Consider the following 115,343-nt stretch of genomic DNA (forward strand, 5'->3'; position numbering starts at 1 on the left):
TCAGGCCATGGCAGCCGGATAAATAAAGTGTCCAACTTTATGGGGTCACTTCACTTCCCGGGGCTTTTTTTTACCCGAATGTTGGTGTCTCGTCTTTGTTCCGTTACTGGTTGAAAAAACTGGGGTTTTATCGGGTTGAACTGATCCGGAATGGGAGTATGGTATCAGCGCTTAAATCGGGTTTTGATCGGTTTCGGGTGGCGAGAGGAAGAGGCAAATATGGTGGATCTGCAGGCATTATGGGCAATGCCTTTAACGGAAGGAATTTCCAACCTTCATCTGTTTTGGCTGGTGCTCACCAGTGCTTTGACCTCCTTTGTAACCGCTGCTATGGGAATTGGCGGTGGTGTGATGTTGTTGGCGGTGATGGCGACTATTTTGCCTCCCCTGGCTCTGATTCCTGTCCATGGTTTGGTGCAGTTTGGCTCTAATGCTAACCGGGCTCTGATGACCTGGCGACATATTCACTGGCCGATGGTATTACGTTTTTCCGGTGGTGCTGTCTTAGGGGCGCTGATCGCTTCTCAGGTGCTGATTCAGTTGCCTGTGGACTGGATACAGCGTGCAGTCGCCCTCTTTATTCTCTTTATGGTCTGGGGCCCTAAGCCAAAAAAACTGGCCGTTAGTGGCGCTAAAACGGTTTTTGCGGGTAGCCTGACGACTCTGATTTCGATGTTTGTGGGGGCGACGGGACCTTTGGTGGCGGCGTTTATCCACCGGATGGATAAAGATAAATTATCCACAACGGCAACTTTTTCGGCATGCATGTCCTTTCAGCATGTGACTAAGGCTGCCGTGTTTGGTGCGGTTGGTTTTAGCTTCGCTAATTGGATTTTGCCTGTTCTCCTGATGATTGCCGCGGGCGCTTTTGGTACCTGGCTGGGACTTAAGCTGCTGAATCGTATTCCTGCACACCTGTTTCGTCAGGGATTCACCCTGATGGTGACACTTTTGGCTGTTCGTTTGCTCTGGCAGAGTTTTAGTTTTTAGGTGCTGAGGCGTTATAGTGGTTCCTGTTTAGACCCCCTTAAGGTTATTTTTTTCGCTTGAAGTCATGAAAAAGCGGCATGACTCATACCTTTTTTCCGGGAATATCTATAAGTTTTTGTTTATATTGGTGTTGCTGATTTTTCGGTAGGGCGTTATTCCGGGAGACTGAAAATGAAAAAAATGTTTCTGATCGGCTGTCTTTTGCTTTTGGGAGGCGCTCCTTTTCAGGCGTGGGCAGAAGGACAGCGTTTTGCCTATGTGGTTTCGGACCTCCGTATCCCTTTCTGGCAGATTATGTGGCACGGGGTGCAGGAGCAGGCTCGTATTCAGGACGATGAGGTTTTTGTGCTGAGCGCTGAAAACAGTGCTAAAAAAGAGCTGGAAAATATGGTGCAGGCGATCCGTGAAAGGGTCGATGGCATTGTGTTGTCTCCGATGAACTCCTCCTCAGCGGTTACTCTTCTTAAGCTGGCGAAGAAGGCTGGAATCCCAGTTGTAATCTCGGATATAGGTACTCAGGGTGGCCAGTTCGTCAGCTATATCGAATCCGATAATGAAGCCGGTGCTTACCAGTTGGGCCAAATTCTGGCCGATGAACTCCAACAGCGTCAGCTTCTGGGGTCGGTTGGCATTATTGCTGTTCCCCAGGACCGTCAGAACGGTAAGTTGCGAACTCAGGGCTTTCTGTTGGCCTTGAGCGAGGCGGGTATCCCCAGTGCTTATATCCATCAGCAAAGTGATTTCAGTTATGAGGAAACACGCCATTTCAGTCAGGCGTTGATTCGTGATTATCCGGATTTAAGTGCGATCTGGTTGCAGGGGTCCGATCAATACCGGGCTGCATTGGATTCAATCCGTGAGGCTGGTAAAGAGGGTGAAATCCTGCTGGTCTGTTTTGACGCAGAACCTGAGTTTATCGAGTTGATTCAAAAGGGTGTTCTGGCCGGAGCCGCAATGCAGCAGCCTTTTCTGATGGGGGCGAGATCGGTCTCTTCTCTTGATCTTTATCTTGCCGGTGGGGCTGTACCTCGGGTTCAGCAGTTGGATGTTCTTGCGGTGTCTAAGGCGAATATCGATAGTTTGTTGCCAGCTATCAGGCGGAATGTTTTGGGACTTACTGCCGATTAGTTGCCTCTTTTAAAAAAGCATTTTAACGACTTAAAGGTCTGTCCGGTTATGGTTGTAAAGCCTTTATCCTCAGCGCGCCAGAAGAAATCATCCCTCCATCTGATCACTTTGTTGGTGATGGTTAGTGCTGCTCTGGTATTCAGCGGTTACGGTGCCTTTAGTTACCATTGGCAGCAGGACCAGTTGGAGCGAGAAATTATCGGGCAGACAGAGGAGAGTGCTTCCCGCCTTGCCAGTACGTTATCTCCCTATATTGAAACGTATCAGATCAATGAGTATGACAAGCTGATGTCCCATGAGATTCGTACTCTGAACCATTCCGCGCTCTCAGCTATTGTGGTGGATGACTATAAAATGGGAGCTATCATGGGAAAAGAAGCCTATACCACGGGATGGCTACGAAACGAGGAGGGCTCGATCAGTATTGATGATGAGGCCGCGTCTGAAGAGCGCTTGCGACGTCATAATCTCTATTTATCTGAACTTGCTATTACTGGCGCAGCTGGTGATCCTATCGGGCGAGTGCGCGTCTATGCTAATGATCAGGTGCTTAAAACACGTTCCCGGGCATTATTGACTCAAATTGTTGTTTCTATGCTGGTGCTCATGTTGGTGCTGTCGTTTGTACTGATTTTGCTGCTGAAGCACCTTTTTATCCGGCCCTTGCAAACGTTGGCGGCGGCTGTTGAGCCGCAGGGAACGGATGTCATTCCTCAGCTGGTTGAACCGGTTTCCCCCTATCGTGAGATCTCTCTACTGACGGATGCGATGGCGCAGATGCTGCAGACTATCCGTAAAACTCAGGATGCACTGCACAAAGAGCACCAAAGTCTGGAGCATATTGTAGAAGGTACCCGTGCCGGTACCTGGAGCTGGAATATTCCTACCGGTGCCGCCGTTTTTAATGAGCGCTGGGCGGAAATGCTGGGTTATCGTCTGGAAGAGCTGGAGCCTGTTTCAATCGCTACCTGGCGGTCTCTTGTGCATCCTGATGATCTGGTAAAGTCTGAAATGCTGATAGAAAAGCACTTCTCCGGTGAAAATGATTACTACGAGTGTGAAGTGCGTGTGCGACATAAAGCGGGTCACTGGATTTGGGTGCAGGACCGTGGCCGGGTTGCCTCCTGGGGTGATGATGGGCAGCCTTTGGAAATGTTTGGCACTCATCTTGAAATTACCAAGATTAAAGAATATCAGGAACAGCTTCGTCATATTGCCCATTACGATATGCTTACGGGGTTGCCAAACCGTGTCTTGCTTTTTGATCGCCTGGGACAGGCACTGGAACGAGCCAAAGGGGGGCGGCATGATCTTGCGGTCTTCTTTATTGATCTGGATGGTTTTAAAGAGGTTAATGATCAGCATGGCCATGATGCCGGTGATTTTCTGCTGGTAGAGATCGCTGGTCGCCTTGCTTCGGTGATGCGAGCTGAAGATACTCTGGCCCGTTTAGGCGGTGACGAGTTTGTAGCGGTTCTTCCGGGGGTTCGAGACAGGACGCAGCTGAAACCTATTCTGAACCGTATTCTGCAGAAGATGAACGATCCGGTTGTTATGGACAATGGCACAACGCTTAAGGTTTCTGCCAGTATCGGTGTTACTCTGTTTGCGGGGGATGGTGAAGTTGGTGTTAATCAGTTGGTTACTCAGGCTGACCAGGCGATGTATCAGGCTAAGATGAAAGGGAAAAACAATTTCTGTTTTTCCGAGACCGATCATGAATTCTGATCGGGCGTTTTAGTTTGGATGAGACACCACTTTTTTCTTCTTATGTTCAGAAGGATGCACCATGCCTGAGGCTCTTTTGCTGGCGTTGCTGTATGCCACACTGGCTGCAGTAACCATTCCTCTGGGTGGTTTTCTGGCCCGGATTGAGCACTTTCAGAATCAGTGGCTGGAAAATGAACTTAAGCACTCCGTTGTCGCTTATGGGGCAGGGGTGTTATTGGCGGCCGTAGCTCTGGTTCTGGTGCCTGAGGGCCAGAAAGCGCTTTCCACACTCTGGATTGTTATTGCTGTTCTTAGTGGTGGGCTGATGTTTATGGCTGCGGACATCATTATTAGCAGGCGGGGTGGCTCTACCGCACAGCTGTTAGCGATGTTGCTGGACTTTACGCCAGAGGCGATGGCTTTAGGCGCTTCTTTAGCGCTGGGTAGTGACAGCGGTTTGTTGTTGGCTTTATTAATGGCGTTGCAGAATTTACCGGAAGGTTTTAATGCTTACCGTGAGATGATTGCTCTTCGTCCCCATCAGTGCCGAAAAATTATTATTTTCTTCATCCTGCTGGTGCCGATTGGGCCTTTGGCTGCCTGGGTTGGTTTTGTCTGGTTGTCGGAAATGGAGATGCTGTTGGGCTTTATCATGCTATGGGCTACCGGAGGTATTCTCTACCTCACTTTTCAGGATATTGCCCCTCAGGTTCGGCTGGATAAGGACTGGTGGCCACCCATGGCCGCCGTAGCAGGTTTTCTGACCGGTTTGGTTGGTCAGCATCTTCTGGTTCATAGCTGAGTGATTCAGAAAAACAAAGTGCCATGAGTCAATCCGGTAGCCCGCAACGCTGCTGTTTTAGGGGTTTTTAGCGGTAAAAAACCCGGATCTATACACTTATTGCTCACAGATTAGAACCTGATTAATTGTTCCTCTGTGATGCGTTTTAAAGCTGAGTATCATAGTCCGTTATTCAGAAATCAATCCAATTGTCCTACGCTTCGTATAGCAATCACCGCTTATGGCCGGTTATATAGGCTCGGTGCGGTTTGGTTCTATACGTGGTTAACGACTGCATAACAATGCTCAAGGATAAGCAGAGGCTCAATTCAATGAAATACTCCCTTCCCCGGACGCTGGCATTCAGTGCCTTACTCCCACTGATCGGTGCCCTTTCCTTCAGTGCTTCTCAGGCTCAGGCTGCCGGACAAGAGATGCCCCCAATGCCTGTGGAGGCTCAGATCGCCAAAACAGAAACACTGGAGCGAACTGTGGAAGTGGTGGGTTCTCTGTCCGCAGATGAAATCGTCACGATCAGTCCTGAAGTCTCTGGTCGTATCGCAGAGGTTCTTTTCCGCGAAGGCCAGGTTGTTGAGGCCGGCAAACCCCTGTTTAAGCTGGATGACTCTATCCAGCGTGCTGAGTTGAGACAGGCTGAAGCCAGCCGGGGTCTGAGTCAGGTTGAATACAAGCGTGCCAATCAGCTGGTGAATAATAACGCAGGCAGTGTGAATACCCGCGATAGTGCGCTGGCTAAACTGCGTATTGATGAAGCCGGTGTCGCTCTGGCAAAAGAACGGGTTGCTAAGATGACCCTCAATGCGCCCTTTGACGGCCTGGTCGGTCTGCGTGAAGTCAGCGTTGGTGAGTATGTGACTCCGGGCAGATCTTTGGTCAGTCTGGTTTCGGTTGACCCTCTGCGGGTTGAATTTCGTGTACCTGAGGTTTACCTGACAGGGTTGGCTGTGGGGCAGAGTGTCGATGTGACTCTTGATTCTGTTCCGGGCGAGCAATTTAAGGGTACTGTGTTTGCGGTGTCACCAGCGGTTGATGTTAATGGCCGTAGTGTGGCGGTTGTCGCCAGCCTTCCTAACGACAGTGGTAAGCTGCGTCCGGGGCTATTTGCCCGCGTTAACCTGAAACTGGAAACCATCGAAGATACGCTGATGCTTAAAGAGGAAGTTTTGGTGCCTCAGGGTAATACTCAGCTGGTTTATGTGCTGGAAGATGGCAAGGTAGCCATCCGTCCTGTCGTTACCGGTATCCGTGAGCGTGGCCGTGTGCAGATCCTGGAAGGGGTCAAAGCTGGCGATATTGTGGTAACTGCCGGTCAGATGAAATTGCGTCCGGGAGCCGCCGCTATGCCGGTAAATCTGCAGTCCGCGAAACCTCAGCCTGAACAAGGCCAGTAAGTCCGTACGCTAACGGCTAAATAAGGAGCATCTTCGGCATGGTATTGTCAGAAATTTCCATTAAACGACCGGTATTAGCAACGGTGATGAGCCTGTTGCTGATGCTGGTGGGCGTCATCGCCTACGACCGTCTGTCGGTTCGGGAATACCCGAATATTGACGTGCCGACGGTTTCTGTTGTCACCACCTATACCGGTGCCAACGCCAGTATTATTGAATCTCAGGTGACCAACGTACTGGAGGATTCTCTCTCCGGTATCGAAGGCATCGACTTTATGACCTCCTCTTCCAGTACCGGTAAGAGCCAGATCACCATCAATTTTAAGCTGGATCGTGATGCGGATAATGCGGCATCAGATGTTCGTGACCGTGTGGGTCGTGTGCGGGGTCGCTTGCCGGATGATATTGATGAGCCGATTGTGGCTAAGGTTGAAGCCAACGCCCAGCCGATCATGTATCTGGCTTTCTCCAGTCCGAACCATACGCCTCTTGAGATGACAGATTTTGCCGATCGTCTGGTGAAAGACCGTCTGCAGACTGCCCCAGGTGTGGCAGAGGTGCGTATCTTTGGTGAGCGTCGTTATGCGATGCGTATCTGGCTGGATAAAGCCCGTATGGCGGCTTTTGGTGTGACGACGACGGATATCTCCAATGCGATCCGCAGTCAGAACCTGGAAGTACCATCAGGTACTATCAAATCGGAGAATCGCGAGTTCACTCTGTTAGCTCAGACGGATCTGCAAACCCCGGAAGAGTTTGAACAGGTTATTCTGCGGGATAATGATGGCTATCTGGTTCGGGTTAAAGATGTTGCCCGTGTACGAATCGCTGCTGAAAATGACCGTGGTACCGTGCGCTTTAACGGCAAAACCGCTGTAGCGATGGGTGTGGTAAAACAGTCTGTAGCGAATCCGCTGGATGTATCCAGTAGTGTTCGTGGCATGATTCCTGAGATCGAAGCGATTTTGCCGGAAGGTATGAAGGTGAATGTCGCTTACGATTCATCCATCTTTATTGACCGTTCTATCAAGGCGGTTTACTCCACCATCGCGGAAGCTGTGATCCTGGTTATTCTGGTGATCTTTATCTTCCTGCGATCTTTGCGTGCAACCCTGATTCCTCTGGTGACGATTCCGGTTTCCCTGATCGGTGCCTTTGTCTTTATGTATGTGCTGGGCTACTCCATCAACACCCTGACCCTGTTGGCAATGGTAATGGCGATTGGTCTGGTGGTGGATGACGCCATCGTGATGCTGGAGAACATTTATCGTCATATTGAAGAGGGTATGCACCCGATTCAGGCCGCATTTAAAGGCTCGAAAGAGATCGGTTTTGCGGTGATCGCCATGACGATCACACTGGCGGCAGTATTTACCCCGCTGGCCTTTACCGAAGGTCGCACGGGTAAGCTGTTTGCTGAGTTTGCTCTGACACTGGCGGGTGCGGTTCTGGTATCCGGTTTTGTCGCGCTGACTTTGTCGCCGATGATGTGTTCGCGCATCCTTAAACATGAAAACCACGGTAAGTTTTACCTATGGGGTGAGAAGGTTCTGGATGGCATGGGCGACCTTTACCGCCGTGCTTTGAAATGGACTATGAAAGCGCGTCCGGTTGTGCTTCTGGTAGGCGTTGCCTGTCTGGGAGGGCTGTATGTTACCTTTAGCAGCCTGAACAGTGAGCTGTCCCCGGTAGAAGACCGAGGCACTATTATCGGTTTCGGTGTTGGCCCTGAAGGTTCGACCACCGAGTTTCTGGATAAATACAGCCGTCAGATTGAAGGCGTATTCTCCAACGTGCCAGAGATTGAGCGTTACTTTGTGATTACCGGTCTGTTCCCGACAGAAAGCAACGTGATCTCTTTCGCTGGTATGAAAGACTGGGAAGACCGCGAACGGAGTGCTCAGGAAGTTGCCGGGGCTCTGCGCGGACCTATGTATGCCGGTATTCCGGGCATTATGTCTTTCCCGATTACTCCGGCGTCTCTGGGACAAAGTCCGATCGCTCGCCCTGTTGAACTGGTCATTCAGTCCACCGCGAACTTTGAAGACCTGCAGAAGCTGATCGGCGCGGTGATGGGTAAGGTGTACGCCAGTGGTAAGTTGGTCAACCCGGATGTGGATCTGAAACTGAACAAGCCGCAGATCAACCTGAAGATCAATCGTGATAAAACCGCCTCTGTGGGTGTCTCTATCGCTGATGTGACCAGTACACTGGAAACTCTGCTGGGTGGACGTACCATCACCCGTTATAAGGATGGTAACGAGCAGTACGACGTGATTGCGAAAGTTGCCGATGTGGATCGTGCGACGCCGTCTTCACTGGCTTCTATCTATGTACGCTCAGCCTCCGGTCAGATGATTCAGTTGTCGAATCTGGTAACACTGGTTGAGACGGTTGCGCCGAAAGAGCTGAACCACTTCAACAAGCTGCGTGCAGCAACGATCAAGGCGAGCTTAACACCGGGTCTGACTCAGGGTGATGCGCTGGTTTGGCTGCGGGATACCGTTGAAGCAACTGCTAAAGAGATGGGGATTCAGGGGATTCAGTTTGACTATAGCGGTCAGGCCCGTGAATACATGGAGTCCGGTGATTCTCTGATGGTGACCTTCATTCTGGCGTTGGGCTTTATCTATCTGGTCCTGGCGGCTCAGTTTGAAAGTTTCCGTTCCCCTATGGTGATTATGCTGACCGTTCCTCTGGCGATTCTGGGTGCTCTTCTGACCATGAAGATGACCGGGGGGACGCTCAACGTGTACAGCCAGATTGGTCTGATTACTCTGATTGGTCTGATTACCAAGCACGGTATTCTGATGACAGAATTTGCTAACCAGCTGCGTGAGGAAGGCAAAGAGAAGTTTGACGCTATTGTGGAGGCCAGTGTACTTCGTCTGCGTCCGATCCTGATGACCACAGGTGCTATGGTGCTGGGTAACCTGCCACTGGCTCTGGCCACCGGTGCCGGTGCAGAAAGTCGTCAGGCGATCGGCTGGGTGATTGTGGGTGGTCTGACTTTTGGTACGCTACTGACACTCTTTGTCGTGCCGACGGTTTATACCTATATTGTGCAGAAGCTGCCTCATATACCGGAACCTGACTACGAATAAGCTCGACAGCGTTGCCTGTTGACTCATTTTGTCAGAAAAAGCTGGCTACCTTAAGGTAGTCAGCTTTTTTTGTTGTATATCAGGTGGTTATAAGCTTTATGTTGGATTTTTTAAATCCTGGTGCGCTCTTAAAGCTTTTAAGCAGGCATCTCTGATACTGCTTTTTTAAGCCAAATGCGCTATAAATTAGCTTTTGCGCAGCTTATTAATCACCCCCACAAATATTCTTGGCTGTTGGTAATCGGATAATCCAGCTTCTCGCAGAAGCTATTCACTTAAGGTATTTCTATGAGCAAAACGGTTCTGGTGGTGGATGACAGCCGCGTTTCCCGCATGATGATGATTAAAATGATTAACATGGTTGACAGCAGCTGGGAGATTGTAGAAGCAGAAGATGGTCAGCAGGCTGTTGATAAAGCAACGGCTGACACTCCGGACCTGATTGTGATGGATATTAATATGCCGGTTATGGATGGTTTTGAGGCGATTGAAATTCTTCGCCCACAGCTCCCGGATACCACCATGATTTTACTCTCTGCCAATATTCAGTCCTCCAGCCAGGCGCGGGCGGAAGAGTTGGGCGTTCACTTTATTGCTAAACCGATAACACCAGCGGTTGCTGAAAAAGCTCTGACGATCTGGAGTCAGGAAAATGCATGATCTGACTGTGCTTGAGCTGGATGCTCTGGCTGAAATTTTTAATATCAGCGTAGGACGCTCCGCCTCAGCCCTCAGTGAACTGACTCAGGAACCGGTCACCATGAGTGTGCCTGTCGTGCACGTGATGCCGATCCAGCGAGTGGTTGAGCTGCTATCGCCGGGAATTGGTGCAGAGCGCCTGACCTGTGTGAGCCAGATGTTCAACGGCAGCTTTGCGGGTGAAGCGATGCTGATGTTCCCGGAAAACTCCAGCCTCGAGATTGTTCGGTTGATGTTGGGTAGTCAGGTGCCGATTGAACAGCTAAGTGAAATTGAACAGGATGCTCTCAGTGAGATCGGTAACATCATTCTTAATGCCTGTTTCTCCACAATTGCTGATATGTTGCAGGACACGTTTTCCTGCGAGTTACCTGAGCTGACGGTTGCATCAGTGGAAGATATTCTGAGAAAACCGGAGAGCGAGCAAACGGTTCTCTTTATTCAGATTCAGCTGGCTTTGGAGAGCCGAAGCCTTGAAGGCTATTTGGCTTTCATTATGGGCGGTGAGTCTGAAGCCAATCTGCAGCAGGCTTTGCGTGGTTTCCTGAACGGTGTTCAGGATTAATATCTTGTTCCGGTTTGTTTTGCGGAGTTTTTGAAAACTATGCAGCTTTTTGAACAGGCATTAGCCGTGCTCCAGTCCGGAGTGATGATACTGGATGCAGATTATCGTGTGCATTTCATCAATCAGTGGCTGAATAAAGCCTTTGAGAACTCACAAGATTTACAGGGTAGCCTGTTTTTTGAGAGCTATCCGGAACTTGAAGGCAGGCGTATCCATCAGGCGGTGGAGCAGGCGCTGAAAACCGGCCTGCCTTCACTTTTATCTCCCGGCCTCAATCGTTCCCCTCTTCCTCTTTACCATGGTCAGGGCGAGCGTCGTGAGCGCTTTGCCCAGTCGATTCGTGTTCAGCCGATGAAGTCCGAAGGCAAGCGTTTCTGTGTTATTGAGGTGCAGGATGTCAGCTCTATGGTGCGACGGGAAGCACTGCTGAATAAGCAGGCTGAAAAGCTCAATCAGATGGCGCTGACCGATGAATTAACCGGTATCGCTAACCGTCGCCATTTCAATCTGATGCTGGAGAAAGAACTGCGTCGTTCTGAGCTTCAGGGTACCCCTTTGAGTCTGGTGTTTTTTGATATCGACTTTTTCAAACAGTACAACGATCACCTCGGGCATCAGGCTGGGGATAAGTGTCTTGTGGTTGTGGCGGATTACCTGAAGAACAAGCTGGAGAGTTACGGTTATCAGGTGGCCCGCTACGGTGGAGAGGAGTTCTGTATTATCATGCCGGGGCAGGATCTGGATGTGGCCCAACATCTGGCAGAGCGATGCCGCACTGAGATTGAAGCGCTTGACCTGAAACACCCCAGTAGTAGTGTTGCTCCGGTGGTCACTGCCAGCTTTGGCGTGTCGGCTAAGAGTGGTCAGCAGCCTGAGACCCAGACAGGGTTAATTTTGAGGGCAGATAATGCGTTGTACCGGGCGAAACTTGCCGGACGAAACCGGGTGGTTGTCGCAGAGCGTCAGGATAAAGAGCAACTCTGATTTATCTGTCTCGACAGAATACAGATACAAAAAATCCCCGATCAAGGATCGGGGATTTTTGTTTCAGCATTCGCAATATTCTGCCTAGGGCTGATATTTTAACGAATGGGCCGTACTTACATCAAAGACCTGAAACGGAGCTTATGCAAAAGATCAAAAGCCTACGGCTTTGCGCAGATGATCGATGCGCGCGCTGGCTTCTGCACGGGCTTTTACTGCACCTTTCTGCATCACTTCTTCCACGTAACCCATATCGTTCATCAGTTCTTCGTAACGGGCACGGGGCTCTTTTAGGTGATCATTCACCAGTTCGAACAGGGCGTTCTTCATATCACCCCAGCCGATGCCGTTTTCGTACTGCTGACGCATATCCGCAATCTGGCGTTCATCCGCAAACGCCTGCCAGATCTGGAACAGGGTGCAATCCTCAGTGCTCTTCGGCTCGCCGGGCTCCAGTGAGTTGGTTTTGATCTTACGGATCAGCTTGAGCAGTTTCTTCTCAGAAACAAACAACGGAATCGTGTTGTTGTAGCTCTTGCTCATCTTGCGGCCATCTAAACCGTTCAGCACAGCAACGCTTTCTTCGATGCGGGCTTCCGGCAGTTTGAAGTACTGGCCTTTGTAGATGTGGTTGAAACGACCGGCAACGTCACGGGCCATTTCGATATGCTGAATCTGGTCACGGCCAACAGGAACATCCGTGGCGTTAAACATCAGAATGTCTGCCGCCATCAGGATCGGATAGCTGAACAGACCCATCGTGATGCCTTTATCCGGATCAACGGCTTTTCCGGAATCAGCGCCTTCCGCTTCGTTGTCCTGTACCGCTGCTTTATAAGCGTGGGCGCGGTTCATCAGACCTTTAGAGCAAACACAGGTCAGCAGCCAGGTCAGTTCAGTGATTTCAGGGATGTCAGACTGACGGTAGAAAACAGAGTTATCGGTATCCAGACCCAAGGCCAGCCAGGTAGCGGCGATCTCGCGACGGGATTCCTGTACGCGTTTCGGATCGTGGCATTTGATCAAAGCGTGCAGGTCAGCCAGGAAGTAGAAGGATTCATTATTCGGATCACGGCTCGCTTCGATAGCGGGGCGGATCGCACCTACATAGTTACCCAGGTGAGGGGTACCTGTGGTGGTGATGCCGGTTAAAACTCTGCGTTTTTCCATGTCGGATCTGTCTTCTGATTCAGTGTATAGATTGATCACCTGTGCTGAAAAAGCTCAGATGTTCATAAGGTTGCGAACTATTCTAATCGTTCGGAGGCGGGGTTTAAACGGTGCTAAAGCCTTAAAAGGCCAGAGCACCGTTTTTCCTGATCAGTCTTCAGGATTATTGCAAACGGTCTTGTGCGGATTTGCAGCTTAACCGTTACAGCTCAACGGTAACCGCAGCAGCAGAACGCTTGGCTTTCTCGATAGCCGCATCGATGCTGTTTTCCAGTGCCAGAGCAACCCCCATACGGCGCTCACCCTTAACTTCCGGTTTACCGAACAGGCGCAATTGAGTATCCGGCTCTGCCAGTGCTGCCGCCAGATTGCCAAAACTAGCCTGTTCCGAGTTGCCTTCCACCAGAATCACGGCAGATGCTGCCGGGCCAAACTGACGGATCGATGGGATCGGCAGACCCAGAATCGCGCGGGCGTGCAGGGCAAATTCCGACAGATCCTGAGAGATCAGGGTTACCATGCCGGTATCGTGCGGGCGTGGGGATACTTCACTGAAGTAAACGTTATCGCCTTTAACAAACAGTTCAACGCCAAACAGACCACGGCCACCCAGAGCGTCTGTGATCGCTTTACCCATGCGCTGGGATTCCGCCAGAGCAACCTCTGACATCGCTTGTGGCTGCCAGGATTCACGGTAATCACCTTTCTCCTGACGATGGCCGATAGGCGCACAGAAGGAGGTGCCGCCTTCATGGCGAACGGTCAGCAGGGTGATCTCGTAATCAAAATCGACAAAACCTTCCACGATCACTTTACCGGCACCGGCACGACCACCTTCCTGAGCATAATCCCAGGCGTGATCGACATCGGCATCAGAGCGCACCAGACTCTGGCCTTTACCGGAGCTGGACATGATCGGCTTAACCACACAGGGAATGCCCACTTCTTTGATCGCGGCCAGATACTCGTCTTTGGTACCGGCGAACTTGTAAGGCGAGGTGGACAGTCCCAGCTCTTCTGCGGCGAGACGGCGGATGCCTTCGCGGTTCATGGTTAGCTGTGTTGCGCGGGCCGTCGGCACTACGTTGAAACCTTCGCTTTCCAGTTCTGCCAGCGTGTCGGTGGCGATCGCTTCAATCTCCGGCACGATTAAGTGCGGTTTTTCCTGCTCGATTACACGGCGCAGGGCATCGCCATCCAGCATGGAGATCACATGGCTGCGATGAGCAACCTGCATGGCAGGGGCATTCTCGTAGCGGTCAACGGCGATCACTTCGCAGCCCAGACGTTGCAGTTCGATAACCACTTCTTTACCCAGCTCGCCGCAGCCGCACATCAGAACGCGTGTTGCGGTTGGGCTTAGTGGAGTGCCGATTGAAGGGGAAGTACCGTTAGATGTCATAGGTCAGGTCCTTAAAAATTAAAAGGCCAGCGGGAATTAGATTCCGCTGGCACCAGAAGGGAGATAAAAAACAAAATAGGTATCAGACCTCAAATGGCAATAAATGCCTGATCGAGGGTCGCACGGCGCTGACAGCTGTTCAGCACCTGGCGTTTCTGGTCGTCGTTGTATGTGTTCCAGAGGCGAATCTCGTTGCCATCCCGGTAGCAACCGATGCAAAAACCTTCATCATTCAATGCACAGATGCTGACACAAGGCGATGGCGTGACTACCGGTTTATCAGGCTTATTATTCTCCGACCGAATACCGGTCTGAGGCTGAGATGCTTTATGGCTCACAAAAACTCCAGATCGAGACACTTACCTGTCGAACACTGACAAAACGGTCTCTGAAAAATGCCTTATTTGGCTCATCAATTTAAATTAGCTTTGCAGATCTGCTTTCTTTTTATAGCGGTGCTTTTAAGCATCCGTTCTTGGTCTGAGCTGCTCACGGTAGCGGGCACCATTATCCACATAGTGCTGGGCGCTGGCTTCCAGCATGCTGTATTGGGCTTCGGTAATCTGACGTTTTATCACTGCCGGAGCACCCACAACGAGAGCGCCATCCGGGATTACCATCCCTTCTTTCACTACCGCTCCAGCGCCAATTATGCAGTATTTGCCAATTTTCGCACCATTTAAAACCACCGCATTCATGCCGATCAGGCTGTAATCACCAATTTCGCAGCCATGCAGCATCACTTTATGACCAATGGTCACGCCTTTTCCCAGCGTCAGCGGCATGTTGTCGTCCACATGCAGTACTGAACCATCCTGTACATTGGACTGTTCACCGATGGTGATGGTGTCGTTATCGGCGCGGATGGTGACATTAAACCAGACACTGGCCTGATGGCCGATGCGAACGTCTCCAATCAGGTCGGCACTCGGGGCAATAAAGTGTTCCTCGGATGCGAACTGTGCGCGCTTGTTTCCCAGATCGTAGATCATGGTCGGCTCCTTTGCTTGTGGTGCTCTTTTATTGTTCTATTTTGAGTCGTGGGTTGTCGGCCCACTTATTCTGAAACCCGTCGGTGTTTGCTCGGTTCAAGGTGACGTAACGGGCTACCTGCCGTTGGCACCTTGGTCAGCGAGAAGTCGGCTCCCAGACCGGTTTTCAGCAGATCAACCAGCATCATGGCAGACAGACCCCAAATGACAAATTCATCAAAGTGATAACAGGGTACATAGATCGCTTTCTTTTCCACCGGAATCACATCGGTATGGTGGCGTTCATCTTTCAGGAAAAAGCTCAGGGGAACCCGGAATATTGCATCCAGTTCATCTACGTTGGCGGTCAGCTCAATATTTTCCGGCACGATACCCACCCAGGGTGTGACCCGAACACCCATATGAGAGATCACCTGATTAAGTTTACCAATGATTTCAACCTGATCCGGTCGCATGGCTACTTCTTCTTCACTTTCGCGCAGGGCGGTGTGTTTCAGGTTGCGGTCGGTTTTGTCCTGCATGCCGCCGGGAAAGGCGACTTGCCCGGAGTGGCTGGAGAGATGAGACGCCCGGCGGGTCAGAATGATTTCAGGATCGAACGGGTTGTCGGTGAGAGCGATAAGTACCGCAGCATCCGGGTGAGCACCTTTGATCCGGGCGGGAGTGAAGTTGCTCAGGCGCTCCCGGAGTAATGCCAGATAATCAGTATTCTGGTCTACAGAGATGTTTATCTTTTCTGAAGACCGATGCGAAGAGAGTTCTGCAGTCACAAGCTTAGGTCCCTGTTGCCTAGGATCTTTCCCATAGTAAAGGAGAATCACGCTTCAGGGAAAAGTTTGACGCTAGTCAATCGGGTTTTTCTGCCGTATTCTTTGAAGGATATGCGGCAGGGGGCGATGCCCGCTGATGACTCTGGATTAAAAAAGAAGGCCCAAGCGTCTTCGTAAAGGACAGTCTTTCGGATGAATTTTTGTAGCGAATGCGGTGAAAAAGTTCGGATCGGGATACCGGATGATGATAACCGTCCACGCCATATCTGTGATGCCTGCGATACGATTCACTACCACAATCCTAAGATTGTTGCGGGTACCATTCCTGTTTATGGTGATAAGGTTCTGCTCTGCAAACGGGCGATTGAACCCCGTCTGGGTTACTGGACGCTGCCGGCAGGCTTTATGGAAAATGAGGAAACCACGGTTGAAGCGGCCGCCCGTGAAACCTGGGAAGAAGCACAGGCCGAAGTGAATGTCAGCCATCTATACGTGCTGATCGATACCACGGTTATCAGTCAGGTTTATATGATGTTTCTGGCAGATCTGCCAAAGCCGGAATACGGTGCAGGCCCTGAGAGCCTTGAAGTGGAACTCTTTTCAGAAGATGAGATTCCATGGGGTGAGCTGGCCTTCCCGACCATTGAAAAGACCCTGCGCCTCTATTTTGAAGACCGTAAGAAAGGTCACTTCCCGATGCATCAGTGTGATGTCAGCAAGGAAGACCGTGACCGTTTCTATGCGGCCATAGAAGCCGCTAAAGCCAGCTGATTGCTGGCTTTTCTTTGCTGGCATTTCTTTACGGGCTTTTCTTTACGGGCGCTGTCCTCCGGCTCTCTACAGATCTTCCAGCCGGAACACATCATAGGCGGGTTCCTCATAGGGATGCGCCAGTTTCATCGCTGCAATCGCCTGTTTGATCAGGCTGGCCTCGCATACCAGTTCCACACGATACTCTTCCACCGTTTCCAGCTCGTTCTGAGAGCCGATATGAGGATGACTGCCCTCCAGCGGCCGGAACTGTCCCTGACCTTTGATCTGCCAGCAACAGTGATCATAGTGCCCAATGCGACCGGCTCCGGTTTCAAAAACCGCATTCTTCACCGGTTCAAGATGGGATTCTGGAACGAAAAAAGCGAGCTTATACATAAGGTTGTCCTTGCTTGATCAGCGCTGTCATCCGAATTTGAGTCTATTAAGAATAGAAGCTGTTACAGCCCTGTGAAGCTTAAATTGTTTATGGTTCAGAATCAGCTGTCAGAGGCTTCCGGATGAGGAATCGTCAGCTGCTGTTGGCTTTTAAAGAAACGCTCTTCACCGGTGACGGGGTCGGTAAACTCCAGTGTATAGGCGAGTAACTGGAGCGGATGGCTGTAATCAGCATGATCGGCTTCCGCCTGAACCTCGGGATACCAGGGATCGTTTTCAATCGGGATGCCCATGGATGCCAGATGTACCCGCAGCTGATGTTGGCGTCCGGTATGGGGCTTCATTTCATACAGCGCCCGATCACCTTCTTGTATCAACAAATCAATTGCAGTTTCACTATTCGGCTCGCCTTCGGTTTCTTTCATGGTGAAAAAGTGATCACCACGCACGATCAGACTTTTATGTACGCGGGGCAGTTCAAGCTCCGGATTGATCCCCGCCACTGCACGATAGGTTTTCTGCACGTTGCGCTGCTGGAACATCGTTTGGTACGCGCCTCTGTGCTCCGGCTGTTTGCAGAGCAGAACCAGACCTGCGGTCTCCCTGTCCAGTCGGTGTGACGGTGCAAGATCCGGCAGGTTGAGACGATTGCGCAGGCGAATCAGCAGGGTCTCTTTCAGATGACGACCCGCCGGAATGGTCGATAACCAATGAGGTTTATCCGCGATAACGATCAGATCGTCTTCATAAACGATAGATTCTTCGAAAGGGACAGGCTGTTCGTTCGGCACTTCCCGGTAGTACCAGATCTTTTTCCCGGCGATAAAGGCGGCGTCTTCCGCTAAGGGTTGGCCTTCGTCATCCACCAGATCTCCTTTTGCTAAACGCTGGCGCAGTACCTCAGGTTCAATGTGCGGGAATCTGTGCTGCAAAAAACTCAGCAGATCCGGCCAGCGGCCTTCCGGGTGTTCTTCATCGCAGGGCAGAATCAGGTAACTGGGCGGCACACCGTCCCGGTAGGGCAGAGGTGAATTTTTCGAGGTAGAGCGTTGTTTCTTGCGAGCCATGAATATTCCGGAATGAAGAGCGAAGACAATCGGTTGTATAACAACAAGGTGGCGGAATTGTAGGCTATTCGCCCGATGAGGTCATGGTACAGTTTTAGCCTGTTGTATCAGGGGCGACAAAAAAGTGGGCCCTTAAAAAGGGCCCGAAACGAACATGGCTTTATAGCGGATAGGGATTTGAAGAGAGCGCTGATTAATGCTGTCTTCTCCCTGAAAATTGAGTCACTTCCCTGTGACGATGTGGGGTGTTCAGAGGGAGATGATGGCAGGGACTAGCTGGTAAAGACCGGCATCATGCCCATGCCCCAGAGCACAACGGTCGTTACGATCATGCCCACCAGTACTACGAGCCCAACGGTCAGAATGGAAGTACCAAACATAAAAGCCTGCTCTTCAGGAATTTCCATCACGGTTTCGACTCCGTTGTAGAGCAGATAGATGGTATAGGCTACAGCCAGAAGACCGGCAAAGACCACAAACCAGAGTACCGGCCAGAGTCCGGCAAAGCCTGCCATAAAGAGTGGGGTTGACGTGTAAGTGGTCAGCACCATGCAGCGGTCAAAGCTGGCATCCGCGCCGTAGGTTTTTTCCATCCAGTGAACGGATTTTGCCATCACATAAACACCCAGCAACAGGGCGAAATAGAAGGCGATTGAGATAGGCAGAGCGCTGGCGACGGTAAGTTTGACGTATTCCCCGCCAGATATGCTCCAACCCATCTGGGTGGTTCCGATAAACATGCAAAGGGGCGGGATGGCTGCTAACCAAACCAGATCATTTTTATAGCAATCAACCCAGGTGTATTTCTCTTCACGAATTTGCTGCCACTCAGCTTTTGGGTGATAGATCACCCCAAACAGATGCTGAAACATGACGACCTCCTAACCTTTTCAGGTTGTTACAGATCTTTAAGCGCGGGCTGCGCTTGTTATCATTTCATCCGGTCTTTGCTCGCTGCAAATTCCCGGTAGCCTTAGCTTTTCAGCGCGGCGATATGCAGAGGGCAAAGGTTCTGGCTGTTGTACGCATATCCATTACCGATGTGAGATTTATGCCTCTCTTTATCCGATAAACAGATAGTGATCCGCCAGTAACACCACAAACAGCCACATGATGTATCGGATCGAGAACCAGAAGGTTCGTATTGCCGCTTGTTTATCCCGACCCTGATAGAGTTTCCAGACGTACTGCAGGAAACGGCCGTTCAAAATCATTACGCCTGCTATATAGAGTAGACCACTCATTCCTGTGACGTAGGGCAATATTGTGGTCAATATCATCAGAACGGTGTAAAGAATGATTTGCAATTTGGTGAAAGCGTCACCGTGAGTGACCGGTAACATCGGGATATCCGCCTTGGCGTACTCCTCTTTCCGATGCAGAGCCAGCGCCCAGAAGTGTGGTGGCGTCCAGGCGAAGATGATCAGCACCAGCAGCAAACCGTGTGGGTCGAGTTGTCCGCTAATGGCTGTCCAGCCCAGCAGAGGTGGTGCGGCACCGGCAAGCCCGCCGATGGTGATATTTTGTGGCGTGGCGCGCTTCAGAATAGCGGTGTAGATCACCGCGTAGCCGATCAGAGAAGCGAGTGTCAGCCATGCGGTCAGGGCATTCACGGCAACAAACAAAATTCCGATGCCCAGTGTGCCGATAATGGCGGCAAAACTGAGCACCTGAACCGGCTGCAGCTGCCCCTGGGGCAGTGGCCGGTATCGCGTTCGCGCCATAATGCTGTCGATCTTCTCATCCAGCAGGTGATTAATAGCAGCGGCAGAACCAGCAGCCAGACCGATGCCGATCAGACCGAAAATCACTTTATCCACAGGGGGCAGGCCGGGAACAGCCAGAAACATACCCACAACAGCGGTGAGCAACATCACAGCCACCACCTTAGGTTTGCATAGGTTGTAATAGCTGGTGAGACTGGCTCTGACAGCGTTTTCCCCAGTATGTCGGGTAGATATAGCATTACGGGCGGCGAGTCTAGGCATGACGAATCACTCCTCTTGCCGGGATAGGGGGATGCATGGCGTTCAGGCACCAGAGCAGATTACTGATGCTCAGCAGCAGGAAAGCGCCTCCCAGATTGTGGAGAACGGCCAAGCTTAGTGGAAAATAGAACAGAACATTAGAGATACCGATAGCGATCTGAGCCAGCAGGGCGACTAAAAGCCAGAAGGCGCGCCGTTGCAGCAACAGGGTCATTGGCCGACGCAGCATATAAAGCGCCAGACCACCGACAAAGATCAGCACGATCAGAGCTCCCAGTCTGTGGATCAGATGAATGGCAACACGGCCATCGCCATCCAGTTGTCCCCCGAGGTAATTAGGGCCTACATGCTGAGTAAAGTTGAAGCCCTTCTCCATTGAGAGATTGGGCAACCACTGCCCCTGACACTGAGGGAAATCCGGGCAGGCAACGGCCGCGTAATTAGCACTGGTCCAGCCCCCCAGCGCGATCTGAATCACGATCAGTAAAAAAGCGATGCTGGCCCAGTGACGTAACCGCCAGAGCAGCAGCCATTCATGCTGACCGGTATCTTTCAGCAGCAGGGAATCAAAGCGGATTTCGCTCCAGCCCTCCTCATCACCGGCTCTGTCTTTAAGCCGCTTAAGACGCAGAGTGAGCAGATAGAGCAGACTCAGGGTGGCCATGCCCCCCAGCAGGTGCAGGGTGACCACTTGGGGCCAGAGTTTCAGGGTGACCGTCCACATACCGAACATGCCCTGAAGGATGACCAGAAAAAGCAGAAAGGTACTGTGCTTGACCGGATAGCTGGCCACATGCCGCCAGCGCCAGGCGAGAAATGTCAGAATCAGAATAACGAATCCCAGGCTGGCCGCAGCATAACGATGAATCATCTCCGGCCAGCCTTTGGCGGCATCAACCGTATGGCCGGGGAAAAGTTCTGCGGCACGGGCCAGTTGTTGCTCGCTGGTGGGAACGGTCAGATGGCCGTAGCAGCCCGGCCAGTCGGGGCAGCCAAGACCGGCATCCACAAGACGTGTCCAGGCACCCAGCGCAACGACAATAAAAGCCAGTAAGACAGCAAACCGCGCCAGTAACAGAGCATCACTCAGGCTTGAGCGACGTAATGTGGTGTTTTGCTGGCTGAGTAAACGACCGGGACTCTGATTCAGGTTGTTATATGATCTGAACATATCCCACCTCCGTTAAAATTCCTGAGGGTGTCAGCCTGTTGATGAGGCTCTGAGCAAACGTCTGAGATCCCTCAGCAGATCACGTCCCGTGTTGCTGTCGGCATAACCGGTGACCAGATTACCCATGGGGTCGACCACCAGCACCTGATAGCCTTCCTTCAGCCAGGGGCGGGCCAGCCAGTCCGGTGTCGACATGGTCAGCCCGTGCCAGCGACGTACATCCTGCTCGCCCATACCGGTGAGAGGCGCCGGCAGTGTATTTGCTGCGCTGACCGGTTGCAGCAAAACTCTTCTGACCCGATCCCCCTCTTTCCCCAGCGCCTTATGAATTTGTTGCAGATTTTCCTGCCATTGCGTGCAGCTTTTGTTGCAGGTGTCCGGCGTCACCAGAACCAGCAGCCAGTGTTGTTTCAGGTTTTCCGGAAAGCCTTGTTCTGATTGCCAAGGCCAGCGTTGCAGAGGCTCTTTACCTGCAAGAAACTCGCCTTTATTGATGGTTTTTGCCGGTAGCCAGACCTCAAAACGTACCATAAGCCACGCCAGAAAGAAGGGCACCATCAGTCCGCTGATAAGAAGCAGTAAGCGCCGACGGTTACGTCGGATCTCATGTTCGGTAAGCACATACATAAGATTCTCCTGACCTCGTCACCGCAGAGCGATGCCGGGCGTTATTATTTTTGTTAAGAGATCTGTGATTTGTTTGTTTAGTGGTTTGTCAGGTTCTTCGCAGTGACAGGTCTTTGCGTTGTTCACTCTTCTAAAGCTAGCAAAGAATTAAAAGGCTGCGCGGTTTTTAGAGGGGAGATTTGAAACTTGAAAAAATAAAAGCCAGTGGGCACATTGCGTGTCGCACTGGCTTTTGGAATACATTGTCAGATAAATCGAACAATGTATTTCTCACCATCAGGATCCTCTTCGTAGAACTTAGAGCCCTTCTGCTGAGCATCTTTTAGCATTAGGTAGAGGTTTATGGCTCTTTCTAATACAGGCAGTGCTTCGCTGAATTTTTCAGTATCAGCTGCATCCAGAATTTTCCGTTCGAGTTCTTCTGAAATTCTAACTCTGCGGTCAGCCGGATTTTTCTTGGTACTTTGTGTATTCATCATAGTCGACCTATAAAGCCGTATCTATTAGTGCTAGGAGAGATAATCGACAAATGTAATTACGGCAGCTCCTGCGCTTACTGTCATTAACAAATAGTTTGCTAATGACATCACAGATACATTGTTGTGTTTCGAACTTTCTGTAACCTCCTCTAAAATGTAGCTTTTGGTTTTCTTGGTTAATCGAAATCCGCTCATTGTTGCTTTGTCAGTTTTCGTTTCAACAGCATCAATTTGAATTTCGTTTTCTATGGTGTTGTAAGTTTTACGGTATTTCATAAAGGAGAAATATTCCGAACAACGCCACTAGCCACCCTTTTCGGCAGTTTGCCGAACCTGCTTGGACATTAAATGGCTTTATTCACATTTGGGGTGGTTTTTATTCCAAGCTGGTAAAGTCTGTACAAATTAGTGTTTGTCATATGTTTTTTCCTTTTTTGAAAGACAGCTACACTCACTTGAGTCTGTAGAATGTCTTTTTTGGTTTTAAAAATGGACAAAATCGTTCCGATAAAGGGTTGTTTTCCTCTCTTTCTCCTTATTTGCAAGACAGCTACACTCATTTGAGTCTGTAGAATGTCTTCTTGGGTTTTAAAAAGGGACAAAAACGTCCCGCTCAAGGTCTATTTTCCTCTATTCTGCTTATATGTCAATAGCTTTCTAAGACTAATGTTTAGTTTTTGGGGTGTGGTTGTTATTGATGGTCTTCAATCTGGAGGTTGCGTCGCCAAAACGGACGACTCCACATCAGCGTGAAGGTAAAGGCGAGGGCGAACCACTGTACGCTGTAGCCGATATGTTGCTCCGGCTGCATATTGGGGCTGGTGGGGCGGGGAACCATAACACCCGGTTGTCCGGCATCGGAAAGGCGGAACTCATAATCCGGCAGAGGGTGCCCGGTAATCTCACTGAGCTGCAGGGCCGACAGCTGTTGTACCCGAACCGGCCAGGTGAGATTCAGTGGTTCAGGCTGCAGATCGCTTTGCAGGGCTTTAGCCTGAACCTGAATGCTGACCGGCAGCAGAGGTGTTTCAAATTGCGGCCGTTCACTTCTTAAGCGAGGAGCTTCAATCCAGCCACGATTGACCAGAATCCAGTGGGGCGTGCTATTGGGGGCGGTTCCGATCAGCCGGAAAGGGGTCAGCAGGTGATAACCCACCCGCCCTTCATAGGTGCGGTTGTCCAGCAGAATGGAGCGATCAGGATCATAGATACCGTACAGCTGATACTGACTATAGGGGGCCAGTACCGCCAGAGGAGCGGGAGCCGATGAGGTGTCATTCCAGAGCTGAGCTTCCAGGACCTCCTGAGGCAGAGGCTGAGCGCGACCCAGCCTGATCTGTTCCAGCAGGTGTTCTTTTTCATCTGCCCGTTCCAGCTGCCAGAAGCCAAGACCGATACAGAGCACAATCACCGCCAGCATGAGCAGATGAAAACTCAGTCCGGGAAGCCTTGCCATCAGATAAGCGCCACGGAACTGCAGGGCTTTGTTATCACGGGCTTGTTGGCTTGTCTGGTTTTCAGGAGAACCTCTGCGCCGCTTATCGTGATGATCGGGCGGTTTGTTCTCTGGAGGCGATGTCGTCATATCAGAAATCCGGCTTTGGCTGTCGCACCGTCAGGCAGCTAAGCTTAACAGCACAGATGTGTTCGTTGTCCGAATCAGGTGTCGTTCATTCAGAGTATCAGGAGCACCCATGCTGAAGTTATTGATAGCGGTATTATTTGTCGCGGTTGTTCTCAGTTTAGCAGCCGGTCTTCTGTTTTTGCTAAAACCGAAAAGTGAACTGGCCAGCGTGCGCCTGCTGACCTCGTTGAAATTCCGGATCGGATTAACGGTGTTGTTGCTGATGCTGCTGGTTTGGGGCTTTGCCACCGGAGCGCTGCATTCGCAGGCTCCGTGGTAAAAGAGGGATCTGTTAGTCAGATAGGTTTCTCGCGAGGGGATCAGAAGACATAAACAAACAGGAAAAGTCCCAGCCAGACCACATCAACAAAGTGCCAGTACCAGGCTGCTGCTTCAAAGCCGAAATGTTCTTTCGCGGTAAAGTGTCCTTTCAGAATCCGCAGCAACATCACCAGCAGAATAATACTGCCCATGGTGACATGCAGACCGTGAAAGCCGGTGAGAATAAAGAAGGTGCCACCATAGATGCCGGACTCAAGGGTTAATCCCAGTTTGGTATATGCCTCAATATACTCTTCCGCCTGAATCACCAGAAATGCAGCACCGAGCAGCAGCGTCAGTGCCAGCCAGCTGGCAAGCGCCCCCCGCTTGTTCGCCCTTAGGGCCTGGTGCGCGATGGTCAGGGTGACGCTGGATGTGACCAGGAGTACGGTGTTGATCAGCGGCAGATGCCAGGGATCAATAATCTGCTGGGGGCCGGAATAGGCTGAGGTATCCGGTGGTGTCATCAGCGGCCACTGGGCGACAAACTCCGGCCAGAGCAGTTCATGGGTCATCGCATTACTGCCATCACCACCCAACCAGGGAACCGCCAGCTGGCGCACATAGAAGAGCGCCCCGAAGAAGGCGGCAAAGAACATCACTTCTGAGAAGATAAACCAACCCATACCCCAGCGGAATGAGCGATCCATCTTTTCATCGTAGAGGCCGGACATGCTCTCTTCGATCACATTGCGGAACCAGCCAAAGAACATCCAGATAATGATGAGTGCGCCCACTACAGAGAGCCAGCGCAGAGGACTGTCCGGATGGTTCAGCATCTGCCCTGTGCCGAACATCAGCAGAAAAAGCCCTGTGGCGGCAACAATCGGCCAGTGACTCTGGTGGGGCACATAGTAGGACTGATGATGCTCTTCAGGATGTGCGTCTGATGAGTGAGTTACGGTTGCCATAATTGCCTCCTCAGAGGTCTGAAGCCAGAGCCGGTGTGTCAGGCAAAGTTGGTTTATCCAGTAAAGCCAGTGCCTGTGCGTTATCCGTGCTGCTGGTGATATCAAAAAGAGTGTAAGCCAGTGTCAGGGTGCCGATATGTTCCGGTAGTTTGGGGTCTACCCGAAACAGCAGGGTCATCTGCTGATTGGCTCCGGGGTTGAGTTCCTGCTGTTCAAAGCAGAAACACTGGGTTTTCAGCAGGTATTCTGCCCCTTCTGACGGGCTGACACTGGGCACCGCCTGTGCCGTCATACGCTGGGTTGTCGGGTTAACGACCGTAAAGCTAACCCTGCGCAGCTCGCCGGGATGCACCCGCACTTTGCGTTCGGTGGCTTCAAACTCCCAGTTCATGCCCGCATTTTTATTGGTCAGAAACTGCACCGTGACCCAGCGGCTTTTATCCACCAGTAAACCGTCTTCTATGGCGTAGGCTTTACCACTGGTTTTGCCGTTCAGGCCTGTGATGTCGCAAAACACGTCATACAGGGGCACCAGTAGAAAGCCGAAGGCGAACATGCCCAGAGATGCCAGCACCAGACGTTTCACAGTTCTGGCAGGCTTTCCCGCTGGCTTGGTTTGATCTGAATCGGGAGACGACATAACACTGCCCTCTGTTTATTCGTGGTAAAGCGACAGATTCCCTGATGGTCTCTGTCGCTATCTTAAAAGCCCTATTTCACTTCCGGTGGCGCACTGAAGGTGTGGTAAGGCGCAGGAGACGCGACTTCCCATTCCAGACCTTCGGCACCTTCCCAGGGTTTGGCCTCTGCCTGTTTGCCGCCACGAATGCACTTGATCACGATGTAGAGGAACAGCAGCTGGCTGAAGCCGAACAGGAAGCCCCCGATACTGGCGATCATATTGAAGTCGACAAACTGCAGAGCGTAGTCGGGAATCCGGCGCGGCATGCCCGCAAGGCCGATAAAGTGCATCGGGAAGAAGGTCAGGTTCACCCCGATCATCGATAGCCAGAAGTGCCATTTGCCGAGGCACTCGTTGTACATATTGCCGGTCCACTTCGGCAGCCAGTAATAGGCACCGGCGATAATGGAGAACACCGCCCCCGGCACCAGAACATAGTGGAAGTGAGCCACCACAAAGTAGGTGTCGTGGTACTGGAAGTCTGCCGGCGAGATCGCCAGCATCAGACCGGAGAAACCGCCAATGGTGAAGAGCACAATAAAGCCGATGGCAAACAGCATAGGCGTTTCAAAGGTCATCGCCCCACGGAACATGGTGCTGACCCAGTTAAAGACTTTTACCCCTGTCGGCACCGCAATCAGCATGGTGGAGTACATAAAGAATAATTCTCCGGCCAGCGGCAGTCCCACCGTGAACATATGGTGCGCCCAGACGATAAAGGAGAGCAGGGCGATGGATGCTGTGGCATAAACCATAGAGGCGTAGCCAAACAGACGCTTGCGGCTGAAGGCGGGCACAATATGGGAGATGATGCCAAAGGCGGGCAGGATCATGATGTAGACCTCTGGGTGCCCGAAGAACCAGAACAGGTGCTGGAACAGAACCGGGTCACCGCCGCCACCGGCGTCAAAGAAGCTGGTGCCGAAGTGAATATCCATCAGCATCATGGTGATCACGCCAGCCAGCACCGGCATCACCGCAATCAGCAGGAAGGCGGTGATCAGCCAGGTCCAGACAAAGAGTGGCATCTTCATCATGGTCATGCCGGGAGCGCGCATATTGAGGATGGTGGCGATGACGTTGATCGCCCCCATAATGGAGCTGATCCCCATCATGTGTACCGAGAAGATAAAGAAGGTCACACTGGGCGGCGCGTAAGTGGTGGAAAGCGGCGCGTAGAAGGTCCAGCCAAAGTTTGGCCCGCCCCCTTCCATCAGCAGGGTGGAGAGCAGCATGGCGAAGGCAAAGGGAAGAATCCAGAAACTCAGGTTGTTCATCCTTGGCAATGCCATATCCGGCGCTCCCACCATCATGGGGATCATCCAATTCGCCAGACCCACAAAGGCGGGCATGACCGCACCAAACACCATAATCAGCCCGTGCATGGTGGTCATCTGATTAAAGAATTCCGGCTGCACCAGTTGCAGTCCCGGCTGGAACAGTTCGCTGCGGATCACCAGCGCCATACAGCCGCCGGTCAGGAACATAATAAAGCTGAACCAGAGGTAAAGCGTGCCGATGTCCTTATGGTTGGTAGTGTAGATCCAGCGGGTGATGCCCTTGGCCGGACCGTGATGATCGTGCCCGCTCTGGTCGCTTTTTGACGGGCTTTGAGATGTGCTCTGTGCAATATCAGACATGATGCTTCTCCTCACTGACCCGCTTTCAGATGTTGCTGAATGTCCTGCGGCGTGACCATCTCACCTGTGTTATTTCCCCAGGCGTTACGTTCGTAGGTGATCACGGCGGCCAGATCGACAGGATCAAACTGGCTGCCGTAAGCCGCCATTGCGGTTCCGGCTTTACCGAACAGCACAATATGGATGTGACCCTCTTTGTCTTGTGTTGCCAGAGGACTGTCTTTGAGGGCGGGGAAGGCTCCGGGAATACCCATGCCGTTAGGCTGATGGCAGGCTGCACAGGCGGTGTTGTAAACCTGCTCACCTTTGGCAACCAACTCTTCAAGTGTCCACTCTTTAGCGGCGGAAGCGGTTTTAGCGGCTTTGGCAGACTGTTGCTCAGCAACCCAGGCCTGATACTCCTCAGGAGGCACGGCTTTGACCACAATCGGCATAAAGCCATGGTCTTTACCGCACAGCTCAGCACACTGGCCACGGTAGACGCCGGGCTTGTCGATTTTGGTCCAGGCCTCGTTGATAAAGCCGGGAATGGCGTCTTTTTTCACGGCAAAATCCGGCACCCACCAGGAGTGGATGACATCATTGGAGGTCAGCAGGAAGCGGATCTTTTGAGCGACGGGAACCACCACAGCGTTATCGACTTCCAGCAGGTAGTGCTCGTTCTTTTCGGCCTGATTATTGATCTGTTCTTTCGGTGTGGTCAGATTGCTGAAGAAGTCGATCTCTTCGTTCAGGTACTGATAGCGCCATTTCCACTGGTAACCGGTGATCTGGATATCCACTTCCGCATCTGAGGTGTCGTACATCTGACGCAGGGTCGCGGTAGCAGGAATCGCCATGCCCACCAGAATCAGCAGGGGGATCACGGTCCAGAGAATCTCGACAAAGGTACTTTCGTGGAAGCTGGCCGCCTTGGCACCACGGGATTTGCGGTGGTGGAAAATGGACCAGAACATGACACCGAATACGATCAGGCCGATCACCACACAGATCCAGAAGATGATCATGTGCAGGCTGTAAACCGAGGCGCTGATTTCGGTCACACCCACCGGCATATTCAGTTCCCAATCGGCGAAGGCCTTGGGAGACAGAGCCAGCTGCAACAGCAGCAGGTTCGACAGTACAGCGATTGAAGAGGATTTGCGCAGCAGTAATCCTGCACAGGACCTTTGAGTCCTTTTGCATACAGTATCCATGGGCCCACCTTTTTATTATTTTGCGGTTGGCTTAATAGGTTATTCCCAGCTCCGGTGAGACGCGGCCAAAGCTATTCGCTTTGTGGCCGTGGGGTGGATCTGTAGCGTTTAATCAGAGCCTGGAATGCACAATTATTGTGTTCAGGGCCGGTATCTGGCCGATTTCTCGTCTTGAACATGCTTGAGTATAGACGGGGTTTATCGGGCGGCAATTTTTCAGATGTAAAAAATTATTAAGGGTTTTTCAGCTATTTCGCGGCAAGATGTTGCTTATATCTGTTGTTTTGCTGCATTTTTGATTTTGGTGTTAGTTGGCCGTTATCCATCGAACCAGAACCACCAGCAGAAAAATAAGGATCACTGTCATTGTGATTCCCACCAGGATATAGGGCCATGGCGAGTTTTTACCAAAGTCATGCTGGCGCTTATCTTCGCTCTGAACTCCGATAAAAGCGGCCAGAACACTTTGTATGACGGAGAGAATTGAGCGTATGATGCTTTTTTTTTGCACTATATATAACTTAACAGATTGCATAATTGGGCTCCTCGGCTCAGTGCTTTTGCAGATGGTTTATGGGTCACTCATTGACTCCTGACAGAAGAGATCTTTTCATTGAATGCTGTAGAACTGACAACGCCCGGTGTATTGGCGAATAACAATCTTCTGCTCTGGATGCTGGTGTTCGTTAGCCTGCTCTGCGTGGTGCTGGTTATGCTTTTGATACGCGCGCAGCGGCGTAATCAACAGTGCCTGAATCAACACGAGCTCAGAGATCAGGGAAGCCAGCATTTAACCGCCAGTCATCAGTTATTGCGTCATCTGGTTGATCACCTGCCTCAGTTGATTGCGGCTAAAGATCAACAAGGGGTCTACATAGAGTGTAATCAAAGCTATCTGGATTTTCTGGGACTTTCCCGGGAAGCGGTCGTCGGCAAGCGGACAAAGGATGTGTTTGCCGGTAATGATATCTACCGGTCTATGGATGAGCAGGATGAACAGGTGCGGCTTTCCAAGACTGCTCGCTCACAGTCTCGCTGGCTTACCAGTGCCGATAACGAATTACGGCTGATTTCTACCCAGAAGCTTCCCTTGATCGATGCATCTGATCGACTCTGGGGCGTGCTGAGTATCAGCGAAGATACCACCACAGAGAATCAGATGCGCCAGATCGATAAGCACCGTAATTGGGTGCTGGAACAGCTGGCGCAAGGTGCGCCTCTTTATGACATCCTGAATGAACTTGTTGTCTTCACCGAAGCGCTTTATCCGGGACTGCTTTGCTCTGTTTTGTTACTGGATGATCGAGATCAGACTCTCCAGCTGGGAGCTGCTCCGAGTCTGCCGGATTTCTATAACGATGCGGTAGATGGCCTCAGAATAGGCGAAGGCGTTGGCTCCTGCGGAACAGCGGCTTATACCGGACGACCTGTCATTGTTAGTGATATTCAGCACCATCCTTACTGGGACGGTTATAAGGAACTGACCTCTAAGGCCGGCTTAGCGGCCTGTTGGTCGATGCCGGTAAAAAATCGTCAGGGTAAGATCCTGGGTACTTTTGCGCTTTATTACTCAGAACCAGCTGACCCGACTTCGGACCAGATGGAGCTGATGATGGTGAATGCCCATCTTGCTGCGATCGCTATCGAAGCGGCCAGAATGGATGAGCAGTTATCCCAGCTATCCCAGGCCGTTGAGCACTCCGCCAGCTTTGTGGTCATTGCTGATAGCGAACAGCGCATGGATTACGTCAATCACAGCCTGATAGATGCGACCGGGTATCAGGGGGATCAGCTTAAAGGCCAGCCGATCACTTTGCTGGCGGCAGATGATGAAGATCCTGAGCTTCAGGAACGTATCCGCCAGACTGTTGAACAAGGCGATACCTGGCACGGTGAGCGCCGATTCAAAAGTAAAGATGGCGAAGGCTTTTGGGTCATGAGTTCTATTGCGCCGATTCGTAATAGCGATAATAAAGTGACACATCTGGTCTGTGTCAGCGAAGACATCACGGCACTTAAGGAAGATCAGGAGCGGATGGCACGTCTGGCGTTCTATGACTCTTTAACGGGGCTTGCTAACCGACGACTGTTCAAAGATCGTCTGGATGTGACCCTTAAACAAGCCCAGCGACAACGGCAGTCTCTGGCATTGCTCTATCTGGATCTTGATCGCTTTAAAGCCGTTAACGATGACTACGGGCATGAAGTGGGTGATGAATTGCTGAAAGAAGTTGCTCTGCGGTTACAGAATACATTGCGGGAAAGTGATGTGATCGCCCGCATTGGGGGCGATGAATTTAATATTATCCTGCCGGATATTGCTGATGGTGCCGCTGCAGAGCAGGTTGCAGACAAGGTATTAAAGGCAGTGGTTCAGCCGTTTGCGACCGGAGGCACTGAGCTGGAAGTCTCAGCCAGTATCGGCCTGACGCTCTATCCGGATGATGGATTAGATGCCAAGCAGTTGATCAAAAACGCCGATGTGGCCATGTATCGCAGTAAAGCTCAGGGCAGAAATTGTCGTCTGCGCTATACTGGCTGATGTTTCATAAATGCAGAACCTTTTTATCTGTCCGGCTAAAACAGCAGGGAGTCTTGTGTAATGAAAATGGATCCTATCAATTCACCGGGTTCGGCTCAGGCGGCGCAAAAAATAGGCACTCAGTATGGCGCTGAAAAGGCCGTAGCACCTTCATCCGCGACTATGGCCGAAGTACAGACTTCAGCAGTAGATTTTACCCACATGACACGAAACGAACTGCTTTCATGGGGGCTGGCTCAGCATGACAAGGGGCAGCTGTCAGGCGATGCTATGGATGCTATCTGGTCGCTGAGTTTAAATACGTCCGGATTGAGATTGACCGCTGACGGCCGTGTTGAGCGGGCATTTACCCCGGAAGAGATGAAGCTTCAGGATAGTACCGAGAAAGTTGATTTTTTCAGCCTTGCTGAGAAAAGAGTGGATTTCGCCCGCTCTACTGGTGATTCTGAAAACGCAGAATTCTGGCAGCAGGCATTAGCTATGATGCAGCATTATCAGAGCGGTTTCTCGGCCGAAGCTTAGGTCGCGGTTATTTTTTAGGTGCCAGCGGCAGTGTTGGTGCACTGCCCTGGTTCTCCAGAGCGAGAGGTTGTTTGTCCTGATCGCTGATCAGACGGTCAGTGAGCTGTTCCTGCATAAAATCCACAAAGGCGCGACTGGCTTTTGACAGATAGTGGTTGCGCTTCCAGCCAAGGCCGATATTCAGAGGAATGCGGGGATTAAAAGGGATCGCTTTAAGGTTATCGTCCGGTTGGATAATGCCGGACAGTACGGTACTGATGCCCACGCCATTGCTCACCATGGATTTCAGCAGTTCAATCAGGTTGGTTTCAAAACGAATATCCAGCTTGATATGGTGCTGTTTTGAGAACTTACTCACTGCTTCCCGCAGGAAATAGCCTTCCCGGAACAAAATTAACGGCTCGCGACAAAAAGTATCCAGCGTGATGGTGTCATGGTTGGCAAGTTGATGATCGTCAGGAATGCAGGCGACGATCTCCTCGTGAAAAAGCTCGACACTACGGATCTGCTCATGGGGGCGGTCCAGTCTTACCAGAGCAATATCCAGTTCGCCTTCCAAAAGCATCTGTTGCAGTGATGCCGTACCCGCTTCTACCAGATTGATGCGAACTCGCGGATATTTACGCTTAAACTGCGCCAGAATTTCCGGCAGATAGTAGGAGCTGAGCATACTGGATGCACCAAACTGAATGGTGCCGGTTTCAAAGCCTTTAAGTTCCTGCAGCTCAAGCTCGGCATCCCCTACGGCATCCAGAATTTTCTGCGCATGTCGCAGCAGAACTTTACCGTCAGAGGTCAGGGCCATCTTGCGCTCGGCACGGTTGACCAGCTTCAGATCAACTTCTTCTTCCAGCTTTTTGATGGCCATGCTTAGCGCTGGTTGTGCAATTCCGAGGTAGGTAGCGGTGTGGGTGAAGTTACCGATCTGTGCCAGCGCACAGAAATACTTGAGGCGCTTAATATCCATGACTCACCATTCACGATAGTTATTAAAACTATACCTACTATATATTGTAATTATCGTTGCCGTCTCGTTAATTTGCTAAGGATAAGACAAATAATAAAGCGACAAGCTACTCCTTACCGGAGCAGCGTGCGAATTAGGGAGAATCTTATGGGCGCGCTATCTCATATTCGTGTACTGGATATGAGCCGTATTCTTGCAGGCCCCTGGGCCGGTCAGATGCTGGCGGATCTGGGAGCCGATGTGATTAAAATCGAACGGCCTGAGCGCGGTGATGATACCCGCAGCTGGGGACCGCCGTGGATGCCTGTTGCCGACGATAAGCGCGGGGAGGCTGCCTATTACCTTTGCGCGAATCGCAACAAGCGATCATTGGCATTGGATATTACCAGCCCTCAGGGTCAGGAGATTATCCGAAGCCTGGCCGCGCAGAGCGATATCCTGCTGGAAAACTACAAAGTCGGCGGCCTGAAAAAATACGAGCTGGATTACGACAGCCTTAAAGCCGTTAACCCAAAACTGATCTATTGCTCCATTACCGGCTTCGGTCAGGATGGGCCTTATGCCAAGAGGGCCGGTTATGATTTTCTGATTCAGGCGATGAGTGGTCTGATGAGTATTACCGGTGAGAAAGATGGCCGTCCCGGAGCAGGTCCACAGAAAGTGGGTGTTGCACTGACCGATGTGCTGACCGGCATGTATGCGACTACCGGCGTGCTGGCCGCACTGGCTGCACGGGAGCAGACCGGTGAGGGCCAGTATATCGATGTTGCTTTGATGGATGTTCAGGTCGCTTGTCTTGCCAATCAGGCGATGAACTATCTGGTGTCCGGTAACTCGCCAACCCGATTGGGTAATGCTCATCCTAATATTGTGCCTTACCAGAGCTTTGAAACCTCGGATGGTTACATGATTCTGGCAATCGGGAACGATGACCAGTTTGCCAAATTCTGTCAGGAGGCCGGTCAGCCGCAGCTGGCAGAAGATGGACGCTTTGTCAGTAATGCTCAGCGGGTCGCAAACCGCGAGGCTCTGGTCGCTTTGCTGGAACCCTTGGTCAGAAAGCGGACAACCGCAGACTGGATCGCTGCGCTGGAAGCGCGCTCGGTTCCTTGTGGTCCGATCAACAGTATCGGGGAAGCTTTTGATGACCCTCAGATCAAAGCGCGGGAGATGAAGATTGATATTCCACACCCAACAGCGGTCAGTGGTCGTTCTCCATCTGTGGCCAACCCTTTGAAGATGTCCGGTACACCGATCACCTATGATAATCCTGCACCCATGCTGGGAGAGCACACCCGCAAAATACTGGAAGAAACAGGGCTGTCAGAGGAACAGATTGAAAACCTGTTGGCGAAAGGTGTGATATCCGGTCAGTAGCGAGTTAGAAGAAAAGTTTTAGATACCGAGTGGTATATACGCTTAATCTTTAGTCTAAAAGGCATGTCGGGAGACATGCCTTTTTGGTTTTTTAATGGTGGTGTAAATGACACTTTTTCGGGGGAGGAAAAAAGAGCTCCGAGGTCATTTTTCTGTCCGGGCAAAAAACAAAAAAGCCCTAAAATAAGGCGTTGTTAATAAAGCCTTGCGCTGAGAAAGGCCTGAAAGCCGTACGGTTATTGGATTTGTTCATGAGGCAGATCAATTTCTGAAAGCGCTTAAATAGCTATCTTGTTGAAATTAAACGCTTATTTTTTCTTGCTGATCTAAGCTGATGCAGCATTTTTCATTTTTGCCCATCAATAATGCATAAGCTTAAGTATCAAAAAAAATTATGATAAATATAAATGTCATATTCTTTACTTATTTAACGTGTCTATATACCTTCGGGGTTAGTCTGCGATGACATGCTGCTGACAGCTGAGTAAATAGACTATTTTCTTAGCTGGAACTGGTAGCTCTCCTTTAGGTAAGCTATCGGCAGGTTGCACGTCTTGTAGTCCCGATGATGTCCTCTTATCGTCGACCCTATTGCCGGTTTAAAACCACTACAGATGGTTATCCCGGTGCAGATGATGCCCCTAAACTGAAATAACAATTAAAGTGAGCAAAAAGATGCTGAAAAAAATCGGTCAACTCAAGAAACAGATTCTGACAGGCTCCCTGGCAGCCGTAATGGGCCTGGGTGCCATGACTTCCACTGCACAGGCTGCAGAGCATAACTGGCGTTTTGCTAACCTGTACTCCCGTGGTACTGCTTTCGGTGAAGTTTACGGCAATATGGCTAAGAACATCGAAGAGATGTCCGGTGGCCGTATCTCCGTAAAAATGATGTACGCTGGTGAAGGTGTTTCCACTACCGGTATTCTGGGTGCGGTTAAATCCGGCCTGATCACGATGGGTGCGCACTTCCAGCCAATGAATGCCGGTGAACTGCCAGCAGGTATCGTTGAAGTAGGCCTGCCTGGTGGTACTGCAGACGTTGCTAAGCTGAGCGTTCTGTTCCACGAAGATGGCTGGAACGAAGTTCTGACTAAAGCGTATGGCGAGCAAGGTCTGGTTTATCTGGATCCGTACATCCAGCCACCTGTATACCTGCTGACCAAGAAGCCAATCAACTCTGTTGAAGACTTTAAAGGTCTGAAACTGCGTGCTCCGGGCGCATACGGCAAGTTCGTTCGTAACCTGGGTGCATCTCCTGTATCTATGACCTGGAGCGAGATCTACACCGGTCTGGCTACTGGCGTAATCGACGGTTCTATCGGTTCTAACCTGATCGATCACCGCGATGGTAACCACGTAGAAGTGGCTAAGTACATGTACCGTCTGCCTCTGGCTGGCGCACAGGTACTGCCTGTTGTTGTTAACAAAAAAGCATGGGACAAACTGCCTGCTGACCTGAAAGCGATCGTTAAAGCAGCGACGACTGTTCACGCTCGTGAGCAGATGACTAAATCTCGTCTGTGGGAAGCTGAAGCAATCGCTGATATGGAAGCGAAAGGCATGAAGTGGAGCCCAGAGCCAAGCGAAGCTGACAAAGCAGCATGGGCGAAAGCGGGTGAGTCTCTGTGGGACGAGTACGCTAAGTCTGACAAATACAGTGCTGAGCTGATTGAGATTCTGAAAAAGAAATAAGTCATAGACTTATTGGGATCTCAGGTTCCGTTGTTAAATAAAGGGCGTACTCCGCCCTTTATTTTTTTTACTGCAGGCATAAAGTTATGGTCAAAAAAATATTCATATTTTACTGCTCATGGATTGATCGGTTGGTTCGCGTTATAGGGAAAAGTGTCTCTGTTTTAATGCCCCTTCTGGCAGCCGTTATTGCCTATGAGGTTGGTTCCCGTTACCTCTTCAATCAACCAACAATCTGGGCGCAGGATCTTGCCCTGTTCCTCTTTGCATATTTGGTGGGCTTAGGGGGAGCGTATGCCTATCAGAAAAAGACACACATTAATGTTGATATCCTCTATCTGGCTGTTTCACCTAAGACAAAACGCATCTTTGACGTTTTGACAGGTATTCTCGCCGCATTCTTCATGTTTGTTCTAATGATGATCGCGTATGAAAAATTTGGCGAAGCTCTGCAGTTTAACTATCGCAAAATGAGTAACTGGGCGCCGCACACCCATCATTTCTGGATGATGCTGGTGATATCCGGTGCACTGATTACGCTGCAGATCACCAGCAATATGGTGAAAGATATTTATTACGTTATTGCGGGTAAGGCGCTGATCGCTGAGCCGGAAGAAGAGGACACAGAAGATGGGAATTGAGTTGCTCAGCGGTATTCTGCTGCTCTGTATTCTGGTGAGCTTTGCCCTTGGTGCGCCGGTTGGTTTTGCATTGGGCGGTATCGCCATGGCCGTAGGTTATGCAACCTGGGGTGAAGGCATTTTCAATATTCTGCCCAACACGTTTGAAGCGACATTGTTCAGCTTCATCCTGCTGGCGATTCCTCTGTATATCTATATGGGGCAGCTGCTGACCCGGTCCGGTATTGGCGATGCGATGTTTAACGCCAGTCAGCTGGTTATCGGTAAAATTCGTGGTTCGCTGGCGATCAGTGTGATCGGTGTTTGCTCCATGATCGGTGCCATGGTGGGTATCATAGGAGCTGGTATCATGACCTCCGGTTCCATCGCGCTGAAGCCGATGCTGGATCGTGGTTACGACAAGCGTCTGGCGTTGGGTGTGATCATGGCCGGTGGCGGTCTGGGTATCCTGATTCCGCCAAGTGTGCCTATGATTATGTTCGCGGCATCAACCCAGAACTCCGTGGGTAAGATGTTTATCGCGGCGCTGTTCCCGGCTCTGCTGGCGATTATCGTCATGGTGCTCTATATCCTGATCAGCTGCAAAATGAATCCCGATCGAGCCCCTCTGGGGACCGGTGCTGAATCTAAGATGACACCGAAAGAGAAGGCCCGCACCTTGCGTGATGGCTTTATGTCGGTGCTCCTGATCTTCGCTGTTCTGGGCAGTATTATCAGTGGTATTGCAACGCCAACCGAGTCCGGTGCTATTGGTGTTGTTGGCGCGATTATTCTGGCCTTTTTCTTTAAGCGTTTCCGTCTGGGGATGTTTAAGATGGCGGGCATGGAAACCGCAATGCTGGTTTCTGTTGCGATGTGGATTATCTTGGGTGCAACCCTGTTCAGTAATTTCCACCTACTGATGGGCGTTCAGGATATGATCGCCAGCTTCACCAAGGATCTGGGACTTCCGCCGCTGGGTGTGATTATCCTGATGCAGCTGGTGATGCTGGGTCTGGGCTTTATCATCGACGAATTCATTATCGTTCTGATGTGCGCGCCTCTGTTCACGCCTATCGTTGTTGATCTGGGCTTTGATCCGATCTGGTTCGGTATCCTGATGATTCTGAACATTGAGATCGCGGTACAAACTCCACCTTATGGCTTCGCACTTTTCTATCTTAAAGGTATTGCGCCGCCGGATGTCACCATGCTCGATATCTATAAATCGGTGACACCTTTCATTCTGCTGAAACTGATGGTACTGATCATCTGTATGCTGAATCCTGATCTGGTGATGTGGCTACCAAATATGGTCATGGGCTGACGATTTCTCTGATAAGGGTTGAATCATGTACAACACAGTATTGATCCCAATGGATCTGGAACATGAAGATATGTTTCCGAAAGCAGTTGCCCTGGCGCAACAGCTGATTGGTGATGAGAAAGGTGAGATCCACGCTATCTATGTGGATCAGACCCAGGTGCATCAGGGTAATTTTGGTATTACCGACGATGCCGTGCAGGGTGCCCGTGAGGCGATGAAACAGGAAGTGAAAACACTGTTTAAAAAATACGTGCCGGAACATCTGCGCGGTAAGTGTCGTGTTAAAGCCGGTGTGGTTTACGACATCGTCCTGGAAGAGGCGGATAAGGTAAAACCTGAGGTGATTATTGTTGCCGCAGGTCGCCCCGGATTTTCCAGTTATCTGCTGGGCTCTAATGCCGAGAAGATTCTGCGTCATGCGAACTGTTCTGTTTTTGTCATACGTGACGAAAATAAATGGTAAGCAGTATCTGACTCTGCGTTGAGCGCAAAAAAAACGGCCGCTTCGGACAATTTCGAAGCGGCCGTTTTTTTATGGTTACTTATCGGTACGGGATTCCCCTCAACGTTTTTAGATTGATAAGGGAATTTTTTCTTTGGCATCAGAGGTGTAGCATTGGGCTTCTGATTAATCCCCCTGAATCTGTGGGAGCCCTCCGGTGGATAACCTGAATCTTGTTTTTCTGATTGCGGCTGGTTTGCTCTGTCTGAGTATTCTGGCAAGCCGCATCTCAGCCCGAATGGGTATGCCTCTGTTATTGGTTTTTCTTGGCATCGGTATGCTCGCTGGTGAGGATGGGCTGGGAGGTATTGATTTCTCAAATTTTGAGGCGGCTTATGTGATCGGCCATCTGGCGCTGGCGGTTATTCTGCTGGATGGCGGTATGAGAACCCGATTGACGACCTTTCGGGTTGGCCTGAAACCAGCCCTTTCGATGGCGACATTAGGTGTTGTGGTTACCAGCGGTCTCACCGGACTAATGGCGATGTGGTTGTTTAACCTGACCTTGCTGGAAGGATTGCTGGTCGGTGCGATCGTCGGTTCTACCGATGCCGCAGCTGTATTTTCCATGCTGGGTGGTAAAGGTGTGCGGCTGAATGAGAGGGTGAGTGCGACCCTTGAGATCGAGTCCGGCACCAACGACCCGATGGCGATCTTTATGACTGTCACGCTTATTACGCTGCTGACTCAGCCTCAGGCCGATCTCTGGGCGGCAGGACTGATGTTTATTAAACAATTTGGTATCGGTTTGCCCTTTGGCTGGCTAGCGGGCACGCTGTTCTCCCGTTTATTAAAACGTTTGGATCTGGCTCCCGGACTCTATCCTTTGCTGGTCACAGGCGCTGGGCTTGGCCTTTTTGCGACCACTAATCTGTTGGGTGGCAGCGGTTTTATCGCGATTTATCTGGCGGGGCTGATTGTGGGGAATAGCCGTTCATCTCACCTGCAGTATATTCTACCGGTGAATGATGGCTTGGCTTGGTTAAGTCAGATCGGCCTCTTCCTGATTTTGGGGCTTCTTGTGACGCCTCATCAGATGTGGGGAATCGCACTACCGGCAACCGCTCTGGCGCTGGGGATGATTCTATTGGCTCGGCCTTTGGCGGTGCTGATATGCCTGAAACCTTTTTTCCGTTTTAATCTCCGGGAGTTGAGCTTTATTTCCTGGGTTGGGTTAAGGGGCGCGGTGCCTATCGTGCTGGCGATTTTTCCGGTGATTGCCCAGGTTGAGCAATCTCATCTCTACTTTAATATCGCCTTTCACGTGGTTCTGATATCGCTGTTGATTCAGGGGAGTACCCTGCCCTTGGCGGCACGGTGGCTAAAAATGGAATTACCACCGGAGTTTGAACCTAAAAAGCGTTCCCGCCTGGGGATCTATCCGGAAGATGATTATGAGTTTCTGATCTATCGCTTAACCTCAGACAGCTTAAATGATGTAGAGCTCAGACGGCTAAGGTTTCCCTCCGGAGCCAGGATAGCTGCGCTTTTTCGCGATGAACGCCTGGTCCACCCTTCCGGAAGTACTCAGCTTCAGCAGCATGATGTGGTCTGCATTATCGGCCGGGAAACCGATATCCCGGTGCTGAGTAAAATGTTTGATGAGGCTCCCAGGCTGAGCAAAGAGAAAGCCCGAAGCTTTTTTGGTGATTTCACACTCAGTGGCGATGCCCCGCTGAAAGATCTGGCAGCGTTGTACGGGTTGACCATTAGTCCTGACCAGAAAGACCAGACTTTGGGTGCGTTATTGAGTAATCGTTTTGGTGATCACCCGGTTGTGGGTGATCAGTTTGAGTGGCATGGCATTCGATGGACGGTGGTAGAAGTGGAAGGTGATACGATTACCAAAGTGGGCCTTAAACCGCTTGAGCAGATAAAGGATTAATTCACCTGTTGTGGCAGTAACCCCTTGATAATAGCGATAGGGCTGAGGATATGGCTGTACATAAGCTCGGTAGCCTTGGCCTTGTTGCGGTTCAGTAGGGCATCAACCAGTTCAGCATGTTCCTGACGTTTCTCTTCCAGCGCACTTTGAGAGAATACCGTCTGCTTTAACCACAGCTGGCGATAGCGTTCAGCCTGATCCAGCAGGGAAGCCCGCATCTCCAGTAGTTTCGGAGAACCACAACCGTTCACAATCGCCTGATGGAAAGACTTATGACGGCGATCCCACACCTGCAGCATCTCCTCAGGCGTGTTGACCTCATTAACCCGTGACAGCTTATGGGCTTCGCCCAGAACATCGGCTTCCCAGTCTTCATCGCCACGCTCAACCGCAAGACCGGTAATCAAGGCTTCCAAATGGGCGCGGGCATCATAGATATCGGTCAGCTCTTCAACAGACATTTCGGCCACACGGAAGCCGCGCTGACTGATAGCCGTGACCAGACGATCCGCCACCAGTTGTGACAGCGCCTCACGCATGGGGCCTGCACCAATCTCATAGTGACTTTTCAGATGGCTCATCAGCAGTTTGTCACCGGGCTGGTATGCTCCATTGATAATGTCCTGCTTCAGCAAACGATAGGCGATAGTGGCCTGATTGGCTTTGCTGCCTTCCACCACGTCTTTCTCGGAAACGCTTGTGGCGTTGCCCTGGTTCTGTGTGCTGTTTGTCACTGACGTATTCATCTTCCGGTTGGTTCCATCGGTTGCGCGTGCTGCTGATTATAAACAGAGTATCCGCCCTTACAACTCAGAGCCGATCTCTTTACCTGCTTATCGGAGTGCTTTGCTGTTCATCGCAGGTGCTTTTTCTGCGGCACAAAATGCTATTTTATCTTTAATAGCAAAAAATGTAGATATTTTTTAAAAATGAATATATTATCTGTTCATCGAGGCATTTTAAGTGTCCAAGCGGCTCAACCCAGAGCCATAAAAACGTAAAACCCCTATTAGCAGCATGTTTAAGCACTGCAGGAGCCACTAAAGATGAGCACTGTTATCGAACGCCACGGCCTGACCGCTGGTACTGAATACAAAGGTTTCACCGTTTCTGTTTCTGAGCAGAGCAACGGCCGTCTACTTGAGCTGAAGTTCAACAAAGAAACGGTTGAGAAATTCTTCGCAGCGATCGAAGAGTGGCCGATTCAGGCGCTGGAATATAAATCTTTCCTGCGTTTCCGTGTGGCTAAAGTTCTGGATGATCTGTGCGGTAACAAACTGCACGGCTTCCTGGTAGACACTCTGACTGATCGTCAGACTGGTGCGCTGCTGATCACTCCTGAAGGCCTGGACGATGTATCCCAGGCTGACGATATGGTGCGTTTCACCACGGCGGTTTCTCACCTGATGGGTCGTTCTAACTTTGACGCGATGAGCGGCAAATACTACGCACGTTTTGCAGTTGTGAACCAGGACAACTCTGACAGTTACCTGCGTCAGCCACACCGCGTAATGGAGCTGCACAACGACGGTACTTACGTTGAAGAAGACACTGACTTCAACCTGATGCTGAAAATCGACGAGCAGAACATGGAAGGCGGTAACTCCCTTCTGCTGCACCTGGACGACTGGGAAGATCTGGAGAAATTCTCTACTCACCCACTGGCGTACCGTCCGATCCGTTGGGCTGTACCACCAAGCAAGAACATCTCTAAAGACATCTACCACCCGGTATTCGATCTGGATGTAAACGGTGACGTAATCACCTCTTACATCGATCAGTTTGCACAGCCTGCAAACTTGGAAGAAGGTGTATGGTTGTCTGAGCTGGGCGAGTCTTTCGAATCCAGCAAAGGTATTCAGTCTATCCGTGTACCTGTAGGTAGCTTCCTGCTGATCAACAACCACATGTGGCTGCACGGCCGTGACAAGTTCACGCCACACCCGGAGCTGCGTCGTGAACTGATGCGTCAGCGTGGTTACTTCACGCACAAGAAAACCCTGCGCAAGCCACGCCAGTAATCCGGTCAACGGTTGACCCGTTCACGGTGACCTTTCAACGGTTGATCTGTTACTAGTGAAAAAACGTGGAAGCAAAAGCCGGAAACATGATGGTTTCCGGCTGACCTGAGGGTTATCCTTCGGTCCTTACCCTGCCTGGAAGCACTTTGCTTCCGGCGGGGTAAATTGCCTTATAGACACTGCATTTCTGTAAGTCGGATTTCGCCTTACAGAAGCTATTCGCGCCAAGCGAGGAACAGAATGTACGATTACATCATCATTGGCGGCGGCATCGTCGGTATGTCTACAGCCATGCAACTGCTGCAACAAAAACCGGATGCCAAGCTGCTGGTTCTGGAAAAAGAAGCTCAGGTAGCGAATCACCAGACCGGTCATAACTCAGGTGTGATTCACGCCGGTGTTTACTACACGCCGGGCAGCCTGAAAGCGAAATTCTGTCTGGAAGGTAACAAAGCCACTAAAGCTTTCTGTGATGAAAACAACATCCCTTACGATGAGTGCGGCAAGCTGCTGGTTGCCACCAATGATATCGAAATGGAGCGCATGAAGGCCCTGTGGGAACGTACCGAAGCTAACGGCATCGAGCGTTACTGGCTGAACGCAGAAGAGCTGAAAGAGCGTGAGCCGAACATTACCGGTATCGGCGGCATCTTCGTACCTTCAAGCGGCATCGTCAGCTACCGTCGTGTGACCGAAGTGATGGCTGACAAAGTTCGTGAAGCAGGCGGTGATATCGAATTTAACTGCGAAGTTAAAGCGCTGAAAGAAACTGATTCTGAAGTGGTTGTGACTACCAGCCGTGGTTCTTTCACCAGTAAGTACATGATCTCCTGTTCCGGCCTGATGGCAGACCGCATTGTGCGTATGTTGGGTATCAAGCCTAAGTTCAAGATCTGCCCGTTCCGTGGCGAGTACTACCTGCTGAAGCCGGAGCACAATCAGGTTGTAAACCACCTGATCTACCCGATTCCTGATCCGAGCATGCCGTTCCTGGGCGTGCACCTGACCCGTATGATCGACGGCACCGTAACCGTAGGTCCTAACGCGGTAATGGCGTGGAAACGTGAAGGTTATAAGAAGACCGATATCTCCCTGAAAGACAGCATCGAAGCGCTGACTTATCCGGGTATCCTGAAGGTACTGAAAGACAACCTGAAGCCAGGTCTGATCGAGATGAAGAACTCCATCTTCAAAGGCGGCTACCTGAAGGAAGTGAACAAGTACTGCCCGATCATCAAGAAATCCGATCTGGGTGCCTACCCAGCGGGTGTTCGTGCTCAGGCGGTATCGGAAGATGGCAAGCTGGTCGACGACTTCCTGTTCGTTAAAACCAAGCGCACCATCAACGTATGTAACGCGCCATCACCGGCCGCGACCTCTGCGATCCCGATTGGTAAACATATTCTGGAAGAGGCTGCTGCGAACTTCGCGTAAGCACTTTCAGATTGCCAATCGTGCGCAGACTGGCTGTACAAAAGAAGCCCCGTAACCGAAAGCCGGTTACGGGGCTTTTTGTTCATTGATATGTGGATAGTAGGTCGTGCAATCAGGTAATGTCCGTCAAGCTATTTAAATATCGCGATGGATTAGCGAGGGAATCAAAAGTGGATATAGACCTTACAAAGCCAAATGAGCTTCCGATTGAGTTTAAAAAGCGACTTCGCAGTTTTGAAGCGCTGTGCAAGGAATATGAGTTTTCCGAAAAGCTGATCGGTCACCGCGAAGTTTCTGTTTTAGTCAGAGATATTAATCAATACTGTAATGATAACCGAATCATAGGTGTCCATTACACGCGGGCTGTACCCGATAGTATTCGCAGACTTGGTCTACTTTTGCGAAGTGGCGATCAGATAAGAAAAGACTTTTTGGATCAGCATGGTTATCTGTTCTCTGACACAGAAATATCTGAAATTAAGAGACGGTGGGCAAACTACTTTACCCCTTCACAGAGTTCTATAAGAGACCACCGTATATTCTTTAACTTTACAGAAGTTGAACTTGGTGAAAGTGGAGCTGAATACTTGCTTGGCCTTTATGGCGGGGAACAGGTCGGTATGTGCTTTGAATTAGATGAAGCTTTAGGCGTAAAGCTAGGTCGGATAGGTAATCCTCTTGTGGTTCGTTGTTCTTTAGATCCTAGTCAAATGTCTACTTTCTCTGAGCATCCATGGGGAGAAATACTCGTTTCTTCTTTCCATCTTGAAATTAATCCTAATGCGCACAGAATTGACCAAGACGCTTATCAGGAATGTCCTGTAAAGCCTGAAGATATTGTTGAAGTAAGAGTGTTGGAGGAGCGCTAGCACATTGATAGTTAGGAGGATTTCTTATGGGGGAATATATGCAAAAATTTAACTTATCTACTGCGGATAATTGCCTTAAATCTGTATTGGAGCGTATTGATGATGCAGATATCGCTGTCATCACCCGTGAAGATGCTGATGATGCGGTGGTTATGTCTATGAGTCATTACACTAGCCTGATGGAAACCCTTCACCTGCTACGTTCTCCAGAAAATTCGGCGCACTTAAGCCGCTCTATCAGCCAGTATCGGGCAAGCCGTTCCGTCGGTTGAGCGGTTTCTTTAAGCTGAAATAACGCCTCTGTTCATTGCCCTGCTTCAATTAAGGTCATTGAAAATGACCCGTGCGTCACTTTGATAATCCCTCGTTATAGAAAATATACAATTCATATATTGTACTTATCGTTCTGCCCTCGCTAACTTCGATGTATCAGATCTCTCTATCGATCTCGTAAATGAATAATTCTAAAAGCCAAAGAAAGACAGAGGTTAACGAACATGAGCCAACGCGCCGCATTTAATTGGGAAGACCCGTTCAATCTGGATCAGCAACTCACGGAAGAAGAGCGCATGGTGCGCGATATGGCCCGTGAATACTGCCAGAGCAAGCTTCAGCCACGGGTTCTGCAGGCTAACCGCGATGAGATTTTCCACCGCGAAATTATGAATGAAATGGGTGAGATGGGCCTTCTGGGCAGCACCTTGCCGGAAAAATACGGCTGTTCAGATGTAAACCATGTTTGCTATGGCTTGGTGGCTCGTGAAGTTGAGCGTGTAGACAGTGGTTACCGCTCTGCGATGAGTGTGCAGTCCTCTCTGGTGATGCACCCGATCTACGCGTATGGCTCTGAAGAGCAGCGTGAAAAATATCTGCCGAAGCTGGCTACCGGTGAGTGGGTTGGATGCTTTGGTCTGACTGAGCCGGACGTCGGTTCTGATCCGGGTGGTATGAAAACCCGTGCCGAGCGCGTTGACGGTGGTTTCCGCGTGACCGGTGCAAAAATGTGGATCACTAACTCACCAATTGCTGATGTGATGGTGGTTTGGGCGAAGCTGGAAGGTGAGATCCACGGCTTTATTCTGGAGCGTGGTATGGAAGGTCTGACCACGCCTAAGATTGAAGGCAAGTTCTCGCTACGTGCCTCTATCACCGGTGAAATTGTGATGGACAATGTATTCGTTCCTGAAGCGAACCTGCTACCTAATGTGAAAGGTCTTAAAGGCCCGTTCGGCTGTCTGAACAAAGCCCGTTACGGTATCGCCTGGGGTGCTCTGGGTGCGGCGGAATTCTGCTGGCACGCGGCGCGTCAGTACTCGCTGGATCGTATCCAGTTTAATCGTCCTCTGGCAGCGACTCAGCTGGTACAGAAGAAACTGGCGGATATGCAGACTGAAATCACGCTGGGTCTGCAGGGTTGTCTGCAGGCGGGTCGTCTGATGGACGAGGGCAACTGCCCGGTTGAGCTGATCTCTCTGATCAAGCGCAATTCATGTGGTAAGTCGCTGGATATCGCCCGTGTTGCCCGTGATATGCACGGTGGTAACGGTATCTCTGACGAGTTCCACGTGATTCGTCACGCCATGAACCTGGAAGCCGTGAACACCTATGAAGGTACTCATGACATCCACGCTCTGATTTTGGGTCGTGCCCAGACCGGTATTCAGGCGTTCGGCTAAGCCGGATACCCCTGATGCCGTGCAAAACACACTCTGTGTCCTACGGTTAGAGATCCGGGCGGTGTTCGGTCGTCGTCACCGCCTCTAGCTTGCTTGCTGAACTAACCGTGCTTTAGCCTGCCCTCTGTGGCAGGCTTTTTTTGTTTTGCACTACAGGTTTTTGCCGGGAAGTTGATTGAAGGCGCTTTGGGACACGTTCCCAAAGAGGTAAACTGACAGGCCTTTTTCTGGTCAGGACTTATGCCTAATAGCCTGAGGCCGGAAATAAGGTCACGGTTACCGGAGCCTAAAAAATAACTGCTGCTCTTGTCTGCCCTGACAGGAGCGCACTAAAGCAGAAATAAAAATACCGGAACCCCGTTATTATTTGGAGGAAGTATGCAAAAGAAAATCTGGCTGCCGGAAAATGAGATGCCGACCCATTGGTACAATGTGGTGGCTGACATGCCAAACCCGCCGACACCACCTCTGGGTCCCGATGGCCAGCCTGTTGGCCCTGAAGCACTGAGTGCCATTTTCCCGAATGCGATTATTGAGCAGGAGATGTCCGCCGAGCGCTGGATCAAGATTCCTGATGAGGTTCGCGAGAAGCTGCTGCTGTGGCGTCCGACGCCTCTGGTTCGTGCCACTGAGCTGGAAAAAGCTCTGGGCACCCCTTGTAAGATCTTCTTTAAAAATGAAGCGGTCAGCCCGGCTGGTTCACACAAACCTAACTCCGCCATTCCTCAGGCTTATTACAACAAGCAGGAAGGCGTTAAACGTCTGATCACCGAAACCGGTGCTGGTCAGTGGGGTAGCTCGCTGGCGCTGGCGGGCAATATGTTCGATCTGGATGTGCGCATCTATATGGTGAAGGTGAGCTACGGTCAGAAGCCATACCGTCGCCTGCTGATGCAGACCTGGGGCGGTAATGTATTCCCAAGCCCAACGGATATGACTCAGGTGGGTCGTGATGTACTGGCGAAAGACCCCGACTCTCAGGGTTCTCTGGGTATCGCCATTGCCGAAGCCGTAGAAGAAGCCGGTGGTAATCCGGAAGCGAACTACGCCCTAGGTTCGGTACTGAACCACGTGTTGCTGCACCAGACCATTATCGGTCAGGAAGCGAAGAAGCAGCTGGAGATGGTGGGTGAATATCCGGATATGGTGTTTGCACCGTCTGGTGGTGGCTCGAATCTGGGTGGTCTGGCGTTCCCGTTCTTTGCGGATAAGGCGGCCGGTAAAGAGGTGCGTCTGGTGGGTGTTGAACCGACCTCCTGCCCATCCCTGACCAAGGGTGAGTACACCTACGATTACGGTGATTCCTCCGGTCTTACCCCAATGATGAAGATGTACACCCTGGGGCATGACTTTATGCCGCCTGGCATTCATGCCGGTGGTCTGCGTTACCACGGTCAGTCGGCACTGGTGAGCCAGCTGTACCATGAAGGTCATCTGGAAGCGATGGCGGTTGGTCAGGCGGAAACCTTTGAAGCGGGTGTTCTGTTTGCCCGTACCGAAGGTATCGTGCCGGCACCGGAATCCAACCACGCGATTGCGGCAGTGATTAAAGAAGCCCTGCGCTGCAAGGAAACCGGTGAGTCGAAAACCCTGCTGTTTAACCTGTCCGGTCACGGTCACTTTGATATGACGTCTTACGATCGCTTTTTTAAAGGCGAGCTGGAAGACTATGAGTATCCGGAAGAGGCGATCAAAGCGTCTCTGGCGACACTGCCAAAGTTCTGATTTCCGCAAGCAGAAAGGGAGTCTGACTCCCTGAGTCGAAAAAAATACCACCGCCTCAGGGCGGTGGTATTTGCTTTTTATTTAGGCTTAGTTATTTGATAGCCAGCGCTCAAGCTTCTCTTTAAGGTTAGTGAAGTCGATCGGTTTAGAGAGATAGTCTGACATTCCAGCCTCCAGACAACGCTCTTTGTCGCCCTCCATCGCATTGGCTGTCATAGCGATAATCGGCAGATCCAGTAAGCCCAGCTCCTCACGGATTTTATGGGTAGCGGTCAGGCCATCCATAACAGGCATCTGCAGGTCCATTAGCACCAGTCTGAAGTGTTGATGTTTGATCTTCTCAATAGCCTGCTCACCATCTTCCGCCAGTTCAAAACGGATGCCGATCTTATTGAGAAAACGTCCGGCAACGATCTGATTGATACTGTTATCTTCCACTAAAAGAATCACCGGCTGATTGGTTTCGGACCTGTTGTCTGTTTCTGTTGAAGTGGCTTTCAGGGCGGTATCCGGGATAAGTCTTTGGCTGGCTAACGCATGGCTTTGCGTGTTTGCGTTGGTTTTGCTGCTATAGGTCTGATCGCTAAGTGCCCAGAGTCTCAATTGGGCAGTAAAACAGCTACCCTGGCCTACTTCACTGCTGACGCTGAGCTCTCCCTGCATCATTTCACACAGTTGTTTGCTGATAGCAAGACCAAGACCTGTGCCTCCGAACTGACGGGTAATTGAGGCATCAGCCTGTGTAAAGGCCGTAAACAGCCGGCATTTTTGTTCGTCAGAAATCCCGATGCCGGTGTCCTGCACCGCGATAATAAGGTCAATGGCTCGGGCTTTAGGGTAAGGTGGCGTCGACTGATTAAGCCCGGCTTCGGTGTTTTGCGAGGCTGCGGGTCGGCAGCTGATTGAAATCTTGATCTGTCCCTTCTGGGTGAACTTGGCAGCATTGCTGCCGAGGTTGGATAGAATCTGGTTGATGCGCATCAGGTCACCAAAAAACTCTGTTGGTGTGTCAGGCATAATCTGCCATTGATGCTCAATCGGGCGGTTATCCAGCAAGGGGGTTAACAGGGTGTTGGTATGAGTGATCAGGTCTGATAATTCAAAATGTTGCGGTTCGATAGCAAGCTTACCCGCTTCGATTTTAGAGAAGTCGAGAATGTCATTCAGAATGCCCAGCAACTGTTTGGAGGAGTAATGAATTTTATCGAGATACTCCCGTTGTTCGGGGGACAGCTCAGTTGATAGCAAGGCCAGGTGGCTCAGGCCGATAATGGCGTTCATCGGGGTGCGGATCTCGTGGCTCATGTTTGCGAGGAATTCTGACTTGGCCTGATTCGCAAACTCGGCCCGTTCTTTTTCGGAGCGCAGCTGCTCCTGCAGTTTCTGGGTGTCGGTAACATCGCTGTAGATACCGACGGTGCCTCCTTCTGGTGTCGGGTATTCCAGTGCGCGGATAAAACGACCGTCGGTAGTCTCTGCGGTATTAATACGAACGGTATAGCGGGTTTCTTTACTGATCTGGTATTTCAGCCAGGTATCAGTATCCGTCGGTAGCTGAAGAGCTTTTCTGGCAACCAACGTATGAGCCAGTTCTGAATAACTCACACCCAGTTGGATTTTATCGGCCAGTTGGGGGTAAAGCTCTTTGGTTCGATCGTTGAACAGTACCAGGTGATCATCTTTATCGAATAGCGCGATGCCTTCATTGATACTGCCGATGGCCGTACGCAGGCGGTTTTCCATCTGTGTCAGGTATTCATCGGTTTTGCGCAGCTCGGTGATATCCCGTGCGGTACCCCGGTAACCGAGAAAGTTGCCCTCGGCATCAAAGCGGGGTTTGCCACTGACGGAGACTAAAATGGGGCCGCTGTTGCCTTCCAGTTCATATTCCAGGTCTCTGAACGGGCGGTGGGCATTCAGGTCATCGATGTGTTGCTCAAAAACTTCCGGCGGGGCATTTTTCATCAGCTCCATGCGGCTGCGACCGATGATGTCTTCGCGATTGATACGTTTGAGAACCGGGGTAAAGCCGGTCAGTGAGATCATTCTGTGCTTGGCATCAGTCTCCCAGAACCAGTCAGAAGAGGATTCCGCAAAATCCCGGAACATGGATTTGCTTTGACGCAGTTTGTCCTGAGCCGCAACACGTTCGCTGATATCGCGGATAATCAGTAGCGATTCCTGCTGACCTTCATGGGTAAGTTGGCTCAGAAGCAGTTCGACGGGGCAATGGTTGTGCTGGATCTGAGTTTCTAACTGACGATGGTTTCTGTTCGGCGGGTCAGCAAATAGCTGCTCCAGACTCAGTTTTTGTAACTGTTCCAGGGGGTGATCCAGCAGGATCTCAGCCTGCTTATTGCCGTTCTGAATACGCTGGTTGCTGTCGAGAAAGAGAACGCCATCCCCAACCCGACTCAGAACGGTTTCAAAATACTGTCGCGCCTGATGGATATGCTCACTGTGCAGCGCGAGCAGTTCCTCTTCCATGAGCTTTGCGGCCCGATTCGCCAGCCTGTGCTCTTTATCCGCTTCTTCATAACTGTCACTGATTAACTGAAGCAGGTAATCCATATCCGGCTGATCAGTCCCTGATCGCCGTTTTGCTTTGGCAAGCTGACGCTGCAGAAGTTTATGCATCTTAGCCCTCCTGCAGCAGCGTGATGGTCATGGTCTGATTGTGCAGCTCACACTGACCAGTGTAGCCATCGGGAGCGATCTCACCGTAGGAGTAAAACCCTGTCAGCGCAATATCCGGCCCAAGAATATCAGCAACGACTTCGACCTCGTCATTGATACGCTGGCCCATAAGCAGTTTTCGGCCAATACAGCTGACCAGAAGTGCCAGCCCCCGTCCCTGCTGCTGTTTCAGGTGCTCTGCTGCATTAGCTGCACCTTCAATCAGGCGGTCAAAGTTACCTCTCATCAGCTGGGCGCTGTATCCTTCGGGGACATTGCCTGCGAAAGTCAGGCTGTTACTGGTTTCATCCACTGCGAGAATCGTGCGAACCACCGCGCTTTCTTCCTGATGGGAAGGGCGTATTGAAAGAGGGAATAACAGGCCGCTACCGGGGAGGTTTTCGGCTTCGTCGCCCAGATAATGTTTGTACAACTCCAGTGCGGGTTGTCCGTCCAGCTCGTAAAGCACATTACCTGCGGCGCGGGTGACTGTTCGCATCGGGCCGAAATGATCCCAGCCGCCAAAACTACTGCTGCTGATCTGCAAATGCTCACCATAAAAACCGATCGCCACCAGCTGCTCTGTTTCCGGTTCGGCGTCGCAACCGGTATAGGTTGTGTTGAAATCGGGACCGTCACCGGCCAACCCACCGGTGATCATAACCTTACCCGGCAGCAGCTCCCGACACCCTCTGATCAGCTCGCTGCCATTGATCTTAAGGCCATCACTGAGCAACCAGACTAAGCGAAGCCCTTCTATCGGAAGCTGTTGGATCAGACGGCGTCCGGCATCAGACGAAGTGAGATTGTTGGTTAGCCGGATCTGGGCAGTACGAACGTGTGATTTTTCCAGCTCAATGGCTGTTGCTGCGATGGTGTCGTCGAAGACTTCATCGGCCAGAATTTCGCCTCCTGTGCTCAGGCCTGCAATATGAGATTCCGGAAATTGTTGCTGCAGTTGATGGAAAGGGGTTTGGCTACGGCAGATCGCAGCAGAGGTAAAAAAGAGTACGAGTTGAGGCTGAGTAACGCCATCATCTGCAAGGGTTGTCCAGCGGTCATGCTCAAAGATCTGTTGCCTGATTTTCATAACCCTACCGCCTTAATATATATATTATAGGTTTGTTTTGATTGTTGCTTAAATCCGGGCAAAAAAAAGCGCCTTGATCAGGCGCTTTTTTGACTCAGTTTCGGCTGTTTTCAGGCCAAAACTAGCGGAAGGACTCAACGGGCCAGCCTTTTTGGTGCGCCTCAGCCAGAAGACTCTCATCCGGGTCAACGGCTACGGGTTTGCCTACTAAGCGTAGCAGAGGAAGATCGTTATGCGAGTCGCTGTAGAACCAGGTTTCGGACAGATCAAACTCTTTGTCTTCCAGCCAGTTGTTCAGGCGGATCACTTTGCCTTCCTTAAAGCTTGGGATGCCGGCGACTTTCCCGGTGTATCGGCCGTCGATCTGCTCCGGTTCGATGGCAATAAGTTCGTGGACACCCAGCCGTTCGGCGATGGGTTCTGTAATAAAGCGGTTGGTAGCGGTAATGATCAGAATGTAATCACCCTGCTCGCGGTGCCAGTCCAGCTTTTCAAAGGCTTTATCCAGTAGAATTGGCTCGATTTTTTCCTGCATAAACTGGTTATGCCACTGGTGCAGCTGTTCTGGCTCATGCTGAGCCAATGGTGCCAGGGAGAAGTTCAGGTATTCCATAATATCCATGGTGCCGTTCTGGTACTGCTCGTAGAAGCGGTCATTAGCTTCTTTGTAGAGCTTGGCATCCACAATGCCTTTCTCGGTCAGGAATTCACCCCAGGCGTGGTCGCTGTCTCCGGCGATAAGTGTGTTGTCGAGGTCAAAAATAGCCAGATTCACGGTTGGTTCTCCAGTTTGCTGCGGGCGGCTTTCCCGATAGGAATAGGCCGGATAATCGATGAAAGCCTCGATTATCCCAGAGCCGTAAGGCTTGTAAAGGATTGTTCAGACAGGATTGATTTGCTATAGGAACGGAACTGTTGTCTGATTGAAGAACTCAGGTGCTTTGTGAAACAATAGCCCTAATATAAATACAAGGTGATCTGCGTGATTGATGCTGATGGTTACCGGCCCAATGTCGGTATAATCTTGACGAACCAGTATGGGCAGCTGCTGTGGGCGCGCCGTGTGGGTCAAGACGCATGGCAGTTTCCGCAAGGTGGTATTAAAGAATACGAAACACCGGAGCAGGCCCTTTATCGCGAGTTAAAAGAAGAGATCGGTCTGAGTGCCGATGATGTTCATGTTCTGGGTTGTACCCGGGGCTGGCTCCGCTACCGTTTACCGCGAAAAATGATTCGCCGGCACAGTAAGCCCCTTTGTGTTGGTCAGAAACAAAAATGGTTTTTGCTGCAGCTTCGTTGTGGTGAAAACAGTATCTGTGTTGACCATTCGCCGTCGCCGGAGTTCGACCGCTGGCGTTGGGTCAGTTACTGGTACCCTCTGGGACAGGTTGTGCCTTTCAAGCGAGAAGTGTATCGCAAGGCGCTGAAAGAGCTGTCTCATCGTTACAACAGGAATCTGTTTAAGCCTTTATTAACCGAATAACGTCAGGATTAAGACTTCATCTGACACCTCTTAAAAATCGAGGGTGATTATGCTCAAGACCTTGCAGCGCATCGTTCAGGAAGTGAACTCAGCCAGAACTCTGGATGAGACGCTTTCGATTATTGTGCGCAGGGTCCGTCGGGCGATGAAAACGGATGTTTGTTCGGTTTATCTGCTTGATCAGGAACAGCAGCGCTATGTCCTGATGGACAGTATGGGCCTGAAGAAAGAATCCATTAAGCAGGTTTCCCTCGATGCCGGTCAGGGGCTGGTCGGTTATGTGGGTGAGCGGGAAGAGCCTGTGAACCTGGATGATGCTACTCAGCACCCGAACTATGTCTATTTTGCTGAAACCGGTGAAGAGCGTTTTCACAGCTTCCTGGGTGTTCCTATTATCCATCAACGCCGTATTCTGGGCGTGATTGTGGTACAGCAGCAGGAAAAACGTCGCTTTGATGAAGGTGAAGAAGCCTTTTTAGTGACGGTGTCTGCTCAGTTGGCGGGTCTTTTAGCTCACTCCCTTGCGACCGGTTCTTCAAGTCTTTCCGGGCTTGCGCAGAACAGTATTCACGGCAGCTGCTTTAAAGGCGTGGCCGGTACATCCGGTATCGCCATGGGGTCTGCTGTCGTTATTTTACCTGTGGCGAATCTGGACACCGTTCCGGATCGGGTCCCGGATGATCCTGACGCAGAGATTGAACAATTCCGAGAAGCGCTGACCTCTGTCCGTGATGATATCCATGAAGTTAACCGCCGTCTTGCTCAGCGCCTGAGTGAGGAGGAGCGAGCCCTGTTTGAAGCCTACCAGCGTATGCTCGATGACAGCGCGCTGGGACAGGAAGTCATCAATAAAATTGTTGAAGGTAATTGGGCTCAGGGCGCGCTTTGTCAGGTGGTCACCCGGCATGCACGCTTCTTTGAACTGTCTCAGGATGATTACCTGAAAGAGCGGGCTACTGATATACGGGATCTGGGACGTCGGGTTCTGGCTTACCTGCAGAAAATTGATCAGGATGAAGTTGAGTATCCCGATAAATCGATTCTGGTGAGCGAAGAAGTCACACCGGCTATGCTGGGTGAGATTCCGAAAGAGAAGCTGGCGGGCCTGATCTCTGTTCAGGGCTCCAGCAACTCTCACGTTGCCATTCTGGCGCGAGCGATGGGGATTCCTGCGGTGATGGGAACCATCGATCTGCCCCTTGGCCTGTTGAATGGCCAAAAGCTGATTGTGGATGGCTATCAGGGGGTTGTCTTTAACAATCCCAGTGATGAATTGCTGATTCAGTACGGTAATCTGATGCGGGCGGAACAGCGGCTGCAGAAGGGGTTGGAAGATCTGGCAGATCTGCCCAGTGTGACTCTGGATGGTTTCAAGATGCCGTTGCTGGTAAACACGGGGCTGGCTCAGGATATTACTCACTCTCTGAATCATGGTGCAGAAGGGGTAGGGCTGTTCCGTACCGAAGTGCCTTTTATGGTCAGTGAACGCTTTCCTTCAGAGGGTGAACAGCAAAAAGTTTACCGAGAGCAGCTGGAAGCTTTTCATCCTCAACCGGTCACCATGCGTACGCTGGATATTGGTGGTGATAAAGCACTGCCCTATTTCCCGATAAATGAAGCGAATCCATTTCTTGGCTGGCGCGGTATTCGTGTCACGCTGGATCATCCGGAGGTCTTTCTGGTTCAGGTCCGGGCGATGCTGAGGGCCAGCGAAGGTTTGAACAATCTGCAGATTATGTTGCCCATGGTATCTAATCTGCCGGAGGTGACGGAATCGATCAGTTTGATTGAGCGTGCCTATACGGAGTTGTGTGGCGAGGGGCTTGATCTGAGGCGGCCGGATATCGGTGTCATGATTGAGGTTCCCGGAACGATCTATCAGGTGCCTCAGATTGCTAAGTTGGTCGACTTTCTCTCTGTGGGCAGTAATGATCTGACTCAGTATCTGTTAGCTGTCGACCGGAATAACCCTCGGGTTGCCGGTCTTTATAGCAGCTTCCATCCGGCTGTGCTGAGTGCGCTGAATACCATTGCGCTCTCTTGTCGGGGACATAACTGCCGTTTGAGTTTGTGTGGGGAGCTGGCAGGTGATCCTCGTGGTGCGGTACTGCTGATGGCGATGGGGTATGAAGCCTTGTCGATGAATGCGGTGAACCTTCCTCGGGTTAAGTCTGCAATTCGTCGGTTAAAAATAACCGATGCCGAGACTCTGTTGGAGCAGGTGCTTCAGCTTGGGACGTCTGACGAGGTGATTAATCGCCTGGCAGAAGTTATGGGAGAGCTTGGCTTGGGGGCCTTGTTGCAACCTGTAATGAGTCTGAAGGCTCCGAACAAAATCCAGTAACGTTCTCCAGGCATTCTCTCCAGTAACGCTATTGGCCGCTTTTAGCGGGTCTTTTGTTTGGCTGCTATCAGAAGTTTTTCTACCTGTTCCGGTCCCGGTAAATGGTCTTTATTGTAAATATCATCCCGCCATTGCAGTTGGCCGTTTTCATCCTGCCAAACGGTCCAGTACATCAGATAAACCGGCAGATAGGGTTTCATCTTCAGGAAGCGCTCCTCTTTAGAGCGTAGGACTTCCTGTACTCGCTCTTCAGTCCAACCCCAGGGCTCGTGAGCCAGTAACCGGTCGACTAATAGCAGGGCATCTTCAAGTCGCACACAGCCGTTGCTCATAGCTCTTTCCCGGCGACTGAACAGGTGTTTGGCTGGGGTGTCGTGCATGTAGATCGCTTTGTTGTTAGACAGGCGGAATTTCACATAACCCAGCTGATTGTATTTTCCCGGCAGTTGCACAAAGCGGTAGGGAAATTGCTCTGGGGCTTCATCAAAGTCATTAAAGTTGATCTGCTCTAACGGTACTTCACGGGCGGGTGAATTCCAGCCATCCACAATCTGCATCTCTCGATCTTTGAGATAGTTTGGATTACTGCGGACCCGGGGCAGAATATTTTTTACGCCAATACTTTGCGGGATATTCCATCGAGGACTGAGGATCACTGACGTCAGTGCCTGTTTCATGATGGGGGTCCGGTGTTCCGGGGAACCCACAATCACCCGCATCTCCATGGTGGGCTTGTTCTTCTCAACCAGCTCCAGTTTGTAGTCTGCCATGTTGATCATCATGTAGCGATCCCCTAGCTTGGCAGGCAGGTGATACAAACGGCGAATGTTATGTGCCAGGCGCAAGACGCGTTTTTGAGGGGGCAGATTGAGTGCCCTGCGGGTTTGCAGGCCGATCATGCCATCAACGGATTGACCATGACTGGCCTGAACTTTTTTCACGGCTTCAACCAGCTGACTATCGTATCGACCGGGAAAGGCGGGAGTGTAGTCGTCAGGGAGTACCTGCAGGCGTTGAAGTTGTTCAATCAGTATCGGCATCCAAGCGTCGCGAATCATGCCGGGATCAAGGCGTTCTCCGATAGCGAGCTTTGGCCAGGGCTTCTGCTGTTGCTTTTGCCAGTAATCCAGTGCTTTCAGTAAGGGCTGAGTTTGCTGGGAGTTGGGATAGAGTTTTCGGACCAGTCGGCTCAGGTAGCGGTTCCGTTTTCCCTCAGGCAAGGCAGATGCCATTTTCAGTTCCAGCTCCAGATCCTTCATCCAGGGTTTGATCGCGGACTGAAAACTGTCAAGAGCAACGCCGCCGTAGCGGTATTCCTGATGGTCATCATCCTCGTCAGCCAGAATAAAGCGCTCAGTAGCGATATCGTGACGCAATTGGGCATAGATCTCACTGAAGCGCAGATCCATTGCCAGCAGGTTGTTGGGCAAAGAGCGATCTGTCACAGGCTGCTTTGGATTAAGAAAGTTGTGATAAGGCGTTAACCAGGGATGTGGTTCAGAGCCCTGATCCAGGATCGCGAAGAGTTGAGCCAGTCGGGTGAGTTCTTTGGCGGCACTTCCGGGCGCTCCGGATTTATTCAGCCAGATAGGCTTTGAGTCATTATCCTGATATGCCGGTGCAATCTGAGCCGCGAATTTACTGCCGGAATCATTAAAGTAGTCACGTAAACTGGGCTGGTGGTAGAGCTGACGAAAGTTGAGTGCCAGCTGCGTAATACGCTGTTGTGGTGACAGGTTCAGAATCTGACGGGTTTGCTGTCCGATAGCACCATCAGCGCTTTGTCCGAATTGTGTCTGGAAACGCTTAACCGCTTTGACCAATACATCGTCGTACCGACCCGGAAACTCTGGGGTGTAATCCTGGGGTAGAACCTGAAGACGTTGTAGCTGCTCGATCAGCACGGGCATCTCATTTTCCCGGATCATACCGGGATCAAGGCGCTCACCCGCTGAGAGTTCTGGCCAGGCTTTATCTTGTTGCGCCTGCCAATAGTTCAGGTTATTTAGGAGTTCGGTTGTTTGCTCAGCCTTGGGATAGAGCGTTTTGATCTGGGTTTGCAGATATTCTTCCCGTTGCTTTTCTGGCAGTAACGAGGCGGTTTTTAGCTCCTGTTCTAACGCCTGCATCAATGGGCTTGTGGAAGGGGATAGCGAGGAGCCGTTCTGATGATCTGCAATATTAACGCGTTTTGTAGCGATATCGTGTCGCAGACGAGCGTACATTTCACTGTAAAGCAGGTCGGTTGCCAGCAGGTATCGGGGCAAAGCCAGATCCATTGGTTGCTGCTGAAACGTCATAAAGCGCTGGTATGGCTTTAGCCATTGTTGGGGCGTATTCGGGGAATCTGTCGCAGTAAAAATACCGGCCAGTTGTGTCAGTGCTTGTGCTGCAGCGCCCGGTTCACCTGCGTCATTAAGCCAGATATGTTTAAAATCATTATCCAGGTAGGCTGGTGCAATCTGGTCTGCAAAGCTGCTGCTGGCATCATCAAAGCGACTACGCAGCGTCACACTAATCCACGCACTTTCGATGTTGGTGGTTTTTTTCGGCTCTGGGGCGGTCATGGTGGCATGAGCCGGGTGGGCCAGCATCAGGCTTATGCTTATAATGAAAATTAAAGCGATGCCGGACACAACACGATGAGCACTGAAAATTGAATTTGCGGTAGACGGTGAAAACCTGAACAAAAGACTGCCTTCCGGATAAGGATCGATAGCTGGAAAATTCTGCCTGAGATCAGAGACAGATCAGAGTTCTTACTCCTTTTTGTCCACCCGGATGCCATGTTTGTTCCATCAGAGTTTGCCGCCCGGAGTGGTTGCGGATCAGTATTGTACTGGCCCTAGTGCCATAGTCCATACTGGATCGGATAAAAGATGGAGATAAAAAGCGTTCTTTATCCAGACCGATGCCGGTATCGGGCAATTCATGGTCAGCCGCTTCTTCGTCATTGGCGACGACGGCCAGAAAGGCGTCCTCATTCAGCGGGTAATGGGAGTCTGTCAGTTCCTTCATAAACGCTTCCATCAGTCGCTTGCTGTGGCGTACCTTGGGCCAGGGGGTGTCCAGTCGGTGGTTACTCAGTCCGTAAGTACCTGCGGCAAGTTCCGGGTCAAAATCGTAATAGGCGTTATCGGTTTCTGCTCCAAAGCGGTTGCAGCCGTAGCCAAGGGTCTGGCCATCACTGACCAGGAGGTTAAATCCTCCTATATCCATGGCATGAGAAGCTGTCTCCGTCAGAAACTCTGCCGGTGTCATTGTTCCCTCAAGGAAATCCTGGCATAGCTTGCCACGACTGATGGGGTAGGTGTGATTCATTTCTGAGGCCTGGCGGTAGTTGGTTACTGCTGCAAAGCGCCCGCTTTCAGTGATACCCATCCAGGTGCCGCCTGCTGACAGGTCTTGACCCGCAATGACAGGGCTGTTGTCCCAGACGGAAAGAGGTGATGTCGGTCTCTGATAGAACTCATCCCGATTAGCCGCCACAACCAATGGGTAGGTCTGATCCTTTTGCCAGGAGAAAAGAATTAAACACATAACGGAAGTCCTGATGATATGAAGGGTTAGGATCAGGCGGTTACTACTAAGTGGTAAGCGAAGCCTGATCACTTAAATCTAAGTGAAAAAGTCGTTGCAGACAGTGTATGATACTTTTTCTCCAGAAATGAATTCTGCCGGCAAGGTTTATTCAGGGATGCCCATGACAGAGACCGAACAACCGTTGCGTATCTCACTGAAAAAGTGGATCGACAAAGCCTACGTGCGATCAAATCTGTTGCAGCTTATCCTAATGAATGCCGGCTTTCTGGTGCTGTTGGTGGGAACCTTCATTCTGCTGGGGCTGAATCAGCAGGATACTGCCCGTAAAGATTACGAACAACAGCTGATTGGGGCGCTTCAGTCCAAGACGGATTGGGTTAATGCACGTCTCAGTTCGGTTCAGAGTCAGCTTCAGGTTTTACAGCGTCAAATGGAAAGAGTTTTACTCTCTGATGAGCCTGGTGATCTGATAACGCCTCTGAAGTACACCCCGGATAATGTGCTGATGAAGCCAGAGGATGATGGTGGCGTCTCGGTTTATTATTCAACGCTATCAAGAGACCTGTCATCCCGGGAAGAGAAAGCCCGCAAATTATTACCTCTGAATCACCTGTTTGCTGATCTTCAGCAGGCCAATCAACTGGTGAAACAGGTTTATTTAAATACGCCTGATAACTTAAACCTGATCTATCCCTATTTGGATGTGCACGCTCAGTTTGCACCGGATCTTGATCTCTCTGCATTCAGTTTTTATTACCTCGCGGACAAAAAACACAACCCGCAGCGTCAGCCTGTCTGGACTGATGCCTATCTTGATCCGGCAGGAATTGGCTGGATCATCTCCCATATTGCTCCGGTGTATGACGGTGACAATCTTGAAGCCGTTGTCGGGCTTGATCTGACCGTTGAAACCCTGATTAGTAATCTGTTCTCACTGCCTCAGCCTTGGTCCGGTTATGCCGTCCTGGTGGGAAAAGATGGCAATATTCTGGCATTGCCGCCTGAAGGCGAAGAAGATTTTGGTCTGAAAGAGCTGACGGATGGTCAATACAGTTTCCGTCATATCACCAAGAACGAATTCAAACCGGGGCTGTTTAATCTCTACAAACGGGCTGAAATGTCTGAACTGTCACGCCTGGTGGCTCATCAGCAGGCCGGGCTTGCGCAGGTTGATCTGAGCCACCCAAGTGTTGTGGCCTGGAACACGGTCCCTTTAACCGGTTGGAAACTTCTTGCGGTGACCCCTCAGGAGGAGCTGTACGCTAAAGCTGAAAGTTTCACCGAATACCTGAAAGATATCGGTATTTTGGTGTTATTGCTCATTCTGATATTGGCTGCATTGCACATAGGATTACATAAGGCGCGCAGCCGAAGGTTGTATCAGCAGATCCAGGGGCCATTGGATTACTTTGATGATGTTGCGCGGTCCTCGCTTGAGGATAAGCCGTTATCAAGGAAAGTACTGAATACCCCCGTGGCTGAGATTCAGGATCTTGCGGATCTGCTGAATCGCTTTGTTCAGGAAAACTCGACACTGAAACAGCAACAGGGTGAGTCTGAGGCTAGCTTTCACCGGCAAAATGACTATTTCCGTCACTTACTCAATAGTATTCCTATGCCGGTTTTTGACACGGATGGCGAGTATCGCATTCAGGGTTGTAATCGTGCGTTTGAAAACTTTTTTGGTAAAGGAGAGGGGGATCTCAGGGGGCATCTGCTTACGGAGTTTATCCCGGTATCGCCTCCTGATGAGGGCGTTTTCTCCAAAGAGATACTGTTGACCAGTGCCAGTAAAGAAAGCCACCCTGCCTCGGTAATTCTCTCCCGCGCTCCCGATTCCTTGCGTGGGCGGGAGCAGGGGCGAGGGCGGCCTCTGGTCGGGCTTTTAGTGGATCTTTCTGACCAGTATCAGGCCCGTGATCAGATGAAGTTTGACCGCGATCGCGCACTGGAAGCTTCAAAACTGCAAACCGAATATCTGCAGGCGATGCGAAGAGAGCTGGAAAGCCCTTTGCTCAACCTGGTTAGTCTGGCCGAACAGATAAGAGAGCAGCCGGATCAGAGAGAACGTCTGAGTTTGCTGCTGAAAGAGAAGGTTGATGCTCTTATTTATCTGACCCGGGACAACTGGGTTAACGAAAGTCCGACCACGTCGTCGGTACAGAAAACGAAAGCTGAGCAAAAACAGTCCCATGTGTTGGTTGTGGATGATGGTCCGGTCAATACCATGTTGGCAAAGTCTGCGCTACAGAAGGTGGGCTATGAGGTTGATGTGGTTAATAGCGGTCAGGATGCACTGGAACTGATAACTGAGAAAACCTATCAGGTTGTTCTGATGGATATTTTTATGCCGGATATGGATGGGGTAGAGACAACTCTGCTCTGGCGAGAAAGAGAAAAAGCCATGCAATTAAAGCCGGCTGCTATTATCGCAGTTACCGCTAATGTTCTGGAAAGTGAGCGTCAGCGTTTCTTTGACGCTGGAATGAATGATTATCTTGCCAAACCCTACCATCCTTCAGAGCTTCGCTCCCGGGTGGATCATTGGCGACAGCAGCACGAAGCAGGGCAGGTTTTAGCCTGAACTCCTGAGACGCTCTGCCGAATTACAGTTTTAACCCCCTAATACCGACAGACTGAGTCTCAGCTGTCGGTTTTTCTGTCTGAAACGGAAGATTTATGGAAACGCTCTTAATGTATGTGGCTCTTGGGGCTGCGGCCGGAACTCTGGCCGGATTGTTTGGTATCGGTGGTGGGCTGATCATTGTACCGGTACTGGTATTCAGTTTTACGGCACAGGGAATTTCTCCGGAAGTGCTGACTCATATGGCGGTAGGTACCTCTCTGGCAACGATTGTGGTGACATCGATCAGTTCAGTAAAGGCGCATCATGCCAAAGGGGCTGTCCGTTGGGACTGGTTTACCGGTATTGCTATTGGCATCGTTTTTGGTTCCGTACTGGGTGTGAAAACAGCGGGTATGATGAGTGGTGAGATGCTGCAGAAAGTGATCGGTGTCTTTGCGATTGTGATCGCTTTCCAGATGGGATTAGGCCTTAAGCCTAAGGCCAGCCGAACCATTCCGGGTCGCCCCGGTCTTATCGGTGCGGGAGGTATCATCGGATGGGCATCGGCTATTTTTGGTATTGGCGGCGGCTCTCTGACCGTACCGTTTCTCAGCTGGTGCAATGTGCAGATGCAGACAGCGGTAGCCACATCTGCGGCGGTTGGTTTGCCTATTGCTATAGTTGGTGCCCTGATGAATATTGAAGAGGGATGGGGGCATCCGTTATTGCCGGAATATGCAACCGGCTATGTCTACTGGCCTGCCTTTATCGGTATTGTTTCAACCAGTGTGATTTTTGCCAAAGTAGGTGCCAAATTGGCGCATAGCCTGCCTTCGGATACGTTGAAACGTATTTTTGCTGTTCTGCTGCTGATTATCGGCAGTCGTTTTCTATTGGTTTAGCACTTCAACATAAGCGTTAAGGTTATTTCATGCTGCAGTATCCACAGATAGATCCTGTTCTGGTGGCCTTGGGGCCGTTAAAAATTCACTGGTATGGCCTGATGTATCTGATTGGCTTCGCCGGTGCCTGGTGGCTGGCAAAGCAGCGTGCTCACCGGTTGGGCTGGAGCCGGGATGATGTCAGCGATCTGATCTTTTACGGTGCCGTGGGCGTCGTGCTGGGCGGCCGCTTTGGCTATGTGTTCTTCTATAACTTTGATCGCTTTCTGGCCGACCCGCTCTGGCTGTTAAGAGTCTGGGAAGGTGGGATGTCTTTTCATGGCGGTTTGCTGGGGGTGATCGTTGCGATGATTGTCTTTGCCCGTCGCATGGAGGCAAACTTGCTGACCGTGACCGACTTTGTTGCCCCTATGGTGCCGATTGGCCTCGGCGCTGGCCGTGTGGGGAACTTTATCGGTGGTGAACTTTGGGGGCGACCCACGGGCATGCCTTGGGGGATGGTGTTTCCCCATGTGGATAATCTGGCCCGCCATCCGTCACAGCTTTATCAGTTTGCGCTGGAAGGCGTCGCTCTGTTTGTGATTCTGAATCTGCTGGACCGCACCCGTCCGGCGCGGGGTGTGATCTCAGGTGCTTTCCTGACCTGTTACGGCATTTTCCGCTTTATGATGGAGTTTGTTCGTCAGCCGGATGCCCATCTGGGCTTTGTGGCATTTGACTGGCTGACCATGGGCCAGCTGCTCTCCCTGCCGATGATTCTTGGTGGGCTGGCGTTGATCGCCTGGGGCAGAAAACAGGCTATCTTTGATCAGAAAAGAGCCGATCAGAAAGCCTGATGGCTAAAAACGCTACAAGAAGGCTGTGGTTTAATCGCTATCAGCCTTTAACATCTGTGAAAAGAGGCGCGCTAATGTAGAATAGCGCGCCTGAATTTTTAAACTCTGGAACACCCCATGCAGCAGTATCTCGATCTTAGTCGTCGTATCGTAGAAGAAGGTATCTGGGTTGATAACGAACGCACCGGCAAACGCTGCCTGACGGTTATCAACGCGGATCTGGAATACGATGTGGAAAACAATCAGTTTCCGCTGATTACCACCCGAAAGAGTTTCTGGAAAGCGGCAATCGCTGAACTGTTGGGCTATCTGCGGGGCTACAGCAGCGCTGCCGAGTTTCGCGCGATTGGCTGTAATACCTGGAACGCCAATGCCAATGACAATCCAAGCTGGCTGAATAATCCTCATCGTAAAGGTGAGGATGATATGGGGCGGGTTTATGGCGTCCAGGGTCGCCGTTGGGCCAAGCCCGATGGCACCTATCTGGATCAGCTGAAAAAAATTGTTGATGATCTGAGCCGTGGTGTCGATGACCGTGGCGAGATTCTGAATTTCTACAACCCCGGTGAATTTGATAGGGGCTGCCTGCGCCCCTGCATGTACAGCCACCATTTCTCCCTGCTGGGCGGTAAGCTTTATCTGAACAGCACCCAGCGCAGCTGTGATGTGCCCTTGGGGCTGAATTTTAATCAGGTGCAGGTATTTACCCTGCTGGCGCTGATGGCTCAGATTACCGGACACAAACCGGGTAAGGCGTATCATAAGATTGTGAATGCCCATATTTATGAAGATCAGCTGGAGCTGATGCGGGACGTACAGTTAAAACGTGAACCTTTCCCGTCGCCCCAGCTGAAAATCAATCCTGAGATTAAAACCCTGGAAGATCTGGAAACCTGGGTCACACTGGATGATTTTGAAGTGGTGGGTTATCAGCACCACGAAGCGATCCAGTACCCGTTTTCGGTTTAAATTCGAATGATTGTCAGCCGCTGAGTGCTCAGCGGGTGAGTTTTGTAAGAGAGAGATGCATGTCTTTAGAACTGGATGCACCCGTTGCCCTGATCTGGGCGATGGCTGAAAACCGCACCATCGGTGTTGATAACAAACTTCCCTGGTATCTGCCGAAAGATCTGCAGTTCTTTAAGCAGTGTACCTGGGCCAAGCCGGTTGTGATGGGGCGTAAAACCCATGAATCGATCGGACGCCCGCTGCCGGGGCGTACCAATATTATTGTGACCCGTGATACTGGCTTTACCGCAGAGGGTTGTGTGGTTGTACATTCACTGGAAGATGCGTTGGAGCGGGCAGATCAGCAGTGTCTGATCGATGGCGGTGAAGAGATCATCGTGATGGGCGGTGCCGAGATCTATAAACAGGCGCTGCCATACGCTAATAAACTCTATATTACTAAGGTACATGCTCAGGTTGAGGGCGATGCCTTTTTCCCGGAATATGACGAAAGCCAGTGGCAGGAAGTCTCCCGCGAAGAGTGTAAAAAGGAAGGCACTGGTGAGTACGATTATGGCTTTTATATTTATCAGCCAGCAGGGTAACATGGCCTGACAGCCGTAAGGTCGCCGTAGATATGAAGGATAGGGTATTGCCCATGCCAAGTGATTCATCAGCCAACACATTAGATCACCTGTTCAACGAACTTAGCGAACGGGCCGATAGCAGTTTTCAGGCGTTGAAAAATCATCATCAGAAAATTGCGGAGTTGAATCAGACCTGTGCGGGACTCAAAGGTGAGAACCAGGATCTTCAGGAACGATGCGATTATCTCGAACGCTCCCTTGAGCAATCCAGATCGGAGCTTGCAGCAGCTCAGGAGGCAGCGCTGCAGGCTGATGTTGAGCGGGCCGCGTCTGAGTCTGATGTGCAGGCTATTGAATCACCATCACCCGAAGAAGCTGTTGCTGCCATTGATGATGGTCTGGTTGAGGAGTTGCAGTCAGAGAATTTACGACTGAGCGCTCAACTTGAGAACCTTCAAAATGATCATCAGGCGCTTGAGCAGCGTATGACGGACCTTCAGCAGCGGTTGAAATCCCTGCTTGATGGAGCACTTCTGGATAGTTCCGAAGCGATCCGCACCTTGATTCGGGAAACTCTCGACCCCAGCGATTGGCCTGTGGCTCTGGTTGCCGGTGATACAGAACCGGAAGATGATGTGGTGGTAATTCCGGAGAAATTTGATGCGAAGTCAATTCTGGCCGGTTGGAGTGAGCGTTACCCTAAAGCTTTCTCTACCGTCACGATCCAGCCGCTTAAGATCGGAATTCATGAAGATCTGGCAGAGAACGAATCACTTCCTGATCATTGGATTCGTCGTGCCCTGGCGGGCTATGTACGCAGTCCCCGCTACTTGAGAGTGCTGAAAACCGGGGCGGTTCGTATGGATTTGTCCGGTAATAATGCGGGCTTTGTTACTGAAGAAGAGGCGGGTCACGCCAAAGATCAGCTGGAAGTTATCCGTCAGCAGCGCCTTGAGAAAGAGAAGGCCGCCCGTGAAAAAGAAGAGAAGAAGCGCTTGAACAGTAAACTCTCCCAGTTGATCACCAAGAAATAGTACCGGGCTAAACAACCCCCCCCCCCCCACGCTTAAACACGTCAGCCATAAAAAGCTCAACATGTGTTTTTAAGGCTGACGGTATTTTCTATAACTAAAGCGACCTTGATAGCTTTTTTACTTTAGTTTCTGCCAATCCTGTCATGCTAGTACCAGGCTTCAAGCTTGCCATTAACCATCGCCTGCAAGAGGTCGGTTCGGGTGATAATGCCTTTAACCTCATCTTTGGATGTGACGACTGGCAGAGACGATAATCTTTGTTCCAGCATCGCGTGGGCTATATCCAGTAAAGAGGCCTCAGGGCTGACAGTCAATAGTTGCCGACTGATCAGGTCGCCCAGCATAACTTCATCGGCAGAGCGTCCTTCCAGATCGATATCCCCTACACCAGAAGTAACCTTAAGAATGTCTTTATCGGAAACCAGCCCCATCAAAGCCCCCTTACGGTTAAGCAGTAGCAGATGGTGAACCTGATGCTGCTGCATCAGGCGCCAGCCTTGTTGCAGATTCTGGTCAAACTCAGCAGAAATAATGGGCGTAGACATGATCATGGCAGCATTGACCGTTGGCCGTTCATCATGGCCATCGCTCTGCTCCGTTGATGAATAAGCCTTGAGGGCCTTTCTGGAGATTTCGACCTGATCCGGTTTGTCCTCACGGGATTGTTCGTCGCTGGGATGCAGATGCTCCTGACGGCGCTGAATAGCACTGCGCTGAATCTGCTCGAAGGGCTGTTCCGCCAAGCGTCCCAAATGACTTGAATCACTGTCAGTATCGGATAAGCGACGGGTTTTCTCGGTTTCCCGCAGAGCATCAATGCCTCTTCGGCCCAACAGCGACTTGCGCGGGGTTTGAATGCGCATCCCCTGTTCATAAACGGCAAATACCATGACTTTCTCCTAAACCTGACTCTGAATTGATTATCGGCCAAAGGGGCAATAGGTTTAAATCTGTTAACAACTTTGACTGCAAAGCAAACAAAATGATCCCTGTCATGGATGATATGCCAATGATACTTTTCTGGCTGAAATAACCGTTTTTACAGAGGATACTCATCCAGAAATGCAAAGCTGATAAAGCAACACAGCAGGGCTAGAATCATCAGAAAAGCAGGAACAGGAAAGGTGATTGCGAGTATGCCAGAGCCGATCCAGAGGTCTTTCAGCCGGCGCTTTCTGGCCAGATACCGGCGGGTAAACCCCCTTCGGTAGAAGTGCTTATCATCCGGCGTTTTGTTTTGCATCCAAGGAAGATCAAACCATTGTTTCAGGGATTTCATCGTAGCACCTCTCATTCAGGCTTTTTATCTCTGTATGTAAAATATGGTTTACAAATAATTGCCTGTCACGATGTTTGAGCACGTTCCATTAAGTTAGGAAACATATCCTGTCTTTTTTTAGTAAGTCGCGACATTTGGCTTTCACTCAGCGGACCTCTCAGGAAAATTGACTGGAAAAATTCATACGATTGCTTTAAAAATGACACCTTGGTCTAACACGCCGAATTAAAATTAAAAAAACATTCACAATTCATTTGATATCAGGAAGCGCCCCCATGTCCGACGCGCCTGTTGCTCTGGAAATCAGAGATCTCCATAAAAGTTATGGCTCCTTAGAAGTTTTAAAAGGCATTTCCCTGCAAGCCCGTGACGGCGACGTCATCTCCATTTTAGGTTCCAGCGGCTCTGGAAAGAGCACGTTCCTGCGTTGTATCAATCTGTTGGAATCCCCCTCATCCGGTACGATTACCGTAGCGGGTGAATCTCTAAAGTTAAAAAAGAACAAAGGCGGTGAATTAGAAGCTGCAGACCAAAAGCAGCTGGAACGCATGCGTTCCGAGATCGGCTTTGTATTTCAGAATTTCAATCTCTGGCCACACCGCACTGTCCTGGAAAATATCATTGAAGCGCCAGTGCACGTCTTAAAGCGTAGCAAAGATAAAGCGATTGCCCGCGCAGAAGAGCTTTTGAAGAAAGTCGGTCTTTACGATAAGCGTCATAACTATCCAAGCCAGCTTTCCGGTGGGCAACAGCAACGTATTGCGATTGCCCGCACTTTGGCGATGGATCCGCAGGTGTTGCTGTTTGATGAGCCAACCTCTGCACTTGACCCGGAATTAGTGAACGAAGTGTTAGCGGTCATGCGTGATCTTGCGGCGGAAGGTCGTACTATGCTTATTGTGACTCATGAGATGCGTTTTGCCCGTGATGTATCGTCTCAGATTGTGTTTCTGCATCAGGGACAGGTGGAAGAGATGGGGCCGCCGGACAAAGTATTCGGTAACCCGGACTCTGAGCGCTGCCGCGAGTTTTTGAGTAGCCACATTTAAGATTTTTTCTGCTTATGGTGCCTTACCATGGCGTTAAAAATGTGCCCGTTAGGTGAGCTAACCTTTTTTGGTGCACAGCGATAATTAAAATAAATCCCAAGAGGAATCCACAATGAATCTGAAACATGCTCTGGCCGGTATGGCTGTAGTCGCAGCGACCCTGACCGCTCCTTTCAGTATGGCTGCGGACAAAATCCGCATTGCGACCGAAGGTGCTTATGCACCTTTTAACTTCATCGATGAGTCCGGTGAGCTTAAAGGTTTTGACGTTGATATCGCTAAAGCTCTTTGTGAAGAGATGAAAGCTGATTGCACCATCGTCGCTCAGGACTGGGATGGTATTATCCCGGGGCTGATGGCGCGTAAATACGATGCGATTATCGCGAGTATGTCGATTACTCCTGAACGTAGCCGTGTCGTTGATTTTACTGATCCTTACTACTCCAACAGTCTGATTTTTGTTGCGCCTAAGAAGAGTAAGTTCTCCCCTGAAAAGGTAGAGGGTAAAGCGATTGGTGCACAGCGTGCGACTATCGCAGGTCAGTACCTGGAAGATAACCTGGGCGACAAAGTAAGCGTTAAGCTGTACGACACTCAGGACAATGCGTATCTGGATCTGGCTTCCGGTCGTCTGGACGCAATCGTATCTGACCAGCTGCCTGCCTACGACTGGCTGCGCTCTGATGAAGGTCAGGCGTTTGAGTTTAAAGGTGAGAAGGTCGATATTGATGACAAGATCGGCATCGCTGTTCGTAAGAACGACAAGCTGCGCCAGAAAATGAACAAAGCGCTGAAAGCGATTCTGGAAAACGGCACTTACGACCGCATCAATGCGAAGTACTTTCCGTTCTCTATCTACTAAGACCGGGCGTTTCGTCTGATCTGTAATGGCCGCCAAGCGGCCATTACTTTTTCAACCTATCCCATACGTCATCGGTATCTCCTATGGATCTGCAAGGTTTTGGTCATCTGCTCATAAGCGGTGCCTGGGTTACGCTGCAGCTGGCATTGTGCAGTCTGGCAGTAGGCCTGATTTTTGGTTTGCTGGGGGCATCAGCCAAGGTGTCTTCTTCAAGAATTCTTCGTGCTATTGGTAATGGTTACACCCTGTTTGTCAGGGGGATGCCCGAACTGTTACTGGTTCTGACGATCTTCTTTGGCGCGTCTGCCGTGCTGATGGGGATTGCCAGTCAATTCGGCTATGACGAGTATATTGAGCTCAGCCCCTTTGTTGCCGGTGTGACGGCACTGAGTATCGCTTTTGGTGCTTATGCGACTGAGGTTTTCCGCAGCGCTCTGCAGGAGATCCCTAAAGGTCAGAAAGAAGCGGCTGTTGCTTTGGGTATGACACAGTTTCAGACGTTCAAACGAGTGACTCTGCCTCAGGTTTGGCGTATTGCGTTACCAGGGTTGGGTAACCTCTTTTTGGTATTGCTGAAGGACACGGCACTGGTTTCTGTGATCGGCCTGAATGAGCTGATGCGTCAGGCGGCTGTTGCCGTAGGTTATACCAAAGAGCCGTTCACCTTTTATCTGGCCGCGGCCTGTGTCTATCTGTTGCTGACCTCAATCTCCATGGCAGGTCTGTACTATCTGGAACGCTTTGCCAATCGTGGTTATCAGGGGGCACGCTCATGAATTGGGATTGGACTGTTATCTGGGAGAATATCCCAAAACTGATGGATGGCGCGCTCTTAACGCTGGAGCTGGTCTTTTTCTCCGGACTGATCGGCGTTTTACTGGCTGTCCCTCTGGGCTTGCTTCGGGTATCTGACAAGATCTGGGTACGTGCACTGCCCTACGCCTATATCTTCTTTTTTCGTGGCACACCGCTGCTGATCCAGATCTTTCTGGTGTACTACGGCGCGTCTCAGTTTGAGTGGATTAAAGAGTCGTCGTTGTGGCCGATTCTGAGGGAGCCCTATTGGTGTGCGGTGATCACCTTTGGTCTGCACACGGCGGCTTATATCGCGGAACTGTTGCGGGGGGCGATTCAGTCGATCCCCCGAGGTGAGATTGAAGCGGCAAAAGCCTTGGGTATGAGCTATCCGAAGATGCTGCAGCGTATCACTCTGCCCCGTGCCTTTGGCATTATGATGCCCTCTTATGGTAATGAAGTGATTCTGATGCTGAAGGGCAGTGCTCTGGCATCGACCATCACTTTGCTGGACCTGACAGGCATGGCGCGAACCATTATTGCCCGCACTTATACGCCTCTGGAAATCTTCCTGGCAGCGGGTGTGATGTATTTGATGATCAGTGCTTTGATTATCTTTATATTCCGCCTGCTGGAGCGTTACTTTAACCGCCATCAGCACTGGCCGAATGAGAAACCTAAAGGGCTGGATTCTCAGCTTTTAAGCAAGGACTGAACAGTTAGGCCGAGCAGGGCGCTACGATTGGCCTGTAATCACGAAAAAGCCCCGCTTCAAAAACCGGTTAAGGTGTGATGACGCGGGGCTTTTTTTGTTCAGTTTCAGACTACCGGGTTAGTGATAGCCTGCCTTAACCGATCAGCACTTGAACCTGGAGATGTTCTGCTGTAGCTGAACCGCTAGCTGAGAAAGCTCTTCGCTGCTGGCCGCAACCATATCAGAACCTGTGGCTGCTTCTGCAGAAACGTTCACAATGTTGACCAGGTTACGGTTCATCTCTTCAGCAACGGCGCTCTGTTCTTCTGTGGCTGTTGCAACCTGAGCCGTCATATCACGCACGGTCTGCATCTGCTGAACAATCATCTTCAGCTCTTCACCGGCGTGTGTTGCGGCTTCAACAGATTCTTCGGCCCATTTGCGGCTGCGTTCCATCACTTCCACTGCGTTTCTGGCCCCGTTACGCAGGCGGTCGTTCATGTCGCGGATCTCTTTGGTGGAATCCTGAGTGCGCTGCGCCAGCTGACGAACCTCATCGGCAACCACGGCAAAACCACGTCCGCTTTCGCCGGCACGGGCGGCTTCAATGGCGGCGTTAAGAGCCAGCAAGTTGGTTTGCTCGGAGATGCCCTGAATCACTTCCAGTACGGTACCGATCTCTTCGGTATCGCTTTCCAGAGCACGGATTACACGAGAGGCTTCTTCAACCTCCTGGCTCAAATGAGTGATCTTGTTAACGGTGTCTTCAACCTCATGGTTGCCTTCATCCGCTTCTTCATCCGCTGCATTGGTTGCCTGAGCACTGGCACTGGCGTTATGCGCAACTTCCTGAACGGTAGCCGACATTTCATTCATTGCAGTGGATAGCAGGTCAGTCTCTTCAGACTGACGACGGATGCCGGTACTGGTTTGCTCTGCCGTGGACGCAAGCTCTTCAGCTGAACCCTGCAACTGATTCACCGAGCTGGTCAGCAGGAAGATCAGATCCTGAAAGGTTTGCAGGGTGTGATCCACTGAGCGGGACATGGCACTGAGTTCGTCTTTCCCTTTCATATTGACGCGAACGCGAAGGTCGCCGCCTGCCACCTGCTCCATGGTTTTGCTTACCTGAGCCAGAGGCTCTGTTACAGAGCGGGTTATAGCGATAGCAACAGCCAGCATAATAGCCAGAACGACAGCCAGTTGAATCGCTGCATGGATGAGCTCATCAACAAAAAGCTCTTCGATCTCGTAGATGTAGTCACCTGAACCAACAACCCACTGCCATTCAGGCAGGACTTTTACATAGGATGTTTTACGTTTTGGCTCATCAAAGCCTTCTTTAGGCCAGCGGTAGGTGAAATAGCCATCGGTCTTGCCCTGACGGCCAAGATCAGCGATATCTTTAAAGACAAACTGCCCATCCTGGGTTTTGACACCGGAAAGATCCCGGCCTACAACGGAAGAGTCTGCGCCATGAGCAAGAGTAACGGCATCGTAATTCAGTACAAAAAAGTATTCGCCATCGGCATAGCGCATGTTTTCTAAAGAGCGTTTGGCTGCGGCCTTGGCTTCTTCTTCAGTCATCGCACCGGATTTTGCCAGGTCGGCATAGCCCGAAATCATGGTATGTGCTGACTCGACCAACGCTTTGACCTTTTGGTTCGAATCCTCAAACAGGGCATCGCGGTGATCCTGTAGGGACATAAACTGCAGTATGGCCATCGCCACTACAGCCAAGCCTATAAGAAAGTAAAGGCGGGCCTTTACCGTAAACTCCTGAAGATTCATAACACTCCCTCGGACATGTGGGCTTAACTAACGGTGCGGACGCATAGCTGAATCTTTAGGTCAGAAGATGCATCCGTGCTTTTATTATCGGATCATTTTAGCAGTGAATCTTTAAACTTTCCGTTACATTCATCGTTTCAGCGTGTGACATCCTTAAGCGTAAATTGTCCTAAGACAGCTTTTACTTATATCTAATCATGCTCATAAAAGAAGGTGGTGATTGATGGCATTCTTACAGCAATACAGCACCTTAGTCTGTTGGGTTGGGCATCAGAATCGCCTTAAAGATCCCTGAAGTGGCATAAAGCCCCCTTTATCGACTACGGGCCCCATCTCATCAGGGTTATTATCGCTATTCATCGGGTCAACGCTGACAATAATCTGAGCATTAACCAGCTGGGTCTGCATCCATTGGGGGACATCCAGTTTAATCAGGCCGGAGTGCGGCAGGGTTCCCACCATCGCGTATTGATCACCGACTTTGAGCCAGAGTTTACAGACTTTTCCATCAGGAATGGATGCAGGCTTTACGGTTTGAACCATCAGATGACTACGATCCATGCTGGCGTTCACCAACCATGCCGGATTCTTTTCCGGAGAATTAACCACATAAAGATGATCGGCAGTATCGGCATTGATCATGGGTGGTTTGAATAGCAGCACCGTGGCCAGTGCCAGTGCAAAAGAAAACGAAACCATCGCTGACAATTGCCAGAATTTAAGGCTAAAGCCCATGCGTGCCGGTTCAATCTGCTGCTCAATCTTTTTCCATAAACGTGCAGGAGGTTTTACCGGATCAAGGCTGGTGTCCAGAACCTGAAGGCTTTCCCGCCACTGTTGAACATCGGCCTGCAGATCGGGACTGAAAGCCAGCAGTGCCTCAAAGGATGCTTTCTCTCTCGGAGATAGGGTGTTCAGCACATACTCGCCAGCAGCCAGATGTCTCTGCTCTGGTGATGTTAGGTCATAGGGTTCGGTTACATGATTGGATTCAGACATGTTTTCAACCTCTCAAGACCACGACGAATCCAGGTTTTTACAGTGCCCAGCGGTTGGTCGAGTCGCTCGGACAGCTCCTGATGGCTATAGCCTTCAAAGTAGGCCAATTCAATGCATTGGCGTTGAGCATCTTTCAGCTCTTGCAGACACCGGTGAACATGATCCGAATCCTGCCGTTGTTGTGCCAGGTTATCGGTCTGGCTCGAGTGATCGGCCTGTTGGACCAGAACCTCATCACTGACGTTGAGCTGATCATTTTTATGACGGCGTAACCAATCCAGGGCCTGATTACGGGCGATGGTGTTCATCCAGGTCATCGGTCGGGCAATCTCCGGATTGTACTGCCCGGCATTGTTCCAGATTTTCAGATAGACCTGCTGCAGGCAATCTTCTGCATGGCTCTCATTGCGTAAGATACGCAACAAAACCGCAAACAGATGCGAAGACGTCGCTTTATAGAGCGTCTTAAGTGCTTTCGGCTGCTGTTGCTGGCAATGGCGCAGCAATGCTTGCAGATGAGTTGGATCCGGAGTCTCTGATGTCATGGCCATTCTCTTTTATTGTTCTTCCATTGTGCATCAAAGATGTTGTTTTCAGAAAGTACATCTTGGTTGATGTTTAATTTTTGCAGGTTTAAGTGATCCGCTTATTTTTGGCCTGATGTTAACGATATCTGCTACAGGTCACAAAACCCGATAAAGCAGGCTTGGTCGCTTTGAAATAGCCACTGAAATAGCCTGTAAAACTGTGTTAGGGTTCGGTTAGATTAACGTTAATGCCTCGTTTTTAATTGAGGTTGAATGGGTATTTAAGTGCTTTAGGTACAGGTGAACAGGACAGGATTATGGCGATACAGCATCAGGCAGGTATTTGTTGGATAAAAGAAGATCAGTGGCAACGTTTTCTGGAAGTGACTGATGACGCCGATATGCTGGAGAGCAACTGGCAGGAATGGGCAGAAAAAACAGAAGAGATGATTGAGACTTTCTCCGCCAAAGGCATTGAGGTCGTAAAGGTTCCGGTTGATGTGGAGGCGTTGATTGCCTGGTGCAATGAGAAAGAGCGTACGGTGAACAGCAGCAGCCGTGCCGAATATGTGACCAAGCTGATGACAGGTCAGCCGGTAGCTGGTGATACACATCACTGATTTTAGGCGCGCGTATATCAGAAAGCAGGCAGCTTATCCCTGATGGTTGGCTGCCTGTTTTTTTATAGGGCCGTTAACAGAACGATAACCTCTCTAGCTGGCCAGAGCTGATGCTTGCGGTTTTGTAGCGATGGCCCTGAGTGAGGCTTCTTTAAACATCGAACGCAGTTGTTTTACCGGAGTGCTCCCCGGGTAGCGGATATTCATGGGGCCTTTGCGGAACAGGCGGTGATCCATTTCGATCAGGTCTTCCGCAATCTCCGGCCTGAAATCCATCTGCGCCAGAATATCCTTTTCAAGATCGACGCCCGGTGCGATCTCTGTAAGTCTCAGCCCCTTCTCCGTTAACTGGAACACGGCACGTTCGGTAATGTAGGTCACTTTTTGACCCTTTTGTGCGGCGTATTCACCGTTAAAGGTGGTCTGCTGCACGGACTGGCAGAACTTCTTCTGTTTGCCGTTGCTGAGCACCTGCAGGGACTCCCCTTCAAAGGTCAGCTCCTGCTTGCCGGAGGTAAAAGTGCCGAGGAAAAAGACTTCCTGTGTGTTCTGGGTGATATTGATAAAGCCACCGGCACCTGCCAGCTTAGGGCCAAAACGGCTGACATTCACATGTCCCTCCGGGCAGGTTTCCGCAAGTCCCAGAAAGGCCTGATCCAGACCGCCGCCATCATAGAAGTCAAACTGAGCCGGTTGATCCACAACCGAGGTCGCATTGGTTACTGCGCCAAAGCTAAGACCGCTGGCGGGCTGTCCGCCGATGCCACCGGGTTCAACGCTGAGGGTGAAACTGCTGAGCAGGCCTTCTTCGGCTGCCACCTGTGACACCATTTCCGGCATGCCGATGCCCAGATTGATCACACCGCCTTTTTTCAGCTCAAGCAGCGCACGACGGCCGATCACCTTACGGGCATCCAGTTCGACCGGATTGACCTGTGTCTGAGGTACGCGGATTTCGCCGGTGTAGGCGGGGTTATAGCTCTCAGCAAAGGTTTGCGGATGATCTTTCGCCGGGGCAACAATAACGTAATCCACTAGGCTTGCCGGAATACGCACCCGATCCGGTGTCAGCTGATGTTGTTCGGTCAGACGTTCCACCTGCACAAAGACTTTGCCGCCGCTGTTATGCACCGCCTGAGCGATAGCAAGACCATCAAGGGGCAGGGCTTCCCGCTCCATGGAGATATTACCTTCAGCATCTGCCGTAGTGCCGCGAAGCAGCGCCACATCCAGCGGGAAGCTTTTATAGAACAGGTAGTCCTCGCCATTAATCGGCATCAGCTGTACATGATCTTCTTCGCTGACCTGATTCACCTTGCCGCCATCCTGTCGGGGGTCGACAAAGGTGTGCAGGCCAACGCGGGTCAGAGTGCCGGGTTTGCCTGCTGCGATATCTCGATACAGATGACAGATAACCCCCTGAGGCAGATTGTAGGCGGCAATCTCGTTATTCATCGCCATACGGCCTAGTCCCGGCGCCAGTCCCCAGTGTCCGCCTAACACCTTCTTCACCAGACCTTTGCGGGCAAAGTGATTGAGACCCCGGGTTTGAGCATCACCCTGACCGGCGGCATAAACCAGAGACAGGTTGTTGGGGTGTCCGGTTTCCAGAAATCGCTGCTCAACCGCCTTGGCCAGTGTTTCGGCAAAACCGATGCCGATAAAGCCGCCGGTGGCGATTGTGGCATTGTCGTCGATGAGTTGGGCCGCCTGTTGGGCGCTGATTAACTTATCCATTGTGATAACTCTCAGATTGTTTTTGTTTTTCAATTTTGAAAAGTAAAAAAGCAGGCTCTTTCTGAGCCAGATCTGGAGTCAGCTATTACAAGGTTTGAGCCAGCTTGATAAAGTCCTTTAAAAACAAATGGTTAGGTGATTTGGTGGCTGAGGGCTGTACGATTTTTTGTCTAATAATTGCCAGGGGTGTCCACAAGGTTAGACAGTTTCTTATTTTTCAGACATTTTCTTGTTTTGCTGGCACCGTTTCAGGTGGTTATAAAAGGTAGCCCTTGAGATACCCAGACTTTTCGCTGCTGCGGTACGGTTGCCCTGATGTTGCTGCAGTGCCTGCTCTAATAGCTGACATTCATGACGTTGCTGCAGAGTCTTCAGGTCGGTTGGGGCTGGTTTTGAATCTGGCATCGGAACTGTGCTCTGTTCAGCCGGATCGGCTGAGGCCGGATTCAGCTGGTTGAGCGTTGAGATCGGGTCATCGGAACCCAAATCCTGTGGATTGATCTGCTCGCCTTCAGCCATCACACAGGCACGTTCTAAGCGATTGCGAAGCTCCCGTACATTGCCGGGCCAGTGGTAGCGGTTCAGCCAGTGAAGGGCGGAGTCCGACAGCTGGAGTTCCGGCAGGTGGGTTTGTTTCTGAATATCCGCCAGCAGGTGCTGAGCCAGCAGAGCGATATCTCCCTGACGCTGGCGCAGGGGCGGCAGATGAATCGGCAGAACATGCAGCCGGTAATAAAGGTCAGCACGAAACTGTCCCAGTTCCACCAGTTCTGCCAGATTCTTTGAGGTGGCGGCGATAATACGCACATCAACACTGATCAGTCGGTTCGACCCCAGCGCTTCTACTTCCCGCTCCTGAAGAACCCGCAACAGCTTGGCCTGCATCGCCAGGGGCATCTCTGCAATCTCATCCAGAAACAGGGTGCCGCCATCCGCCAGCTGGATTTTGCCGATCCGCCCTTTGCGATCTGCTCCTGTGTAGGCTCCGGCTGCTGTGCCGAATAGTTCAGCTTCTGCCAGAGGTTCCGGCAGTGCGGCCATATTAATACCGACAAATGGGGCGTTATGTCGGGGAGATGCCTGATGAATCCCCTGGGCTAACAGCTCTTTACCGGTGCCGGTTTCACCCAGCAACAGCAGGGTGGTATCCAGTTGTGCCGCCCGTTGCGCCTGACGTTTCATCTGGGTGATCTGAGGGGACTGACCAATAATGTCATCCAGCTGATAACGACTGGTACGCAGCAGGTTTTCTTTTTCAAAGTGGCGGCGCAGACGGGCAAACTTATCAAACAGAGGCTGAAGTTCATCCAGATCGTTATGAAAGATCAGCCCAAGCGCGCCGACAACGTCACCGGCCTCATTTCTCAGGGGCAGGCGGTTTACAACACACCACTGATTGTTAATCTCCATCAGGTCGACAAACATGGGTTTGCCGGTCTGTACCACTCTGGGCATCTGGGATGAGGGCAGGAGTTGTTCGACCGGTAGTCCGGCGGCATCCAGAGTATCCGGCAGATCCAGCAGTTTGCGGTAGGCGTCACTGATCCAGACGATGCGACACTGGCGATCGATGACCAGCGAGCCCTGACAGGCATGGGTCAGCTGCTCCAGCAAGATATGGGAAGCGTGATCATTGGAGAGCAGGTGCATCAGGTTTTTCGGTGTCATCTGTCAGTACAACCTTGTTAAGCCTGTGTTTTATCGGATCGGGAAACCTTTACTGGGTGCCGCCATCAAATTAGGGCTAAAATAGCACGGCTGATTAAGAGGTGGCTATTTCGCCAGCGATGAGGGAAACATGCAGATACAAGAGATTGATAAACAAGAGTATTTAAAACTGAGTCGGAAAGTCAGCGTTGTTCTGATTATCTGCTTCGCGGTAACGGCGATGACCAGTGGGCAGTTTCTGGTGCTCACCTGGGGAAATCCTGACGGGGGAAATTTCTACCTTAACCTGGCAGGCGTTCTTGTGGGGGTTCTGATCACCAGCCTCGTATTTTCTTTCTATAAAAATGATCCCCGACTGACAGACCTGCTCTATGTTTTTCGTCTGAAGCGTATGCTGGCGCGAATCACCAACCGGATGCATAAGCTGAAAAAAGGGGTTGCGGCGGATGATGAGGATGCACAGCGGATTTTACGTTTTTACTATGAAGGTCTGATGCAGGTCTACTATCTGGAAAGTAATGAATACGGTCACTCAGAGCTGGTCAAAGAGCGTGATATTTTCATTGAGGGGTTATCGGAAGCGCTTAAAGAGGAAGCGTTAGCAGACCTTCAGCCGGAATTTATCGAAGCAGTGGCCAAGCGTTACGGGGATAAATAGTTGTTTGGTTCGACATGATAACGGCCTGCCGATGCAGGCCTTTTTTGTATCAAGGGTTTGGGTCAGACTGGCTTCTGCCCGGTTGGCGGATCGTCGTGCTCTCCCGGCGTTTGCTTTTCATCCTTGTGGTTGCTTTCGTCATTCTTGTTGTTACTTTCTTCGTCCGGGTCAATATTCTGCCTGTCCGGTAGCGGCATAGGCTTCAAATGACGGCTGCGACCATCCCGGCGGGACAATTCTGTGCCGCAAAGCTTGCAGTAGTCCGCATCCGCATCATGACCTTCTTCGCCACAACCCTGGCAAACCAGATGCATATGCCGTTTCATCGTATTCGAAAGCTCTACGGTCACAATCCCTGTAGGGACCGCAATGACCGCGTACCCCATGATCATTACGATTGATGAGAGAAACTGACCAAAGTTACTCTGAGGTGTGATATCTCCGTAGCCAACGGTTGTCAGGGTCACAATCGCCCAGTAAATGCTACGGGGAATGCTGGTGTAGCCGTTATCCGGGCCTTCAACCACATACATGATAGAGCCAAAAACGGTAACCATGGTGAGCACCGTAAAAAGAAATACGGTGATCTTGCGGCGACTTGCTTGCATCGCTTTGGCAAGTGCTGCGGCTTCCCCCACATACTGAAACAACCGTAGCACCCGAAATACCCTGAGCACCCTTACCAGTCGGACAACCAGCAGTACTTCGGTACCGGCAAAAAAGAGGCTGAGATAGGTCGGGACAATGCAAAGCAGATCCACCAGACCAAAAAAACTGGTGGCGTATTTGAGGGGCTTGCCAATGCTATACAGGCGCAGCAGGTATTCGATGGTGAAGATGACGGTGAAGCACCATTCAATAATGTAGAGTTCTTCGTGCCAGTCGTCATGAATGGCCTGAACGCTGTCCAGCATCACCAGAGAGACACTCAAAAGAATACAGATGATCAGGGCTATATCGAAACCTTTAGCCAAGGGGGTATTGGCTTCAAAGATAACGTGATAAACCTTCTGACGCAGTCCTTGCTGTTCAGGTTGATCGGGAGTTTCCGTAGCGTTTGTTTTTTGATCCGCAGCCATTGTAGGGTCGCTTATACCGTTCGATAGATATTTGAGGGGAGCGGGCTCCCATCCGACATCAGCGCAGCAGGTTTTGCTGCAGACTGTTAAAGGTCAGTTCGTGACGACCCAACTCGAGAATCAGCTCATACTGATCATCCTGATTCCGGTTGATCAGTTGCTGATCAATGCCGGTTGCTCCCTGCTGCTCCAGCTTCAGAAGTGCCATCTCTTCTGCCATCAGTCCGCTTAAACGGCTGATGCCTTTCAGCAGTTCCTGTGCTTGCTGTTGCAGGTTTTTCTCCCCGAGGGAGGGGACCGGATACTGGTAATGAATCCAGCGATCCAGATGGAGCAGTGGTGCTTGCTGACGCAACCAGAGAACCTTGTCTGTTGGGTAGCGGGGCAGATGAACCCGGCTTAGCAACGACTGAAAAACCGTTTCTTTGTCAGTGAAAGGCGTTTGCGGTAATTCCCGTTTCAGCAGATAGAGCCACTGCATCACTTCCAGCAGGGTCTGGCCAACCCAGGGCGCTGTCATAAGGCGTTGATAGTTTTCGTTTAAAGCGGAAAAATCAGCACAGTTTCTGAGTGCATTCGGGCAGTTTTCCAGTCGTTCCCAGCTGGTTTTCTGCTGATGCAGGGTCGCCAGATATTCCAGTGAATAGCTGAGCATACGCATCTTGTATCTCAGTGCCGTCGGGTAATACAGTGTTTCGGGAATATTTGTCTGGCGACTCAGGTGGAGGAGGCACCAACGCAGCTGACGCAGACTGTCATAAAGCTTATTCAGTAGTGCCCAATTTCGATTAAAGGCCAGCTGTTCCCGGAGTGCTATAAACTGATCCAGTTCGCTTTGCGCGGTTCGAATCAGTCCCTGGACATCATCAAAGGCGGGAATGCGCGACGGAGACAGTCCCGCTTTTTCAGGGGCAAAAAGCCGAAAACCACGTTGTGCTTTGCTGATATTGCTGACCAATAGAGGCACTTCATCTGAAAGGTCGTGGGCTACCAGAAACAGCAGATCGGCATCTCCGGATTTCAGTTCCAGCTCAATTTCACTGATCGGGTCTTTTTTACCCTGAGCGATCACTTCGCCCTGATCGTGTACGAGTTCGATCTCGGCCTGAAGGTTTTCATGGCTGATATTCAGCATCCAGCGCTGGCGGGTAAAGTTCGTTTCGAAAGCTGGCTGCAGGGTTTCTTTCAGCTGCTCTGCATTCAGCGACGCAGGCCAGCAGTCGGTGTCGATCAGGCTAAGATCCAGCTCGGGCTTGCTCAGTTCCCATTCCCATTCACCGCGTTCATGCAAACCACCGCTACCGCTGCCACTGGTTTTCAATGTTTGAATGTACTGGTCGCCGGCTTTTCGGATTCGTAGAGCTACCCTGGATTGATTCAGCATCAGATCCGGAGTGTCGAAATAGATATTTTTCAACGCCTTGGTATCAAAGCTGGTTGCCTGTCCCAGCACCGGATGCTGACGTAAAATGATGCCAGCCTGAGCAGGTATCGTCAGTTTGAGTTCAATTTCCTTGGCCATGGCGTCCTCTTGGGGGTGGTAATTTGGTGAACCCTGCCATCTGTCAAATGAACAATCACTGCAGGATATGAAGCATCTGCCGAGTATACCAGCCTAATACCAGAGTGCAGCGGCAATATGATGCGGCAGAATATCGTGCTTCCGGTTTCGTAATAAAAAATGTCGGCATCCCAGCGCTCTGTAATAAAGCTGTCATATAACCGACATATAAATTGCGTGTATCAAAAAATCATGACAGTTGGGTCAACAAAAGATGACAAAACTGGGATTTTTTTATGACATGGCGAAAAACAGCTCTTATACTTTCGCGCAAATTCATACTCCAAGGCAGAAACCCACATGAGTAATCCATTTTCCAAGCTCTTTGGGCGCTCACCCTTTGGTCCTATGCAGGATCATATGTCCAAATCGTTCAATTGTGCAGAGCAGTTGATTCCGTTTTTTCAGGCAGTGTTGGCAGAAGATTGGGAACAGGCTGAAAAGCTACAGCAACGGATCGCTGTTCTGGAGAACGAAGCTGATGATATGAAAACAGCAATCCGTACCAATATGCCGGATAGTTTATTTATGCCTGTGCCTCGTTCCGATCTGCTTGAACTGCTGACCGTTCAGGACAAGATCGCCAACAAAACCAAAGATATTGCCGGCATTATGCTGGGCCGAAAGATGAAGATACCGGCTGGTCTTGCTGACAGTATGGTGGCTTATGTTGAGATGACAGTGAAGGCTGCGGAACATGCGACCCGCGCTTTGCATGAGATTGATGAGTTGATTGAGACCGGTTTTGGTCGTCATGAGTCTGAACTGGTTAAGAAGATGATCGGTGAGATTGATGTTTGTGAACATGAGGCTGACAAATTGCAGGTTGGTCTGCGTGCTCAGTTGTTCAGTCTTGAAACCGAGCTGCCTCCGGTTGATGTGATCTTTATGTACAAGATTATCGATTGGATTGGTGATGTGTCAGACCGCGCTGAGCGTGTCGGCAGCCGTTTACAAATTTTGCTGGCGAAATAATAACGCCGGTAGTAACCACCTTATATCTGACAACAAATGGTTATTTTATGTCGATTCTAGCTCAGTACGCCGATGTCTTTATTATCCTGGCCTGTGTGTTTGGTTTCTTTATGGCTTGGGGTGTAGGCGCCAACGACGTGGCAAATGCCATGGGAACCTCTGTTGGCTCTAAAGCGATTACCATTAAGCAAGCCATTGTGATCGCGATCCTGTTTGAATTTGCCGGTGCCTATCTGGCCGGTGGTGAAGTAACTGCCACCATCCGTAAAGGCATTATCGATCCGGGACTGCTCGCCGGAACCCCGGAACTGCTGGTATACGGTATGCTGGCTTCTCTGCTGGCTGCCGGTATCTGGCTGCTGGTGGCCACACACTTCGGTTGGCCGGTATCTACTACTCACTCTATTGTGGGGGCTATTGTTGGTTTCGCCGCTGTGGGCATCTCCATGGATGCTGTCAGCTGGGGTAAAGTCGGTAAGATCGCTGCAAGCTGGGTGGTCTCCCCGCTGCTGGCCGGTACTATCGCCTTTATGCTCTTCCGCAGTGTTCAGGGGCTGATTCTGGAAAAAGACGATCCGTTTGCTAACGCCAAACGCTACGTGCCTTTCTATATGTTCCTGGTGGGTTTCATCATCGCCATGGTGACGCTGCTGAAAGGTCTGAAGCATGTCGGCTTACACCTGTCATTTGCTCAGGCTGCGCTTTGGTCGGTGGCTATCGGTATTGGTGTACTGTTTATTGGCGTCTGGATGCTGAAATCCATCAAACGTGATGAAACGGCAGATAAAGAGTTTCACTTCTCCAGCGTTGAGAAAGTATTTGGCGTTCTGATGATGTTCACCGCCTGCGCTATGGCATTTGCCCATGGGTCTAACGATGTTGCCAATGCGGTTGGCCCTCTGGCAGCGGTTGTCGCAGTTGTTGAAAGCGGAGGTGTGGTTGCGGGTAAATCGGTTATGCCTGCGTGGATTCTGCTGCTGGGTGGCGGTGGTATTGTGGCTGGTCTGATCATGTACGGTCACAAGGTTATCGCAACCGTGGGTACTAACATCACTGAACTGACGCCAAGCCGTGGCTTTGCAGCAACATTGGCTGCGGCAACGACGGTTGTAATCGCTTCCGGTACCGGTCTGCCAATCTCCACCACACATACGCTGGTTGGTGCGGTTCTGGGTGTGGGTCTGGCTCGAGGTATGGCCGCTCTGAATATGAATATCGTTAAGACGATCTTTATGTCCTGGATTATCACCTTGCCAGCGGGTGCGGCACTATCGATTCTGTTCTTCTTTGTACTGAAGGGGATTTTCAGTTAAGCCGGAACAATCTGCTTGTGTTCTTAACAATGGTCGCTTTCGCGGCCATTGTTGTTTTTGGGCGCCGCGCTTTTAACTGTGCCTTGTCTCTTTTCTCCTGATGGCCGCGCGACTACAATCAGGAATCAGACTGAGATTCAGTCTGCTGAATTTGAAACATTTTTTTCAGGCTCGCATGCTTAGCTGTTATTCGGTTGAAGCGATGCGGGTTTTTCTGTCTTTAAAGCCCTGTTTGGGCCGGAGAGCCATTTAACCACTGATCTGCCGGGATTTATCTTGAACTCAAGTAACCTAAAGACAAACGACTGCGCGCAATCTACCCGTGACTGTTTTCAGGCCACGAGTGACTATGTGCGCAGCTTTCGTAATTCATCGCCCTACATCAATGCTCACCGGGGCAGAACCTTTGTGGTTCTGTTGGATGGGCAGGGTATTCAGCACTCTAATTTTTCCAATATCATCAATGACCTTGCCCTGCTGAACAGTCTGGGTGTACGTCTGGTGTTGGCTTATGGTGCCCGCCCTCAGATTATGGAGCGACTGGAGCGACGACGTTTGCCGCTGGAGTTCGTGGGAACAAGACCGGTCATTACGAATGAGGTGCTTGAAGCGGTTAAGGATGCGGCGGGCTCTGCCGGTATCGACATACAGTCGCGTTTGTCCATGGGGTTGCCAAACTCCCCGATGCATGGTGCTTCTCTGCGTGTGGCCACGGGTAACATGATTACAGCGCGTCCGATTGGGGTTATTGATGGTAAGGACTTTGGCCATACCGGTCAGGTGCGAAAGGTCGATTGTGAGGCGATAAACCGCCAGCTGGACGATGGTGCCATTGTGCTGCTGCCGCCCCTTGGCTTTTCACTGACCGGAGAGGTGTTTTCTCTGAGTGTTGAAGAGGTGGCAACCCGGGCTGCTATAGAGCTTAAAGCGGATAAGCTGATTGTTTTCGGTGAGGCACAGGGATTATTGGATGATACCGGAGAGGTGATCCGTGTCATGCCGCCCCGTGAAGCGGGACGTCGTTTGGAAGTTCTGGATGAAACCTCGACAGAGTATGCAGGTCTTCATGCGGTCTGGCAGACCAGTCGCTTTGGGGTTAATCGCGCTCACCTGATCAGTTATCAGCAGGATGGCGCTCTGATCGAAGAACTGTTCACCCGTAATGGCGGCGGCACCATGATCACCCAGGAGCTGTATGAACAGGTTCGGGACGCCACTATTGAAGATGTTGGCGGTATTCTGGAACTGATCCGTCCTCTTGAAGAGCAGGGTGTGCTTGTGCGTCGTTCCCGTGAGCGCTTAGAGAATGAGGTTGATCTGTTTACCGTGGTCGAGTTGGACGGCATGATGATCGGCTGTGCCGCACTTTACCCCTTTGTTGAGGATGGTATCGGTGAGCTGGCCTGCGTTGCGGTTCACAGTCAGTATCAGGGTGGTCAACGTGGCGATCTTATCCTGCAGCATATCGAGAAGCGTGCGAATCGCATCGGGCTGGAGCGCTTGTTTGTTTTGACGACGCATACCGCACACTGGTTCCGCGAACGGGGCTTTGAACCGGCGGATGTGGATGCGCTCCCAAGAGCCCGTCAGGAACTCTACAACTGGCAGCGTAACTCCAAAGTGTTTGTTAAAACACTGTAAGTGTTCTTGGTTGATCGTTTAGACCACGGCTCAAAAAAAGGCGGGTGCTCTCATCAAATAATTTGAGAGCTACCCGCCTTATTTGCTGCAAGAGCAGCCAAGCAAAAGACCTGTATCACCCGACTAAATCAGTCGGATTAACATAAGCATAGTCCAGAGCTTCAGCTACCGCGCGGTTTGTGACTTGTCCTGCATGAATATTTAGCCCATTCATCAAGTGGTTATCGTCTTTTATTGCATCTTGCCAACCCTTGTTTGCCAGTGCGATCACGAAAGGCAGGGTGGCGTTGGTCAGTGCCAGCGTTGAGGTGCGCGCAACCGCCCCCGGCATATTGGCAACGCAGTAGTGCACAATATCTTCTTCGATAAACACAGGGTCATCATGGGTTGTTGCCCGACTGGTTTCAAAGCAGCCACCCTGATCAATGGCCACATCCACCAGCACACTGCCTTTTGGCATCTCTTTCAGCATCTCCCGGGTGATCAGCTTAGGTGCTGCAGCCCCTGGAATCAGCACCGCACCCACTACCAGGTCACTTCGGCGGATGCAGTCGAGTACCCCTTCCTGCGTGGAATACAGTGTTTTCAGGCGACCGCCATAACGGGCTTCCAGTTCGCGCAGACGGGGAATAGAGCGATCCAGAATGGTGACTTCTGCGCCTAAGCCCATCGCCATGCGGGCGGCATTTTCACCCACCACGCCACCGCCGATGACAGTCACATGACCCGGTTCAACACCCGGTACGCCGCCCAGCAGAACGCCTCGGCCACCCATGGATTTTTCCAGACAGCGGGCACCTGCCTGAACGGACAGTTTACCGGCCACTTCACTCATGGGGGCCAGCAACGGCAGGCCCCCATGTGCATCGGTGACGGTTTCATAGGCGATAGCGGTGCAGCCGGATTTGATCAGGCCTTTGGTTTGCTCGGGGTCCGGTGCCAGATGCAGGTAGGTAAACAGCAGTTGCCCCTCTTTAAGGCGGGCGTATTCAACCGGTTGCGGCTCTTTTACTTTGACGATCATATCGGCTTTATCGAACAGAGCGGTCACATCCGTCTCGATACTGGCTCCCGCTGTTTGATAGTCGCTGTCGGGAAAGCCGATCGCCTCGCCGGCATTATGTTCAACCATCACCTGATGTCCGGCCCGGGTAAGTTCGCTGACGCCGGCGGGTGTCATGCCGACACGATATTCCTGATTTTTAATCTCTTTCGGTACGCCGATAAGCATAGTGTGCTCCTTGTACGCTTTGCTTCAGGGTGTTTACAACTCACCTGACTTAAAAGAAAACCTAGGTCTAATAAAGGATGTTCTGGCGTATTGCCTGTAAAACAAGGGTTGTCAGTAAAATCCAATGAAAACGGCCTGTTACCGCCAGTATAGAACAGGCTTCGCAGTGAAAATTTCTGTTTTAAGGGTGTTTTCCTTGCTCCATGCCTAGCCATACTGGCGTCACAATGGTAAAAAAGTGGGTTGCAAGAGTTAATCGATAAAGAAGGGTAAAGCCCCTGTTTTGACAAGGCTTTTACCCGCACCAAGCTGCTGAGGACTACCCATGCCCGTGTATCGTTCCAAGACCTCCACCGCAGGCCGTAATATGGCTGGCGCCCGTGCCCTGTGGCGCGCAACCGGTATGAAAGATGATGACTTTCAGAAGCCGATTATCGCGGTTGTGAACTCCTTCACCCAGTTTGTACCGGGCCACGTACACCTGAAAGATATGGGCCAGTTGGTCGCCCGTCAGATTGAAGAGGCTGGCGGCGTTGCCAAAGAATTCAACACCATTGCGATCGATGACGGTATCGCGATGGGGCATGATGGCATGCTCTATTCCCTGCCATCCCGTGACATTATTGCGGACTCAGTGGAGTACATGGTGAACGCGCACTGCGCCGATGCCATGGTGTGTATCTCCAACTGTGACAAGATCACCCCAGGGATGCTGATGGCCGCGATGCGTCTGAACATTCCGGTGATCTTTGTTTCCGGTGGCCCGATGGAAGCCGGTAAAACCAAGCTGGCTGAGCACAAGCTGGATCTGGTAGATGCCATGGTTCTGGCGGCTGATCCGACCGCGTCGGACGAGATGGTTGATGCGGTTGAGCGTTCCGCGTGTCCGACCTGTGGCTCCTGCTCCGGTATGTTCACCGCTAACTCCATGAACTGTCTGGCGGAAGCGCTGGGCCTGGCACTGCCGGGTAATGGTACCGTCGTGGCGACTCATGCGGATCGTGAGCAGCTGTTCAAGCGCGCTGGTCATCGTATTGTTGAGATGGCCCGTGAATATTATGAGCAGGACAATGAGCGCGTTCTGCCGCGTTCTGTGGGCTTTAAAGCCTTCGAGAATGCGATCGCGCTGGATATCGCCATGGGCGGTTCCACTAACACTATTCTTCACCTGCTGGCGATCGCTCAGGAAGCGGAAATCGACTTCACCATGAAGGATATCGACCGCATGTCCCGTGTCGTGCCTCAGCTGTGTAAAGTGGCACCGAATACCCAGCAGTACCATATCGAAGATGTACACCGTGCCGGTGGCATCATGGGTATTCTGGGTGAGCTGGATCGTGCCGGTAAACTGCACACCGACACGCCAACGGTTCACAGCGATACCATGAAAGACGCGCTGGATCAGTGGGATATTATGCGCAACCCATCGGAAGAGGTGGTTGAGTTCTATAAAGCCGGACCTGCCGGTATCCCGACACAGACCGCGTTCAGTCAGGCGACCCGCTGGCCGACACTGGATGGCGACCGTGAAAACGGTTGTATCCGCTCGCTGGAAAATGCCTTCTCACTGGAAGGTGGCTTAGCGGTACTGTACGGCAACATCGCACAGGATGGCTGTGTGGTGAAATCTGCCGGTGTGGATGAGTCCATTCTGGTGTTTGAAGGCCCTGCTCACGTTACCGAGTCTCAGGATGAAGCGGTAGCCAATATTTTGGACGACAAAGTGGTTGCCGGTGAAGTGGTTATCGTACGTTACGAAGGCCCGAAAGGTGGTCCGGGTATGCAGGAGATGCTGTACCCAACGTCTTACATCAAGTCCAAAGGTCTGGGTAAAGCCTGTGCCCTGCTGACGGATGGTCGCTTCTCGGGTGGTACCTCTGGTCTGTCCATCGGCCACTGTTCACCGGAAGCAGCTGCTGGCGGTGCCATCGGCCTGGTACGCAATGGCGATATGATCCGCATCGACATCCCGAACCGCACCATCGACGTGCTGGTATCCGATGAAGAGTTGGCAAAACGCCGCGCTGAACAGGACAAACTGGGCTGGAAACCGGCTGAAGATCGTCCGCGTCGTGTATCTGCCGCGCTGAAAGCCTACGCCAAGCTGGCAACTTCTGCCGACAAAGGCGCAGTACGGGATCTGTCTCAGCTGGATTAATTACTAGCTAAGACGTAGAACCTAAAAAACCGCTGTGAGCAATCACAGCGGTTTTTTTTGATTGAGGTACGGTTAATCATCATTGTGGGCATCTTGACCCAGAAGACCTTCAAGTTGCTGGCATAGCAATATGTATTCACTTAAATGGTCGGCAATGCTGAGCTTACCTATAGGGCTAGCTTGAGGTAAAGAGCTGTTAGGGTCACAACTTTGAGGGATGTAGTCTTGCATTAGATAGCATGAATCAATTTGCATTAAGAGCTGTAGATATTTGCTATTGATTTTGTCGCTGTTCCATCGAGTTGCTTTCCTGATATTTGCTTCAACTGCCTGGTAATGCCGCCAGAGAAGCTCAAGAGTATTACAGTTTTTTGTTTTGTCGAAAGCTATGTATCTGGACCTTACGGAGATTTCTATGGAAGAAAAGTAATGATTGAATTCAGGCTTCCATGAAATCTGCTCATTCTGCTTGAGTTTGTAAATCTCAGGAGGTACGCCGTGCATCTCTCCTAAGTTTTCTATTAGTCTTTTAGCATGCCAGATAATATTTTTTAGGAATTGGTGTGAAAGGATGTAAGCATTCTTTTGTTGCTGGTTGCGACTGTAATTCACGTCAATGACATAGAAAACAAACGCAGCCACGATGGACTGGAGAATGGGTGTTACCAATTCATGAGTCCCGCTTTTTTCTGTATCCGTTACAGTAAGTAATACTGAGCCTGCTATGGAAAATATGACAATCCCCCACAGCCAAGCTGAAATTCCACCAAAAGCCATTTTGAATTTTTCAGCAAAGTGATGGCGTGACATTGATCGTACAGCTTCAGGCTTGAGGAAAATAATGAGGGGCAGTAACGCGAGGCTGGTGAGCGTAACATAGCCTGCCCATGCCGGTGCAAAGGAACCACCTATTACAGCACCAAGGATTATTGCCGCAACATAACCCACTGCCATTGCTTTAGACCAATTCATAGCTGTCCTTGTCTATCTAAAAGTTGCGGCAATCAAACTACATTGCCCCAGTCCTTGCAACTCACGTAGGCTTTACTAAATCTGATAAACTCCCCGCATCATCAATTCCGAATAAGATAGGCCTGTTATGACAGACGTTCGCTGGTCTCAGCGTTTCAACCATTTCAAAAAAGCATACAGTCAGCTGCAGGAAGCGCTTGATCTGATGGCTACCCGCGAGCTGAGTAATATCGAAAAACAAGGTGCGATTCAGGCTTTTGAATTCACCTATGAACTAGCGTGGAACGTGCTTCGGGACTTTCTGGTTTGGCAGGGAATTGAAACCATATCAGGCTCCCGTGACGCGATTCGTGAAGGCTTTAAGCGTGAGCTGATCTCAGACGGTCATGCTTGGTTAGCGATGCTGCAGGATCGTAACCGTACTGTGCACACCTATAACGAAGAAACCGCAAAGGAAATTCTGAATCACTTGCAGCACAAGTATTCTGTACTGTTTGCGGAGTTTTTCCAGACCTTCACCGAAAAGCAAAACCAGCTGGATGATGACTTTTGATATGACATCACGTTTTGGTCTTTCAGAGCAGGATATCCATCAGTATCAGAGTGCCTTTACTGCTTTTCCTGAAGTGGAGCAGGTCATTATCTATGGTTCTCGCGCAAAAGGTAATTTTAGAGCGGGATCTGATATCGACCTGACTCTGATAGGGAATATAAGTTGGGAGCGTTTTACCGCTCTGGAAACGTGTCTTGATGATCTTATGTTGCCCTATCAGATTGATCTCTCAATTTATAACCAGATTGATAATCCTGATTTGCTTGATCATATCGAACGTGTCGGTCAGGTTTTTTACCACAAAGCCTGAGGCATCACCTCACATCAACTGATATGCGCTTGAACTCAGCAGCGCCCCGCCAATCAGGGTAATCAGCACACCACTGACCATCCGGGTTTTGTTCAGAGCCCCCATGCTTAGCTTTTGCGCTAACAGATGCGCGCCCAACGCGTAACCCATCATAATGCTGACATCCAGCACCAACCAGCCGAAGGCGAGATACAGTGAGGCCTGCCAGTAGGGCAGGTCGGTGATGATAAATTGCGGTAGCAGGGTGGCAAAAAAGATCAGGTCTTTCGGGTTGCTGATGCCGGTATAGAAGGCGGATTTAAAGAGCTCTTTGTCGCTTTCGTTATGCTCACCTTCCTCGTTCAGCTCTATCGGTTTAAAGCTGTTAATACCCACCCAGATCAGCAGGCATGCACCCAGAATCGACAGTACGTTAATCCAGATACCCTGTACCAGAAAAGCCACACCGCCCAGTGAAAGCGCGATCAGAATCAGCGCGGCACTGACCCCGCCCAAGGCGTTATAAAAGCTGCGCTTAACACCATAGGATGCTGAGTGCTGCATGATCAGCAGAATCGAAGGGCCGGGTGTGGCGATAATCAGAAAGATGGTGGCTAGGTAAAGCAGAAACAGGCTCATAACGCTCCGGTATTCAGGATTCAGATATTTGAGGGGCAAGAAAAAAGGCTACCACGAAGAACGTGGAAGCCAGCTGTTAGGGACATCATCCGCAGGATAGGCAATGTCGGATGGCGCGCCATTCACATTTTTTGCTGTCTGATAGTTCTGTTCAGGCGCTTATCCGACCTACACTAGTGGCTATTCTGAACGCGGGAGAGGGTTAAACCTCTGCCAGATTACCGTACTGCTGCAGCCAGTCTTTACGGTCACCGGAGCGTTTTTTTGCCAGCAGCATGTCCATCACTTCCAGCGTGCCGTCGTGTTCTTCACGGGTCAGCTGAACCAGTCGGCGGGTGTTCGGGTCCATGGTGGTTTCACGCAGCTGCAGCGGGTTCATCTCACCCAGACCTTTAAAGCGCTGTACGTTCACTTTGCCGCGCTTGTTCTCCGCTTCCAGACGATCCAGAATGCCCTGTTTCTCATCATCATCCAGCGCGTAGTGCACCTCTTTACCGATATCGATACGGTACAGTGGCGGCATGGCAACAAAGACATGACCGTTGTCGACCATTGCCGGGAAGTGGCGGATAAAGAGTGCGCACAGCAGTGTTGCGATATGCAGACCATCGGAGTCCGCATCGGCGAGAATACAGATTTTGCCATAACGCAGACCGGACAGATCCGGATTGGCCGGGTCGATACCCAGTGCCACCGCGATATCGTGTACTTCCTGTGAGGCCAGAATCTGATCGGAGCTGACTTCCCAGGTGTTCAGGATCTTACCGCGCAGGGGCAGAATCGCCTGATATTCGCGGTCTCGTGCCTGTTTGGCGGAACCGCCTGCCGAGTCACCCTCTACCAGAAACAGTTCGGAACGCGCTGTGTCCTGACCGGAACAGTCTGCCAGCTTGCCCGGAAGTGCGGGGCCCTGAGTGACCTTTTTACGGGCGACTTTTTTGCTGGCGCGCAGGCGTTTCTGGGCGATGTTGATGGTCATCTCCGCCAGCGCTTCCGCTTCAGCAGTATGCTGGTTCAGCCACAGGCTGAAAGCATCTTTGACCACGCCGGAAACAAAACTTGCAGTCTGACGGGAGGAGAGACGCTCTTTGGTCTGACCGGCAAACTGCGGGTCCTGCATTTTTACAGACAGCACGTAGCTGCAGCGTTCCCACAGGTCTTCCGGGGTTAGTTTAACGCCACGGGGGATCAGGTTACGGAATTCGCAGAACTCACGCAGGGCATCCAGCAGGCCGGAACGCAGGCCATTAACATGGGTGCCGCCCTGAGCCGTCGGAATCAGGTTGACGTAACTTTCGGTCAGCAGTTCACCGCCTTCCGGTAGCCAGTGCAGTGCCCAGTCTACGGCTTCAGTGGTGGCGCTGAAACTGCCGGTAAAAGGCGATGCGGGCAGGGTTTCCCAGTCGACAGAAGACTGTTTCAGGTAATCGGTCAGGCCGTCTTCATACTGCCATTCGGTGGTTTCTCCGGTGTTTTCATCCCAGAAAGTGATATGCAGACCGGGACAAAGAACCGCTTTGGCCCGCAGGTTGTGCTTTAGCTTAGTGACCGAGAACTTAGGGCTGTCGAAGTAGCTGGCTTCTGGCCAGAAGTGAACCTTGGTACCGGTGTTGCGTTTGCCAACGCTGCCGATCACTTCCAGATCTTCAATTTTGTCGCCGTGGGCGAAGGCGATTTTCAGCTGTTCGCCGCCACGTTTAACATAAACTTCCAGACGGCTGGAGAGCGCGTTTACCACAGAAACACCGACACCATGCAAACCGCCGGAGAACTGATAGTTGTTGTTGGAGAACTTACCGCCGGCATGCAGGCGGGTCAGAATCAGTTCGACACCCGTGACACCATGTTCGGGGTGGATATCGGTAGGCATGCCCCGACCGTCATCTTCAACGGAAACTGAGCCATCTTTAAACAGGCAAACCTGAATATTTCGGGCAAAGCCGCCAAGCGCTTCATCGACACTGTTGTCGATCACTTCCTGTGCTAAATGGTTAGGGCGGGTGGTATCGGTGTACATGCCGGGGCGTTTTTTCACCGGATCCAGACCGCTTAAAACCTCAATGGCCTGAGCGTTATAGCTTTGCGTTGGTTTATCTGCACTCATGGGTGTTCCTGATGTTCTTTTATCGTGTTTGGCGGCCTGAGCCATTATCGGTCAGCGTATCAATAGCCCGTTTGCGTCTTGGTCAATAACCCTTCTCAGGTCAGGCCTGTGCCGTGTTTACTCAGACCTGAGATCTTAGTCTCAGTACTTCATCGTCTTCCGGCATGGTCAGCTGATCGGGATAGCTGATCCCGGCAAAATCCAGCACAGTGGTGAAGTGCTGTTCAAAATTCTGGAAACCGTGATCACCGCCTTCGATGACCATAACATCCGCCTGACGGTAATAGTTCTCGGCCCGGCGATAGTCCAGTACTTCATCATCGGTCTGCAGGATGACCTTGATGTTTTGGGTACAGGCAGGTTCTGCTAAATGCAGCTTGCGAAGCTGCTGCATATGATCCTGGGTTAACTCGTACTGCTCACCGGTATAGAGATTTTCATTCAGCCCCAGATAGGCGGGCAGTAACTCCTGCGGGAATACTGCTGGGTTGATCAGTACCGCTTTAAGACTGGGGTAGTGGGCCATCAGCCAGGTGCTGTAGAAACCGCCCAATGAGCTCCCCACCAGTAGGATGCGGGTAATCTTACCTGCACTCTGGTCTTCGTTTTTGATCTGTTTCAGAAGAGACTCCAGGGTCTCCATTGCTTTCTCTGGCCAATGGCTGAGCATGGGAGCGTGGTATTTCAGATCCAGCTGGTTCTGTTCGACAAACGCTTTCAGCTGCAGCGCTTTGAAAGAGCCGGGAGAGCTGTTAAAACCGTGCACATAAATAATGTGATGTTGAATCGGATTATCCACAATGACCTCATCCTGCAGTCTTGAACGCACACTGTCTTTTTAGATACTCACAACAGATCAGGCGGTTTGCTGATGGCGCTACTTCGACGTTATGACCAAATAATTTGGGTTATGGCAAAACAATTTAGGCCGAACAGTTTAGGTAAATACTGGTTGGGTGTACAGATGCTAATTGTATCGGTTTTTGCGCCTGATCAGGTTGATCGCTGTGGAAAAACAACTGCTGGTGGATGAGAAAAAGTACAGGCGTAAAAAAGCCCGGCGAACCGGGCTTTTCTGGAGCGTGTGTCCGATGAAGGCTGACTTACAGCGCTTCGATCTTTTTGTACTGCTCCTGCAGTTTCGCCTGAGATTCCTGAGCCGATGTCAGTTTCTCACGCTCTTTGGCAACCACTTCTTCCGGTGCACTGGCTACGAACTTCTCGTTACCCAGTTTGCCTTCCAGACGGCCCACTTCTTTCTGCAGTTTTTCCATCTCTTTTTTCAGACGGCCCAGCTCGGCATCTTTGTCGATCAGACCCGCCATCGGCACCAGCACTTCCATTTTGCCCACCAACTTGGTGGCGGACATCGGTGCTTCTTCGTCATCTTCCAGCCAGGTGATTTTTTCCAGCTTGGCCAGTTTGGACAGAGAGACGTAGTTATCCTGCAGGCGGCGGAAGTCTTCATCGCTACCGTGCTGAATCAGTACCGGCAGTTCCTTACCCGGTGCGATGTTCATTTCGCCACGGATATTACGGATGCTGACGATGACAGACTTCAGCCATTCGATATCTGCTTCGGCGGTTTCGTCGATCAGTTCCGCCACAGGTGCTGGATACGGCTGCAGCATGATGGTGTCGCCTTCTTTACCGGCCAGACCTTTGATCTGCTGCCAGATCTCTTCGGTGATGAACGGCATGATCGGGTGCGACAGACGCATGATCGCTTCCAGAACGCGAACCAGAGTGCCACGGGTGCCGCGCTTGAGAGCCGCCAGCTGTGCTTTCTCTTCCTCGGTTTCACCTTCGGACTCGTCCCACAGTACTGGTTTGGACAGCTCCAGATACCAGTCGCAATACTGGTTCCAGATAAAGTCGTACAGGGTCTGGGAGGCCAGATCGAAACGGTATTCGTCCATCTGACGCATGACGGTTTCTTCGGTACGCTGCAGGCTGCTGATGATCCAGCGGTCCGCCAGCGACAGAATCACTTCTTCACACTGTCCATCAGGGCCGCGGCGCTGACCGCAATCCTGACCTTCGGTGTTGGTCAGCACGTAACGGGCAGCGTTCCAGATTTTGTTACAGAAGTTACGGTAACCTTCCAGACGCTTCATATCCCAGTTAACGTCACGGCCGGTAGAGGCCAGTGCCGCCAGTGTGAAGCGCAGGGCGTCGGTACCGTGGGCGGTGATGCCTTCCGGGAACTCTTTTTTGGTGCGCTTGCCGATCTTCTCAGCCAGCTGCGGCTGCATCATATTACCGGTGCGTTTTTCCAGCAGGGTTTCCAGATCGATACCGTCGATCATATCCAGCGGGTCCAGTACGTTACCCTTGGACTTGGACATCTTGTCGCCGTTCTCATCACGGATCAGACCGGTGACGTAAACGTTTTTGAACGGTACCTGAGGTTTGCCATCTTCATCTTTGATGAAGTGCATGGTCATCATGATCATGCGGGCTACCCAGAAGAAGATGATGTCGAAACCTGTCACCAGGGTATCGGTCGGGTGGAAGGTTTTCATCTTCTCGATATCGTTCGGCCAGCCCATGGTGCCGAAGGTCCACAGGGCGGAGCTGAACCAGGTATCCAGTACGTCATCGTCCTGACGCAGCTCGGTTTCCAGATCCAGATTGTATTTCTCGCGCGCAGCTTCAGCAGAAGCGGCTACGTAAACATTGCCTTCGTTATCGTAGAAGGCCGGAATACGGTGACCCCACCACAGCTGACGGGAGATACACCAGTCCTGAATGTCGCGCATCCAGGAGAAGTACATGTTTTCGTACTGCTTAGGCACAAACTTGATGTCGCCGTTTTCAACCGCTTCAATCGCTGGTTTGGCCAGTGTTTTGGCATCGCAGAACCATTGGTCGGTCAGCATCGGCTCGATCACAACACCACCACGGTCGCCGTAAGGTACGGTCATGGCGTTTTCTTCGATCTTAACCAGCAGGCCTTTCTCTTCCATCTCGGCAACGATCGCTTTACGGGCGGCGAAGCGCTCCATGCCACGGTATTGTTCCGGGATGTAGGTATCCATCTCGTCGTTAACGGAGCCATCGGTGTTGAAGGTCTGGGCTTCTTCACGGATGTCGGCGTTCAGGGTCAGGATGTTCACCATCGGCAGACCGCAGCGCTTGCCCACTTCGTTATCGTTGAAGTCATGTGCTGGCGTGATTTTTACGCAGCCGGTGCCTTTCTCCATATCGGCGTGCTCGTCGCCCACGATAGGAATACGACGGCCTACCAACGGCAGCTCAACAAACTTGCCGATCAGATCTTTATAGCGCTCATCTTCCGGGTTAACTGCGACGCCGGTATCACCCAGTAGAGTTTCCGGACGAGTCGTACCGACCACGATGTGGTCTTCACCAGCAGCGGTTTTAACGCCATCGGCCAGCGGGTAACGCAGGTACCACATCTTGCCTTTAACTTCTTTGTTCTCAACTTCCAGATCGGAGATCGCGGTGTGCAGTTTCGGATCCCAGTTCACCAGACGTTTGCCACGGTAGATCAGGCCTTCGTCATGCAGACGGATAAAGACTTCCTGTACCGCGTGGTAGAAGCCGGAATCCATGGTGAAACGCTCGTTTTCCCAATCCACAGAGTTGCCCAGACGACGCATCTGCTGGGTGATGGTGCCGCCGGACTCTTCTTTCCATTCCCAGATCTTCTCGACGAAGGACTCGCGGCCCAGATCGTAGCGGCTTTCGCCGGTTTCAGCGGCCAGCTTACGCTCAACAACCATCTGAGTAGCGATACCGGCGTGGTCAGTACCCACAACCCAGAGCGCATTACGGCCCTGCATACGACGGTAACGGGTCAGCGCATCCATAATGGTGTGCTGGAAGGCGTGGCCCATGTGCAGACTACCCGTGACGTTTGGCGGCGGAATCACGATGGAATAAGCATCACCTTCGCCGGACGGGCGGAAGTATTTGTTCTCTTCCCAGTTCTGATACCAGGTGCGTTCAATCTGTTCGGGTTGGTAAGTCTTTTCCATGGAGGTCTGGTTCACCGCTAATCAGGTTGGCTGCCTGCTGAAAGGTCAGAAGGACACAGGCGGGCAGCGAACGGAAATTGTTAGATCGTACTGGAGACTGTTTCGGACTCGATACGGATCAGTACTTGATAATCGGTCGATTATACATGGCGTTTAAGGCTGTGATAACCGCCTGTAAGGGGCTGTACGATAAAAATGATTGGCGCAAAATGTTGCGGCTTCAGCGCCGCATATCGTGACGGTTCAGTGCGTAGCCGCGCTCTTTATAAAAACGCCAGTCATCACGTTTGGCTTTGAGCAGATTTTCCTGCTGGAAAACGATCTCAGCGACGCGCTCGAAACGGCTGAAATGATCCGGCACATGGTGGCAGAGGTTGATCATTACATCATGGTGGTGGGCGCAGTCTTCACTATGCCCGATCGCCACCGGTACTTCCTGAATTTTCTCATCGACGACCATCAGGTGCGGGATAAAGCTGTCCGGGCGGAATTCCCATAACAAACGGTCGATCTCTTTAGCCTGAGCCTCATCCGCTGCCTGAATATAGATCTGATGCCCTTTGCGCAGCACCTTCTCGGTCAGACGACAGACAAAGTTGAGCTGAGCTTCAGGCTCTGTGGCAGGCAGAATGTAGAAATCGACTTGAGTCATGGCGGGTATCCGGTTGTTGCTGGCGTGGGCTGTGGGGCGATTATATCAGAGGCGTCGGGTGCACGAACCCTGATGGATGACCAGTGGTCACGGAACAATGATGGCTGAACGAAAAAAACCGCGCTTAGAAGCTAAGCGCGGTTTTGTTTCGTACTGCCGTTTTACAAGTAGTTATTCAGCTTTAGGCAGCCGCTTTGTGTAAAACGTTATTCGGCTTTTGACAGCAGATACTGAGTCAGCAGAGGTACCGGACGACCGGTGCCGCCTTTCTCTTTACCGGAGTGCCAAGCAGTGCCTGCGATATCCAGGTGCGCCCAGCGATAGTCTTCGGTAAAGCGGGACAGGAAGCAGGCTGCTGTAATGGTTCCCGCCGGACGGCCACCGATGTTGGCCATATCGGCAAAGTTGGAGTCCAGCTGCTGCTGATATTCTGCCCAAAGTGGCAGGTGCCAGGCTTTATCGTTGGCATCGATACCGGCTTCCAGTAGCTCGGCAGCCAGATCATCATCGTTTGCCAGCAGACCGGTAGCGTGATGGCCCAGACCGATAATGCAGGCGCCGGTCAGTGTGGCGATATCCACTACGGTTTCCGGATTGTATTTACCGATATAGGTCAGGGCGTCGCACAGTACCAGGCGGCCTTCGGCGTCCGTATTCAGGATCTCAACGGTTTTACCGGACATGGTGGTGACAATATCGCCCGGCTTGGAGGCATTGCCTGCCGGCATGTTTTCTACTGCGGCAACCACGCCAACCACGTTAACTTTTGGCTTCAGCTGCTTCAGTACCGCCATGGTACCCATGACACTGGCGGCGCCGCACATGTCGAATTTCATTTCGTCCATGCCTTCGCCCGGTTTCAGACTGATACCACCGGTATCAAAGGTGACGCCCTTGCCGACCAGTACGTGAGGTTTGGCATCGCCATTGCCCTTGTATTCCATCACCACCAGACGAGGTGCTTCGACACTGCCTTTGGCCACGGACAGCAGAGAGCCCATACCCAGCTCCGCCATCTGGTTTTCATCCAGGATGGTCAGGGACAGCTCATCAAAATCTTTTGCCAGCTCTTCCGCCTGTTGTGCCAGATAAACCGGCGTACAGATATTGCCCGGCAGGTTGCCCAGTGTTCGGGTCAGGTTCATGCCTTCACCAACAGCAGCACCGGTATCCAGTGCTTTCTGTACTGCTCCTTCGGCACCGGGAACGGACAGGATGATCTCTTTAAGTGCCGATGGGGCGGCCTGTTTACTCTTCAGCTGATCAAACACGTATAGCGTGGTAACCGTGTTTTCTGCCAGCAGGCGGGCTTTCCAGTTCAGGTCGCGGCCTTTGATCTCAACATCTTCCAGACTCAGGGCCAGAGAAGTGATTTTGGTCTCTTTAACGGCCGTGATCAGATTTTTGATCAGGGTGCGGAATTTACCGTCTTTCAGTTCATCTGCTTTGCCGGTGCCAACCAGCAGCAGGCGGCCGTTCAGCTCACCGGCCTTTGGCAGCAGTTGGGCCTGGCCAAATTTACCGGTGAAATCCCCCAGCTCCAGAATGTGGCTGATCGCTCCGCCACTGGCTTTGTCCAGCTGTTGTGCATTGTTGCCCATAGTCGCGTCGGCACCGATAAAGACGATACGGCAATCAGCGGATAGTTCGGATAGTGCTTGAGTTGTAGCGTTAAAGGACATAAAAACCCCACTCGAAAATGATTACGGGCAAGACAAAAGCAGTCTGTTATTAGATAATTTGCCCGTTTGTCTCAGTAGTATATGGTGACTGCTGACAGTTTACGCAATGCCTGATGTAACGGAAAGAAGTACAAGTGTGTCCTCCGTTGTTATGAATGTTCATATTTTAAGTCTCCGGACTTATGTTTTTTCTTGGGAGCTGCCTTTTGATCCTGTTTCGCTATCTGGTCCGTGAGGTTCTGCTGACACTGGCTGCAGTATCCTTCATTCTGTTGTTGATCATTCTGGGTAGCCGATTTATCAGTTTGTTTAATGATGTTGCTGAAGGGTCGTTGTCACTGGATTTTCTGTGGACCTTGCTCGTATTGCAGCTGCCTTCCATTCTTGAACTGATCCTCCCTCTGGGTTTCTTCCTCTCAGTTATGCTGACCTATGGTCGTCTCTATCAGGAAAATGAGATCGGCGTGCTGATGGCCTGTGGCTTTTCACCAAACCGGCTTTTGATTTATACCCTGTTTACGGGACTTTTAGTGGCTTCTATTGTGGCCAGTTTCAGTCTTTGGCTGACGCCGTGGAGTGAAGCCAGGGTCTCGCAAATTCTTGATGAGCAGAAACAACGCGTTGATTTTTCAACGATTAAGGAAGGACGCTTCCAGGAGTTTTCCGGTGGGCAAGTGGTGTATACCGAAGAGCTGACAGATGCGAATACGAAAATGCAGAATGTTTTTTTGTCCCAGCAAATAAAGGGAGAAAAAGGCGAACACCGGACGGTAAGCTACAAAGCGGAGCAGGGTTATCAGTATTTAGATGAAGGTACTGGTAGCCGTTATCTGGTTCTGGAAAATGGGAGCCGAACAGAAGGGCAGGCCGGATTTGGAGATTTCTCAATACTGACTTTTGAACGTTATGCGGTTCGAATGGCGGAAAAAAAACAGGTGGCCCCTAGTGTAAAGGTTCGCCAGTTACCTTTGGATAAAATATGGGGATCAAACCAACGAGCTCATCAGGCTGCGGTTCAGTGGCGTTTTTCTCTACCTCTTATGGTTATCGTGGTTACTCTTATCGCAGTTCCCTTAAGCTATGTTCGCCCTCGTCAGGGGCGTTTCGCCAAGCTATTTCCCGCCGTCTTTCTGCATATTTTCTATTTGAGTGGTCTCATATCAGTGCAGGGAATGATTGAAAAGGGAAAATTGAACCCAGCTGTTGGTCTTTGGCCAGTGCATTTACTATTTTTGATCATTGCTGGATATATGCTGTTTAAAGAACCTCTTTTGCATGCGCTGAGAACAAGCAGGCAAAAGGAAAAAGCCGTATGAAAACTATAGATGGCTACATAGCTAAAAGTGTATTTGGAGCTGTATTGGTTGTTCAGGTACTGCTTCTTGGTCTTGATATGATGCTGGCATTGGTTAATGAGCTGGATAAGCTTAATGAAACCTATCAGCTTGGTAATGCACTTTATTACGTGATGTTGAGCGCACCACGTCGTTTTTATGACTTAGTACCTGTTGGTGTGATGGTGGGGGCCTTAATTGGCCTTGGAAGTTTAGCCAGTAACAATGAATTAGCCGTTATTCGGGCTGCAGGGGTATCAATCACCCGAATTATCTGGGCGGTAATGAAGCCCATGTTGATGATCATAGCAGTGACCGCCTTTATTGGAGAATTTGTTTCTCCCAAGACCGCTGTTGATGCCGAAAATTATCGACTGATGAAACGTTGGGATACTAACCAGGCCAAAGGTAAGAGTGGTGTTTGGTTACGGGATGGCTCCGACTATTTTTATTTTCGCTCAATCAGAACGGATGGTCAGCTTTATGGAATTCAGCGTCAAAGCTTTTCTGCTGATGGTAAAACGCTGCTTTCTATCTCGGTAGCGAAAAGTGGTCAGTATGACTTTGAATTAAAGGGGTGGGTATTAAATGATGTGATCAGGACTCAGCTTGGAGCGCAGCGCGTCACAAGTGAGGCCGTGGGAACTGTTTTTTGGCCCAGTGATCTGAAGCCGGATCTGATGAAGGTGATCATTATTAATCAGCGCTATCTTGCACCTTCAGATCTTTGGAACTACACCCAATACCTCAAAGCACAGGGCTTAAAGTCTCATGAGCATGAGATGTCTTTCTGGCAGAAGGTGCTGATGCCATTTACGGTTTCATCGCTGGTGCTGGTGGCGGCATCCTTCGTTTTTGGTCCTTTACGTACCGCCCCTGCGGGGACCCGTGTTTTCAGTGGGGTCGTGGTCGGACTGGTCGTTAAATATATTCAGGATATTTTAGGTCCGGCCAGTGTCGTATATGGCTTTGATCCTGTCTGGGCTGTACTGACGCCAGCAATAGGCTGCGCGCTGTATGGTGTCGTTCTGATTCGCCGTACCGGATAAATTACTTTTACTTTTTGCTCTAAGCGCTAAGGCAGATAAATGACAACAAGTGGACGCCAGTTTCCAAAACAGACTTATACCCACCCCGCCGGGCTGGTACGTCGGTTAGGAGCGATGATGTACGATTTTCTGATTATTGTGGCAATCTGGATGCTGTTGGGTTTTGCCCGTCTGCCCTTTCTCCCTGACGGGGTTGATGCGATGAATGATCACGCAGGCCCGGGTTTTCAGAGTGTCCTGTTTTTGGTGACGTTCAGTTTCTTTACCTTCTTTTGGCGTCGCACGGGCCAAACTTTGGGGATGCAGGCCTGGCGTATCCGGATTCAGAACAGCGATGGACGGGCGATTACTCTGACCCAGTCGTTGATGCGCTTTTTCTCCGGTGCGTTCTCTCTGATTTGTCTGGGGCTTGGTCACTTCTGGATGTTATTTTCACCGTCTAAAAAGACCTGGCCAGACAGTTTCTCTGAATCTGAGGTGGTTTATGTTCCTTCTGATAAAGAGATTGCGCGTCTGAGTGTTGGTGGTGAGGTTGCAGCTTCGCAGGGCGCTAAAGAAACGCGTAAGAATGGCAAAAAAAAGAGCTAAGCAGGCCTGCTTAGCTCGTCGCTATCATTTCTAATCTGATCACTTTTTATGCTGTGAGTTTAGCTGTTGGCCTGAATCCAGGCTTTCAGCTGAGCAGGCTGCAATACGCCTGACTGCCGGGCAACCTCTTTCCCGTTTTTAAATATCGCCAGTGTCGGAATACTGCGGATACCGAACTGGGCACCAAGCTGTTGTTCCTGTTCCGTATTAACCTTTGTCATTCTGACATAGGGCTCAAGTTCGGATGTCATTTTGGAAAATATAGGGCCCATCATCTGACACGGGCCGCACCACGGAGCCCAGAAATCCACCACAACGGGCAGATCTGAGTTGGCAATTACCTTAGCCATGGTTGCCTGAGTCAGGTTTTGTGGCTCTCCGGTAAACAAAGATTGCTTACATTTGCCACAATTAGGCCCGTCGGCCAGTCTGTTATTAGGGATGCGGTTCACGGCGCTGCAGTGAGGGCAAACGACGTGAGAGGATTGTTGCTCTGACATGATTTTTCCCATCGATAAGATCTGTTAGTTAAATCTTATATAAGGGTGGCGAAGTGATTTTCAACCACCCTTTTACATCAGCCGATGACTCTGCAGGCCGAATAAAGATTCGATCAGCTCAGGGCCTGCTCAAGTCTGAGAAGGTTTTCAATACATTGCTGGTGATCCAGCAGTAGTAGAGGCTGATTGTCAGAGCTTAAAGGCTGAATTCTGAGTTGGTCGCAAGCGGAGAACAGTGCTGCCGGCTGTATGCCGTACCCTTCTGTTAATGCGCCCTGCCGAAAGATAGCAAAGTTTAGCGGGGTCAGTTTCTGTTGGTTGGGTAGCCCCAGTTTCCCCAGACGGGCAAAACTGTGGGTTGGCTTGATATTAAGACCATCACCCAACGGCAAGTCTGTGAAGGGGACCAGTAACAGTTCTCCAATCAGGCTACCCTGTTCCAGTTTTTGTCTCAGCCATAGCGCCAGATTTTGCAGCTGATAGTGTTTCTGTTCTTCCTGAGACAAGAGCTGCCAGTCGAGTTGAGTCAGCTTTTCCAGAGGGCTGGCAAAGTAAAGCCATTCCCGAAGGTTGCCCTTCTGTTCTGTTGGGATGCTGGTCAGGCTTCTTGATATGAGGTGTTGATGCAGTGTCTGACAGGCATCGCTTGAATTGTTGGGCTGAAGTGAAAGCTGATAGTTCCAGACCTGGTTTTGCCACTCACGGCTGACGGCAAAAGGAATATTGGTTTTCAGTTGCTGAGCAAGAAAGCGGGATGGTGCGGCAGATAGTGACTGAGGTGCGTTACCGGATGTGAATTCTGAGGGGTTGTCGGATGAGTGAGAACCGAAGAGTTTTATGGCGCTTTGCAGCGGGAGTCGGCAGAGGTTGCCAAAACAGTCGCCCAGATCAAAAAGGGCAGAGCTCAGGTGTGACGATGAAGCAAATTCAAACGGATTAGCGGACGGATTCTGAGACAGCATGATGAAGTTCCTGGTTCTGTAATAGTCGTTCTTGAAAGTAAGGCTGAGATACTGATTGAGCGGTCATGGTCATAATTGTTTGCATCATGGTTTGGGTCTTCATGTTGGTAATCATCATAGGTTTCATAGTCGTATTCTCTTTATGGGTGTTGTTGGTCAATAAAAAAACCGGCAGGAGCCGGAACCCTATTGATAGCATGTCGCCCTGACGATAACAATACTGTGATAGCGCTATTTGGTTGCAGTGTGTTTACGGCACGGAATTAATAGGCAAAACCTATTGCAACGATCTGAAAGTTGTATTTCTCCAATCAACACCAGATCGATATAGTGAGTACATCAAGATTCGGCCCAGAAAGGCGCAAATAAGCTCTCGGTTTGGCCGAATAGAATGTTAAAAGATCCAGAGGCCGTAACGTGAGGCCTGATTGACTACCTGTAATGGAGAAACAAGATGCTAGAGAATCGTGAAGGTCAGAACGTTCCTGAGGTTACATTCAATACCCGCATTAATAATGAGTGGGTACAGTTAACGACAGCTGATCTGTTTAAAGGCAAGAATGTTATTCTGTTTGCTCTTCCTGGGGCGTTCACGCCAACGTGCTCCAGTACCCACCTGCCACGTTACAACGAACTGGCACCGGTTTTTAAAGCTCAGGGAATTGATGACATCATCTGCCTGTCAGTGAATGACCCCTTTGTCATGGATGCCTGGGCTGGCGACCAGAATGCCGAAAATATCTCTATGCTGCCGGATGGCAATGGCGATTTCAGCCGGGGTATGGGGATGTTGGTGAATAAGGGTGAGCTGGGCTTTGGTGATCGAAGCTGGCGCTATTCCATGCTGGTGCGTGACGGTGTGATTGAGAAGATGTTTATTGAGCCGGATCAGCCGGGTGACCCGTTTGAAGTTTCTGATGCGGATACCATGCTGAAGTATCTGGCTCCGGAAGCGGCAGCGCCGAAGCGTGTCACTCTGATCGGTAAGCCCGGTTGCAGCCACTGTACCCGAGCCAAAAATGCCCTGAAAGAACGAGGCATCAAATTCGAGGAGATCACAGTGGGTAGTCATGGTATTAGTCTTGCGACTTTACACGCGGTCTCAGGCCGGGGTACAACACCGCAAATTTTTATCGAAGGTGAGCACATCGGTGGTGCAGATGATCTGGATGCATGGTTAGCCAGTCACTGAGCCACGAGATGAACTCTGAGCATTTTGTCGGAGTCAATTGCTGAAAATAGCCCTACAGGTTCTCTGTGGGGTTATTTTTTTGGTTTCACAAGAAATTACTTATTGATGTAATTTGTCGCTTAAGAGATTTTTGATAAATTAGTAGACTAATTGTTTATCCTAAAATAGTGATAAACACTAAATAAATGCTTTTTTGCTGATAAACTTCACTCCTCTCTAAATGACGGCATCTCTTCTGCCGCTCTGTTCCGATTTCATACTGCAAGTGAGATTCCTATGTCAGCCCTGAGCAGAATTCTCTGTCCTGTTCTTAAACAACGTCTGATGAGTGCTGAAGCCGCCGCTGAATTGATTCCTGCTGGTGCCAACGTTGGCATGAGTGGCTTTACCGGCGCCGGTTATCCTAAGGCGGTGCCCGGTGCGTTAGCCGAGCGCATCCGAAAACTGAATGCGGCCGGGGGCACTCCTTTTAAGATTAATGTCTGGACGGGTGCCTCTACAGCGCCTGAGTTGGATGGTGCGCTGGCAGAGGTGGATGGTATTGAAATACGTCTGCCTTTCCAGAGCGATCCTATCTGTCGACAGCGTATCAATAATGGCACGATGGATTACGTGGACCTGCATCTGTCTGAAGTGTCCCAGTATGCCTGGTCGGGTTTTCTCGGCAAGATGGATATTGCCCTGATTGAAGTTGCCGGTATTCGCGAAGATGGCAGCCTGATTCCTTCTTCTTCCATTGGTAATAATAAAACCTGGATTGAGCAGGCCGACAAAATCATCCTCGAAGTGAACAGTAAGCAGAATATCAAGCTGGAGGGGATGCACGATATCTATTATGGCACGGCCCTTCCGCCAAACCGTAAACCTATCATGCTGACAAAGCCTTCAGATCGGATCGGTGAAGGTTGCTTCCATTGCCCGGCTGATAAGGTTATTGCTGTCGTAGAAACCAATGCTGCTGACCGGAACTCGCCTTTTAAAGCCCCTGATGCGGTCTCCCAGAAAATAGCCCAACATATTCTGGACTTTTTTAAACGTGAGATTGAACTTGGTCGTCTGCCCAAAGAGCTGCTGCCAATTCAGTCCGGTGTTGGCAATATTCCCAATGCGGTGCTTGAAGGTCTGGATGAGGGCCCCTTTAAGAATCTGACCGCGTTCACTGAAGTGATTCAGGATGGCATGCTCAAAATGCTTAAATCCGGCACCTTGAGTGTGGCCTCGGCAACTGCCTTTTCCTTAAGCCCTGACGGTATTAAAGAGTTCGATGACAACATTGATCTCTATCGCAACAAAATTATTCTGCGTCAGCAGGATATCAGTAACCATCCTGAGCTGGCGCGTCGCTTGGGGATTATCGCCATGAATGGCATGCTCGAATGTGACATCTACGGTAACGTTAACTCGACCCATGTTATGGGCAGCCGCATGATGAATGGTATCGGTGGCTCCGGTGATTTTGCCCGAAATGGGTATCTGTCGATTTTTGTGTCGCCATCTACGGCGAAAGAGGGTGCAATCTCATCTATCGTTCCGATGGTATCGCATGTTGATCATACGGAGCATGATGTGAAGGTCGTCGTCACTGAGCATGGGCTTGCGGATCTTAGAGGGCTGTCACCGCGTCGAAGGGCTCGTGCCATTATTGAAAACTGTGCGGACCCGGCTTATCGGCCTGCACTGCTTGATTATTTTGAACGGGCGCAACAGGCTGGCAGAGGCATGCATACTCCGCACCTGCTGGGTGAGGCTTTGAGTTGGCACCAGCGCTTTGAGGAACAGGGACATATGTAATGCCGCCTGGATCGGCAGATCATTGCGTAAGACAAAACGCCCGGTCAGAACCGCTTCTGATCGGGCGTTTTGCTATTGAACGTAGCAGGAATAACGTTGTGCTTAGTTCTGACCCATCAGAAGGCCGATGGCATTTCCAAGAGTTTCGCTGCGCTCCGGGTTGCGGAACTGAGCGATAATCAGAGTTCGTAGGCCCGGAACAAAAATCAGGTCCCGCACGATCTTAATAAAGGCCTGATCACCGGTTGGGCAGCTGGCCAGTTTTTCCAGATAAGGTTTCAGCAGTTCCGGATTCTCCAGAGATTCCCAGCAGCGTGCAGCAATGACTGTCAGAATCTCGATATCATCACTGTGAGGGCTGGCCAGAACATCTCTGATCAGATCATCACGCAGACCTTTTGCCTGACTGTGGCCGACGCCACGAATCGCAGCGGCCAGTGTCAGGCGGTCTGCTTCCGGATCGGCAATCAGCTTTTCGGCCCGTTCGCAGATTGCAGCGGTCAGTTTGTGATCAATGCTTTCGTTTTCCAGGCAGCGGCACAGGGCGCTGAAAGGGATATCCGGGAAGGATTCGATATGTTTTGTCAGATCCCCTGCGTTATCCTGCTTTTCAAGACGAACCGTAAAGTCCGCAATCCCCTGAAGACCCACATCCTCCCAGTCATCCATATCGCGCTGGCCCGTGAAATACTCTTCGGCCTGATCATGAAAACGTGAGGCAGGCTGGCCCAGAGCCAGTTTGGCTTTCGCGTTGAAGATCGCAATGCGTTCCTGATCCGGTGTAAACGCCAGCGGGTTATCTTTCATCAGGTTTTGTGCTTGCTGGTTTTCTTCAGCGGACATGTCTTTAGCGTTCTGGCCGATGGTCTCCAGCAGGCGCTTCAGGAAGTCGTCCCGGGCTGCCTGAATGATGAAGCCCTGTTCGTCCAGAGGAAACTGAAGAAACCAGATAAAGTGTTGTTCAGGCGCTTGCGGATACCAGAACAGAATGCCCAGCCGGGCGTGATACATATAAGGCTGTGGATAGGGTAGTTCGCACTGTTCAAAGCGGGAGAAGGTATTGGCAGACACCAGAGAGACCCGACGGCCCATATCGAACACGCGAAGGTTAGCCCCGGTTTTGTCGAGAAAGTCGGTGAGGGTAGTGATGTCAGACATAGAGCTTCCTGTTTTGAAACAATGAAGGATCAGATCATGGTTTTTCTGCGGTTGCAGAGATTACTGCTTTTGGCTTGAATTCTCCAGTCTGCAAGGGTGTTAGAACAGGCTTTTATCAGCTTGCAGTGCGAGGCTGTTTATTTTGAGATGTATCGTGGCTGGTTAAAAAACAAACAGTTTTCTACAGGCATGATAATCTCTGAGGTTAATCTGGTTGTCCCATAATTATCCACAGCTGTTTACCGGATAGCTGTGTATAGTTGGGGTTTCCTGTCACAAAAGATACTTGGGGGAGCAGGCTGGGCTAATGACCTGACGGTTCGAACAAAAAACCAACTAAAACAGCGAATTAATGTGTTTTTATATCCAGTGTTTTTCCCTTGGCCACTAAAGCTGTTCCGCGTTTTATCCGTTTGCGAAGCCGTGCATTTAACGGAAATAACAGTATACTCCCCGGTAAGTACCAAGCTATCCATGGGTTTATCCACAGGGCGTAGATTGTTTTCAACAGTACAGAGTTTTCCACAGTTCAAAACGGTTTAGGTCGGTCATAAAGAGATAATTAGCTATGAGCTCAGCGGACACGCACCACCACATCCGTATTATTTTGCATGGTAAAGAAGCACAAAATATTGCCTTGCGGGATGCTGTGCGTCTGTTGCGTGATCACAGATATAAAATTGATGTTCGTGTTACCTGGGAAGAGGGCGATGCCCGTCGATTGGCTAAAGAAGCACGTCAGTTGGGCGTGGATACGGTCGTTGCTGCAGGTGGCGACGGTACAATTAATGAAGTGGTTAACGGGCTTATGGCTGCCGATGCCCGGCTTGAGATGCCGTCATTGGGTGTCATTCCTTTGGGGACAGCCAATGACTTTGCCGTTAGTTGCCGTATTCCCCTAGCTCCGCTCGAAGCTCTGATGCTGATTACGGAAATTGCACCTGTCGCGGTCGATCTTGGGCGGGTTAATCAGCGCTACTTTATGAACCTGGCATCGGGTGGTTTTGGGGCTCAAATCACGACGGCCACCCCGGATGAGCTTAAACGGGCTTTAGGGGGACTTGCTTATCTGATAACCGGAATGAGTAAGTTCACCAGTATTGCCGCGGTAGAAGGACATATAAGAGCACCTGATTTTGATTGGCAGGGGGCATTTATGGTGCTGGGGGTTGGCAATGGTCGGCAGGCTGGCGGGGGGCATGAGTTATGTCCGGATGCGCTGCTTGATGATGGCTTACTGGATCTTAATCTGCTGCCCAAAAGCGACCAGCAGACCCTGACCGATACCTTACAGTATTTTATGCTGAATGATGGTTCTGTTCTGCAGCGGCAGATGATTCATCGTCGTGTGCCCTGGCTGGAGATTGAAGCGGAACAGGAGATGAATATTAATATCGATGGCGAACCGGTATCCGGTAAGCAGTTCCGGTTCGAAGTCCATCCTGGAGCATTGAAGATGCATCTGCCGCGTAAGGCGCCTTTGCTGAGTGTGAATGTCGGGGATGAAAGCTTTATATAATCAATAAAAAAACCGGTACTGGCCGGTTTTTTTATTGTCAGCTCGAATGACGGGAGAATCAGTTTTCTTTTTCCAGTTTGTCATTGATAAAAATAATCGCATCATCAATGGCTTTTACTACCTGCTTGCGCATCATCAGATAGTCTTCACTTTCCATATAAAAACCCATATCCACCTCAAAGCGGAAATATTGAGTCGGTAAATTATTCAGCGCTACACAAGCGATATCTTCTACATAGCCTTCTTCGTAACCGGTCAGAAAACCCCGTTCGGTCAGTTCTTCCAATACCAGTTTTTCATAATAATTTTGCACATTATGAAACATCATAACCATTCTCCGGCAGTCAGGTCTTACTTATCCCTTAAGGTTTATATCTGATGCTCCTGCTTCTCTCTCAGAATAGTCCTTTAGGTTTTGTTGTGCATTAATTGTCGTTGATTCGGCAGGTTTTATCCCGAGGGTTAACCGCTGTAGATTAAGGATTCTGCTTGTTCAATATGATCCGTCAGACCCTGTAAAATCAAGGTGTCACCGGCTTGCAGCTTAAAATCGGGTTCTGGTGTTTCTATGTCTGTATCGTCCCGGTTGATCCGTAGTACCTGAACCTGACAGCCCGCCAGATTCAGCTCTGCAATGGTTTTTCCCTGAGCAAAGCAGCTATCGCTGATCTGAACCGGGTGCAAACGAACCAAGGGATTACCCTCTTTGTCCAGAAGCTGAGAAAGTCGGCCGTGGAAATAGCCGTGTAATAACTGATAGCGCTGTTCTCTTGCCGTCTGAACCATTCGTGCGATGCGCCGGAAAGGAATCTGCATCTGGGTCATGACATGGGTGACCAGCATCAGACTGCCTTCCAACGCTTCCGGAATGACCTCGGTAGCGCCTTCCTGCTTTAGGTCTTCCAGGTGACTGTCATCCTGGGTACGAACGACAACAGGTATCTCATGGCTCAAAGCCCGCACACTGCGCAGAATAGACAAGGTTTGCTCGTATTCGTTGACCGTGATCACTACCAGACTGGCTCGGTGCAGGCCTGCGGCTTCCAGAACCTTGCGGCTTGATGAATCTCCGAAAAAGATGTTTTCGCCACCTCCGGTTGCTTCCTGAACCCGGATAGGGTCGTTGTCCAGTGCCAGAATCGGTAGCTTTTCTTTACGCATAAAGCGGGCAACGGTCTGGCCAACACGGCCGAACCCACAAACAATAATGTGTCGGTCCAACTCTGAGGTGGCTTCAGCCAACTCTTCGGAATTATGCGGTGGGGGTTCTTCGTAGGGCTTGTTGGGGAGCAACCGTTGGCAGATCTTGGCGTTATAGCGAATCAGGAACGGTGTGACTGCAATCGAGAACACAATAATTGCCACCACCAGACTGGCGATCTCCGCTTCCAGCAGGTTGTTCGCCAGTGCTAATGTCAGCAGAGCAAAACCAAATTCGCCACCCTGAGCCAGCACCAGCCCCGTCCGTATGGCGGTTGATCTGTCTTTGCCAAGCATTTGAGCCAGAATTGTGATCAGAATAGCCTTAGAGAGTACTAATCCGATACTGCCCAGAAGCACCCAATGGAGGTTGCTGATCAGCACCTGATAGTCCAGCTGCATACCGACAGTAACAAAGAAAAGGCCCAGAAGAATATCTCGGAAGGGGCGAATATCCGCTTCGATCTGATGTTTAAAATGGCTCTCCCCGAGCATCATGCCGGCAAGGAAAGCGCCGAGCGCCATAGAGAGCTCAAGAGCATGAGTGATCCAGGCCGCAGTCAGGGCTACTAAAAGCACTGTCATCACAAAGAGTTCTTCAGAGCGGGTTTTGCTGATCTCATGAAAGATAAAGGGCATCAGCCATTTGCCGACCGCCAGCATGGCTGCAAACAGGGCGACACCTTTAAGCAGGATCAGGCCGATAGCCAATGAGAAGCTATTGTCACTGGTGCCCGCCAGAGCAGGAATCATAATCAGGAAAACAACCGCTGCCAGGTCCTGAAACAAGAGCACTCCGATCGCTGAGTGACCATGATTGCTGTTCAGTTCGTTCCATCGGGTCAGCTCTTGAGTGACGATCGCGGTGGATGACAGGCCTAAAGCCCCGGCAATAATCAGAGAGGCCTCAGAGCTGAGCCCCAATAGATAATGCAGAATCGACCAGAAGAAGAGGCTACAGAGAATAACCTGGCTACTACCCAATCCGAAAACCGTTTTACGCAGGGCGTTCATCTTGCCCAAAGAGAATTCAAGACCGAGGGAGAAAAGCAGAAAGACCAAACCGAATTCAGATAAAAAGTGCAGATCATCAGGTTTTGGGATTAGCTGGAAAGCGTGGGGGCCGATTAAAAGCCCGACCATCAGATAGCCCAGAACCGGAGGGAGTCGCAGGCGGCGCAAAAGCGCGGTGGATACGACAGATCCTCCCAGAATGATCATCACCTGATTGAAATAGTTAGCACTGTCTAGCATCTGCATCCTTAGGCTGAAGCCCTTCCTTTTAATGTTTTTAGCGGTCTTACGGATAAACTGTCAGCTCATTATCGGTCATTGAAATAAGATATCACTTCCGCGAAGCACTGTACTGAAACCTAAAAGGTTAGATTAGCATGACCAGGCTGCAAAAGGTGCTGTGAGTTTTTCTGCCGCGTATGCATTGAGTACCGGATGCCAGGCAGGCCTCTGTCTGCTTATCTTCGATAAGGTACCTAGCGGGTATTCATTTTGTACGGGTTGCTACCGATGACGAATAACGGTTGAATTTCTTGCAAAGGATTGAACAGGCGGTGCTGCCCTGATAGTTTTTTCATACCTATCGGTAAGATGATAGATAGCCCGGCTTACGCTAAGATGGGCGACACGCCCGATAAAAATAACAACAGGTGTGAGGCAGACGGAGATTGCATAACTGGAAAATGCTCGGACGGTCTTGCCGATCTGATGCAGAAAATAACAATTAAAGAAAAAGTTGCAGTTAACTTCTGCGACTTATTTAGGGTCAAGATGAATAAAAACAATAACTCATCCACAGCGGAGCGTATTCTGGATATTGCCCAGGATCTGCTGCAGCGTCAGGGTTTTAACGGCTTTAGTTATCAGGATATTGCCGAACGGGTCAAAATTCGTAAGGCAAGTATTCACTATCATTTTCCTTCCAAAGGCGACCTGGTTGTTAGTCTTTGTGCGCGCTACGTGGATCAGTTTCTGGAGCGCCTGCACCAGCTGGATCGAAAGCACGAATCCTGCCATGCCCGACTGCGGGACTTCACTCAGATCTACAGCCGTATCATCAAAGATAAAGAGAAACTTTGTCCGGTGACCATGTTGTCGGCCGAGATAGAGGCTTTACCAATCCAAGCCAAAGAGCATCTTCAGCGCTTTATCAGTGAGACGGAACGCTGGATCGGACAAACCCTGGAACAGGGCAAACGGGCCCATGAACTTCAGTTTTCCGGTGGTTTTCAGTCTCAATCGCGTATTATTCTGGCGACGCTTCAGGGCGCTATGCTGGTGGCAAGAGCTTCCGGTGATCGGGGGCATTTTCAGGGGATCGCTGATGATCTGCTGCGCCAGCTTCAGTTCAACCCGGCAAGACCGGTGGCACCAGCCGCATCGCAAACGCTGGTCCACGCCTGATAAAACCTGTTTCTGATCCATCCTGCTGCACAGCTCTCAATACTTGTATGAGATCTGTGCAGAAGCTATTTTCCCTGACTATTCCCCTGCTTCCCCTTTCGGTATGATGCACAGCAACGCATGTTCTGAAGGAAGAGGTTTTCAATGAGCGATCAGCCTGAGTTAGCGGTAGATTGGGACAGTCAGATACTAAGGGATGCAGCGATAGCGCTGTTTAAAACCGAACGTATTCACCGGGATGTTTATACCTGGCCGCTGATCAGTGAACTGCTGGGTCTTGAGTGGATCAGTCAGAGCGATGGGAGCGGGAATTATACCTTAACGGTCAAAGGCCGCCATCAGTACCCTAAGCTGCTGGACCAGAATTTACCTCAATGGCAAGAGCTGGCGCTGTCTGGTATGAGCATGCAGGATGAAGAACGTGATGCATTTATGCGCCGTTTGGAGTTCATTCGTACGAATACCCGTTTCGACCTGCCGGTATGGATCAATCGTAAAAGCTACAACACACTTTACGGTGGTGATGAGCAGGCCGATATATCTGACGATCTGCAGGCACTCCTGCCGAAATACCGTATCAGTGAAGATGCCGTACTGCGAATCCGTGGTACGACAGATATGCATCTGGTGCGCAAAATGCTGAAGCCGATCCGTTTAGGGCCGATTCTTCAATTGATGTCCCATGCCACTATTCCTGAACGGGACGTGATGGAGCTGACTGAGGTTGATGGCGAGCAACCCTACATGGTAATGACCGTTGAGAACCTGTCTGTCTTTACAGATATGGATATTCCGGACCATCTGATGCTGATCTGGGCACCGCTGAATTACCCTGATCTGGCCATTAAAGTGCTGAAGATGATTCCTCAGTATGTGCCTCATATACACTTTGGTGATCTTGACTCCAGTGGTTTGGCGCTGGCAGATCATATTGCTGATGAAACGGGCCGACCGGTACGTCGCTTTCTGCCGGAATTCTGGCAGGAATATGTCAATGAATATGCTCAGCCCTGTGCCGATAAAGCGATTAAAGGCTGTAGTTGGCAGCAGGCTATCAGCTCGAACGCCTTGATCCGAAAATTGATGCTGCGTAAAGAGTGGTTGCCGCAAAGTGCACTGTTATTAGATCCCCGCCTGAAAAGTGAGCTGTCTGCCCTGATGAACTGAGGCCTGCTGTAGGCCTTCGTGTAGCCCTTGGCATGTGCCTGACATTCTTTTGACTTGTTTTGTTTACGGAACCCTTGGTTGACTAGGGTTCCGCATCTCTTTATCCCTCTGCGGCTGATAAATTGTTTTTGTAAGCGAACTCCGTTACTTTCAATAAGAGGGTGTAGATGGTTGTTCTGCTCAATTTCCGGAGTCGCTTATGAAAGATAACCTGTCCATGACCGAGCATACGGATGCTTCCCCTGCTTGCGGGGCCTCAACCTCAACGGCTTGGAAGATACTCATTGTTGATGATGACGCGGCAGTTCATCAGGTGACCAAGATGGTCATGTCCGGCTTTCAGTTTGACGATAAGCCGGTGCAGTTCATCAGTGCATACAGCGGTATAGAAGCGTGCCAGGTAATGGATCAGCACTCTGATATTGCACTGGTCCTGCTGGATGTGGTTATGGAGGATGATCAGGCTGGATTGATGGTTGCCAGCTATATTCGTGAGACCTTGGGTAATCACCGTGTTCGTATTGTGATGCGAACAGGGCAGCCGGGTCAGGCACCGGAAGAAGAAGTGATTCGCCGCTATGATATCAATGATTACAAAGATAAAACTGAACTGACCAAAACTAAGCTTGTTACCCTGTTCTTTTCTGCCTTGCGCTCCTATCGCGATATTAATGATCAGCCGGCCGCAAATGAATCCTCTGGCCACGCTGTCTCCTTTCTTCAAAAACCTGATGCTTTGCCCTCAGATATACTTATTTCGGGTATGGCCCACGAAATTGGTACCCCTCTGGGGGTTTGTATCAGCAGCCTCAGTTACCTGCAGGAGCTGTTGAATGGCCTGACAGATGCTGCTGAAGACGGTCGCTTAAGCTCAGAACAGTTAAAAACAGAGCTGGCTTCCAGTCGTGAGGCTGCCCAGTTGACCTGGGATAATCTCCAGCGCTCTGCGGAATTGGTGAAAAGCTTTAAAGCGATCGCAACGGACAAATCAACGGCTTTGGTAAGCCATTTTAATCTTGGTACCTTATTGCAGGATATTGTCAGAAGTCTGCAGCCTGAGATACGTAAGAAAAACCTCCGTGTGGATGTGTCCTGCCCAGATAATCTGAAAGTATCTTCGGATGCCGGTGCGTTAACTCAGATTCTGTCAAATCTGATTCTTAATAGTCTGACGCATGGCTTTATTGATGTGTCGCCTGA

The 115,343-nt window shown here is 50.8% G+C and carries 103 protein-coding genes (1 of these 103 running past the window's edge); 55 read left to right on the forward strand and 48 right to left on the reverse strand.

The genetic code is table 11. The features are described from left to right. Positions 1-219 precede the first annotated feature (219 nt). The 9 genes from AC4GL5_RS03535 (at position 220) to AC4GL5_RS03575 (ending at position 11,373) form a co-directional block, all read left to right on the forward strand. Positions 220-990: a sulfite exporter TauE/SafE family protein gene (locus tag AC4GL5_RS03535; RefSeq protein ID WP_490381407.1), complete on the forward strand. Its 771-nt coding sequence runs from the start codon at positions 220-222 to the stop codon at positions 988-990. Between the two features lie 171 nt (positions 991-1,161). Next, complete coding sequence (locus AC4GL5_RS03540) at positions 1,162-2,118, forward strand: substrate-binding domain-containing protein (RefSeq protein ID WP_490381408.1); 957 nt, start codon at positions 1,162-1,164, stop codon at positions 2,116-2,118. A gap of 48 nt (positions 2,119-2,166) precedes the next feature. Then, positions 2,167-3,846 (forward strand): diguanylate cyclase domain-containing protein, encoded by a 1,680-nt coding sequence (locus AC4GL5_RS03545; protein ID WP_490381409.1) that lies wholly within the window; start codon positions 2,167-2,169, stop codon positions 3,844-3,846. A 61-nt stretch (positions 3,847-3,907) separates the two neighbouring features. After that, the gene (locus AC4GL5_RS03550) at positions 3,908-4,630 is read left to right on the forward strand and encodes a ZIP family metal transporter (protein WP_490381410.1); all 723 of its coding nucleotides are present in this window, start codon (positions 3,908-3,910) and stop codon (positions 4,628-4,630) included. Positions 4,631-4,941: 311 nt separating this feature from the next. Next, complete coding sequence (locus AC4GL5_RS03555; protein ID WP_490381411.1) at positions 4,942-6,021, forward strand: efflux RND transporter periplasmic adaptor subunit; 1,080 nt, start codon at positions 4,942-4,944, stop codon at positions 6,019-6,021. A gap of 38 nt (positions 6,022-6,059) precedes the next feature. Beyond that, entirely contained in the window at positions 6,060-9,125 is a 3,066-nt protein-coding gene (locus AC4GL5_RS03560) for an efflux RND transporter permease subunit (RefSeq protein WP_490381412.1), read from the forward strand. Between the two features lie 288 nt (positions 9,126-9,413). Then, entirely contained in the window at positions 9,414-9,785 is a 372-nt protein-coding gene (locus AC4GL5_RS03565) for a response regulator (protein WP_490381413.1), read from the forward strand. Further along, entirely contained in the window at positions 9,778-10,389 is a 612-nt protein-coding gene (locus AC4GL5_RS03570) for a chemotaxis protein CheC (RefSeq protein ID WP_490381414.1), read from the forward strand. Before AC4GL5_RS03565 ends, AC4GL5_RS03570 begins: the two co-directional genes overlap by 8 nt. 39 nt (positions 10,390-10,428) lie before the next feature. Then, positions 10,429-11,373: a GGDEF domain-containing protein gene (locus AC4GL5_RS03575; protein ID WP_490381415.1), complete on the forward strand. Its 945-nt coding sequence runs from the start codon at positions 10,429-10,431 to the stop codon at positions 11,371-11,373. A 153-nt stretch (positions 11,374-11,526) separates the two neighbouring features. Here the strand turns inward: AC4GL5_RS03575 and AC4GL5_RS03580 are convergent, their stop codons facing one another. From AC4GL5_RS03580 to AC4GL5_RS03600, 5 genes are all read right to left on the reverse strand, one after another. Next, positions 11,527-12,543: a tryptophan--tRNA ligase gene (locus AC4GL5_RS03580; protein ID WP_490381416.1), complete on the reverse strand. Its 1,017-nt coding sequence runs from the start codon at positions 12,541-12,543 to the stop codon at positions 11,527-11,529. Between the two features lie 202 nt (positions 12,544-12,745). After that, positions 12,746-13,945, reverse strand: coding sequence for a formate-dependent phosphoribosylglycinamide formyltransferase (gene purT / locus AC4GL5_RS03585; RefSeq protein WP_490381417.1), 1,200 nt, complete (start codon positions 13,943-13,945; stop codon positions 12,746-12,748). 89 nt (positions 13,946-14,034) lie between these two features. Further along, entirely contained in the window at positions 14,035-14,283 is a 249-nt protein-coding gene (locus tag AC4GL5_RS03590; protein WP_490381418.1) for a DUF1289 domain-containing protein, read from the reverse strand. Positions 14,284-14,406: 123 nt separating this feature from the next. Continuing rightward, on the reverse strand, positions 14,407-14,937 hold the full coding sequence (locus AC4GL5_RS03595; protein WP_490381419.1) for a gamma carbonic anhydrase family protein: 531 nt from the start codon (positions 14,935-14,937) through the stop codon (positions 14,407-14,409). 65 nt (positions 14,938-15,002) lie between these two features. Beyond that, entirely contained in the window at positions 15,003-15,707 is a 705-nt protein-coding gene (locus AC4GL5_RS03600) for a CoA pyrophosphatase (RefSeq protein WP_490381420.1), read from the reverse strand. A gap of 192 nt (positions 15,708-15,899) precedes the next feature. On the opposite strand from AC4GL5_RS03600, the gene AC4GL5_RS03605 reads away from it, so the two are divergent. Further along, on the forward strand, positions 15,900-16,478 hold the full coding sequence (locus AC4GL5_RS03605; RefSeq protein WP_490381421.1) for an NUDIX hydrolase: 579 nt from the start codon (positions 15,900-15,902) through the stop codon (positions 16,476-16,478). A gap of 66 nt (positions 16,479-16,544) precedes the next feature. On the opposite strand, the gene AC4GL5_RS03610 is transcribed toward AC4GL5_RS03605, so the two are convergent. The 9 genes from AC4GL5_RS03610 to AC4GL5_RS03650 all read right to left on the reverse strand — a co-directional run bounded on the left by AC4GL5_RS03610 (position 16,545) and on the right by AC4GL5_RS03650 (position 23,773). Continuing rightward, a complete protein-coding gene (locus tag AC4GL5_RS03610; protein WP_490381422.1) occupies positions 16,545-16,856 on the reverse strand; it encodes an NGG1p interacting factor NIF3 in 312 nt (103 codons plus the stop codon). A 101-nt stretch (positions 16,857-16,957) separates the two neighbouring features. Continuing rightward, positions 16,958-17,923, reverse strand: coding sequence for a pseudouridine synthase (locus tag AC4GL5_RS03615; RefSeq protein WP_490381423.1), 966 nt, complete (start codon positions 17,921-17,923; stop codon positions 16,958-16,960). A gap of 272 nt (positions 17,924-18,195) precedes the next feature. Beyond that, positions 18,196-18,795 (reverse strand): Yip1 family protein, encoded by a 600-nt coding sequence (locus AC4GL5_RS03620; RefSeq protein ID WP_490381424.1) that lies wholly within the window; start codon positions 18,793-18,795, stop codon positions 18,196-18,198. A gap of 189 nt (positions 18,796-18,984) precedes the next feature. Next, a complete protein-coding gene (cyoE, locus tag AC4GL5_RS03625) occupies positions 18,985-19,911 on the reverse strand; it encodes a heme o synthase (RefSeq protein WP_490381425.1) in 927 nt (308 codons plus the stop codon). Further along, positions 19,904-21,082, reverse strand: coding sequence for a COX15/CtaA family protein (locus AC4GL5_RS03630; protein ID WP_490381426.1), 1,179 nt, complete (start codon positions 21,080-21,082; stop codon positions 19,904-19,906). Before AC4GL5_RS03630 ends, cyoE begins: the two co-directional genes overlap by 8 nt. A 30-nt stretch (positions 21,083-21,112) precedes the next feature. Beyond that, positions 21,113-21,709 carry a redox-active disulfide-containing membrane protein gene (locus AC4GL5_RS03635; RefSeq protein ID WP_490381427.1) on the reverse strand — a complete coding sequence of 199 codons (597 nt, stop codon included), beginning with the start codon at positions 21,707-21,709 and terminating at the stop codon, positions 21,113-21,115. Positions 21,710-21,954: 245 nt separating this feature from the next. After that, entirely contained in the window at positions 21,955-22,188 is a 234-nt protein-coding gene (locus AC4GL5_RS03640) for a hypothetical protein (RefSeq protein ID WP_490381428.1), read from the reverse strand. Positions 22,189-22,218: 30 nt separating this feature from the next. Further along, positions 22,219-22,464 carry a hypothetical protein gene (locus AC4GL5_RS03645; protein ID WP_490381429.1) on the reverse strand — a complete coding sequence of 82 codons (246 nt, stop codon included), beginning with the start codon at positions 22,462-22,464 and terminating at the stop codon, positions 22,219-22,221. Positions 22,465-22,879: 415 nt separating this feature from the next. Continuing rightward, positions 22,880-23,773, reverse strand: a complete 894-nt coding sequence (locus AC4GL5_RS03650) for an SURF1 family protein (RefSeq protein WP_490381430.1) — start codon at positions 23,771-23,773, stop codon at positions 22,880-22,882. A 109-nt stretch (positions 23,774-23,882) separates the two neighbouring features. Here AC4GL5_RS03650 and AC4GL5_RS03655 point away from each other — a divergent pair, with 109 nt between their 5' ends. Continuing rightward, positions 23,883-24,092: a DUF2909 family protein gene (locus AC4GL5_RS03655; protein ID WP_490381431.1), complete on the forward strand. Its 210-nt coding sequence runs from the start codon at positions 23,883-23,885 to the stop codon at positions 24,090-24,092. Positions 24,093-24,132: 40 nt separating this feature from the next. Here the strand turns inward: AC4GL5_RS03655 and AC4GL5_RS03660 are convergent, their stop codons facing one another. The 5 genes from AC4GL5_RS03660 to AC4GL5_RS03680 all read right to left on the reverse strand — a co-directional run bounded on the left by AC4GL5_RS03660 (position 24,133) and on the right by AC4GL5_RS03680 (position 29,097). After that, positions 24,133-25,044: a cytochrome c oxidase subunit 3 gene (locus tag AC4GL5_RS03660; protein ID WP_490381432.1), complete on the reverse strand. Its 912-nt coding sequence runs from the start codon at positions 25,042-25,044 to the stop codon at positions 24,133-24,135. Between the two features lie 10 nt (positions 25,045-25,054). Further along, complete coding sequence (locus AC4GL5_RS03665) at positions 25,055-25,684, reverse strand: cytochrome c oxidase assembly protein (RefSeq protein WP_490381433.1); 630 nt, start codon at positions 25,682-25,684, stop codon at positions 25,055-25,057. A gap of 71 nt (positions 25,685-25,755) precedes the next feature. Continuing rightward, complete coding sequence (gene ctaD, locus AC4GL5_RS03670) at positions 25,756-27,366, reverse strand: cytochrome c oxidase subunit I (RefSeq protein WP_490381434.1); 1,611 nt, start codon at positions 27,364-27,366, stop codon at positions 25,756-25,758. 11 nt (positions 27,367-27,377) lie between these two features. Beyond that, positions 27,378-28,562 carry a cytochrome c oxidase subunit II gene (gene coxB / locus AC4GL5_RS03675; RefSeq protein WP_490381435.1) on the reverse strand — a complete coding sequence of 395 codons (1,185 nt, stop codon included), beginning with the start codon at positions 28,560-28,562 and terminating at the stop codon, positions 27,378-27,380. A gap of 307 nt (positions 28,563-28,869) precedes the next feature. After that, a complete protein-coding gene (locus AC4GL5_RS03680; protein ID WP_490381436.1) occupies positions 28,870-29,097 on the reverse strand; it encodes a DUF2970 domain-containing protein in 228 nt (75 codons plus the stop codon). Positions 29,098-29,175: 78 nt separating this feature from the next. Between AC4GL5_RS03680 and AC4GL5_RS03685 the strand changes: the two genes are divergently transcribed. Together AC4GL5_RS03685 and AC4GL5_RS03690 are read left to right on the forward strand one after the other, a co-directional pair. Beyond that, a complete protein-coding gene (locus AC4GL5_RS03685) occupies positions 29,176-31,104 on the forward strand; it encodes a diguanylate cyclase domain-containing protein (protein ID WP_490381437.1) in 1,929 nt (642 codons plus the stop codon). A gap of 60 nt (positions 31,105-31,164) precedes the next feature. Beyond that, complete coding sequence (locus AC4GL5_RS03690; RefSeq protein ID WP_490381438.1) at positions 31,165-31,626, forward strand: hypothetical protein; 462 nt, start codon at positions 31,165-31,167, stop codon at positions 31,624-31,626. A 7-nt stretch (positions 31,627-31,633) separates the two neighbouring features. Here the strand turns inward: AC4GL5_RS03690 and AC4GL5_RS03695 are convergent, their stop codons facing one another. Beyond that, the gene (locus AC4GL5_RS03695) at positions 31,634-32,593 is read right to left on the reverse strand and encodes a LysR family transcriptional regulator (protein ID WP_490381439.1); all 960 of its coding nucleotides are present in this window, start codon (positions 32,591-32,593) and stop codon (positions 31,634-31,636) included. Between the two features lie 147 nt (positions 32,594-32,740). Here AC4GL5_RS03695 and AC4GL5_RS03700 point away from each other — a divergent pair, with 147 nt between their 5' ends. The 6 genes from AC4GL5_RS03700 (at position 32,741) to AC4GL5_RS03725 (ending at position 39,999) form a co-directional block, all read left to right on the forward strand. Further along, positions 32,741-33,970 (forward strand): CaiB/BaiF CoA transferase family protein, encoded by a 1,230-nt coding sequence (locus AC4GL5_RS03700; protein ID WP_490381440.1) that lies wholly within the window; start codon positions 32,741-32,743, stop codon positions 33,968-33,970. Between the two features lie 675 nt (positions 33,971-34,645). Further along, positions 34,646-35,665: a TRAP transporter substrate-binding protein gene (locus tag AC4GL5_RS03705; protein ID WP_490381441.1), complete on the forward strand. Its 1,020-nt coding sequence runs from the start codon at positions 34,646-34,648 to the stop codon at positions 35,663-35,665. A gap of 86 nt (positions 35,666-35,751) precedes the next feature. Then, positions 35,752-36,306: a TRAP transporter small permease subunit gene (locus tag AC4GL5_RS03710; protein ID WP_490381442.1), complete on the forward strand. Its 555-nt coding sequence runs from the start codon at positions 35,752-35,754 to the stop codon at positions 36,304-36,306. Further along, positions 36,296-37,612, forward strand: coding sequence for a TRAP transporter large permease (locus AC4GL5_RS03715; protein ID WP_490381443.1), 1,317 nt, complete (start codon positions 36,296-36,298; stop codon positions 37,610-37,612). The genes AC4GL5_RS03710 and AC4GL5_RS03715 overlap by 11 nt, the downstream gene beginning before the upstream one ends. A gap of 25 nt (positions 37,613-37,637) precedes the next feature. Continuing rightward, complete coding sequence (locus tag AC4GL5_RS03720) at positions 37,638-38,075, forward strand: universal stress protein (protein WP_490381444.1); 438 nt, start codon at positions 37,638-37,640, stop codon at positions 38,073-38,075. Between the two features lie 196 nt (positions 38,076-38,271). Continuing rightward, positions 38,272-39,999 (forward strand): potassium/proton antiporter, encoded by a 1,728-nt coding sequence (locus AC4GL5_RS03725; protein ID WP_490381445.1) that lies wholly within the window; start codon positions 38,272-38,274, stop codon positions 39,997-39,999. On the opposite strand, the gene csiR is transcribed toward AC4GL5_RS03725, so the two are convergent. Next, positions 39,996-40,733, reverse strand: coding sequence for a DNA-binding transcriptional regulator CsiR (gene csiR, locus AC4GL5_RS03730; RefSeq protein ID WP_490381446.1), 738 nt, complete (start codon positions 40,731-40,733; stop codon positions 39,996-39,998). The two genes, AC4GL5_RS03725 and csiR, sit on opposite strands and share 4 nt — an antisense overlap. Between csiR and AC4GL5_RS03735 the strand changes: the two genes are divergently transcribed. The 7 genes from AC4GL5_RS03735 to AC4GL5_RS03765 all read left to right on the forward strand — a co-directional run bounded on the left by AC4GL5_RS03735 (position 40,720) and on the right by AC4GL5_RS03765 (position 47,724). Beyond that, complete coding sequence (locus tag AC4GL5_RS03735) at positions 40,720-40,926, forward strand: hypothetical protein (protein ID WP_490381447.1); 207 nt, start codon at positions 40,720-40,722, stop codon at positions 40,924-40,926. The genes csiR and AC4GL5_RS03735 overlap by 14 nt on opposite strands. 119 nt (positions 40,927-41,045) lie before the next feature. Further along, positions 41,046-42,020, forward strand: coding sequence for a glutarate dioxygenase GlaH (gene glaH / locus AC4GL5_RS03740; RefSeq protein WP_490381448.1), 975 nt, complete (start codon positions 41,046-41,048; stop codon positions 42,018-42,020). Positions 42,021-42,260: 240 nt separating this feature from the next. Then, positions 42,261-43,454 (forward strand): L-2-hydroxyglutarate oxidase, encoded by a 1,194-nt coding sequence (lhgO, locus tag AC4GL5_RS03745; RefSeq protein ID WP_490381449.1) that lies wholly within the window; start codon positions 42,261-42,263, stop codon positions 43,452-43,454. Positions 43,455-43,624: 170 nt separating this feature from the next. Continuing rightward, on the forward strand, positions 43,625-44,323 hold the full coding sequence (locus AC4GL5_RS03750) for a hypothetical protein (RefSeq protein WP_490381450.1): 699 nt from the start codon (positions 43,625-43,627) through the stop codon (positions 44,321-44,323). A gap of 38 nt (positions 44,324-44,361) precedes the next feature. Next, positions 44,362-44,595 carry a type II toxin-antitoxin system Phd/YefM family antitoxin gene (locus AC4GL5_RS03755; RefSeq protein ID WP_490381451.1) on the forward strand — a complete coding sequence of 78 codons (234 nt, stop codon included), beginning with the start codon at positions 44,362-44,364 and terminating at the stop codon, positions 44,593-44,595. A 225-nt stretch (positions 44,596-44,820) separates the two neighbouring features. Further along, entirely contained in the window at positions 44,821-45,999 is a 1,179-nt protein-coding gene (locus AC4GL5_RS03760; protein ID WP_490381452.1) for an acyl-CoA dehydrogenase, read from the forward strand. A 378-nt stretch (positions 46,000-46,377) separates the two neighbouring features. Then, entirely contained in the window at positions 46,378-47,724 is a 1,347-nt protein-coding gene (locus AC4GL5_RS03765; protein ID WP_490381453.1) for a TrpB-like pyridoxal phosphate-dependent enzyme, read from the forward strand. An 87-nt stretch (positions 47,725-47,811) separates the two neighbouring features. Here AC4GL5_RS03765 and AC4GL5_RS03770 read toward each other — a convergent pair whose 3' ends face one another. The 3 genes from AC4GL5_RS03770 to AC4GL5_RS03780 all read right to left on the reverse strand — a co-directional run bounded on the left by AC4GL5_RS03770 (position 47,812) and on the right by AC4GL5_RS03780 (position 52,265). Continuing rightward, complete coding sequence (locus AC4GL5_RS03770) at positions 47,812-50,361, reverse strand: response regulator (protein ID WP_490381454.1); 2,550 nt, start codon at positions 50,359-50,361, stop codon at positions 47,812-47,814. A 1-nt stretch (position 50,362) separates the two neighbouring features. Further along, positions 50,363-51,490 carry an FIST signal transduction protein gene (locus tag AC4GL5_RS03775; protein ID WP_490381455.1) on the reverse strand — a complete coding sequence of 376 codons (1,128 nt, stop codon included), beginning with the start codon at positions 51,488-51,490 and terminating at the stop codon, positions 50,363-50,365. A gap of 121 nt (positions 51,491-51,611) precedes the next feature. Next, the gene (locus AC4GL5_RS03780; RefSeq protein ID WP_490381456.1) at positions 51,612-52,265 is read right to left on the reverse strand and encodes a histidinol-phosphatase; all 654 of its coding nucleotides are present in this window, start codon (positions 52,263-52,265) and stop codon (positions 51,612-51,614) included. Positions 52,266-52,472: 207 nt separating this feature from the next. Here AC4GL5_RS03780 and AC4GL5_RS03785 point away from each other — a divergent pair, with 207 nt between their 5' ends. Next, a complete protein-coding gene (locus AC4GL5_RS03785) occupies positions 52,473-52,973 on the forward strand; it encodes an RNA pyrophosphohydrolase (RefSeq protein WP_490381457.1) in 501 nt (166 codons plus the stop codon). A 49-nt stretch (positions 52,974-53,022) separates the two neighbouring features. Further along, positions 53,023-55,317: a phosphoenolpyruvate--protein phosphotransferase gene (gene ptsP / locus AC4GL5_RS03790; RefSeq protein WP_490381458.1), complete on the forward strand. Its 2,295-nt coding sequence runs from the start codon at positions 53,023-53,025 to the stop codon at positions 55,315-55,317. A gap of 41 nt (positions 55,318-55,358) precedes the next feature. Here the strand turns inward: ptsP and AC4GL5_RS03795 are convergent, their stop codons facing one another. Both AC4GL5_RS03795 and AC4GL5_RS03800 read right to left on the reverse strand, forming a co-directional pair. After that, entirely contained in the window at positions 55,359-57,911 is a 2,553-nt protein-coding gene (locus tag AC4GL5_RS03795; protein ID WP_490381459.1) for a L,D-transpeptidase family protein, read from the reverse strand. 145 nt (positions 57,912-58,056) lie between these two features. Next, a complete protein-coding gene (locus AC4GL5_RS03800; RefSeq protein WP_490381460.1) occupies positions 58,057-58,857 on the reverse strand; it encodes an NRDE family protein in 801 nt (266 codons plus the stop codon). Between the two features lie 163 nt (positions 58,858-59,020). On the opposite strand from AC4GL5_RS03800, the gene AC4GL5_RS03805 reads away from it, so the two are divergent. The 6 genes from AC4GL5_RS03805 to AC4GL5_RS03830 all read left to right on the forward strand — a co-directional run bounded on the left by AC4GL5_RS03805 (position 59,021) and on the right by AC4GL5_RS03830 (position 65,733). Further along, positions 59,021-61,444, forward strand: coding sequence for a response regulator (locus AC4GL5_RS03805; protein ID WP_490381461.1), 2,424 nt, complete (start codon positions 59,021-59,023; stop codon positions 61,442-61,444). A gap of 95 nt (positions 61,445-61,539) precedes the next feature. Continuing rightward, the gene (locus tag AC4GL5_RS03810) at positions 61,540-62,328 is read left to right on the forward strand and encodes a sulfite exporter TauE/SafE family protein (RefSeq protein WP_490381462.1); all 789 of its coding nucleotides are present in this window, start codon (positions 61,540-61,542) and stop codon (positions 62,326-62,328) included. Positions 62,329-62,357: 29 nt separating this feature from the next. Next, on the forward strand, positions 62,358-63,164 hold the full coding sequence (lgt, locus tag AC4GL5_RS03815) for a prolipoprotein diacylglyceryl transferase (RefSeq protein WP_490381463.1): 807 nt from the start codon (positions 62,358-62,360) through the stop codon (positions 63,162-63,164). 117 nt (positions 63,165-63,281) lie between these two features. Beyond that, positions 63,282-64,133 carry a thymidylate synthase gene (locus AC4GL5_RS03820; protein WP_490381464.1) on the forward strand — a complete coding sequence of 284 codons (852 nt, stop codon included), beginning with the start codon at positions 63,282-63,284 and terminating at the stop codon, positions 64,131-64,133. Between the two features lie 59 nt (positions 64,134-64,192). Continuing rightward, positions 64,193-64,717 (forward strand): dihydrofolate reductase, encoded by a 525-nt coding sequence (locus AC4GL5_RS03825; protein WP_490381465.1) that lies wholly within the window; start codon positions 64,193-64,195, stop codon positions 64,715-64,717. A gap of 53 nt (positions 64,718-64,770) precedes the next feature. After that, positions 64,771-65,733 carry a ProQ/FINO family protein gene (locus AC4GL5_RS03830; RefSeq protein WP_490381466.1) on the forward strand — a complete coding sequence of 321 codons (963 nt, stop codon included), beginning with the start codon at positions 64,771-64,773 and terminating at the stop codon, positions 65,731-65,733. Between the two features lie 146 nt (positions 65,734-65,879). On the opposite strand, the gene AC4GL5_RS03835 is transcribed toward AC4GL5_RS03830, so the two are convergent. Both AC4GL5_RS03835 and AC4GL5_RS03840 read right to left on the reverse strand, forming a co-directional pair. Then, positions 65,880-66,623 carry a CBS domain-containing protein gene (locus AC4GL5_RS03835; RefSeq protein WP_490381467.1) on the reverse strand — a complete coding sequence of 248 codons (744 nt, stop codon included), beginning with the start codon at positions 66,621-66,623 and terminating at the stop codon, positions 65,880-65,882. A gap of 149 nt (positions 66,624-66,772) precedes the next feature. Beyond that, positions 66,773-67,012, reverse strand: coding sequence for a hypothetical protein (locus AC4GL5_RS03840; protein WP_490381468.1), 240 nt, complete (start codon positions 67,010-67,012; stop codon positions 66,773-66,775). A 275-nt stretch (positions 67,013-67,287) separates the two neighbouring features. Here AC4GL5_RS03840 and AC4GL5_RS03845 point away from each other — a divergent pair, with 275 nt between their 5' ends. The 4 genes from AC4GL5_RS03845 (at position 67,288) to AC4GL5_RS03860 (ending at position 70,433) form a co-directional block, all read left to right on the forward strand. Beyond that, a complete protein-coding gene (locus AC4GL5_RS03845) occupies positions 67,288-68,061 on the forward strand; it encodes an ABC transporter ATP-binding protein (RefSeq protein ID WP_490381469.1) in 774 nt (257 codons plus the stop codon). A gap of 112 nt (positions 68,062-68,173) precedes the next feature. Then, entirely contained in the window at positions 68,174-68,923 is a 750-nt protein-coding gene (locus tag AC4GL5_RS03850; RefSeq protein ID WP_490381470.1) for an ABC transporter substrate-binding protein, read from the forward strand. A gap of 83 nt (positions 68,924-69,006) precedes the next feature. Next, the gene (locus AC4GL5_RS03855; protein WP_490381471.1) at positions 69,007-69,699 is read left to right on the forward strand and encodes an ABC transporter permease; all 693 of its coding nucleotides are present in this window, start codon (positions 69,007-69,009) and stop codon (positions 69,697-69,699) included. Further along, positions 69,696-70,433, forward strand: a complete 738-nt coding sequence (locus tag AC4GL5_RS03860) for an ABC transporter permease (RefSeq protein WP_490381472.1) — start codon at positions 69,696-69,698, stop codon at positions 70,431-70,433. Before AC4GL5_RS03855 ends, AC4GL5_RS03860 begins: the two co-directional genes overlap by 4 nt. A 141-nt stretch (positions 70,434-70,574) precedes the next feature. On the opposite strand, the gene AC4GL5_RS03865 is transcribed toward AC4GL5_RS03860, so the two are convergent. The 3 genes from AC4GL5_RS03865 to AC4GL5_RS03875 form a co-directional block, all read right to left on the reverse strand. Then, positions 70,575-72,203 carry a methyl-accepting chemotaxis protein gene (locus AC4GL5_RS03865; RefSeq protein ID WP_490381473.1) on the reverse strand — a complete coding sequence of 543 codons (1,629 nt, stop codon included), beginning with the start codon at positions 72,201-72,203 and terminating at the stop codon, positions 70,575-70,577. A 270-nt stretch (positions 72,204-72,473) separates the two neighbouring features. Next, complete coding sequence (locus AC4GL5_RS03870) at positions 72,474-73,202, reverse strand: anti-sigma factor (RefSeq protein WP_490381474.1); 729 nt, start codon at positions 73,200-73,202, stop codon at positions 72,474-72,476. Then, positions 73,181-73,747 carry an RNA polymerase sigma factor gene (locus AC4GL5_RS03875; RefSeq protein WP_490381475.1) on the reverse strand — a complete coding sequence of 189 codons (567 nt, stop codon included), beginning with the start codon at positions 73,745-73,747 and terminating at the stop codon, positions 73,181-73,183. Before AC4GL5_RS03875 ends, AC4GL5_RS03870 begins: the two co-directional genes overlap by 22 nt. Before the next feature lie 299 nt (positions 73,748-74,046). Here AC4GL5_RS03875 and AC4GL5_RS03880 point away from each other — a divergent pair, with 299 nt between their 5' ends. Next, the gene (locus AC4GL5_RS03880; RefSeq protein WP_490381476.1) at positions 74,047-74,349 is read left to right on the forward strand and encodes a hypothetical protein; all 303 of its coding nucleotides are present in this window, start codon (positions 74,047-74,049) and stop codon (positions 74,347-74,349) included. A gap of 93 nt (positions 74,350-74,442) precedes the next feature. Here AC4GL5_RS03880 and AC4GL5_RS03885 read toward each other — a convergent pair whose 3' ends face one another. Together AC4GL5_RS03885 and AC4GL5_RS03890 are read right to left on the reverse strand one after the other, a co-directional pair. Then, positions 74,443-76,086 carry an acyl CoA:acetate/3-ketoacid CoA transferase gene (locus AC4GL5_RS03885; protein ID WP_490381477.1) on the reverse strand — a complete coding sequence of 548 codons (1,644 nt, stop codon included), beginning with the start codon at positions 76,084-76,086 and terminating at the stop codon, positions 74,443-74,445. Positions 76,087-76,296: 210 nt separating this feature from the next. Continuing rightward, complete coding sequence (locus AC4GL5_RS03890) at positions 76,297-77,754, reverse strand: sigma-54 interaction domain-containing protein (protein WP_490381478.1); 1,458 nt, start codon at positions 77,752-77,754, stop codon at positions 76,297-76,299. Between the two features lie 130 nt (positions 77,755-77,884). Between AC4GL5_RS03890 and AC4GL5_RS03895 the strand changes: the two genes are divergently transcribed. Continuing rightward, positions 77,885-78,412, forward strand: coding sequence for a DUF3087 family protein (locus AC4GL5_RS03895; protein WP_490381479.1), 528 nt, complete (start codon positions 77,885-77,887; stop codon positions 78,410-78,412). 62 nt (positions 78,413-78,474) lie between these two features. Here AC4GL5_RS03895 and AC4GL5_RS03900 read toward each other — a convergent pair whose 3' ends face one another. Beyond that, complete coding sequence (locus AC4GL5_RS03900) at positions 78,475-79,491, reverse strand: ion transporter (RefSeq protein WP_490381480.1); 1,017 nt, start codon at positions 79,489-79,491, stop codon at positions 78,475-78,477. Positions 79,492-79,549: 58 nt separating this feature from the next. After that, a complete protein-coding gene (locus tag AC4GL5_RS03905; protein ID WP_490381481.1) occupies positions 79,550-81,013 on the reverse strand; it encodes a CYTH domain-containing protein in 1,464 nt (487 codons plus the stop codon). A gap of 339 nt (positions 81,014-81,352) precedes the next feature. Between AC4GL5_RS03905 and AC4GL5_RS03910 the strand changes: the two genes are divergently transcribed. The 3 genes from AC4GL5_RS03910 to argA all read left to right on the forward strand — a co-directional run bounded on the left by AC4GL5_RS03910 (position 81,353) and on the right by argA (position 84,981). Next, positions 81,353-82,027 carry a TIGR00153 family protein gene (locus AC4GL5_RS03910; RefSeq protein ID WP_490381482.1) on the forward strand — a complete coding sequence of 225 codons (675 nt, stop codon included), beginning with the start codon at positions 81,353-81,355 and terminating at the stop codon, positions 82,025-82,027. Between the two features lie 47 nt (positions 82,028-82,074). Then, positions 82,075-83,340: an inorganic phosphate transporter gene (locus AC4GL5_RS03915; RefSeq protein ID WP_490381483.1), complete on the forward strand. Its 1,266-nt coding sequence runs from the start codon at positions 82,075-82,077 to the stop codon at positions 83,338-83,340. Positions 83,341-83,616: 276 nt separating this feature from the next. Next, complete coding sequence (gene argA, locus AC4GL5_RS03920) at positions 83,617-84,981, forward strand: amino-acid N-acetyltransferase (RefSeq protein WP_490381484.1); 1,365 nt, start codon at positions 83,617-83,619, stop codon at positions 84,979-84,981. Between the two features lie 115 nt (positions 84,982-85,096). Here argA and ald read toward each other — a convergent pair whose 3' ends face one another. Then, on the reverse strand, positions 85,097-86,212 hold the full coding sequence (ald, locus tag AC4GL5_RS03925; RefSeq protein ID WP_490381485.1) for an alanine dehydrogenase: 1,116 nt from the start codon (positions 86,210-86,212) through the stop codon (positions 85,097-85,099). Positions 86,213-86,537: 325 nt separating this feature from the next. On the opposite strand from ald, the gene ilvD reads away from it, so the two are divergent. Next, positions 86,538-88,370: a dihydroxy-acid dehydratase gene (gene ilvD / locus AC4GL5_RS03930; protein ID WP_490381486.1), complete on the forward strand. Its 1,833-nt coding sequence runs from the start codon at positions 86,538-86,540 to the stop codon at positions 88,368-88,370. A gap of 72 nt (positions 88,371-88,442) precedes the next feature. Here ilvD and AC4GL5_RS03935 read toward each other — a convergent pair whose 3' ends face one another. Continuing rightward, positions 88,443-89,342: a hypothetical protein gene (locus AC4GL5_RS03935; protein ID WP_490381487.1), complete on the reverse strand. Its 900-nt coding sequence runs from the start codon at positions 89,340-89,342 to the stop codon at positions 88,443-88,445. A 127-nt stretch (positions 89,343-89,469) separates the two neighbouring features. Between AC4GL5_RS03935 and AC4GL5_RS03940 the strand changes: the two genes are divergently transcribed. After that, positions 89,470-89,895 (forward strand): nucleotidyltransferase substrate binding protein, encoded by a 426-nt coding sequence (locus tag AC4GL5_RS03940; RefSeq protein ID WP_490381488.1) that lies wholly within the window; start codon positions 89,470-89,472, stop codon positions 89,893-89,895. Between the two features lies 1 nt (position 89,896). Next, positions 89,897-90,205 (forward strand): nucleotidyltransferase family protein, encoded by a 309-nt coding sequence (locus AC4GL5_RS03945; RefSeq protein ID WP_490381489.1) that lies wholly within the window; start codon positions 89,897-89,899, stop codon positions 90,203-90,205. Positions 90,206-90,214: 9 nt separating this feature from the next. On the opposite strand, the gene AC4GL5_RS03950 is transcribed toward AC4GL5_RS03945, so the two are convergent. The 6 genes from AC4GL5_RS03950 to AC4GL5_RS03975 form a co-directional block, all read right to left on the reverse strand. Further along, the gene (locus tag AC4GL5_RS03950) at positions 90,215-90,823 is read right to left on the reverse strand and encodes a LysE family translocator (protein ID WP_490381490.1); all 609 of its coding nucleotides are present in this window, start codon (positions 90,821-90,823) and stop codon (positions 90,215-90,217) included. Positions 90,824-91,025: 202 nt separating this feature from the next. Continuing rightward, on the reverse strand, positions 91,026-92,927 hold the full coding sequence (gene parE / locus AC4GL5_RS03955; protein ID WP_490381491.1) for a DNA topoisomerase IV subunit B: 1,902 nt from the start codon (positions 92,925-92,927) through the stop codon (positions 91,026-91,028). A gap of 121 nt (positions 92,928-93,048) precedes the next feature. Further along, positions 93,049-93,756 carry a YqiA/YcfP family alpha/beta fold hydrolase gene (locus AC4GL5_RS03960; RefSeq protein WP_490381492.1) on the reverse strand — a complete coding sequence of 236 codons (708 nt, stop codon included), beginning with the start codon at positions 93,754-93,756 and terminating at the stop codon, positions 93,049-93,051. A gap of 274 nt (positions 93,757-94,030) precedes the next feature. Further along, a complete protein-coding gene (locus tag AC4GL5_RS03965; protein ID WP_490381493.1) occupies positions 94,031-96,931 on the reverse strand; it encodes a valine--tRNA ligase in 2,901 nt (966 codons plus the stop codon). 220 nt (positions 96,932-97,151) lie between these two features. Further along, complete coding sequence (locus AC4GL5_RS03970) at positions 97,152-97,583, reverse strand: DNA polymerase III subunit chi (RefSeq protein ID WP_490381494.1); 432 nt, start codon at positions 97,581-97,583, stop codon at positions 97,152-97,154. A gap of 206 nt (positions 97,584-97,789) precedes the next feature. Beyond that, a complete protein-coding gene (locus AC4GL5_RS03975; RefSeq protein ID WP_490381495.1) occupies positions 97,790-99,265 on the reverse strand; it encodes a leucyl aminopeptidase in 1,476 nt (491 codons plus the stop codon). A 182-nt stretch (positions 99,266-99,447) separates the two neighbouring features. Between AC4GL5_RS03975 and lptF the strand changes: the two genes are divergently transcribed. The 3 genes from lptF to AC4GL5_RS03990 are packed head-to-tail and all read left to right on the forward strand — an operon-like array spanning position 99,448 to position 102,236. Then, positions 99,448-100,581 carry an LPS export ABC transporter permease LptF gene (gene lptF, locus AC4GL5_RS03980; RefSeq protein ID WP_490381496.1) on the forward strand — a complete coding sequence of 378 codons (1,134 nt, stop codon included), beginning with the start codon at positions 99,448-99,450 and terminating at the stop codon, positions 100,579-100,581. After that, positions 100,578-101,648, forward strand: coding sequence for an LPS export ABC transporter permease LptG (lptG, locus tag AC4GL5_RS03985; RefSeq protein ID WP_490381497.1), 1,071 nt, complete (start codon positions 100,578-100,580; stop codon positions 101,646-101,648). The genes lptF and lptG overlap by 4 nt, the downstream gene beginning before the upstream one ends. Before the next feature lie 39 nt (positions 101,649-101,687). Continuing rightward, positions 101,688-102,236: an RDD family protein gene (locus AC4GL5_RS03990; protein WP_490381498.1), complete on the forward strand. Its 549-nt coding sequence runs from the start codon at positions 101,688-101,690 to the stop codon at positions 102,234-102,236. Between the two features lie 59 nt (positions 102,237-102,295). On the opposite strand, the gene trxC is transcribed toward AC4GL5_RS03990, so the two are convergent. Both trxC and AC4GL5_RS04000 read right to left on the reverse strand, forming a co-directional pair. Next, on the reverse strand, positions 102,296-102,736 hold the full coding sequence (gene trxC / locus AC4GL5_RS03995) for a thioredoxin TrxC (protein WP_490381499.1): 441 nt from the start codon (positions 102,734-102,736) through the stop codon (positions 102,296-102,298). Positions 102,737-102,849: 113 nt separating this feature from the next. Next, a complete protein-coding gene (locus tag AC4GL5_RS04000; protein WP_490381500.1) occupies positions 102,850-103,698 on the reverse strand; it encodes a hypothetical protein in 849 nt (282 codons plus the stop codon). Between the two features lie 454 nt (positions 103,699-104,152). Between AC4GL5_RS04000 and AC4GL5_RS04005 the strand changes: the two genes are divergently transcribed. After that, the gene (locus AC4GL5_RS04005; protein WP_490381501.1) at positions 104,153-104,890 is read left to right on the forward strand and encodes a glutathione peroxidase; all 738 of its coding nucleotides are present in this window, start codon (positions 104,153-104,155) and stop codon (positions 104,888-104,890) included. Positions 104,891-105,166: 276 nt separating this feature from the next. Beyond that, complete coding sequence (gene scpC, locus AC4GL5_RS04010) at positions 105,167-106,681, forward strand: succinyl-CoA:acetate CoA-transferase ScpC (RefSeq protein WP_490381502.1); 1,515 nt, start codon at positions 105,167-105,169, stop codon at positions 106,679-106,681. A 102-nt stretch (positions 106,682-106,783) separates the two neighbouring features. Here scpC and AC4GL5_RS04015 read toward each other — a convergent pair whose 3' ends face one another. Beyond that, the gene (locus tag AC4GL5_RS04015) at positions 106,784-107,839 is read right to left on the reverse strand and encodes a DUF3549 family protein (RefSeq protein WP_490381503.1); all 1,056 of its coding nucleotides are present in this window, start codon (positions 107,837-107,839) and stop codon (positions 106,784-106,786) included. Positions 107,840-108,407: 568 nt separating this feature from the next. Here AC4GL5_RS04015 and yegS point away from each other — a divergent pair. Continuing rightward, positions 108,408-109,358, forward strand: a complete 951-nt coding sequence (gene yegS / locus AC4GL5_RS04020) for a lipid kinase YegS (RefSeq protein WP_490381504.1) — start codon at positions 108,408-108,410, stop codon at positions 109,356-109,358. 58 nt (positions 109,359-109,416) lie between these two features. Here yegS and AC4GL5_RS04025 read toward each other — a convergent pair whose 3' ends face one another. Both AC4GL5_RS04025 and AC4GL5_RS04030 read right to left on the reverse strand, forming a co-directional pair. Then, positions 109,417-109,686 (reverse strand): late competence development ComFB family protein, encoded by a 270-nt coding sequence (locus AC4GL5_RS04025; RefSeq protein ID WP_490381505.1) that lies wholly within the window; start codon positions 109,684-109,686, stop codon positions 109,417-109,419. Positions 109,687-109,820: 134 nt separating this feature from the next. Further along, the gene (locus tag AC4GL5_RS04030) at positions 109,821-111,812 is read right to left on the reverse strand and encodes a monovalent cation:proton antiporter family protein (RefSeq protein ID WP_490381506.1); all 1,992 of its coding nucleotides are present in this window, start codon (positions 111,810-111,812) and stop codon (positions 109,821-109,823) included. 531 nt (positions 111,813-112,343) lie between these two features. On the opposite strand from AC4GL5_RS04030, the gene AC4GL5_RS04035 reads away from it, so the two are divergent. The 3 genes from AC4GL5_RS04035 to AC4GL5_RS04045 form a co-directional block, all read left to right on the forward strand. Further along, on the forward strand, positions 112,344-112,976 hold the full coding sequence (locus tag AC4GL5_RS04035; protein WP_490381507.1) for a TetR/AcrR family transcriptional regulator: 633 nt from the start codon (positions 112,344-112,346) through the stop codon (positions 112,974-112,976). A gap of 144 nt (positions 112,977-113,120) precedes the next feature. After that, positions 113,121-114,143 carry a hypothetical protein gene (locus AC4GL5_RS04040; RefSeq protein WP_490381508.1) on the forward strand — a complete coding sequence of 341 codons (1,023 nt, stop codon included), beginning with the start codon at positions 113,121-113,123 and terminating at the stop codon, positions 114,141-114,143. Between the two features lie 199 nt (positions 114,144-114,342). Further along, positions 114,343-115,343 carry the 5' portion of an ATP-binding protein gene (locus AC4GL5_RS04045; RefSeq protein ID WP_490381509.1) on the forward strand. Its footprint extends 295 nt past the window's final position, so only the first 1,001 of its 1,296 coding nucleotides appear in the window; its start codon is at positions 114,343-114,345; its stop codon lies off the right edge, out of view.

Source organism: Oceanospirillum sp. (assembly GCF_982874595.1).

Excerpts from the sequence above, each read along its gene's own strand:
- AC4GL5_RS03635 (WP_490381427.1), bottom strand. The coding sequence starts at position 21,709 with ATGTATGTGCTTACCGAACATGAGATCCGACGTAACCGTCGGCGCTTA.
- AC4GL5_RS03805 (WP_490381461.1), top strand. The coding sequence starts at position 59,021 with ATGACAGAGACCGAACAACCGTTGCGTATCTCACTGAAAAAGTGGATC.
- AC4GL5_RS03870 (WP_490381474.1), bottom strand. The coding sequence starts at position 73,202 with ATGTCTGAATCCAATCATGTAACCGAACCCTATGACCTAACATCACCA.
- AC4GL5_RS03760 (WP_490381452.1), top strand. The coding sequence starts at position 44,821 with ATGAGCCAACGCGCCGCATTTAATTGGGAAGACCCGTTCAATCTGGAT.
- AC4GL5_RS03975 (WP_490381495.1), bottom strand. The coding sequence starts at position 99,265 with ATGTCCTTTAACGCTACAACTCAAGCACTATCCGAACTATCCGCTGAT.
- AC4GL5_RS04015 (WP_490381503.1), bottom strand. The coding sequence starts at position 107,839 with ATGTCTGACATCACTACCCTCACCGACTTTCTCGACAAAACCGGGGCT.
- AC4GL5_RS03950 (WP_490381490.1), bottom strand. The coding sequence starts at position 90,823 with ATGAGCCTGTTTCTGCTTTACCTAGCCACCATCTTTCTGATTATCGCC.
- AC4GL5_RS03885 (WP_490381477.1), bottom strand. The coding sequence starts at position 76,086 with ATGGATAAGTTAATCAGCGCCCAACAGGCGGCCCAACTCATCGACGAC.
- AC4GL5_RS03770 (WP_490381454.1), bottom strand. The coding sequence starts at position 50,361 with ATGCATAAACTTCTGCAGCGTCAGCTTGCCAAAGCAAAACGGCGATCA.
- AC4GL5_RS03615 (WP_490381423.1), bottom strand. The coding sequence starts at position 17,923 with ATGGCTCGCAAGAAACAACGCTCTACCTCGAAAAATTCACCTCTGCCC.
- glaH (WP_490381448.1), top strand. The coding sequence starts at position 41,046 with ATGAGCACTGTTATCGAACGCCACGGCCTGACCGCTGGTACTGAATAC.
- AC4GL5_RS03965 (WP_490381493.1), bottom strand. The coding sequence starts at position 96,931 with ATGGAAAAGACTTACCAACCCGAACAGATTGAACGCACCTGGTATCAG.
- yegS (WP_490381504.1), top strand. The coding sequence starts at position 108,408 with ATGAGCTCAGCGGACACGCACCACCACATCCGTATTATTTTGCATGGT.
- AC4GL5_RS03880 (WP_490381476.1), top strand. The coding sequence starts at position 74,047 with ATGGCGATACAGCATCAGGCAGGTATTTGTTGGATAAAAGAAGATCAG.
- ald (WP_490381485.1), bottom strand. The coding sequence starts at position 86,212 with ATGCTTATCGGCGTACCGAAAGAGATTAAAAATCAGGAATATCGTGTC.
- purT (WP_490381417.1), bottom strand. The coding sequence starts at position 13,945 with ATGACATCTAACGGTACTTCCCCTTCAATCGGCACTCCACTAAGCCCA.
- AC4GL5_RS03565 (WP_490381413.1), top strand. The coding sequence starts at position 9,414 with ATGAGCAAAACGGTTCTGGTGGTGGATGACAGCCGCGTTTCCCGCATG.
- AC4GL5_RS03575 (WP_490381415.1), top strand. The coding sequence starts at position 10,429 with ATGCAGCTTTTTGAACAGGCATTAGCCGTGCTCCAGTCCGGAGTGATG.
- AC4GL5_RS03775 (WP_490381455.1), bottom strand. The coding sequence starts at position 51,490 with ATGAAAATCAGGCAACAGATCTTTGAGCATGACCGCTGGACAACCCTT.
- AC4GL5_RS03855 (WP_490381471.1), top strand. The coding sequence starts at position 69,007 with ATGGATCTGCAAGGTTTTGGTCATCTGCTCATAAGCGGTGCCTGGGTT.
- AC4GL5_RS03715 (WP_490381443.1), top strand. The coding sequence starts at position 36,296 with ATGGGAATTGAGTTGCTCAGCGGTATTCTGCTGCTCTGTATTCTGGTG.
- AC4GL5_RS03690 (WP_490381438.1), top strand. The coding sequence starts at position 31,165 with ATGAAAATGGATCCTATCAATTCACCGGGTTCGGCTCAGGCGGCGCAA.
- AC4GL5_RS04025 (WP_490381505.1), bottom strand. The coding sequence starts at position 109,686 with ATGATGTTTCATAATGTGCAAAATTATTATGAAAAACTGGTATTGGAA.
- AC4GL5_RS03700 (WP_490381440.1), top strand. The coding sequence starts at position 32,741 with ATGGGCGCGCTATCTCATATTCGTGTACTGGATATGAGCCGTATTCTT.
- AC4GL5_RS03875 (WP_490381475.1), bottom strand. The coding sequence starts at position 73,747 with ATGACATCAGAGACTCCGGATCCAACTCATCTGCAAGCATTGCTGCGC.
- lgt (WP_490381463.1), top strand. The coding sequence starts at position 62,358 with ATGCTGCAGTATCCACAGATAGATCCTGTTCTGGTGGCCTTGGGGCCG.
- AC4GL5_RS03820 (WP_490381464.1), top strand. The coding sequence starts at position 63,282 with ATGCAGCAGTATCTCGATCTTAGTCGTCGTATCGTAGAAGAAGGTATC.
- AC4GL5_RS03800 (WP_490381460.1), bottom strand. The coding sequence starts at position 58,857 with ATGTGTTTAATTCTTTTCTCCTGGCAAAAGGATCAGACCTACCCATTG.
- ptsP (WP_490381458.1), top strand. The coding sequence starts at position 53,023 with ATGCTCAAGACCTTGCAGCGCATCGTTCAGGAAGTGAACTCAGCCAGA.
- AC4GL5_RS03570 (WP_490381414.1), top strand. The coding sequence starts at position 9,778 with ATGCATGATCTGACTGTGCTTGAGCTGGATGCTCTGGCTGAAATTTTT.
- AC4GL5_RS03850 (WP_490381470.1), top strand. The coding sequence starts at position 68,174 with ATGAATCTGAAACATGCTCTGGCCGGTATGGCTGTAGTCGCAGCGACC.
- AC4GL5_RS03940 (WP_490381488.1), top strand. The coding sequence starts at position 89,470 with ATGACAGACGTTCGCTGGTCTCAGCGTTTCAACCATTTCAAAAAAGCA.
- lhgO (WP_490381449.1), top strand. The coding sequence starts at position 42,261 with ATGTACGATTACATCATCATTGGCGGCGGCATCGTCGGTATGTCTACA.
- AC4GL5_RS04040 (WP_490381508.1), top strand. The coding sequence starts at position 113,121 with ATGAGCGATCAGCCTGAGTTAGCGGTAGATTGGGACAGTCAGATACTA.
- ilvD (WP_490381486.1), top strand. The coding sequence starts at position 86,538 with ATGCCCGTGTATCGTTCCAAGACCTCCACCGCAGGCCGTAATATGGCT.
- AC4GL5_RS03660 (WP_490381432.1), bottom strand. The coding sequence starts at position 25,044 with ATGGCAACCGTAACTCACTCATCAGACGCACATCCTGAAGAGCATCAT.
- AC4GL5_RS04000 (WP_490381500.1), bottom strand. The coding sequence starts at position 103,698 with ATGCTGTCTCAGAATCCGTCCGCTAATCCGTTTGAATTTGCTTCATCG.
- AC4GL5_RS03865 (WP_490381473.1), bottom strand. The coding sequence starts at position 72,203 with ATGAATCTTCAGGAGTTTACGGTAAAGGCCCGCCTTTACTTTCTTATA.
- AC4GL5_RS03645 (WP_490381429.1), bottom strand. The coding sequence starts at position 22,464 with ATGAAATACCGTAAAACTTACAACACCATAGAAAACGAAATTCAAATT.
- AC4GL5_RS03810 (WP_490381462.1), top strand. The coding sequence starts at position 61,540 with ATGGAAACGCTCTTAATGTATGTGGCTCTTGGGGCTGCGGCCGGAACT.
- AC4GL5_RS03695 (WP_490381439.1), bottom strand. The coding sequence starts at position 32,593 with ATGGATATTAAGCGCCTCAAGTATTTCTGTGCGCTGGCACAGATCGGT.
- AC4GL5_RS03580 (WP_490381416.1), bottom strand. The coding sequence starts at position 12,543 with ATGGAAAAACGCAGAGTTTTAACCGGCATCACCACCACAGGTACCCCT.
- AC4GL5_RS03970 (WP_490381494.1), bottom strand. The coding sequence starts at position 97,583 with ATGACTCAAGTCGATTTCTACATTCTGCCTGCCACAGAGCCTGAAGCT.
- AC4GL5_RS03890 (WP_490381478.1), bottom strand. The coding sequence starts at position 77,754 with ATGACACCGAAAAACCTGATGCACCTGCTCTCCAATGATCACGCTTCC.
- AC4GL5_RS03825 (WP_490381465.1), top strand. The coding sequence starts at position 64,193 with ATGTCTTTAGAACTGGATGCACCCGTTGCCCTGATCTGGGCGATGGCT.
- AC4GL5_RS03630 (WP_490381426.1), bottom strand. The coding sequence starts at position 21,082 with ATGTTCAGATCATATAACAACCTGAATCAGAGTCCCGGTCGTTTACTC.
- AC4GL5_RS03610 (WP_490381422.1), bottom strand. The coding sequence starts at position 16,856 with ATGTATAAGCTCGCTTTTTTCGTTCCAGAATCCCATCTTGAACCGGTG.
- AC4GL5_RS03665 (WP_490381433.1), bottom strand. The coding sequence starts at position 25,684 with ATGTCGTCTCCCGATTCAGATCAAACCAAGCCAGCGGGAAAGCCTGCC.
- AC4GL5_RS03560 (WP_490381412.1), top strand. The coding sequence starts at position 6,060 with ATGGTATTGTCAGAAATTTCCATTAAACGACCGGTATTAGCAACGGTG.
- AC4GL5_RS03680 (WP_490381436.1), bottom strand. The coding sequence starts at position 29,097 with ATGCAATCTGTTAAGTTATATATAGTGCAAAAAAAAAGCATCATACGC.
- AC4GL5_RS03705 (WP_490381441.1), top strand. The coding sequence starts at position 34,646 with ATGCTGAAAAAAATCGGTCAACTCAAGAAACAGATTCTGACAGGCTCC.
- AC4GL5_RS03935 (WP_490381487.1), bottom strand. The coding sequence starts at position 89,342 with ATGAATTGGTCTAAAGCAATGGCAGTGGGTTATGTTGCGGCAATAATC.
- AC4GL5_RS03795 (WP_490381459.1), bottom strand. The coding sequence starts at position 57,911 with ATGCTGGCCCACCCGGCTCATGCCACCATGACCGCCCCAGAGCCGAAA.
- AC4GL5_RS04030 (WP_490381506.1), bottom strand. The coding sequence starts at position 111,812 with ATGCTAGACAGTGCTAACTATTTCAATCAGGTGATGATCATTCTGGGA.
- AC4GL5_RS03835 (WP_490381467.1), bottom strand. The coding sequence starts at position 66,623 with ATGGTATTTGCCGTTTATGAACAGGGGATGCGCATTCAAACCCCGCGC.
- AC4GL5_RS03540 (WP_490381408.1), top strand. The coding sequence starts at position 1,162 with ATGAAAAAAATGTTTCTGATCGGCTGTCTTTTGCTTTTGGGAGGCGCT.
- AC4GL5_RS03555 (WP_490381411.1), top strand. The coding sequence starts at position 4,942 with ATGAAATACTCCCTTCCCCGGACGCTGGCATTCAGTGCCTTACTCCCA.
- AC4GL5_RS03545 (WP_490381409.1), top strand. The coding sequence starts at position 2,167 with ATGGTTGTAAAGCCTTTATCCTCAGCGCGCCAGAAGAAATCATCCCTC.
- AC4GL5_RS04035 (WP_490381507.1), top strand. The coding sequence starts at position 112,344 with ATGAATAAAAACAATAACTCATCCACAGCGGAGCGTATTCTGGATATT.
- AC4GL5_RS04005 (WP_490381501.1), top strand. The coding sequence starts at position 104,153 with ATGCTAGAGAATCGTGAAGGTCAGAACGTTCCTGAGGTTACATTCAAT.
- AC4GL5_RS03710 (WP_490381442.1), top strand. The coding sequence starts at position 35,752 with ATGGTCAAAAAAATATTCATATTTTACTGCTCATGGATTGATCGGTTG.
- coxB (WP_490381435.1), bottom strand. The coding sequence starts at position 28,562 with ATGGATACTGTATGCAAAAGGACTCAAAGGTCCTGTGCAGGATTACTG.
- AC4GL5_RS03720 (WP_490381444.1), top strand. The coding sequence starts at position 37,638 with ATGTACAACACAGTATTGATCCCAATGGATCTGGAACATGAAGATATG.
- AC4GL5_RS03895 (WP_490381479.1), top strand. The coding sequence starts at position 77,885 with ATGCAGATACAAGAGATTGATAAACAAGAGTATTTAAAACTGAGTCGG.
- AC4GL5_RS03905 (WP_490381481.1), bottom strand. The coding sequence starts at position 81,013 with ATGGCCAAGGAAATTGAACTCAAACTGACGATACCTGCTCAGGCTGGC.
- AC4GL5_RS03650 (WP_490381430.1), bottom strand. The coding sequence starts at position 23,773 with ATGACGACATCGCCTCCAGAGAACAAACCGCCCGATCATCACGATAAG.
- ctaD (WP_490381434.1), bottom strand. The coding sequence starts at position 27,366 with ATGTCTGATATTGCACAGAGCACATCTCAAAGCCCGTCAAAAAGCGAC.
- trxC (WP_490381499.1), bottom strand. The coding sequence starts at position 102,736 with ATGTCAGAGCAACAATCCTCTCACGTCGTTTGCCCTCACTGCAGCGCC.
- AC4GL5_RS03845 (WP_490381469.1), top strand. The coding sequence starts at position 67,288 with ATGTCCGACGCGCCTGTTGCTCTGGAAATCAGAGATCTCCATAAAAGT.
- AC4GL5_RS03915 (WP_490381483.1), top strand. The coding sequence starts at position 82,075 with ATGTCGATTCTAGCTCAGTACGCCGATGTCTTTATTATCCTGGCCTGT.
- AC4GL5_RS03550 (WP_490381410.1), top strand. The coding sequence starts at position 3,908 with ATGCCTGAGGCTCTTTTGCTGGCGTTGCTGTATGCCACACTGGCTGCA.
- lptG (WP_490381497.1), top strand. The coding sequence starts at position 100,578 with ATGAAAACTATAGATGGCTACATAGCTAAAAGTGTATTTGGAGCTGTA.
- AC4GL5_RS03595 (WP_490381419.1), bottom strand. The coding sequence starts at position 14,937 with ATGATCTACGATCTGGGAAACAAGCGCGCACAGTTCGCATCCGAGGAA.
- AC4GL5_RS03990 (WP_490381498.1), top strand. The coding sequence starts at position 101,688 with ATGACAACAAGTGGACGCCAGTTTCCAAAACAGACTTATACCCACCCC.
- parE (WP_490381491.1), bottom strand. The coding sequence starts at position 92,927 with ATGAGTGCAGATAAACCAACGCAAAGCTATAACGCTCAGGCCATTGAG.
- AC4GL5_RS03860 (WP_490381472.1), top strand. The coding sequence starts at position 69,696 with ATGAATTGGGATTGGACTGTTATCTGGGAGAATATCCCAAAACTGATG.
- AC4GL5_RS03605 (WP_490381421.1), top strand. The coding sequence starts at position 15,900 with ATGAATTTTTGTAGCGAATGCGGTGAAAAAGTTCGGATCGGGATACCG.
- AC4GL5_RS03910 (WP_490381482.1), top strand. The coding sequence starts at position 81,353 with ATGAGTAATCCATTTTCCAAGCTCTTTGGGCGCTCACCCTTTGGTCCT.
- AC4GL5_RS03900 (WP_490381480.1), bottom strand. The coding sequence starts at position 79,491 with ATGGCTGCGGATCAAAAAACAAACGCTACGGAAACTCCCGATCAACCT.
- AC4GL5_RS03640 (WP_490381428.1), bottom strand. The coding sequence starts at position 22,188 with ATGATGAATACACAAAGTACCAAGAAAAATCCGGCTGACCGCAGAGTT.
- lptF (WP_490381496.1), top strand. The coding sequence starts at position 99,448 with ATGTTTTTTCTTGGGAGCTGCCTTTTGATCCTGTTTCGCTATCTGGTC.
- AC4GL5_RS03535 (WP_490381407.1), top strand. The coding sequence starts at position 220 with ATGGTGGATCTGCAGGCATTATGGGCAATGCCTTTAACGGAAGGAATT.
- cyoE (WP_490381425.1), bottom strand. The coding sequence starts at position 19,911 with ATGCCTAGACTCGCCGCCCGTAATGCTATATCTACCCGACATACTGGG.
- AC4GL5_RS03945 (WP_490381489.1), top strand. The coding sequence starts at position 89,897 with ATGACATCACGTTTTGGTCTTTCAGAGCAGGATATCCATCAGTATCAG.
- AC4GL5_RS03620 (WP_490381424.1), bottom strand. The coding sequence starts at position 18,795 with ATGTTTCAGCATCTGTTTGGGGTGATCTATCACCCAAAAGCTGAGTGG.
- scpC (WP_490381502.1), top strand. The coding sequence starts at position 105,167 with ATGTCAGCCCTGAGCAGAATTCTCTGTCCTGTTCTTAAACAACGTCTG.
- AC4GL5_RS03655 (WP_490381431.1), top strand. The coding sequence starts at position 23,883 with ATGCTGAAGTTATTGATAGCGGTATTATTTGTCGCGGTTGTTCTCAGT.
- AC4GL5_RS03830 (WP_490381466.1), top strand. The coding sequence starts at position 64,771 with ATGCCAAGTGATTCATCAGCCAACACATTAGATCACCTGTTCAACGAA.
- AC4GL5_RS03840 (WP_490381468.1), bottom strand. The coding sequence starts at position 67,012 with ATGAAATCCCTGAAACAATGGTTTGATCTTCCTTGGATGCAAAACAAA.
- AC4GL5_RS03765 (WP_490381453.1), top strand. The coding sequence starts at position 46,378 with ATGCAAAAGAAAATCTGGCTGCCGGAAAATGAGATGCCGACCCATTGG.
- AC4GL5_RS03755 (WP_490381451.1), top strand. The coding sequence starts at position 44,362 with ATGCAAAAATTTAACTTATCTACTGCGGATAATTGCCTTAAATCTGTA.